Source organism: Wenzhouxiangella sp. YN1, assembly GCF_056324145.1.
Genome location: NZ_JBJNIO010000154.1, coordinates 113,403 through 226,328 on the forward strand (window position 1 = coordinate 113,403; position 112,926 = coordinate 226,328).

Annotated in this window: 102 protein-coding genes and 6 tRNA genes (2 of these 108 running past the window's edge); 44 read left to right on the forward strand and 64 right to left on the reverse strand. The window is 63.8% G+C overall.

The window, feature by feature from the left end:
* The 5 genes from cydB to hemA form a co-directional block, all read right to left on the reverse strand.
* Positions 1 to 263, reverse strand: the start of a protein-coding gene (cydB, locus tag ACEWQZ_RS10380) for a cytochrome d ubiquinol oxidase subunit II (RefSeq protein WP_476483014.1). It extends 745 nt beyond the left edge of the window; 263 of the gene's 1,008 nt are visible here — the first part of the coding sequence; its start codon is at positions 261 to 263; its stop codon lies off the left edge, out of view.
* A gap of 5 nt (positions 264 to 268) precedes the next feature.
* Positions 269 to 1,675 (reverse strand): cytochrome ubiquinol oxidase subunit I, encoded by a 1,407-nt coding sequence (locus tag ACEWQZ_RS10385; protein WP_476483015.1) that lies wholly within the window; start codon positions 1,673 to 1,675, stop codon positions 269 to 271.
* 105 nt (positions 1,676 to 1,780) lie between these two features.
* Positions 1,781 to 2,194, reverse strand: a complete 414-nt coding sequence (locus tag ACEWQZ_RS10390; RefSeq protein WP_476483185.1) for a secondary thiamine-phosphate synthase enzyme YjbQ — start codon at positions 2,192 to 2,194, stop codon at positions 1,781 to 1,783.
* A complete protein-coding gene (prfA, locus tag ACEWQZ_RS10395) occupies positions 2,190 to 3,281 on the reverse strand; it encodes a peptide chain release factor 1 (RefSeq protein ID WP_476483016.1) in 1,092 nt (363 codons plus the stop codon). Before prfA ends, ACEWQZ_RS10390 begins: the two co-directional genes overlap by 5 nt.
* A complete protein-coding gene (gene hemA / locus ACEWQZ_RS10400) occupies positions 3,278 to 4,534 on the reverse strand; it encodes a glutamyl-tRNA reductase (protein WP_476483017.1) in 1,257 nt (418 codons plus the stop codon). Before hemA ends, prfA begins: the two co-directional genes overlap by 4 nt.
* A 13-nt stretch (positions 4,535 to 4,547) precedes the next feature.
* On the opposite strand from hemA, the gene ACEWQZ_RS10405 reads away from it, so the two are divergent.
* From ACEWQZ_RS10405 to ACEWQZ_RS10420, 4 genes are all read left to right on the forward strand, one after another.
* Positions 4,548 to 6,284 carry a tetratricopeptide repeat protein gene (locus tag ACEWQZ_RS10405; RefSeq protein WP_476483018.1) on the forward strand — a complete coding sequence of 579 codons (1,737 nt, stop codon included), beginning with the start codon at positions 4,548 to 4,550 and terminating at the stop codon, positions 6,282 to 6,284.
* Complete coding sequence (gene lolB, locus ACEWQZ_RS10410; protein WP_476483019.1) at positions 6,281 to 6,892, forward strand: lipoprotein insertase outer membrane protein LolB; 612 nt, start codon at positions 6,281 to 6,283, stop codon at positions 6,890 to 6,892. The genes ACEWQZ_RS10405 and lolB overlap by 4 nt, the downstream gene beginning before the upstream one ends.
* Before the next feature lie 141 nt (positions 6,893 to 7,033).
* Positions 7,034 to 7,110, forward strand: a tRNA-Gln gene (locus ACEWQZ_RS10415).
* 31 nt (positions 7,111 to 7,141) lie between these two features.
* Positions 7,142 to 8,095, forward strand: coding sequence for a ribose-phosphate diphosphokinase (locus tag ACEWQZ_RS10420; protein ID WP_476483020.1), 954 nt, complete (start codon positions 7,142 to 7,144; stop codon positions 8,093 to 8,095).
* Between the two features lie 191 nt (positions 8,096 to 8,286).
* Here the strand turns inward: ACEWQZ_RS10420 and ACEWQZ_RS10425 are convergent, their stop codons facing one another.
* Entirely contained in the window at positions 8,287 to 9,666 is a 1,380-nt protein-coding gene (locus tag ACEWQZ_RS10425; protein WP_476483021.1) for a YfcC family protein, read from the reverse strand.
* Between the two features lie 222 nt (positions 9,667 to 9,888).
* On the opposite strand from ACEWQZ_RS10425, the gene ACEWQZ_RS10430 reads away from it, so the two are divergent.
* On the forward strand, positions 9,889 to 10,362 hold the full coding sequence (locus ACEWQZ_RS10430; RefSeq protein WP_476483022.1) for a cyclic nucleotide-binding domain-containing protein: 474 nt from the start codon (positions 9,889 to 9,891) through the stop codon (positions 10,360 to 10,362).
* Here the strand turns inward: ACEWQZ_RS10430 and ACEWQZ_RS10435 are convergent.
* The gene (locus ACEWQZ_RS10435; RefSeq protein WP_476483023.1) at positions 10,274 to 11,518 is read right to left on the reverse strand and encodes a trans-sulfuration enzyme family protein; all 1,245 of its coding nucleotides are present in this window, start codon (positions 11,516 to 11,518) and stop codon (positions 10,274 to 10,276) included. The genes ACEWQZ_RS10430 and ACEWQZ_RS10435 overlap by 89 nt on opposite strands.
* A gap of 82 nt (positions 11,519 to 11,600) precedes the next feature.
* Between ACEWQZ_RS10435 and ACEWQZ_RS10440 the strand changes: the two genes are divergently transcribed.
* On the forward strand, positions 11,601 to 12,086 hold the full coding sequence (locus ACEWQZ_RS10440; protein ID WP_476483024.1) for an Lrp/AsnC family transcriptional regulator: 486 nt from the start codon (positions 11,601 to 11,603) through the stop codon (positions 12,084 to 12,086).
* Positions 12,087 to 12,193: 107 nt separating this feature from the next.
* Here the strand turns inward: ACEWQZ_RS10440 and acnA are convergent, their stop codons facing one another.
* The 7 genes from acnA to ACEWQZ_RS10475 form a co-directional block, all read right to left on the reverse strand.
* A complete protein-coding gene (acnA, locus tag ACEWQZ_RS10445) occupies positions 12,194 to 14,938 on the reverse strand; it encodes an aconitate hydratase AcnA (RefSeq protein WP_476483025.1) in 2,745 nt (914 codons plus the stop codon).
* Positions 14,939 to 15,157: 219 nt separating this feature from the next.
* Positions 15,158 to 15,769: a high frequency lysogenization protein HflD gene (hflD, locus tag ACEWQZ_RS10450; protein WP_476483026.1), complete on the reverse strand. Its 612-nt coding sequence runs from the start codon at positions 15,767 to 15,769 to the stop codon at positions 15,158 to 15,160.
* Positions 15,766 to 16,938: a tRNA 2-thiouridine(34) synthase MnmA gene (mnmA, locus tag ACEWQZ_RS10455; RefSeq protein WP_476483027.1), complete on the reverse strand. Its 1,173-nt coding sequence runs from the start codon at positions 16,936 to 16,938 to the stop codon at positions 15,766 to 15,768. The genes hflD and mnmA overlap by 4 nt, the downstream gene beginning before the upstream one ends.
* 334 nt (positions 16,939 to 17,272) lie before the next feature.
* On the reverse strand, positions 17,273 to 18,064 hold the full coding sequence (locus tag ACEWQZ_RS10460; protein ID WP_476483186.1) for a choice-of-anchor Q domain-containing protein: 792 nt from the start codon (positions 18,062 to 18,064) through the stop codon (positions 17,273 to 17,275).
* Positions 18,065 to 18,091: 27 nt separating this feature from the next.
* A complete protein-coding gene (locus tag ACEWQZ_RS10465; protein ID WP_476483028.1) occupies positions 18,092 to 18,457 on the reverse strand; it encodes a hypothetical protein in 366 nt (121 codons plus the stop codon).
* Complete coding sequence (locus ACEWQZ_RS10470) at positions 18,364 to 19,245, reverse strand: hypothetical protein (RefSeq protein ID WP_476483029.1); 882 nt, start codon at positions 19,243 to 19,245, stop codon at positions 18,364 to 18,366. The genes ACEWQZ_RS10465 and ACEWQZ_RS10470 overlap by 94 nt, the downstream gene beginning before the upstream one ends.
* A 192-nt stretch (positions 19,246 to 19,437) precedes the next feature.
* Positions 19,438 to 20,346 carry a LysR family transcriptional regulator gene (locus tag ACEWQZ_RS10475; RefSeq protein ID WP_476483030.1) on the reverse strand — a complete coding sequence of 303 codons (909 nt, stop codon included), beginning with the start codon at positions 20,344 to 20,346 and terminating at the stop codon, positions 19,438 to 19,440.
* Between the two features lie 141 nt (positions 20,347 to 20,487).
* On the opposite strand from ACEWQZ_RS10475, the gene aceB reads away from it, so the two are divergent.
* The 4 genes from aceB (at position 20,488) to clpA (ending at position 26,191) form a co-directional block, all read left to right on the forward strand.
* Positions 20,488 to 22,131: a malate synthase A gene (gene aceB, locus ACEWQZ_RS10480; protein WP_476483031.1), complete on the forward strand. Its 1,644-nt coding sequence runs from the start codon at positions 20,488 to 20,490 to the stop codon at positions 22,129 to 22,131.
* A 1-nt stretch (position 22,132) separates the two neighbouring features.
* Positions 22,133 to 23,428: an isocitrate lyase gene (gene aceA, locus ACEWQZ_RS10485; RefSeq protein ID WP_476483032.1), complete on the forward strand. Its 1,296-nt coding sequence runs from the start codon at positions 22,133 to 22,135 to the stop codon at positions 23,426 to 23,428.
* A 61-nt stretch (positions 23,429 to 23,489) separates the two neighbouring features.
* Positions 23,490 to 23,825 carry an ATP-dependent Clp protease adapter ClpS gene (clpS, locus tag ACEWQZ_RS10490; protein WP_476483033.1) on the forward strand — a complete coding sequence of 112 codons (336 nt, stop codon included), beginning with the start codon at positions 23,490 to 23,492 and terminating at the stop codon, positions 23,823 to 23,825.
* 86 nt (positions 23,826 to 23,911) lie between these two features.
* Positions 23,912 to 26,191, forward strand: a complete 2,280-nt coding sequence (gene clpA / locus ACEWQZ_RS10495; protein ID WP_476483034.1) for an ATP-dependent Clp protease ATP-binding subunit ClpA — start codon at positions 23,912 to 23,914, stop codon at positions 26,189 to 26,191.
* 19 nt (positions 26,192 to 26,210) lie between these two features.
* Here the strand turns inward: clpA and infA are convergent, their stop codons facing one another.
* The gene (gene infA, locus ACEWQZ_RS10500; RefSeq protein ID WP_476483035.1) at positions 26,211 to 26,429 is read right to left on the reverse strand and encodes a translation initiation factor IF-1; all 219 of its coding nucleotides are present in this window, start codon (positions 26,427 to 26,429) and stop codon (positions 26,211 to 26,213) included.
* 158 nt (positions 26,430 to 26,587) lie between these two features.
* Here infA and ACEWQZ_RS10505 point away from each other — a divergent pair.
* Positions 26,588 to 26,663 (forward strand) — tRNA-Gly (locus tag ACEWQZ_RS10505).
* Positions 26,664 to 26,759: 96 nt separating this feature from the next.
* Positions 26,760 to 26,833: transfer RNA gene (locus tag ACEWQZ_RS10510), tRNA-Cys, on the forward strand.
* Positions 26,834 to 26,864: 31 nt separating this feature from the next.
* On the opposite strand, the gene pgsW is transcribed toward ACEWQZ_RS10510, so the two are convergent.
* From pgsW to pgsB, 3 genes are read right to left on the reverse strand one after another with little or no spacing between them, the layout of a single operon-like run.
* On the reverse strand, positions 26,865 to 28,013 hold the full coding sequence (gene pgsW / locus ACEWQZ_RS10515; protein ID WP_476483036.1) for a poly-gamma-glutamate system protein: 1,149 nt from the start codon (positions 28,011 to 28,013) through the stop codon (positions 26,865 to 26,867).
* Positions 28,010 to 28,591 carry a poly-gamma-glutamate biosynthesis protein PgsC gene (pgsC, locus tag ACEWQZ_RS10520; protein WP_476483037.1) on the reverse strand — a complete coding sequence of 194 codons (582 nt, stop codon included), beginning with the start codon at positions 28,589 to 28,591 and terminating at the stop codon, positions 28,010 to 28,012. Before pgsC ends, pgsW begins: the two co-directional genes overlap by 4 nt.
* The gene (gene pgsB, locus ACEWQZ_RS10525) at positions 28,588 to 29,814 is read right to left on the reverse strand and encodes a poly-gamma-glutamate synthase PgsB (protein ID WP_476483038.1); all 1,227 of its coding nucleotides are present in this window, start codon (positions 29,812 to 29,814) and stop codon (positions 28,588 to 28,590) included. Before pgsB ends, pgsC begins: the two co-directional genes overlap by 4 nt.
* Before the next feature lie 78 nt (positions 29,815 to 29,892).
* Here pgsB and ACEWQZ_RS10530 point away from each other — a divergent pair.
* Positions 29,893 to 29,979, forward strand: a tRNA-Leu gene (locus ACEWQZ_RS10530).
* 129 nt (positions 29,980 to 30,108) lie between these two features.
* Complete coding sequence (locus ACEWQZ_RS10535) at positions 30,109 to 31,200, forward strand: DUF4397 domain-containing protein (RefSeq protein ID WP_476483039.1); 1,092 nt, start codon at positions 30,109 to 30,111, stop codon at positions 31,198 to 31,200.
* A 25-nt stretch (positions 31,201 to 31,225) separates the two neighbouring features.
* Here ACEWQZ_RS10535 and ACEWQZ_RS10540 read toward each other — a convergent pair whose 3' ends face one another.
* The gene (locus ACEWQZ_RS10540) at positions 31,226 to 32,428 is read right to left on the reverse strand and encodes an AI-2E family transporter (protein WP_476483040.1); all 1,203 of its coding nucleotides are present in this window, start codon (positions 32,426 to 32,428) and stop codon (positions 31,226 to 31,228) included.
* 171 nt (positions 32,429 to 32,599) lie between these two features.
* On the opposite strand from ACEWQZ_RS10540, the gene ACEWQZ_RS10545 reads away from it, so the two are divergent.
* From ACEWQZ_RS10545 to ACEWQZ_RS10560, 4 genes are all read left to right on the forward strand, one after another.
* Complete coding sequence (locus tag ACEWQZ_RS10545; RefSeq protein WP_476483041.1) at positions 32,600 to 33,850, forward strand: arginine deiminase; 1,251 nt, start codon at positions 32,600 to 32,602, stop codon at positions 33,848 to 33,850.
* Between the two features lie 156 nt (positions 33,851 to 34,006).
* Positions 34,007 to 35,656 (forward strand): amidohydrolase family protein, encoded by a 1,650-nt coding sequence (locus tag ACEWQZ_RS10550; RefSeq protein WP_476483042.1) that lies wholly within the window; start codon positions 34,007 to 34,009, stop codon positions 35,654 to 35,656.
* A gap of 2 nt (positions 35,657 to 35,658) precedes the next feature.
* Positions 35,659 to 37,104 (forward strand): amidohydrolase family protein, encoded by a 1,446-nt coding sequence (locus ACEWQZ_RS10555; RefSeq protein WP_476483043.1) that lies wholly within the window; start codon positions 35,659 to 35,661, stop codon positions 37,102 to 37,104.
* 2 nt (positions 37,105 to 37,106) lie between these two features.
* A complete protein-coding gene (locus ACEWQZ_RS10560) occupies positions 37,107 to 38,387 on the forward strand; it encodes an amidohydrolase family protein (protein ID WP_476483044.1) in 1,281 nt (426 codons plus the stop codon).
* A gap of 663 nt (positions 38,388 to 39,050) precedes the next feature.
* Here ACEWQZ_RS10560 and ACEWQZ_RS10565 read toward each other — a convergent pair.
* Positions 39,051 to 40,139, reverse strand: coding sequence for a PQQ-dependent sugar dehydrogenase (locus tag ACEWQZ_RS10565; protein ID WP_476483045.1), 1,089 nt, complete (start codon positions 40,137 to 40,139; stop codon positions 39,051 to 39,053).
* A gap of 92 nt (positions 40,140 to 40,231) precedes the next feature.
* Here ACEWQZ_RS10565 and ACEWQZ_RS10570 point away from each other — a divergent pair, with 92 nt between their 5' ends.
* Positions 40,232 to 40,723, forward strand: coding sequence for a hypothetical protein (locus ACEWQZ_RS10570; protein WP_476483046.1), 492 nt, complete (start codon positions 40,232 to 40,234; stop codon positions 40,721 to 40,723).
* On the opposite strand, the gene ACEWQZ_RS10575 is transcribed toward ACEWQZ_RS10570, so the two are convergent.
* Positions 40,654 to 41,286 (reverse strand): transglycosylase SLT domain-containing protein, encoded by a 633-nt coding sequence (locus ACEWQZ_RS10575; RefSeq protein ID WP_476483047.1) that lies wholly within the window; start codon positions 41,284 to 41,286, stop codon positions 40,654 to 40,656. The two genes, ACEWQZ_RS10570 and ACEWQZ_RS10575, sit on opposite strands and share 70 nt — an antisense overlap.
* 121 nt (positions 41,287 to 41,407) lie before the next feature.
* Between ACEWQZ_RS10575 and ACEWQZ_RS10580 the strand changes: the two genes are divergently transcribed.
* The 4 genes from ACEWQZ_RS10580 to ACEWQZ_RS10595 all read left to right on the forward strand — a co-directional run bounded on the left by ACEWQZ_RS10580 (position 41,408) and on the right by ACEWQZ_RS10595 (position 46,666).
* Positions 41,408 to 43,045: an ABC1 kinase family protein gene (locus ACEWQZ_RS10580; protein ID WP_476483048.1), complete on the forward strand. Its 1,638-nt coding sequence runs from the start codon at positions 41,408 to 41,410 to the stop codon at positions 43,043 to 43,045.
* A 67-nt stretch (positions 43,046 to 43,112) separates the two neighbouring features.
* Entirely contained in the window at positions 43,113 to 43,496 is a 384-nt protein-coding gene (locus tag ACEWQZ_RS10585) for a DUF6394 family protein (RefSeq protein WP_476483049.1), read from the forward strand.
* A 52-nt stretch (positions 43,497 to 43,548) separates the two neighbouring features.
* A complete protein-coding gene (locus ACEWQZ_RS10590; protein WP_476483050.1) occupies positions 43,549 to 45,234 on the forward strand; it encodes an NAD-binding protein in 1,686 nt (561 codons plus the stop codon).
* Positions 45,235 to 45,244: 10 nt separating this feature from the next.
* Positions 45,245 to 46,666: a pyridoxal phosphate-dependent decarboxylase family protein gene (locus ACEWQZ_RS10595; RefSeq protein WP_476483051.1), complete on the forward strand. Its 1,422-nt coding sequence runs from the start codon at positions 45,245 to 45,247 to the stop codon at positions 46,664 to 46,666.
* Between the two features lies 1 nt (position 46,667).
* On the opposite strand, the gene ACEWQZ_RS10600 is transcribed toward ACEWQZ_RS10595, so the two are convergent.
* The 4 genes from ACEWQZ_RS10600 to ACEWQZ_RS10615 form a co-directional block, all read right to left on the reverse strand.
* Positions 46,668 to 47,228: an NADPH-dependent FMN reductase gene (locus tag ACEWQZ_RS10600; protein WP_476483052.1), complete on the reverse strand. Its 561-nt coding sequence runs from the start codon at positions 47,226 to 47,228 to the stop codon at positions 46,668 to 46,670.
* A gap of 63 nt (positions 47,229 to 47,291) precedes the next feature.
* Positions 47,292 to 47,666, reverse strand: a complete 375-nt coding sequence (locus ACEWQZ_RS10605; RefSeq protein WP_476483053.1) for an MliC family protein — start codon at positions 47,664 to 47,666, stop codon at positions 47,292 to 47,294.
* Between the two features lie 108 nt (positions 47,667 to 47,774).
* Positions 47,775 to 48,146 (reverse strand): DoxX family protein, encoded by a 372-nt coding sequence (locus ACEWQZ_RS10610; RefSeq protein ID WP_476483054.1) that lies wholly within the window; start codon positions 48,144 to 48,146, stop codon positions 47,775 to 47,777.
* A gap of 104 nt (positions 48,147 to 48,250) precedes the next feature.
* Entirely contained in the window at positions 48,251 to 48,943 is a 693-nt protein-coding gene (locus ACEWQZ_RS10615; protein WP_476483055.1) for a pirin family protein, read from the reverse strand.
* Between the two features lie 123 nt (positions 48,944 to 49,066).
* Between ACEWQZ_RS10615 and ACEWQZ_RS10620 the strand changes: the two genes are divergently transcribed.
* Positions 49,067 to 49,978, forward strand: coding sequence for a LysR family transcriptional regulator (locus tag ACEWQZ_RS10620; RefSeq protein ID WP_476483056.1), 912 nt, complete (start codon positions 49,067 to 49,069; stop codon positions 49,976 to 49,978).
* Between the two features lie 49 nt (positions 49,979 to 50,027).
* On the opposite strand, the gene ACEWQZ_RS10625 is transcribed toward ACEWQZ_RS10620, so the two are convergent.
* The 13 genes from ACEWQZ_RS10625 to ACEWQZ_RS10685 form a co-directional block, all read right to left on the reverse strand.
* Positions 50,028 to 52,079 carry a M13 family metallopeptidase gene (locus ACEWQZ_RS10625; RefSeq protein WP_476483057.1) on the reverse strand — a complete coding sequence of 684 codons (2,052 nt, stop codon included), beginning with the start codon at positions 52,077 to 52,079 and terminating at the stop codon, positions 50,028 to 50,030.
* Between the two features lie 87 nt (positions 52,080 to 52,166).
* On the reverse strand, positions 52,167 to 53,636 hold the full coding sequence (locus ACEWQZ_RS10630) for an SLC13 family permease (RefSeq protein WP_476483058.1): 1,470 nt from the start codon (positions 53,634 to 53,636) through the stop codon (positions 52,167 to 52,169).
* On the reverse strand, positions 53,633 to 53,971 hold the full coding sequence (locus ACEWQZ_RS10635; protein WP_476483059.1) for a lysoplasmalogenase family protein: 339 nt from the start codon (positions 53,969 to 53,971) through the stop codon (positions 53,633 to 53,635). The genes ACEWQZ_RS10630 and ACEWQZ_RS10635 overlap by 4 nt, the downstream gene beginning before the upstream one ends.
* On the reverse strand, positions 53,914 to 54,303 hold the full coding sequence (locus ACEWQZ_RS10640) for a lysoplasmalogenase family protein (RefSeq protein ID WP_476483060.1): 390 nt from the start codon (positions 54,301 to 54,303) through the stop codon (positions 53,914 to 53,916). The genes ACEWQZ_RS10635 and ACEWQZ_RS10640 overlap by 58 nt, the downstream gene beginning before the upstream one ends.
* 1 nt (position 54,304) lies before the next feature.
* On the reverse strand, positions 54,305 to 55,762 hold the full coding sequence (locus ACEWQZ_RS10645) for a phospholipase D-like domain-containing protein (protein WP_476483061.1): 1,458 nt from the start codon (positions 55,760 to 55,762) through the stop codon (positions 54,305 to 54,307).
* Between the two features lie 68 nt (positions 55,763 to 55,830).
* A complete protein-coding gene (locus ACEWQZ_RS10650) occupies positions 55,831 to 57,228 on the reverse strand; it encodes an NADH-quinone oxidoreductase subunit N (protein ID WP_476483062.1) in 1,398 nt (465 codons plus the stop codon).
* A gap of 1 nt (position 57,229) precedes the next feature.
* Positions 57,230 to 58,708, reverse strand: a complete 1,479-nt coding sequence (locus ACEWQZ_RS10655; RefSeq protein ID WP_476483063.1) for a complex I subunit 4 family protein — start codon at positions 58,706 to 58,708, stop codon at positions 57,230 to 57,232.
* A 1-nt stretch (position 58,709) separates the two neighbouring features.
* Complete coding sequence (locus ACEWQZ_RS10660; protein ID WP_476483064.1) at positions 58,710 to 60,605, reverse strand: proton-conducting transporter transmembrane domain-containing protein; 1,896 nt, start codon at positions 60,603 to 60,605, stop codon at positions 58,710 to 58,712.
* Entirely contained in the window at positions 60,605 to 60,910 is a 306-nt protein-coding gene (gene nuoK, locus ACEWQZ_RS10665) for an NADH-quinone oxidoreductase subunit NuoK (protein ID WP_476483065.1), read from the reverse strand. Before nuoK ends, ACEWQZ_RS10660 begins: the two co-directional genes overlap by 1 nt.
* Before the next feature lie 10 nt (positions 60,911 to 60,920).
* Positions 60,921 to 61,523, reverse strand: a complete 603-nt coding sequence (locus tag ACEWQZ_RS10670; RefSeq protein ID WP_476483066.1) for an NADH-quinone oxidoreductase subunit J family protein — start codon at positions 61,521 to 61,523, stop codon at positions 60,921 to 60,923.
* Positions 61,520 to 62,413, reverse strand: coding sequence for an NADH-quinone oxidoreductase subunit H (locus ACEWQZ_RS10675; RefSeq protein WP_476483067.1), 894 nt, complete (start codon positions 62,411 to 62,413; stop codon positions 61,520 to 61,522). Before ACEWQZ_RS10675 ends, ACEWQZ_RS10670 begins: the two co-directional genes overlap by 4 nt.
* Positions 62,410 to 63,282 (reverse strand): hypothetical protein, encoded by an 873-nt coding sequence (locus ACEWQZ_RS10680; protein ID WP_476483068.1) that lies wholly within the window; start codon positions 63,280 to 63,282, stop codon positions 62,410 to 62,412. Before ACEWQZ_RS10680 ends, ACEWQZ_RS10675 begins: the two co-directional genes overlap by 4 nt.
* The gene (locus tag ACEWQZ_RS10685; RefSeq protein ID WP_476483069.1) at positions 63,279 to 63,623 is read right to left on the reverse strand and encodes an NADH-quinone oxidoreductase subunit A; all 345 of its coding nucleotides are present in this window, start codon (positions 63,621 to 63,623) and stop codon (positions 63,279 to 63,281) included. Before ACEWQZ_RS10685 ends, ACEWQZ_RS10680 begins: the two co-directional genes overlap by 4 nt.
* Before the next feature lie 152 nt (positions 63,624 to 63,775).
* Between ACEWQZ_RS10685 and ACEWQZ_RS10690 the strand changes: the two genes are divergently transcribed.
* Positions 63,776 to 64,171 (forward strand): DUF302 domain-containing protein, encoded by a 396-nt coding sequence (locus tag ACEWQZ_RS10690; RefSeq protein WP_476483070.1) that lies wholly within the window; start codon positions 63,776 to 63,778, stop codon positions 64,169 to 64,171.
* A 78-nt stretch (positions 64,172 to 64,249) separates the two neighbouring features.
* Here the strand turns inward: ACEWQZ_RS10690 and ACEWQZ_RS10695 are convergent, their stop codons facing one another.
* The 17 genes from ACEWQZ_RS10695 to serA form a co-directional block, all read right to left on the reverse strand.
* Positions 64,250 to 64,480 carry an SHOCT domain-containing protein gene (locus tag ACEWQZ_RS10695; RefSeq protein ID WP_476483071.1) on the reverse strand — a complete coding sequence of 77 codons (231 nt, stop codon included), beginning with the start codon at positions 64,478 to 64,480 and terminating at the stop codon, positions 64,250 to 64,252.
* A gap of 115 nt (positions 64,481 to 64,595) precedes the next feature.
* Complete coding sequence (locus ACEWQZ_RS10700; RefSeq protein WP_476483072.1) at positions 64,596 to 65,039, reverse strand: hypothetical protein; 444 nt, start codon at positions 65,037 to 65,039, stop codon at positions 64,596 to 64,598.
* Positions 65,040 to 65,091: 52 nt separating this feature from the next.
* Positions 65,092 to 66,027: a DMT family transporter gene (locus ACEWQZ_RS10705; RefSeq protein WP_476483073.1), complete on the reverse strand. Its 936-nt coding sequence runs from the start codon at positions 66,025 to 66,027 to the stop codon at positions 65,092 to 65,094.
* On the reverse strand, positions 66,027 to 66,962 hold the full coding sequence (locus ACEWQZ_RS10710; protein ID WP_476483074.1) for a cation diffusion facilitator family transporter: 936 nt from the start codon (positions 66,960 to 66,962) through the stop codon (positions 66,027 to 66,029). The genes ACEWQZ_RS10705 and ACEWQZ_RS10710 overlap by 1 nt, the downstream gene beginning before the upstream one ends.
* 105 nt (positions 66,963 to 67,067) lie before the next feature.
* Positions 67,068 to 67,388 carry a P-II family nitrogen regulator gene (locus tag ACEWQZ_RS10715; protein ID WP_476483075.1) on the reverse strand — a complete coding sequence of 107 codons (321 nt, stop codon included), beginning with the start codon at positions 67,386 to 67,388 and terminating at the stop codon, positions 67,068 to 67,070.
* A 3-nt stretch (positions 67,389 to 67,391) separates the two neighbouring features.
* Positions 67,392 to 67,895 (reverse strand): DUF411 domain-containing protein, encoded by a 504-nt coding sequence (locus ACEWQZ_RS10720; protein ID WP_476483076.1) that lies wholly within the window; start codon positions 67,893 to 67,895, stop codon positions 67,392 to 67,394.
* On the reverse strand, positions 67,885 to 68,919 hold the full coding sequence (locus ACEWQZ_RS10725; RefSeq protein ID WP_476483077.1) for a c-type cytochrome: 1,035 nt from the start codon (positions 68,917 to 68,919) through the stop codon (positions 67,885 to 67,887). Before ACEWQZ_RS10725 ends, ACEWQZ_RS10720 begins: the two co-directional genes overlap by 11 nt.
* 33 nt (positions 68,920 to 68,952) lie before the next feature.
* Entirely contained in the window at positions 68,953 to 72,084 is a 3,132-nt protein-coding gene (locus ACEWQZ_RS10730; RefSeq protein ID WP_476483078.1) for an efflux RND transporter permease subunit, read from the reverse strand.
* Positions 72,081 to 73,493 (reverse strand): efflux RND transporter periplasmic adaptor subunit, encoded by a 1,413-nt coding sequence (locus tag ACEWQZ_RS10735; protein ID WP_476483079.1) that lies wholly within the window; start codon positions 73,491 to 73,493, stop codon positions 72,081 to 72,083. The genes ACEWQZ_RS10730 and ACEWQZ_RS10735 overlap by 4 nt, the downstream gene beginning before the upstream one ends.
* Positions 73,490 to 74,815, reverse strand: a complete 1,326-nt coding sequence (locus ACEWQZ_RS10740; RefSeq protein WP_476483080.1) for a TolC family protein — start codon at positions 74,813 to 74,815, stop codon at positions 73,490 to 73,492. Before ACEWQZ_RS10740 ends, ACEWQZ_RS10735 begins: the two co-directional genes overlap by 4 nt.
* Positions 74,816 to 74,918: 103 nt before the next feature.
* On the reverse strand, positions 74,919 to 75,305 hold the full coding sequence (locus ACEWQZ_RS10745) for a hypothetical protein (protein WP_476483081.1): 387 nt from the start codon (positions 75,303 to 75,305) through the stop codon (positions 74,919 to 74,921).
* A 102-nt stretch (positions 75,306 to 75,407) separates the two neighbouring features.
* Positions 75,408 to 77,348 (reverse strand): nitric oxide reductase activation protein NorD, encoded by a 1,941-nt coding sequence (locus tag ACEWQZ_RS10750; RefSeq protein ID WP_476483082.1) that lies wholly within the window; start codon positions 77,346 to 77,348, stop codon positions 75,408 to 75,410.
* Positions 77,349 to 77,358: 10 nt separating this feature from the next.
* On the reverse strand, positions 77,359 to 78,165 hold the full coding sequence (locus tag ACEWQZ_RS10755) for an AAA family ATPase (RefSeq protein WP_476483083.1): 807 nt from the start codon (positions 78,163 to 78,165) through the stop codon (positions 77,359 to 77,361).
* Positions 78,158 to 79,519 carry a cbb3-type cytochrome c oxidase subunit I gene (locus ACEWQZ_RS10760; protein ID WP_476483084.1) on the reverse strand — a complete coding sequence of 454 codons (1,362 nt, stop codon included), beginning with the start codon at positions 79,517 to 79,519 and terminating at the stop codon, positions 78,158 to 78,160. The genes ACEWQZ_RS10755 and ACEWQZ_RS10760 overlap by 8 nt, the downstream gene beginning before the upstream one ends.
* An 18-nt stretch (positions 79,520 to 79,537) precedes the next feature.
* Positions 79,538 to 79,993, reverse strand: a complete 456-nt coding sequence (locus tag ACEWQZ_RS10765) for a c-type cytochrome (RefSeq protein ID WP_476483085.1) — start codon at positions 79,991 to 79,993, stop codon at positions 79,538 to 79,540.
* Between the two features lie 99 nt (positions 79,994 to 80,092).
* Positions 80,093 to 80,383, reverse strand: coding sequence for a GNAT family N-acetyltransferase (locus tag ACEWQZ_RS10770; protein ID WP_476483086.1), 291 nt, complete (start codon positions 80,381 to 80,383; stop codon positions 80,093 to 80,095).
* 13 nt (positions 80,384 to 80,396) lie between these two features.
* On the reverse strand, positions 80,397 to 81,629 hold the full coding sequence (gene serA / locus ACEWQZ_RS10775; protein WP_476483087.1) for a phosphoglycerate dehydrogenase: 1,233 nt from the start codon (positions 81,627 to 81,629) through the stop codon (positions 80,397 to 80,399).
* Between the two features lie 43 nt (positions 81,630 to 81,672).
* Between serA and ACEWQZ_RS10780 the strand changes: the two genes are divergently transcribed.
* A complete protein-coding gene (locus tag ACEWQZ_RS10780) occupies positions 81,673 to 83,031 on the forward strand; it encodes an FAD-binding oxidoreductase (RefSeq protein ID WP_476483088.1) in 1,359 nt (452 codons plus the stop codon).
* 395 nt (positions 83,032 to 83,426) lie between these two features.
* The gene (locus ACEWQZ_RS10785; protein ID WP_476483089.1) at positions 83,427 to 84,797 is read left to right on the forward strand and encodes a hypothetical protein; all 1,371 of its coding nucleotides are present in this window, start codon (positions 83,427 to 83,429) and stop codon (positions 84,795 to 84,797) included.
* Positions 84,798 to 84,868: 71 nt separating this feature from the next.
* On the opposite strand, the gene putP is transcribed toward ACEWQZ_RS10785, so the two are convergent.
* Together putP and mfd are read right to left on the reverse strand one after the other, a co-directional pair.
* Positions 84,869 to 86,380 carry a sodium/proline symporter PutP gene (gene putP, locus ACEWQZ_RS10790; RefSeq protein ID WP_476483090.1) on the reverse strand — a complete coding sequence of 504 codons (1,512 nt, stop codon included), beginning with the start codon at positions 86,378 to 86,380 and terminating at the stop codon, positions 84,869 to 84,871.
* Between the two features lie 369 nt (positions 86,381 to 86,749).
* On the reverse strand, positions 86,750 to 90,172 hold the full coding sequence (gene mfd / locus ACEWQZ_RS10795) for a transcription-repair coupling factor (RefSeq protein WP_476483091.1): 3,423 nt from the start codon (positions 90,170 to 90,172) through the stop codon (positions 86,750 to 86,752).
* Positions 90,173 to 90,351: 179 nt separating this feature from the next.
* On the opposite strand from mfd, the gene ACEWQZ_RS10800 reads away from it, so the two are divergent.
* From ACEWQZ_RS10800 to folE2, 11 genes are all read left to right on the forward strand, one after another.
* Positions 90,352 to 90,428: transfer RNA gene (locus ACEWQZ_RS10800), tRNA-Val, on the forward strand.
* Positions 90,429 to 90,908: 480 nt separating this feature from the next.
* Positions 90,909 to 92,831, forward strand: coding sequence for a threonine--tRNA ligase (thrS, locus tag ACEWQZ_RS10805; protein WP_476483092.1), 1,923 nt, complete (start codon positions 90,909 to 90,911; stop codon positions 92,829 to 92,831).
* Between the two features lie 38 nt (positions 92,832 to 92,869).
* Positions 92,870 to 93,391 carry a translation initiation factor IF-3 gene (infC, locus tag ACEWQZ_RS10810; RefSeq protein WP_476483187.1) on the forward strand — a complete coding sequence of 174 codons (522 nt, stop codon included), beginning with the start codon at positions 92,870 to 92,872 and terminating at the stop codon, positions 93,389 to 93,391.
* Positions 93,392 to 93,536: 145 nt separating this feature from the next.
* Entirely contained in the window at positions 93,537 to 93,734 is a 198-nt protein-coding gene (gene rpmI, locus ACEWQZ_RS10815) for a 50S ribosomal protein L35 (protein ID WP_476483093.1), read from the forward strand.
* A gap of 11 nt (positions 93,735 to 93,745) precedes the next feature.
* Positions 93,746 to 94,102, forward strand: a complete 357-nt coding sequence (gene rplT, locus ACEWQZ_RS10820) for a 50S ribosomal protein L20 (RefSeq protein WP_476483094.1) — start codon at positions 93,746 to 93,748, stop codon at positions 94,100 to 94,102.
* A gap of 2 nt (positions 94,103 to 94,104) precedes the next feature.
* The gene (gene pheS, locus ACEWQZ_RS10825) at positions 94,105 to 95,109 is read left to right on the forward strand and encodes a phenylalanine--tRNA ligase subunit alpha (RefSeq protein ID WP_476483095.1); all 1,005 of its coding nucleotides are present in this window, start codon (positions 94,105 to 94,107) and stop codon (positions 95,107 to 95,109) included.
* A 24-nt stretch (positions 95,110 to 95,133) separates the two neighbouring features.
* Positions 95,134 to 97,512, forward strand: a complete 2,379-nt coding sequence (gene pheT / locus ACEWQZ_RS10830) for a phenylalanine--tRNA ligase subunit beta (protein WP_476483096.1) — start codon at positions 95,134 to 95,136, stop codon at positions 97,510 to 97,512.
* A gap of 7 nt (positions 97,513 to 97,519) precedes the next feature.
* Positions 97,520 to 97,819 carry an integration host factor subunit alpha gene (locus tag ACEWQZ_RS10835; protein WP_476483097.1) on the forward strand — a complete coding sequence of 100 codons (300 nt, stop codon included), beginning with the start codon at positions 97,520 to 97,522 and terminating at the stop codon, positions 97,817 to 97,819.
* Positions 97,800 to 98,156 carry a MerR family transcriptional regulator gene (locus tag ACEWQZ_RS10840; RefSeq protein WP_476483098.1) on the forward strand — a complete coding sequence of 119 codons (357 nt, stop codon included), beginning with the start codon at positions 97,800 to 97,802 and terminating at the stop codon, positions 98,154 to 98,156. Before ACEWQZ_RS10835 ends, ACEWQZ_RS10840 begins: the two co-directional genes overlap by 20 nt.
* Positions 98,157 to 98,344: 188 nt before the next feature.
* A tRNA-Pro gene (locus ACEWQZ_RS10845) sits at positions 98,345 to 98,421 on the forward strand.
* Between the two features lie 264 nt (positions 98,422 to 98,685).
* Positions 98,686 to 99,633 (forward strand): GTP cyclohydrolase FolE2, encoded by a 948-nt coding sequence (gene folE2 / locus ACEWQZ_RS10850; RefSeq protein WP_476483188.1) that lies wholly within the window; start codon positions 98,686 to 98,688, stop codon positions 99,631 to 99,633.
* A 3-nt stretch (positions 99,634 to 99,636) separates the two neighbouring features.
* Here the strand turns inward: folE2 and ACEWQZ_RS10855 are convergent, their stop codons facing one another.
* The 3 genes from ACEWQZ_RS10855 to ACEWQZ_RS10865 are packed head-to-tail and all read right to left on the reverse strand — an operon-like array spanning position 99,637 to position 102,986.
* A complete protein-coding gene (locus ACEWQZ_RS10855; protein ID WP_476483099.1) occupies positions 99,637 to 100,542 on the reverse strand; it encodes a hypothetical protein in 906 nt (301 codons plus the stop codon).
* The gene (locus ACEWQZ_RS10860) at positions 100,526 to 101,371 is read right to left on the reverse strand and encodes a M23 family metallopeptidase (protein ID WP_476483100.1); all 846 of its coding nucleotides are present in this window, start codon (positions 101,369 to 101,371) and stop codon (positions 100,526 to 100,528) included. Before ACEWQZ_RS10860 ends, ACEWQZ_RS10855 begins: the two co-directional genes overlap by 17 nt.
* On the reverse strand, positions 101,364 to 102,986 hold the full coding sequence (locus tag ACEWQZ_RS10865; protein WP_476483101.1) for a lytic transglycosylase: 1,623 nt from the start codon (positions 102,984 to 102,986) through the stop codon (positions 101,364 to 101,366). The genes ACEWQZ_RS10860 and ACEWQZ_RS10865 overlap by 8 nt, the downstream gene beginning before the upstream one ends.
* Positions 102,987 to 103,082: 96 nt before the next feature.
* On the opposite strand from ACEWQZ_RS10865, the gene rnr reads away from it, so the two are divergent.
* The gene (gene rnr, locus ACEWQZ_RS10870; protein ID WP_476483102.1) at positions 103,083 to 105,212 is read left to right on the forward strand and encodes a ribonuclease R; all 2,130 of its coding nucleotides are present in this window, start codon (positions 103,083 to 103,085) and stop codon (positions 105,210 to 105,212) included.
* 12 nt (positions 105,213 to 105,224) lie between these two features.
* Positions 105,225 to 105,959 (forward strand): 23S rRNA (guanosine(2251)-2'-O)-methyltransferase RlmB, encoded by a 735-nt coding sequence (gene rlmB / locus ACEWQZ_RS10875; protein WP_476483103.1) that lies wholly within the window; start codon positions 105,225 to 105,227, stop codon positions 105,957 to 105,959.
* A gap of 161 nt (positions 105,960 to 106,120) precedes the next feature.
* On the opposite strand, the gene ACEWQZ_RS10880 is transcribed toward rlmB, so the two are convergent.
* Positions 106,121 to 106,492 carry a DUF4168 domain-containing protein gene (locus ACEWQZ_RS10880; protein ID WP_476483104.1) on the reverse strand — a complete coding sequence of 124 codons (372 nt, stop codon included), beginning with the start codon at positions 106,490 to 106,492 and terminating at the stop codon, positions 106,121 to 106,123.
* A gap of 178 nt (positions 106,493 to 106,670) precedes the next feature.
* Between ACEWQZ_RS10880 and ACEWQZ_RS10885 the strand changes: the two genes are divergently transcribed.
* From ACEWQZ_RS10885 to ACEWQZ_RS10895, 3 genes are all read left to right on the forward strand, one after another.
* On the forward strand, positions 106,671 to 108,101 hold the full coding sequence (locus tag ACEWQZ_RS10885) for an ATP-binding protein (protein ID WP_476483105.1): 1,431 nt from the start codon (positions 106,671 to 106,673) through the stop codon (positions 108,099 to 108,101).
* On the forward strand, positions 108,098 to 109,471 hold the full coding sequence (locus ACEWQZ_RS10890; protein WP_476483106.1) for a sigma-54-dependent transcriptional regulator: 1,374 nt from the start codon (positions 108,098 to 108,100) through the stop codon (positions 109,469 to 109,471). The genes ACEWQZ_RS10885 and ACEWQZ_RS10890 overlap by 4 nt, the downstream gene beginning before the upstream one ends.
* A gap of 89 nt (positions 109,472 to 109,560) precedes the next feature.
* Positions 109,561 to 110,223, forward strand: coding sequence for a YiaD family glycine zipper/OmpA-like lipoprotein (locus ACEWQZ_RS10895; RefSeq protein WP_476483189.1), 663 nt, complete (start codon positions 109,561 to 109,563; stop codon positions 110,221 to 110,223).
* A gap of 1 nt (position 110,224) precedes the next feature.
* On the opposite strand, the gene ACEWQZ_RS10900 is transcribed toward ACEWQZ_RS10895, so the two are convergent.
* The 3 genes from ACEWQZ_RS10900 to ACEWQZ_RS10910 are packed head-to-tail and all read right to left on the reverse strand — an operon-like array spanning position 110,225 to position 112,670.
* Positions 110,225 to 110,983: a pseudouridine synthase gene (locus ACEWQZ_RS10900; protein WP_476483190.1), complete on the reverse strand. Its 759-nt coding sequence runs from the start codon at positions 110,981 to 110,983 to the stop codon at positions 110,225 to 110,227.
* Between the two features lie 19 nt (positions 110,984 to 111,002).
* Positions 111,003 to 111,833: an SMC-Scp complex subunit ScpB gene (scpB, locus tag ACEWQZ_RS10905; protein WP_476483107.1), complete on the reverse strand. Its 831-nt coding sequence runs from the start codon at positions 111,831 to 111,833 to the stop codon at positions 111,003 to 111,005.
* Between the two features lie 18 nt (positions 111,834 to 111,851).
* Positions 111,852 to 112,670 carry a segregation and condensation protein A gene (locus tag ACEWQZ_RS10910; RefSeq protein WP_476483108.1) on the reverse strand — a complete coding sequence of 273 codons (819 nt, stop codon included), beginning with the start codon at positions 112,668 to 112,670 and terminating at the stop codon, positions 111,852 to 111,854.
* 129 nt (positions 112,671 to 112,799) lie between these two features.
* Between ACEWQZ_RS10910 and ACEWQZ_RS10915 the strand changes: the two genes are divergently transcribed.
* A protein-coding gene (locus ACEWQZ_RS10915) for a YciI family protein (protein WP_476483109.1) crosses the window boundary here: on the forward strand, positions 112,800 to 112,926 show its beginning. 173 nt of this gene lie beyond the right edge of the window; 127 of the gene's 300 nt are visible here — the first part of the coding sequence; it begins with the start codon at positions 112,800 to 112,802; its stop codon lies off the right edge, out of view.

A 112,926-nucleotide genomic window follows, 5' to 3' on the forward strand; every position in this document is an offset into this window, starting at 1 on the left:
ACACCGATATAGAGCGCCGGAAGAAACACAGCGTAGACCATCGGGAAGGCCGCGAGCAGGCCGGCGCCACCAAGGATCAGCCAGGTCTCGTTACCGTCCCACACCGGGGCGACGGAGTTCATCAGATCGTCGCGCGCCCGATCGTCAGGCGCAAAGGGGAAAAGAATGCCGACGCCCAGGTCGAAGCCGTCCATCAGGACGTACATGAAAACGCCCAGGCCGATGACGAAAACCCAGATCAGGGTCAGATCGAGCAGTTCCATGATCTTCAGCTCCTTGTCTCGGGGTGCGAAGCGGTCGGCTCGTCCACGGCCGACCAGGGTCGTTTGGGGTGCGCGCCGTCATGCTCCGGCTCTTCGGGGTCGGCCGCCGGCCCGAGGACGATCACCCGGCGCAGATATGTCAGCCCGGCGGTGAAAACGACGGCATACACCGCGATGTAGCCCAGGAGCGTAGCCAGCACCACGCCGCCGCCGAGCGACGGCGTGACGCCTTCGCTGACGCGCATCAGGTCCTGGACGATCCAGGGCTGGCGGCCGATTTCAGTCACGAACCAGCCTGCAATCACGGCGATGAAAGGCAGCGGTGGCATCCATGAAATGAGGCGTAGCAGCCGTGGTGAATGCTCGAGACGGCGGCGCAGCACCTGGACCGCGCCGGCAACCGCCACGGCGATGAAGATCAGGCCCAGGCCGACCATGACGCGGAAGCTCCAGAAGACGATGCCGACCGGCGGTCGATCCTCGCGTGCCACCGCCTTGAGCCCCGGCACCTCGCCATCGGCGCTGTGGGTCAGGATCAGGCTGCCCAGGCGGGGAATGCCGATCTCGAAATGATTCTTTTCGGCGGCGGCATCGGGCACGGCAAACAGGATCAGGGGCGCACCGCGCTGGGTCTCCCAGTGCGCTTCCATGGCCGAGACCTTGGCCGGCTGATGCTCCAGCGTGTTGAGTCCGTGCAGGTCACCAATCAGCAGCTGCAGCGGCGTGGCGATGGCCAGCAGCAGCAGACTCATCTTCAGCGCCGTCAGGCTGCTGTTGCGGTGGCGGCCCCGGAGCAGGTACCAGGCGCTGACGCCGGCGACGACGAACCCGCCACAGATGAAGGAGGCCAAGACCATATGCGCAAACCGGTAGGGCAGCGAGGCGTTGAAAATCGCCTGAACCCATGAAGTCACGCTGAAGGTGCCGTCGACCATTTCCACCCCGGCCGGCGTCTGCATCCAGCTGTTGGCGGCGAGAATCCAGAAAGCCGACATGAACGTGCCGAATGCGACCATGCAGGCCGAAAACAGATGCGCGCCGGCCGGCACCTTGTCGCGCCCGAACAGCAAGACGCCCAGAAACGTCGCCTCGAGGAAGAAGGCGGTGACCACCTCGTAGCTGAGCATCGGGCCGAAGAAATTGGCCGCCTGATAGGAAAATACGCTCCAGTTGGTGCCGAACTGGAACGACATGACGATGCCCGAGACCACGCCCATGCCGAAGACCAGGGCAAAGACCTTGGTCCAGAATTGCGACAGGCGCAGATAGACCGGGCGTCGTGTGCGATAGAAAAGCCCTTCGAGCACCGCGATATAAGAGGCCAGCCCGATGGTGAAGACCGGGAAGATGGCGTGAAATGACACCACGAAGGCAAACTGGATTCTAGACAGAAGAAGCGGGTCCAGCTCCATGGTTGGTGGCTCCTTTTCCGGCTTGTGGTCCCTGCATTATAAGCCCCTAATATAATATATGGGCGATGCATCTATCGGACTGAGGGTTTTGCGTTCTCCGCTTGGCTACTGGATCGTGATCATGATGTGGCGCCGATGCGGCCGGTAGCGGTGTTCCCACAAGAAGATACCCTGCCAGGTGCCCAGCGCCAGCGCGCCCGCGCGGACCGGGATGGTGAGCTCGGTATGCGTCAGCGCCAGGCGCACATGGGCGGCCATGTCGTCGTCCCCTTCGGCGCGGTGGCGGAAGCGGGCGTCGCCGTCGGGTACCAGGTCGGTGAAGAAGGTCTCGAGGTCGCGCTGAACGTCCGGGTCGGCATTTTCGTTGATCAGCAGCGAGGCCGAAGTATGTTTCAGAAAGACGTGGCACAGTCCGGTCGTGATGCCACTGGCGGTGACCTCGGCGGCAATGCGGTCGCTGATGTCGATCAGTCCGCGCCCGCTGGTGTCGATTACAAGCTCGTTCTGGTGCATGTCAATGGCTTTGACTGGTCAGTTCGGCCAGCAGTTCCGCCTGATGAGCCTCGACCAGCGGCGCGATCACGCTTTCGAGCTCGCCGTCGATGATCTTGTCCAGGTCGTACACCGTCAGGTTGATGCGGTGATCGGTGACCCGGCCCTGCGGAAAGTTGTAGGTGCGGATACGTTCGGAGCGATCACCGGAGCCGACCTGCAGCTTGCGCTCGGCCGCCCGTTCGTCGCGCTGCTGCTGCACCTGGGCTTCGAGCAGGCGGGCGTTGAGCAGGCTCATGGCGCGCGCACGATTCTTGTGCTGCGAGCGCTCGTCCTGGCATTCCACGACGATGCCGGTCGGCAGGTGAGTAATGCGAATGGCCGAGTCGGTGGTGTTGACGTGCTGACCACCGGCGCCGGAGGAGCGATAGGTGTCGACGCGCAGCTCGCTGGGGTCGATATCGACCGATTCGATGTCGTCGGTTTCGGGCAGAATGGCGACGGTACAGGCCGAGGTGTGAACCCGGCCCTGGGATTCGGTCTCGGGCACGCGCTGGACACGATGCACGCCTGACTCGAACTTCAGCCGCGACCAGGCGCCCTTGCCGATGATGCGCGCGATCACTTCCCGGAAGCCGCCGGCCTCGCTCTCCTGGGCCGACATGATTTCCACCTGCCAGCCGCGCCGCTCGGCGTAGCGCGCGTACATGCGCAGCAGATCGCCGGCGAAGATGCCGGCCTCCTGACCGCCGGTGCCGGCGCGCACCTCGAGAAAGATGTTGTGCTCGTCGTTGGGATCTCGCGGCAGCAGCAGCCGCTGCAGCTGCTGCTCGAGCGATGCGGTTTCTGCTGCCAGAGAATCGAGCTCGTCGCGCGCCAGCTGGCGCATTTCGTCGTCGCCGCCCTCGAGCAGCTCCTGTGCCTCTTCCATGGCCGATTCGTTGTTGCGGTAGCGCTGCCAGACCCCGATGACCGGTTCGAGCTCGGCATACTCGCGCGAGAGCTTCTGGAACTGGTGGCGATCGCCGATCACTTCGGGGCTGGCGAGGAGCTGCTCGACCTCTTCAAAGCGCTCCCCGGCCTCGGCGAGTCGCTGACGCATGCCTTGGTTCATTGATCGTCGTCCGTGAAATAGAAGCGTGCGGCGGCCAGCAAGTCTTCGTCGCCGGCTTCAGCCGCCTGTCTGATGCGAATGCTCGGTCCGTGCAGCAGGCGGTTGACCAGCCGGTGCGACAGCTTGCGCATGACCGCTTCGGGATCTGCGCCGCGCTGAAGTTCCCGTTGTGCGCGCTCGAGCAGCTGGTCGCGCTCGCCCTGTGCCCGCTGACGCAGATTCCGGAGCGTGGTTGAAGTGCCCTGCAGTCGCAGCCAGCGCTCGAAGGTGGCCACTTCCGACTCGACAATGGCGTTGGCCTCCTGAAGCGCCTGCTGCCGTTGCTGCTGAGCCGACTCCACGATCGCGCGCAGGTCATCGATGGTATACAGATACAGATCGTTCAGGCTGGCGCTGTCAGCGCTGATGTTTCGCGGCACCGACAAATCGAGCGCAAACATCGGCTGCTGGCGTCTGGCGCGCAGCGCCTCGCGAAACATCGGTCGGTCGATGATGGCTCGGGGGCTGCCGGTGCAGGCGATGATCAGGTCACTTTCGGCCAGCAGCTCGGGCAGCTCGTCGAGCGCAGCGGCCCGCGCCTCGAAACGTTCGGCCAGGTCGCTGGCCCGTTCGGCGCTGCGGTTGGCGATGGTGAGCGCATTCAGTCCGCTGGCATGGAAATGCGTGGCGCAGTCCTCGATCATCTCGCCGGCGCCAATCAACAGGACTCGCAGGGAATCCAGGCTGCCGAAAATCTGTCGGGCCAGGCGCATTGCGGCGAAGGGCAGGGTGACCGGATCGCGCCCGATGCCGGTTTCACTGCGTACGCGCTTGGACGCGGCGAAAGCGTGCTGGAACATGCGATCGAGCCTGCTGTCCAGTGTTCTGGCGCTCTGCGCCTGCTGCCACGCTTGTTTGGCCTGCCCGCCGACCTGCGGCTCGCCGATGATCATCGAGTCCATGCCGGAAATGACCTTGATCAGGTGGTAGGTACAGGCGGCGTGTTCAAGCTGATAGATGTGTTCGCGGAACTGGCCGGGCGCAAGCCCGTGCCATTGGTGTAACCAATCCGTTACGCTGCGCGTGATAGCCTGTTGCGACGAGATATAGAGCTCGGTTCGGTTGCAGGTGCTCAGGATACTGCAGCCCTCCACACCGGGCACTGCCGAAAGCGAGGCCAGCGCCTCGGGCAGCGCTTCGGCCGCGAAAGCCACTCGTTCGCGGATGCTGATCGGCGCAGTCTGGTGGCTGATTCCCAGGGTGAAAAGCGACATGCAGGACCGGTTCATGGACAAACTGACAATTTTCCTACTCGCCGCTCGGCAGTGCAAGCTGACCTTGCTGGCCGGCAGCCTGTGCCTGTTGCTCGGAGCCTGCGCCAGCATGAGCCCGGAGCAGGACGGAGATGACGACCTCGACGCTGCGGCGTCGCCGTCGGCGGAAGCGATGTTTCATATCGCCACCGCCGAGCGTCTGGTTGACGTGGGCGAGTATGCATCGGCGCTCGAGGAGTACCTGGCAGCGGCACGCGCTTCCAGCGACCCCGAGGTGGCCCGGATGGTCACCCGCCTGGCCGTGCAGCTCGACAGCTGGTCGATAGCGAGCGCGGCCGCCGAGCGCTGGCTGGCGCTGGATGACGATGCCGATTCCGCCCACCACGTGCGTATTATAGCGCGGGTCAACCGCTCTCAGCCGGACGAAGCGATGGCCGCCATGACCGAGTGGCTCGATCGGGAGCATTCGGCCGAGTCGCCGGATTGGTGGCGTCGCGCGGCCATGCTGCTGGCGGCAACCGGTAATGCCGAGGCGGCCGGGGCAGTGTTCGACCGCCTGCAGCGCGCCCGCGGCGAGCAGGCGCCGGTAGGTGAACTGGCCCACGCCCGCAGCATTCTCCACCGGCGGCTGGGCGAGCCAGGCGTTGCATTTGCCGAAGCGCTGGAGGCCGCCGAGGCCAGCGGCCAGATCGATCATCTGATCTGGGCGGCCGAGCTGGCGGTTGACAGCGACGATTTCGAACAGGCCCTGACGCTGTATCGACAGGCGCGGGTCAGCCATCCCGAAGACTTTTCTCTGGCGCTGGCAGAAGCTGAAGTGCTGCGACAGCTCGAACGCCAGGATGAAGCGGTGGAGCTCTTGGAAGAATTGCCCGACAGCACCGGCACGCTGTATACCCTGGGTGTGTATCTGACCCAGCTGGGACACGAAGCCCGGGCCGAAGCTGCGTGGCAGCGCCTGCGCGGTCTGCCCGAGTCGGAGTGGGGCGACAGCCATGCATTTCTGGTGGCCCGCCTGGCCGAGCTGATGGGCCACGATCAGGCCGCACTGAACTGGTACCAACGTGTGTCCGACCCGGCGCGCAAGCAGGAGTCGCTGCTTCGCCGCGCCGTCACCCTGGGCCGGCTCGGGCGGGTTGACGCCGGCCGGGCGCTGCTTGCCGAGCTGCGTGAAGGTGCTGAGCATGACCTGGTGCTCGATACCTGGCTGATCGAGGCGGAAATGCTGCGCAGCAACGGTCGAGCCGAAGACGCGATTGCCATGTTGCGCAAGCCACTGATGGACAACGCGAGCAACACCGACCTGCTGTACGCGCGTGCGCTCAGCGCGGCAACCGCCGGCGATGTCGATCTTGCCGAGCAGGATTTGCGCCGGGTCATCCAGATGGACTCGGATCATGCGATGGCGTTGAATGCGCTTGGCTACACGCTGACCGATCAGACCGATCGGCACCAGGAGGCCTATCGCCTGATCAAGCGAGCGCTGGAACTCGACCCCGACGATGTTGCGACCCTCGACTCGATGGGCTGGGTGCTCTACAAGCTGGGACGTGGTGAAGAAGCTCTCGATTATCTTCGCCGGGCGCTGGAAGGCAGCCCCGATGCGGAAATCATGGCGCATCTGATTGAGGTGCTCGATCAGACCGGGCACGGTGAAGAAGCCGGACGCTTGAGCGAGCATGCGCTGGCCAGGCATCCCGACGATGGCTATCTGCGCGCCACGCTCGAGCGTCTGGATCGTCTGCAGTGACAGCCCACAGCGCGTATTGCCTGCGCCTTTCGGCGCTGCTCGGCCTGTGCCTGTTGCTGAGTGCCTGCGCCACGCGTGAGCCGCGCCCGGCCGGTGCCTGGCTGGCGGAGCGCGAGGCATGGTTTGCCGAACATCCCAACTGGCATATCTCTGGCCGGGTCGGGCTCTACGATGGTCGGCGTGGCGGCTCGCTCGGCTTCAGTTGGCAGGCCGAGGGCGACGCGCACCGGATTCACCTGCGCACCACGGCTGGCGGCCGTCAGTGGCGGCTGTGGTTCGCCCCGCAAGGCGCCAGGCTGAAGGGCAGCGATGTGGGGCAACTGGCGGGCGCAACACCCGATCCGCTGGTCGAGCAGGCCGTTGGCTGGCCGATTCCGGTGGCTGCACTGGCCTGGTGGATTCGCGGCCTGGTGCCGCCCGGAGGCGGTGACGTCCGCTTTGCCGACGACGGTACCCTTCAGGGCGTGACCGGGGCGGACTGGACGCTCGAATATCAGCGCTTCGAGCAAATCGACGCCAGGCTTCTGCCCACCCGTCTGGAGGCGCACTCGGGCGACTATCGCGTCAGGATAGTGATTGGCGAGTGGCAGTTCGAAGGCCCGGAATGACAGCCGCTACGGACGTTTTTCCGGCGCCAGGATTTTGCGCCGGCAGGTGGGGGTCGAAGCGCAGCGAAAAATCGTTATAATGACGACCGCAGCGATCGATGACACTCACGCAGTGCGTCGGCGCAAAAGGTTTCACCTTGCAGGGACGTCGCCAAGCTGGTTAAGGCACGGGGTTTTGATCCCCGCATTCGCAGGTTCGAGTCCTGCCGTCCCTGCCATTTTTCAGCCGCAATCAAGAAGGGTGTTTTCTTGAGTCATCCATCGCTGATGGTATTTGCCGGGAATGCGAACCCGGAGCTTGCCCAGGCCATCGCTGAAAACCTGGGTGTGCCGATGGGGCGCGCCAACGTCGGGCGCTTCAGCGACGGGGAAGTCATGGTCGAGATCATGGAAAATGTTCGCGGCCGCGATATCTACCTGGTTCAGCCAACCTGCCAGCCAGCAGCAGAGAACTTCATGGAGCTGCTGGTCATGATCGACGCCCTCAAGCGCGCTTCGGCCTACCGGGTGACGACGATCATTCCCTATTTTGGCTATGCCCGCCAGGATCGCCGCCCGCGTTCCTCGCGCGTACCCATTACAGCCAAAGTGGCCGCGCGCATGATTTCCACGGCCGGCACCGACCGCGTGGTCACCGTCGACCTGCACGCCGATCAGATTCAGGGTTTTTTCGACGTGCCGGTAGACAACGTCTACGCCTCGCCGCTGACCCTGGCCGACATCTGGAAGCACTACACCTCAGAGGAAATCATCGTCGTCTCGCCTGACGTGGGCGGCGTCGTGCGCGCCCGCGCCATCGCCAAGCGTCTGGATTGCGAGCTGGCCATCATCGACAAGCGCAGGCCGCATGCCAACGAAGCGACGGTGATGAACCTCATCGGTGATGTCGACGGCAAGATCTGCGTGCTCGTCGACGACATGATTGATACCGCCGGCACGCTCTGTTCAGCCGCCGGCGCGCTCAAGGAAAAAGGCGCGGTGAAAGTCGTGGCCTACTGCGTCCATCCGGTGTTGTCGGGCAAGGCAATTGACAACATCAACAACTCGAGCCTTGATGAGATCGTGGTTACCGACACCATCCCCCTGAGCGACGCCGCCCGCGATACCGGCCGCATTCGCCAGCTTTCGGTAGCCCAGATGCTGGCCGAGACCATGCGCCGCATGGCCGAAGGCGAGTCGGTCAGCTCGCTTTACGTCGACTGATAAGTCGTTAAGTGTGAAGTGTGAAGTGTGAAGTGTGAAGTGTGAAGTGTGAAGGGGAAAGTGGCAGGGGAAAGGTGTGAGGCGTGAGATGTGAGGTGTGAGGCAACAGCTTGAAACCCGACTCAGCAGGCCATCTTTTTACACTTCACACTTAAACACTTAAACACTTAAACACTTCCCACTATCCTCCCTTAGTTATATCCAATCATCACCGCGATGACCATGGCGACGGCCGCAGCCGCCAGCAGCTTGAGAATCAGCGGAAACACGAAGCGAAACCAGCGTTCGTAGGGAATGCCCGCCAGGCCGATGATGCCCATCAGTACCGGGTTGGTCGGTACGATCATGTTCATGAAGCCGTCGCCGAACTGGTAGGCCAGCACCGACACCTGTCGGCTGATGCCCACCAGATCGCCGATCGGCGCCATCAGCGGCATGGTCAGGTAGGCCTGTCCGCTGCCCGAGGACACGAAGATGTTCATCAGCGACTGGATGCCGAGCATGCCGACGGCCGACAGCTCGGCGGGCAGGTCGATCAGCGGGCTGGCCAGGCCGTTGACGATGGTATGCAGTACCTGGCCGTCTTCCAGGATCAGCGCGATCGAACGGGCAAAGCCGATGAGGATCGCGGTGCCGGCCAGCTCCGAGGCGCCCAGAGAAAACCTTTTTGCCAGCTCGTCGAACGACATCCCCGCGATCAGGGCGACGACTATCGACAGGGCGATGAACATCGCGCCAAGCTCGATCAGATACCAATCGTGGCCGATGATGCCGTAGACGAGCACAGCAAGCGCGGCCAGGGTGGCCACCAGAATTGCGACGCGCCGTCCGGTCATGGCCGGCAGCTCTTCCTCATCGGGCGGCTGGGCCGATTCGATGCCGTAAACCAGGCTGGCTTCCGGATCCTGCTGAACCTTGCGCGCATAGGCCCAGACGTGGTGAATGCCGATGGCCAGAAACGGCCAGAAGATGACGGCGCGGTAGCCCATCCCCGAGGCAGGCTGCAGCTCGGCGATATCCTGGGCGATGATGAGTGTGAAGGGGTTCATCAGGGTAGCGCCGTAGCCGACGCAGTAGCCGACGACCATGATGCCGATGGCGGCGACCGTGTCCATGCGCATGGCCACGCACAGCGAGATCAGAATGGCGGCCAGGGGGATGTACTCCTCGGCCATGCCCAGCGTGGCCGAGGCGGCGGCAAACAGGAACACACCCAGGGAAATCAGCCAGAAGGCGCTGTCGCCGACCTGACGGATGATCGTGCCCAGGAATGCCTCGATGGCACCGGTGTGACGGATGACCGCCAGCGCACCACCGATGATCAGCACGAAGAATATGATGCCCTGCACATCGGCCATTGCCCGGGGCACGGCGGTGAACAGCTCCCAGGGCGAGAGCCGGCCGCCTTCTTCGATCAGGTCGAATGTGCCGGGCTGCACCACCTCGCGGCCCTGCTCGTTGGTGAGCGTCTCGAAGCTGCCGGCCGGCAGCACCCAGGTCAGCGCCAGGGCGACGATCATCATGATGAACATCAGCACCAGCGTGTGCGGCATCTTCAGCGTTTTGGGCATGGTCCCCGATCTCCCTTGAAGGCGGGCGGCCAGGCGCCGGGCCGGAGTCGGCCCATGCCTGCCTGCAAGCGCGCTATTCTGGCAGAAAGGCGCCGGCCTGTCATCGTTGCGGGCCAGTGCCGTGGCGGCTCAGGATGCGCAGCCTGATGGAATTGACGCCCAGTGGCGTTGTCGCCAGACTTGAAAGGGTAGAGTAGACAATCGCTACAACGGAGTGGTCTCATGCAAGCACGCGATATCGCGAAACACCTCGAGCAGTCTGATTTTTTCCATGATCTGGAAGCCGAGCATCGTGACTGGCTGGCCCAGCATGCCAGGGAAACGGCGTTTGATGATGGTCAACTCATCGTCAAGCACGGCGACGAAGCCGATCGCTTCTTTCTGGTTCTGGAAGGCGAACTGGTGGTCGAGGTGCCGGCTCTGACCGGACCGAGCCTGGAAATCGCCCGCCTGGGAACAGGCAAGTACTTCGGCTGGTCCTGGCTTATCGAGCCCTATCGCTGGCATTTCAACGCCCGGGCCTCGGGTGAGACCCGGGTGCTGAATTTTGATGGCCCGGCGATTCTCGAGCGCGCAGAGAGTGAGCCGCGGTTCGGCTATGCCTTGCTCAGGCGGTTTTCGGCGCTGATGGGGACGCGCTTGGAGTCGGCCCAGCGCAAGATGATGGATCAGTGGGCGCCCGCCGGGCTGCCGTAAGCGCCTGATCCAGGTCGGTCCACAGGTCGTCGGCCTCTTCCAGGCCGACCGACAGCCGCAGCAGGCCCTCGCCGATACCGCCTGACTCGCGCCCCTGTTCGGAAACGACGCGATGGGTCAGGCCGGCGGGGTGCTGAATCAGCGTGTCCACCGAGCCGAGGCTGACGGCCGGCATCATCAGCGATACGTTTTGCATTACCGCAGCGGCGGCGGGGTAGCCGGCCTTCAGCTCGAAGGCAAGAATGCAGCCGCCACCGCTCATCTGCCGCTCCAGCAGCGCGCGCTGAGCCGAGGTGTTCCGGCCGGGGTAAAACACCTGTTTTACGTCGGCGTGGCCGGCCAGCCGCTCGGCCAGCTCCCCGGCCGTGTGCTGTGCGCGCTCGACGCGCAGCTTCAGCGTCGGCAGGCTGCGGTGAAGCAGATAGGCGGCCCAGGGGTGCATCAGGGCGCCCGTGGCCACACGAACCTGTCGCAGGCCGGCGGCCATCGACTCGCTGCAGGCCACGACGCCGGCAATCACGTCGCCGTGTCCGCCAAGAAACTTGGTCGCGCTATGGAGCACCATCGCCGCACCCATTGCCAGTGGCTGCTGCAGAACCGGTGTTGCGAAAGTGGAGTCGACCACCACCGGCACATCGCCGGCCTGGCGCACGACATCGGCAATGTCGACCAGCTCCAAGGTCGGGTTTGCCGGCGTCTCGATGAGGACAAAAGCCGTCTTTTCGGAGAGGCTTTCGGCGACCTTGTCGGCGGTGGTCCACTTCACCCGGCTGCCAAGCAGTCCGCTTTCAAGCAGGTGGTCGTTGGTGCCGTAAATCGGACGCACCGCGACGATTTCCCGCCCGCGCTCCTGCGTGGCCAGCACAATGGCGGTCAGTGCTGCCATGCCGGAGGCAAAACCCACGGCGGCTTCGGCGTCTTCCAGCCGGGCCAGGGCTTTCTCGAATCGCGCAACGGTCGGGTTGAGCAGGCGCGCGTAGACAGGGTTGTCGGCATCCTCCTGGCCGGCAACCAGAGCATCGAGGCTGGCGGTGCCGGTTTCCAGGTTCTGCAGAGGATAGGTTGTCGACAGATCGACGGGCAGGGCGTGGACGCCCAGCTCACGCAGATCCTCACGGCCGGCGTGTACGCCCAGCGTGTGGTTGTAGTGGCTCATTGACGTATTCCCGAGTGGTTCAATTGCGCACAGTTTAGCGTTATATTCGTGTTTTCTGGTGCAAAACGAATAAGTAGCGAATATGAGTTCAAATATTGAATTAGATGCGAAAGATGTGCGTATCGTGCGGCTCCTGCGGAAGAATGCCCGGATCTCGAACAAGGAGCTGGCCGTGAAGGCCGGCCTGGCGCAATCGAGCTGCCTGGACCGCGTGCGCCGGCTGCGCATGGCGCGGGTGCTGACCGGATATCACGCCGATGTCGATCCCGAACCACTGGGAATCGGTCTGCAAGCGATGGTGGCGGTACGCCTGTTGCGCCACGCAAGAGCCGACGTTGAAGCCTTCGAGCGCCACCTCGATACCGTGACCGAGGTCATCACCATTTTCCACGTCGCCGGCGCCAACGACTACCTGGTGCACGTGGCGGTGCGCGATTCGGCCCATCTGCGCGAGCTGGCCCTGTCAGCCTTCACCGAACGCCCGGAAGTCGATCACATCGAAACCCAGCTCATCTTCGCCCACCGACGCAATCACGAGCTGCCGGTCTATCTGACATTCGAAAACTGATGGTCGGCTCTGCAGGTTGGAATTGCTCGATAAGACATGAGTTGAGCACAAAAAAAGGCCCGCCGGATCGGGCGGGCCTTTCTTTGTCCTGATTGCCTGGTCGAAAGTCAGGCGGCTTTCGCCATCTCCCTCAGCACGTAATGCAGGATGCCGCCGTTGCGGTAGTACTCGACTTCCTTTGGCGTTTCCAGGCGCACCCGGGCCTTGAAGGTCGTCTCCTTGCCTTCCGGGTGGGCGGCCTTGACGTCGACTTCCTTTTCGGTGCCGTCGGACAGGCCGGTAATGTCGAAGGTTTCGGTGCCGTCCAGGCCCAGGCTGTCGGCGCTTTCGCCGTTGACGAAGGTCAGCGGCAGTACGCCCATGCCGATCAGGTTGGAGCGGTGGATGCGCTCGTAGCTTTCGGCGATCACGGCCTTGATGCCGAGCAGGCGCGTGCCCTTGGCTGCCCAGTCGCGTGAGGATCCGGAGCCGTACTCCTTGCCGGCAATGACGATCAGCGGCGTGGCGTCGTCGCGGTACTTCATGGCCGCGTCGTAGATCGGCATGACTTCCTTTTCGGGGAAATACGTGGTGAAGCCGCCTTCGGTGCCTTCGGCAATCTGATTCTTGATGCGCACGTTGGCGAAGGTGCCGCGCATCATGACCTCGTGGTTGCCGCGGCGCGAGCCGTAGGAGTTGAAGTCGGCCGGCTGGATGCCCTTGTCCTGCAGGTAGCGGCCGGCCGGGGAGTCCGGCTTGATCGCGCCGGCCGGGGAGATGTGGTCGGTCGTGACCGAATCACCCAGCTTGGCCAGCACCCGCGCGCCGGTGATGTCGCCGATCGGCTCGGGCTCCATGCCCATGCCTTCGAAGAACGGCGGGTTGCGCACGTAGGTCGAATCTTCATCCCACTCGAACATCTCGCCGGTAGGCGTGTCCATGCTGTTCCACAGCTCGTCGCCTTCGAACACGCTCTTGTAGTTCTTGGAGAACATCTCGGAGGTGACGTTATCGCGGATGAAATCCTGAATTTCGTGGGCGTCGGGCCAGATGTCCTTGAGATAGACCGGGTTGCCTTCGGGGTCTTCGCCCAGCGGGTCGTTGACCAGGTCGGCGTCCATGCGCCCGGCAATGGCGTAGGCCACCACCAGCGGCGGCGAGGCCAGGTAGTTCATCTTGACTTCGGGGTGAATGCGGCCCTCGAAGTTGCGGTTGCCCGAAAGCACCGAGCAGGCCACGATCTCGTGTTCCTTGACGGCCTCCTCGATCGGCTCGGGCAGTGGGCCGGAGTTGCCGATGCAGGTGGTGCAGCCGTAGCCGACGGTGTAGAAGCCCAGCGCTTCGAGATCCTTGTCGAGTCCGGATTTCTCCAGGTAGTCGGTGACCACCCGCGAGCCCGGCGCCAGCGAGGTCTTGACCCAGGGCTTGACGTTGAGGCCCTTCGCGCGGGCGTTGCGCGCCAGGATGGCCGAACCGAGCATCACCGCCGGGTTGGAGGTGTTGGTGCAGGAGGTGATGGCAGCGATCACGATCGCGCCGTCGTTCAGGGCGAAGGTTTCGCCCTTGTAAGTGACCTCGGCGGTGCCGGGCACGTCGGTGGCGCCCACGGCGGTACCGCCGCCTTCGCCGGCAAAGCGCTCCAGTGCGCGATCGCGGTCGTTGTCGCGGTCCTTTGTCATCTCCGCGAGCTGCTTGAGGAAGGTATTCTTTGACTTGCTCAGCAGCACGCGATCCTGCGGGCGCTTGGGGCCGGCCAGGCTGGGCACCACATCGTCCAGATCGAGTTCGAGCACGTCGGTGTAGACCGGATCGGCGTCGCCGTCATTGCGCCACAGGCCCTGGGCCTGGGCATAGGCGCGCACCAGCTCGACGCGCTCGTCGCTGCGGCCGGAAAGCTTGAGGTAGCGAATGGTTTCCTCGTCGATCGGGAAGATGGCGCAGGTCGAGCCGAACTCAGGAGACATGTTGCCGATGGTGGCGCGGTCGGCCAGCGGCAGGTGGCTCAATCCGTCGCCGAAGAACTCGACGAATTTGCCCACCACGCCTTTCTGGCGCAGCATGTCGGTGATGGTCAGCACCAGGTCGGTGGCCGTGGTGCCTTCGGGCAGCCTGCCGTTGAGTTTGAAGCCGACGACCTGAGGGATCAGCATGGAAATGGGCTGACCCAGCATCGCCGCCTCGGCCTCGATGCCGCCCACGCCCCAGCCGAGAATTCCCAAGCCGTTGATCATCGTGGTGTGCGAGTCGGTGCCGACCAGAGTGTCGGGCCAGGCCATGGGCTGGCCGTCGACCTCGCCGTCGAAGACGACGCGGGAGAGGTGCTCCAGGTTGACCTGGTGGACAATGCCGGTGTTGGGCGGCACCACCTTGAAGTTGTCGAAGGCGCCCTGGCCCCAGCGCAGAAACGCGTAGCGCTCCTGGTTGCGCTTGAATTCGATCTGATTGTTCAGGTCGAGCGAGTCAGCCTGGCCGTAGCTGTCGACCTGCACGGAGTGGTCGATGACCAGTTCGGCAGGCGACAGCGGGTTGATGCGGTCGGCCTTGCCGCCGAGCGCTTTCATCGCTTCGCGCATGGCCGCCAGGTCGACGATGGCGGGTACGCCGGTGAAGTCCTGGAGCACGACGCGCGCGGGCGTGAACGAGATTTCCTTGCTCGGCTCGGCCTTGGGGTCCCAGTCGGCCAGGGCGGCGACGTCATCGGCGGTGATGTTGCTGCCGTCCTCGAAGCGCACCAGGTTCTCCAGCAGAATGCGAAGTGAATAGGGCAGTTTGCTGACGTTCTGGTGCTTTTTTTCCAGTCTGGGCAGACTGTAGAAGGCGTATTCCTTGCCGTTGGCCTTGAAGTGATCGAGGCAGCCGAGCTCATCACGCATGGGGACTCTCCTGTTAGAAATTTTCGTTTGACGGAACCGTGGTCGCCTGCCGCGGCGCTACAACGGAAACCCGGCATTTTAACACGGGCGTTTACGGCAGCCGCACGGCGTGAAGCGAACGGGTGGCGAACTGCAGCCTTGATGCAGGTATTGGCGCTTTCCGGTGAACAGGCGCCATCGGTCTGGCGTTGTTTGGCGCCGGAGCATTGTTCGCGCTGATCAGGCCGTCAGCAGCTCCTGCGCCTGCTCGAGCATGCGCCGGCGCTGAAACACCAGTCGCCATTGGCGCCCGCCAACCTGGTGCCAGAGGATCGCCGAGCGCAAGCCGGTCAGCAACAGTGCGCGCACAAAAGCCACTTTGTCGCCCTGTTTGAGATACTCGGGACGGCCGCTGATCGACAGCCTGAAGCCAAGCGTCGAGACGTGGCGCTGATAGATATCGGCCAGCTGCGAAAAGACGGCCTCATCGAGTTGCTCATCGGCGTCGCGCCAGGCTTGTTCGACCAGATCGAGTTCGTCGCCAATGGCAGTGAGGCGCTTGCCGTCGCGGCGAACCTGTTTGCTCAGCTTGGCAAGCCCCAGGGCATAGTTGAGCGACTGCAGGCTTTCGTGGTTGCTGCGCGCGCTGAACAGTTCGGTCAACACGCGCAGCCCCATCCGCACTCCGCCAATGCCGCCATAAACGGCTTCGGTTGATTCCGGGCTGCGACTGAACACGCTGCCCACGCTGGCCCGGGCCGCCTGTCCGGAGTAGGTGCCTGATGTGGCAATCTGGCGAACCAGCTCGCTGGCCTGGAGCATGCCGGCAAAGGCGATGGTGGCGTCTCTCATGGCTTGGGGGCTTCCGTATTTCTCGGGTCTGTGAGCGATTGGGGCCGTGGTGCATTGCTGGCAATGACGGTGCCGCCACCCAAGCATTCATCGCCATCATAAACAACCACCGCCTGCCCCGGAGTGACGGCGCGCTGAGGCTGATCAAAGGACAGCCGCAGGCAATCACTGTCGATCGTCTCCACCCGGCACATCTGATCGGGTTGGCGGTAGCGCACCTTGGCGTGCAGCCGCTCGCCGGCTTCCGGCCGTCGGCGGATCCAGTTGAGCTGCCCGGCCTCGAGTTTGGTCGACATCAGCGTGGGGTGGTCGGTCTGCTGCTCGGCGTAGAGCACGTTGCGGTCCAGATCCTTGAAAGTGACGTACCACGGCGCTTCGGGAAAGCCTTTCAGACCGCCGATGTGCAGGCCCTTGCGCTGCCCCAGGGTGTAGTGGATCAGCCCCTGGTGGGTGCCGATCGCCGTGCCGTCGCAGGTGCGAATCTCGCCGGGCTCGGCGTCGAGATAGTTGGCGATGAAGGCATCGAAGTTGCGTTCGCCGATGAAACAGATGCCGGTGGAATCCTTCTTGGTGGCCACCGGCAGGTCGGCGCGCGCGGCCAGCTCGCGCACCTCGGGCTTGGTCAGCTCGCCAAGCGGGAAAAGCGCGTGCGAGAGCTGCTCCTGGTCAAGTGCGTAGAGGAAGTAGCTCTGATCCTTGTTGTGGTCGACGCCCTTGAGCAGCGAAACCGTGCCATCGGCGTTGTCGCGGCGGCGTGCGTAGTGGCCGGTCGCGATCGCTTTCGCGCCCAGCTCTCGGGCGTGCTCGACGAAGGTGCGGAACTTGATTTCACGGTTGCACAGGATGTCCGGGTTGGGCGTGCGCCCGGCCTTGAGCTCGGCCAGAAAGTGCTCGAACACGTCATTCCAGTAGGCGGCGGCGAAATTGCGGCCGTGAAACTCGATGCCAAGGATTTCGGCCACCCGCCGCGCGTCGGCAGCATCCTTACCGGCAGTGCACGGCGAGACCGCCGGCCCGCCGGCAGCAGCCTCGCCGGTATCGGCCGGCTCGTCGTCTTCCCAGTTCTTCATGAACATGCCGGCGATATTCTCGCCCTGCTGCCGCAACAGCCAGGCAACGGTGGACGAATCCACCCCGCCGGATAGGGCCACCATGATCAGATCACTCATGTTTTTCGATATGGGGCCGGCCTTGGTTTATTGCGAGGGTGAGTTCTTATGGGTGGCGGAGTTTAAGCGGACAGGGGCGGCGAGTGGCGGCTGCGATGCGGGAAATGCGGGGCGAACGGCGCATGGGATGCGGGTGGCACGGAGTCGTTCACTCCCCGCTCGGCCAGGCTGGTGTTGACTGCTTGCCCAGGAAAGGCCACCCCGCCCGCGGCAACTCCCGCTCGATCCCTTGAGTAAAGAATCACTCTCCAAACAGATCCGGGCTCATCAGGCCGATGAAGCGCTCGGCCTGGGGCGAGAGGTAGGCGCCGCGGCGGTGTTCAATGGCCCATGGTCATTCAAAGCGGTCCTTGAAGATCAGGTCAGGCTGTTCCTCAAGGACGAAATTCACCGTGCAAGAGCTGTCCACAGGCGCTGTAGTGTAGGTGTTGCCCGACAAGCTGCCACCGCAGCCGCTGGCGCTGACCACAGACAGTGAAGAGTCGAGCGGAAGAGCGCTGTAAGTGACACTGCTGCCGGGGACGACCCACTGCGGTGCTGGAGGTGTGATCAGCGCTGTTCCGCCCGTCACGGTCGCCTTGACGCGATAGAGGCTGGGCATGTAGGTGCCAAATTCGACGGTGATGGTGCAGTTGCCAAAGATTGGCCCGGTAACGTATTCGTTGCCGTCGAGTTGTCCGCCGCAGCCGGTGGCGCTGGTCACGTGATAGCCACTGTCGGGATAGAGGCCGAAGCTTGCTTTACCCCCGCGCGGGACCTTGCGCGCCATGGGCACGATCGAGCCCTGGCCGCTCTGGACGTTCGTGCTGACCGTATACTGCCGCAGCTCCACGGCACCGATGTCGGGTGACGAGCCGCCTTGCGGACGGGAGACGCCACGCTGGTCGATGTCGATGCCGATATCGGTACCGCCATTGATGGCCGGGCTGTGCGACCAGAGAGCCATGGTCTTGGTGGGGCCGCCGTTATCGGAAAGCCTGTTGAGCTGCGGGTCATCGTCCGTGACGCTGGAGCAGTGGGCATGCGTCGGGCAGCCTCCGGTAATGATGCTGTGGGAAAACTGCGGTGTATTGATGGGGTCGGAATTCAGACTGATGGCTGCGCTGCCGGTGTTGCCCCAGAAAATACTGTTGCGGACGTGGCTTTGGTCTCCCTAGGTTCGAAAGCGCACTGCGCTTCCGCCGGCCGGTGCGCTGTTGCCGCTGAAGGTCGAGTGTGCTATCGCAAGATTGCCCGGGTTGATCCGCAGCCACAGTGCGCCGCCCTCACCGCTGGCGGAGTTGCGGTAAAAGGTCGTATTGGCCAGCGTGACGCCGCCCTTGTAGAGGTCGCCGAACAGCGCGCCACCATGTTTGGCGCTGTTGTTGCTGAAGGTAGCGCCGGAAAAGTCGGCTTGCACTGTGGATTTGCCGTTGTATTCAAGCCTTACCGCGCCGCCTTCGTCGGCTGCCTGATTGCTGTCGAAAGTGACGTTGGAAAAAAAGGTGTATAAGTAGAGTTCTTGCCTGCCCCGTCCCAAAGAACTCTGGCATACACGGCGCCGCCGCTGCCGCTGTCGTTCAGCGCTTTGTTGCCGATAAATGCCACGTTTTCAAAGGTCGGACTGCTTTCAGCGTCTTTCATGTAGGCATACATGGCGCCACCATGTGTTCCCGCCCGGTTGTTGTCGAAGATGATGTTGGTCAGCCTGGGCGAGGCGTTATTGTGAGTCAGCATGGCGCCGCCCAGATTGCCGAAGTTGTTGGCAAATAACAGATTTCGCAGAGTGGGGCTGCATTCATCGGTTCGGCTGCCCTTGCAGTAAAGGCCGCCGCCGCCTGGCAGGGTGCCGCTGCCGCCGGTACCGTTGGCCCGTCCGTACGAGATGGTGAAACTGTCGAGCACCGTGTCGGGGCCGGCAGTGCCGATGAACACTACGTGGTAACTGCGCTTGGCGGTTCCCGGGTTGATGCCACCGGACAGTATCGTGCCATTGGTCCTGGGGTCGGGGTCGCGCTGATTGCGTGAGGTTTCATTGCCGGAGAACCCGCCATAGACCTTCTGGCCGGAGCGTATCTTGAAGCTTTTCGTGCGATCGGAGGTGTGCGGCTTGTAGGTGCCTTTGGCGACCCAGACCTCGCGGCATGTAAAATTGTCGGGCCAGGTCAGCGCCGTTTGCAGATCCTTGAAAGCTTGTGACCAGCTGCTGCCGTCGCCGCCGCTTTCGGCGGTCTGATCGACATGGCAGACGGCGGCGGCCGCCGGCTGCGCCAGGGTCAGCATGAAAAGGCCGGCAATGGCCAGCCAGAGTGGGCCGAAAACTTTCATCCCTCGCTGGTCGTTGTCGGTCCATGACTGCGAGCTGACAGTTCGTGGATGAGTCTGTTGCAATGGTTGTTTTCTCCATTCTGCAGGTCTGATTCATCGTGTCTAACGAGATTGGGCTGAGAATCTGCCATGAGCAGGGGGTGTCAGGCGCGGAGTCGACAGAAAGCGTTGAGCGCGGCGTCGAGGGGTACGCTATTGCTCGAACAGATCCGGGCTCATCAGATCGATGAAGCGCTCGGCCTGGGGCGAGAGGTAGGCGCCGCGGCGCAGCACCACGCCGTAGGAGCGTCGGGGGAAATAGCGGCTCATATCGCGCACGAACAGCTGCTGGCGGTCGGCCTCGGTCAGGCAGAAGCTGGTCACGATCGAGATGCCCATCCCCAAAGCGACGTAGCGCTTGATGACCTCCCAGCCGCCGACTTCCAGATTGACGCGGAAGGGCAGGCCGTGTCTCTGGAAGACCAGATCGACGAGCTGGTAGGTGCTCAGGCGCCTGGGCGGCAGGATCAGGCCGTGCGGGCTGATGTCGGTCAGGTCGATTTCGCGCCGGCGTGAGAGCGGGTGGTCGCGGCTGGTGATCAGCGCCGGGTTGAAGTGCCAGATCGGGCGGTAGTCGATGTCGTCGGGCACGTCGAGCATGGAGCCGACCGCGAAATCGACGTCGTCGTTGCGAATCATGCCCAGACCGTCGGCACCGGTGACGTTGTGCAGGTGCACGAAGATGCCCGGATGCTTGCGCCGGAAGCGCATCATCAGCGAGGGCAACAGATGGAGAATGGTCGACTCGCCGGCGGCGATGCGGATCTCGCCGGTGTCGAGCGAGCCGTAGCGGCGCTGGAATTCGTCGGGCAGGGCGTCGATGCGCTCGATGAGCGGGCGCGCCATCTCCAGCAGCGCCTTGCCGGCCGGGGTGAGCTGCAGCCGCGGGCCGTGGCGCTCGAACAGCGGGCGGTCCAGTTCGTCTTCAAGCGCGCGAATCTGCTGGCTGACAGAGGGCTGGCTGAGAAACAGACGCTCGGCCGCTGCCGAGACGCTGCCCGCCCGGGCAGTCTGGATGAAAGCCCGCAGGTGTTTGAGCAGGTTGCCCTTGTAGGTGGCCACGGCGCTTCACTCTCGAAGAATCTGGGGGTCGTGCCCGGCAATTATTGCATTATCCGATAGTTAGAATCAAAAGATTTGATTCGACAAATACTGGCTGCGCGCCGTAGGCTTTCCCCGTCCATCAGACACGGAGCGCAGCCGATGAGCAGCCCATCGCCGCATCACCAGTCCGGGCAGGCAGACGCCAGTCCAGCCGAATTGACCAGCGAGCTGCCGGACGCAGCACAACCGCTGTTTGCAGGCACTTTGCTGCGGCTGCTGGCGCGATTGAGCCGCCGATACCGCGGTCGCGTCGACGCGCTGCTGGCCGCCCGGCAGACGCTGCAGGCCCGCCTGGACGCTGGCGCTGCGCTGCATTTTCCCGCCGAAACCGCTGGCATCCGTGATTCCGACTGGAAGGTGGCCTCGATTCCCGCCGATCTGCGTGACCGGCGCGTGGAAATTACCGGTCCGGTCGATCGCAAGATGATCATCAACGCGCTCAATTCCGGGGCGAAGGTTTTCATGGCCGACTTCGAGGATTCCTCGACGCCGACCTGGGAGAACATGATCAACGGCCAGATCAACCTGTTCGATGCCGTGCGCGGAACCATCGACTTCACCGCTGAAAACGGCAAGCACTACCGGCTCGAACCCGATCCGGCGGTGCTGATCGTGCGCCCGCGCGGCTGGCATCTGGACGAAAGACACGCCCGCGTCGACGGCCGGGCCGTTCCGGCGGGCATTTTCGATGCGGCGGTGTATCTGTGCAACAACGCGCAGGCGCTGATCGCGCAGGGCAGCGGGCCGTACCTGTACCTGCCCAAGCTCGAGAGCCGCCACGAGGCCGCGCTCTGGGAGCAGGTGCTGACCGATATCGAAGCCGCGCTCGATCTCGAGCCCGGAGCCATCAAGGTCACGGTGCTGATCGAGACGATCACCGCGGTGTTCGAAATGGACGAGATTCTTTACGCCCTGCAAAACCGGATCGTCGGGCTCAACTGCGGGCGATGGGACTATATCTTCAGCTATATCAAGCGGTTCCGGATGCATTCGGACAAAGTGCTTCCGGACCGCGCGCAGGTCACCATGACGGTGCCCTTCCTGAGAGCGTATTCACAGCTGCTGATCAGGACCTGCCACCGCCGCGGCGCATTGGCCATGGGTGGCATGGCCGCGCAGATTCCCGTCAAGAGCGATGAGAAGGCCAACGCGGCCGCCATCGAGAAGGTGCGCGAAGACAAGGAACGCGAAGCCGGCGACGGCCACGACGGCACCTGGGTGGCCCACCCGGGCCTGATTCCACTGGCGATGGAGATCTTCGACGAGCAGCTTGGCGACAAGCCCAACCAGCTCGACCGACTGCGTGAAGACGTTTCCGTTACCGCCGAGGAGTTGGTGGCGCCCTGCGACGGCACCATCACCGAAGCAGGCGTGAGGAGCAACATCAACGTCGCCATTCGCTATCTGGGCGCCTGGCTGGCCGGGCAGGGCTGCGTGCCGATCAACCACCTGATGGAAGACGCCGCCACCGCCGAGATTGCCCGCGCTCAGCTCTGGCAGTGGGCGCGCCACGCCCGCGGCGTGCTCGAAGACGGCACCCGCATCGACCTTGGCCTGATTCAGCGCTGGCAGGGCGAGGAGCTGGAGAGGATTCGCGCCGATATCGGCGACGAGGCGTTCTCCAGCGGCCACTTTCTGCGCGCCGGCGAGCTGCTGTTCGAGGTCACCGCCGCCGACGACTTCGTCGAATTTCTCACCCTGCCGGGCTACGACCGGCTCGATTGGACCCCACCGGAGCAATAGCATGAACAGAAACGTAACCCCGATCATCGAGATGGAGCGCGACTGGCTGGAAAACCCGCGCTGGAAAGGCGTGAAGCGGCCCTACGACGCCAGCGAAGTGCTGCGGCTTCGCGGCAGCGTGACCATCGAGCACACCCTGGCGCGAATGGGTGCCGAAAAGCTCTGGCAGCGGATGCACGAAGATGATTTCGTCAATGCGCTCGGCGCGCTGACCGGCAACCAGGCCATGCAGCAGGTGCGTGCGGGCTTGAAGGCCATTTACCTGTCGGGGTGGCAGGTGGCGGCCGATGCCAACATTGCCGGCCAGATGTATCCGGATCAGTCGCTGTACCCGGCCAATTCGGTGCCGGCGGTGGTGCGGCGCATCAACAACACCTTCCGGCGCGCCGACCAGATCCAGTCAGCCGAAGGCGAGGGCGATATCGACTGGTTCGCCCCGATCGTGGCCGACGCCGAGGCCGGCTTCGGCGGCGTGCTCAACGCGCATGAGCTGATGAAGGACATGATCGACGCGGGTGCGGCCGGCGTGCATTTCGAGGATCAGCTTGCCTCGGCCAAGAAATGCGGCCACATGGGCGGCAAGGTGCTGGTGCCCACCAGCGAGGCGGTGCAAAAACTGGTGTCCGCCCGCCTGGCAGCAGATATTGCCAATGTGCCCACCATCATCATCGCCCGCACCGACGCCATGGGCGCCGGCCTTCTGACCTCCGATATCGACGCGGCCGACCATCGCTTCATTACCGGCGAGCGCACGGCCGAAGGTTTCTATCACACCAATGCCGGCCTGGATCAGGCCATTGCCCGGGGCCTGGCCTATGCGCCGTATGCCGATCTGCTGTGGTGCGAGACCTCGACCCCGGATCTGGGCGAGGCGAAGCGCTTTGCCGAGGCCATCCGCGCCGAGTATCCAGACAAGTTGCTGGCCTACAACTGCTCGCCAAGCTTCAACTGGAAGAAGAACCTGTCAGATGCCGAAATCGCGATCTTCCAGAAGGAGCTGGCCGCGATGGGTTACAAGTTCCAGTTCATCACCCTGGCTGGCTTCCACGCGCTCAACCACGGCATGTTCCAGCTTGCCCGTGGCTACAAGGCGCGCCAGATGTCGGCCTACGTCGAGCTGCAGCAGGAGGAGTTCGCGGCCGAAGCGCAGGGCTATACCGCCACGCGCCACCAGCGCGAGGTCGGCACCGGCTACTTCGACGAGCTGACTCAGGCGATCAGCGGTGGCGAATCCTCGCTGAGTGCGCTTTCCGGCTCCACCGAAGAAGACCAGTTCGGCGGCACCGCGAGCGCTTGAAAACCCCTCACGGCTGCCGCAGTATGATGGTCATGGTTCATGGCATGTACTGCGGTAGTCGATGAGTGAGAGAGAGCAACATTCCGTCCCCAACAGCGACGACGGCCTGGCGCTTCAGGAAGCTCGGCCGAAGCTGAGAAAGCCGCCGCTGTACAAGGTCGTTATCCTCAACGATGACTACACCCCGATGGAGTTCGTGGTCGAAGTGCTGCAGCGATTTTTCAGCCTGTCGCGCGACAAGGCCACCAGCATCATGCTGCACGTGCACACGCGCGGTCGTGGCGTGGCCGGGGTCTACAGCTACGAAATCGCGGAAACCAAGGTCGTGATGGTCAATGACTATGCACGCGAACACCAGCATCCGCTGCAGTGCACGCTGGAAGAAACCGATGCCTGACTGCCGCCAGGGCGGAATCATCACCGCCGTCCGGGGTCAGAGAACTTTGAAGCCATTCGCATTGCCGCAAGCGCAAGGTTGCCACGATGTTCAGCAAGGAACTTGAGCTCTCCATCTCGCAGGCCTACCACACGGCCCGCAGCAAACGCCACGAATTCCTTACCGTGGAGCATTTGCTGCTCGCGCTGCTTGACAATGAGTCGGCGCGTGAAGTGCTGCTGGCCTGCGGGGTTGACGCGCAGCTGCTCGGCCACGAGCTCGATCGGGTGCTCACCGAGTCGGTGCCCGTGCTCTCCGAGGGCGATCAGCGCGATACCCAGCCGACCATCGGCTTTCAGCGCGTGCTCCAGCGCGCGCTCTACCACGTGCAGTCGGCCGAGAAAAAGGAAGTGCTCGGCGCCAACGTGCTGGTGGCGATTTTCAGCGAGAAGGACTCACAGGCTGTCTATCTGCTGAGCCAGCAGGATCTGGCGCGCCTGGACGTGGTCAACTATCTCTCGCACGGCATCGCCAAGACCGATGAGGCCGGCCCGCAGGCCGGCGCGGATGCCGTTCAGGCAGCCGAGGGCGGCGCGGAAGAAGAGCAGTCCGCGCTTGCCAGCTACGCTACCAATCTCAACGAGCGCGCGCGGCAAGACAAGATCGATCCGTTGATCGGGCGCGCGCTCGAGGTCGAGCGTACGGTTCAGATTCTGTGCCGCCGGCGCAAGAACAATCCCCTCTACGTCGGAGAGTCCGGGGTGGGCAAGACCGCGCTGGCCGAGGGTCTGGCGCTGCGCATCGTCCGTGAAGAAGTCCCCGAGGTGTTGCACGACGCCGAAATCTGGGCGCTTGATCTGGGCGCGCTGCTGGCCGGCACCAAGTACCGGGGGGACTTCGAAAAGCGGCTCAAGGCGGTGCTGGCGGAGCTGAAAGCACGCGAGAAGTCGGTGCTGTTCATTGATGAAATTCACACCATCATCGGTGCCGGCGCGGCGTCGGGCGGCGTCATGGACGCCTCCAACCTGATCAAGCCGGTGCTGGCCAATGGCGAGCTGCGCTGCATTGGCTCGACCACCTTCGAGGAATACCGCGGCGTGTTCGAAAAGGATCGCGCCCTGGCGCGCCGCTTTCAGAAGATCGACATTGTCGAGCCTTCAGTGGGAGAGACCATCGAGATTCTCGGTGGCCTCAAGCACCGCTTCGAAGCGCATCATGGCGTGACCTACACGCCCGAGGGCCTGGAAGCTGCAGCGACGCTGTCGAGCCGGCATATCAACGACCGGTATCTGCCCGACAAGGCCATTGACGTGATCGATGAGGCCGGCGCACGAGAGCGCCTCAAGCCCGAAGACGAGCGCGCCGAGCAGATCGGTGTCAACGAGATCGAAGGAGTGATTGCCCGCATGGCGCGCATTCCGCCGCGCCAGGTGTCGCGCTCGGATCGCGATGCACTCAAGACCCTCGAGCGCGATCTCAAGATGGTGGTCTTTGGCCAGGACGAAGCCATTGGCACGCTGTCATCGGCGATCAAGATGTCGCGTTCGGGTCTGGCCGATACCGATCGGCCGATCGGCAGCTTCCTGTTCGCCGGTCCCACCGGCGTGGGCAAGACCGAGATCACGCGCCAGCTGGCCATGACCATGGGTATCGAGCTGATTCGCTTCGACATGTCTGAATACATGGAAGCCCACACTGTCTCGCGCCTGGTCGGCGCGCCGCCGGGTTATGTCGGTTTCGACCGTGGCGGTCTGCTGACCGAGGCAGTCACGCAGACGCCGCACGCCGTGTTGCTGCTCGACGAAATCGAGAAAGCACATCCGGATGTCTATAACCTGCTGCTGCAGATCATGGACCATGGCACCCTGACCGACGCCAACGGGCGCACCGCCGATTTCCGTAACGTCATTCTGGTGATGACCACCAACGCCGGCGCCGAGCTGATCAGCCGCCGCGGAATCGGTTTCATGCCGTCAGATAACACCACCGACGGCATGGAGGCCATTCGCAGACAGTTCACGCCGGAGTTCCGCAACCGTCTGGATGCAATCATCCAGTTCGAGTCGCTGGCGCTGGATGTTGTTCTGCAGGTTGTCGACAAGTTCCTGATGGAAATGGAGAACCAGCTGGCCGATAAGGGCGTGACCATCGAGATCAGTTCCGGCGCGCGCCAGTGGCTGGCCGAGCACGGCTTCGACGAGAAGATGGGAGCCCGACCGATGAAGCGCATCATTCAGGATCACATCAAGCGTCCTCTGGCCGACGAACTGTTGTTCGGCGATCTGTCCGAGGGCGGCGAAGTCGAAGTGTCCGTCCGCGAGGACGGGGACGGGCTGGAGCTGGTTTGCCGCAGCGCTTCGGCTGCTGCGGCGCCGGTGACCGATTGAACAGCGAGCTGCCGGCAGATTATTTCATGCGGTAGGTGATGCGGCCCTTGCTCAAATCGTAGGGGGTCATCTCCACCTTGACGCGATCCCCGGTCAGGATGCGGATGTAGTGCTTGCGCATGCGCCCCGAAATATGGGCGGTGATCACGTGGCCGTTATCGAGCTCAACGCGAAACATGGTGTTGGGCAGGGTGTCGAGAACTCTGCCTTCCATTTCGATATGTTCGTCTTTTGCCATGGGTCCTGTACTGTGAGTGTTAAAACCGGATTATTCTGACACCTTCTGCGCCAGACGCAAGCGTAAAGCCTGAAATTCACCACTTGCCGGCTTAATTATCGAAAAATGTCGGGTGGGGCTTGACAGAAAAACCTGTTCGACTACAATTCTCTTCTTTAGCGGGAATAGCTCAGTTGGTAGAGCACAACCTTGCCAAGGTTGGGGTCGCCGGTTCGAGTCCGGTTTCCCGCTCCAGTTTCCCGAAGGCCCGGCTTCCCGGGCCTTTCTTGTCAGAACCGTAGCAGGCAGCTGCAGCACTCCGCTTGCCGGGATACAATCTGACACGCATCCGGCCAGGTGGCAGAGTGGTGATGCAGCGGCCTGCAAAGCCGCGAACCCCGGTTCGATTCCGGGCCTGGCCTCCATTCCTTCCAGATTTTCCAGATTGTGTCGGCCTCAGACCTTGGGCTTCATGGCGTCCTTGCGGCGTCCGGACTGGCCGGCTGTCAGCGCGATATTGGCCGAGCGCATGATCAGCGCGGTCAGGCCGAGCAGCAGCACGATCATGAGGGCCGCCAGCCAGCGCTGATAGGACTCGGCGCGATAGACGCCGCCTGACCCCACGCTTTCCATTTGCTGTGGCGGGTAGGGCAGGCCGAACTGGGTCGCCAGGCTGCGAATGCCGGAAAAGTTGATGACCGGAATGCCCTCCTGCAGGAAGTGGCCCATGACCGTCGGGACACGGAACGCCCCCGAAGGTGCCTGGCGCAGCAGTCCGCTGCCGAAGTAATGATCAATGCTGCCCGGGCCGGTTGTGGCCGTGCCGCCACCGACATTGATCAACGCAGCGATGGGCTGGCCGTCGGCCTCCTGGTTGTAGAGGCGAATACGTTCGACGACAGCGGCCTCATAGCTTTCCGGAACCAGAACTTCGATGCCGGCGCGTTCGGCGGCCTTTCGAATCTCTCTCAGACCTTGTTTGTCGAGCCCGATGCCGCGGTCCTCGATGCCGCCCAGCGTGGCGGCTCGGGCCCGCATGTCGATCAGTTCGGCCTGGCGCAGCTCATGGGCGATATCCATCCAGGCAAAGCCGGGCACGTTGGCACCCCACTGCGATGCCGATCCGGAGACGATAACGATGGGGTTGACACCCAACGATTCCAGGGCGGCGTAGACGGAGAGATTGAGTGCTGGGAACGAGCCTGAGACCGCTACTGCAACGTAATCGCCTGGTTCGACGCCGGCTTCGGCCAGAAGCCGTATTGCAACCGCAGCCCAGTTCGGGTTGATGGTTGCCTGTTTGGCTTCAAGGTGGCCGCTGTTGCTGGTGATCGACGAAGAAGCGGCCCCGATCAGGCCCGATCGCAGCGGGTCGACATCGGGATTGATCGGATTGATGCGCCCGCGGATGGGGCGCAGGGTTTCGATACTCTGCTGCACCAGCCGCGAGGCATTGAGCATCTCGTCGTAGTAGCGGGAGGCCGTTTCACGCGTGAAGGTTTCGACAACGATCAGCGCTGCAATCGCCGCTACTGCAAGCAGCAGCAGGGCGCTGACAGGGATTTCGGACGGTCGCCAGTAGAGTTTCTGTGCGCGCGGTTTCATTCGAACACCTTTTGCAGGACGGTGGTAAGGTCGGCGCGATTGAGCGCCTGCTCGGCCTCATAGCTCATCAGGACATCGGGCATGATCAGCACCAGGATGAGGCGCACGAGCACGGCGGAAACGGTCAGCCCGACCAGGGTCTTGACCAGGCCTTGCCGCTCGAACCAGATGGCGATCAGGCCGGGAATGATGTAGCCGATGACGCCCAGCTCGAAGTAGGTGAAGTGCATCGCGCTGCCGACAGTGCCGGCTGCCGCGCCGGTGTCGGTGGCCGGAAAGCTCAGCACGCCGCCCATGCTCAGGTCGAGCAATGACCCGGAAAGGTAGCCGAACAGAATCATCAGGGCGGTCTTGCGGCGACCATAGACCACCATGAAGCTCGACAGGGTGCGCACGGCGATATAGGTCAGGTAGGCGGCCAGCAGGGTCAGGGCCACGCTCCAGGGTTGCAGCAGCTTGAGTGCCACATAGCCGGGCACCACCAGGCCACCGGCGGCCAGCCCGAAGACTTCCACCAGCAGCAGGGTGACAAGAAGGCCGATGCCGATCGACACCGCCAGCAGGTTGAGCAGGATCATAGCGGTTGGCTCCGTGTTGCCCGGTTATTGAATTGCCTGGCCAGCTCGGCGCCGCCGCCGTGGACGTTGCACATGCCCACGATCAGCGCCGGGCCCTCGGTGTGTTCGAGAACAATCTCGAACAGTTCGTGCTGCTCCAGCCCTTCGGCCACCGTCATCCGGCTGGGTGGAATGCCGGCACGCACTGCTGCCCGGGCGAACAGCAGGGTGCCCGAACCCATCAGCAAATACTGGTCGGCGGCCGTCCAGCGGGCGGCCACTTCGGCAAGCTGCTGTGACCGCTGCGGGCGGTCGAAGCGGCAGTTGACGACCGCCAGTTTGAAGCGATCCTTGCCGTGGTGGTCGATCACTTTTTCCCAGATCATCTCGGTCGAGTCGGGGTCGTTGGCGGCGAAGGCGTTGACGAAAACGATGTCGCGCCCGAAAAAGTCGATGGTCTGCACGCGCGTTGCGCCGACCTCGGGTGCAAGCTGCTGCATGCCTGCCAGGGCGTCTTCGCGGCTCACGCCCAGCGCCCGGCAGACGTTGAGCGCCAGCGCCACGTTTTCGGCATGTTCGGCGTAACGGAATGCTGCCATCTCTTCCTGGGTGATGGCGGCCACATCTTCGCTGGTCGTGGCGTGCAACTCGCTGCCGCGGTCGTCGGCGGCCATGCGGAAGGTGTCAAGATACTCGCGCTCGGCGGTAAACAGCCGGGCGCCGAAAGGCACCGTACCCGCCAGCGCCAGCGCCACATCCGGCGCTCCGGGGCCCATCACGTCAAGGTGGTCGGCACGCGCATTGGTGATCACGCCATGGGTCGAGCGCACCATCTGTCGCTCGCTCAGGGCCTGAAAATTGGGCTGCAGGGCCATGCACTCCATCACCAGAACATCGGGTCGGAACCCTACCACCCGACGCATCACGCGCATCTGCTCGATGATGTTGGGCTGGTTGGGGCGATGGAGAGGATAGTCTTCGCCGTCAGGGCCGGTGACCGCCGCGAACGAGCCGGTGGTCTTGGAGCAGACCCGCTTGCCGCCGCCGCGCAGGCCGGCGGCGATCAGGCGCACCACGCTGGTCTTGCCGCGCGTGCCGTTGACGTGCACGCGCACCGGCAGGCGCTGAAGAACCCAGCGATGAACCAGGACTTCGGCAAGCCCAAGGGCAATCAGCAGCACCAGGATGCAGCTGACGATGGCGATGGCGAAGATGTTGCTGATGGCGACAAGCCTCGTGTTCAAAGTACCGAATGGTAGCGGCAGTCGGTGAAATTTGTAAGGTCGTGGCGCAAGTGCGGCTCTGCTAACATTCACGCGCAGGCCCGGATGGCGAAATGGGTAGACGCAAGGGATTTAAAATCCCTCGGTGGCAACACCGTGCCGGTTCGAGTCCGGCTCCGGGCACCATCTTTCATTCACTGCAGCCTTTTGTGGCGAAAACCCGATGCATTTCACACTTTCATGACGGTTTGTTGATCGGGCGTCGACAGCGGACGCGTAAAAAAGCGGGGGCACCCCCATCCACAGGATCCCCCCATGAAAAAGCCTGAAATGATTGTTGGTCTCGCCGCTGCCCTGGCAGCTGCCACGGTGCTTGCCGATGCTCGCGTCCGCGTGGTTCACGCTGCCCCCTTCAGCGACAGCCTGGAAAGCACGGCCGTAAGCGTGACTGCCAACGGCGACACGCTCCTCGAGAACTTCCGTTTCGGTGACTTCACCGACTACGTCGAACTGCCGACCGGCAGTTACGACCTGGCGGTGCTGCCCGCGGGTTCGGCCGATGCGGCGATGACTGCCTCGGTCGACCTGGCCGACGGCGTCGATTACACCGTGCTGGCCACGGGCAACGGCAGCACGCAGGCGCTGGCGTTGTGGCCCCTGGTCGATGATCCGACGGCGGCTGGCGCCGGCAATCTCAATATCCGCGTCGTGCATGCCGCACCATTCGCGGTCGATCCGGAACAGACCGAGGTCTCCGTCCGGACGGCTGCCGGTGACGTGATCAACGGCCTGATTGGTGTGCCGTACTTTGCAGACAGTGGTTATTTCGCGGTTCCGGCCGGGACATACGACCTGAAGGTCAAGTCCAACGATGCCTCCACCAACTATATCGATCCGCTGCCGGTCGATCTGCCGGCCGGCCTGGACGCGACCCTCGTTGCGGTTGGCGACGGCATCCATCAGCCGCTGGGTATTCTGGCCCTGCCGGTCGGGCCGCTCGAGACCCGCACGCCCGTCGACAACGACGTCAACGGCTGGTGGACCTCGGCAAACGCCGCCGATGAGGGCCTGCTGTTGCTGCCGATTCCGGCGCGCAACCAGCTCGTCGGTTCGGTATATACCTATGCGCCCGACGGTTCCGGCGAGCAGCGCTGGTTCACGCTCGACTCCGGCGGGGCCGGATTCGATGGCCGCAATGCTGTGGGCACGCTGTATACCGCCAGTGGCGCCACCCTGGCCGGTGACGAGAGCGCCAACGTGGAACAGGCCGGCACCTTCGGCATCGAGTTTCTTTCATGCTCCGAGGCCGTGTTCACCGCAATGCTCGACGGCGGCGCTGAAGCAACCTGGACGCTCGGCCGGCTGGTGGATACGACGGGCTGCAATCTCAGCGACGAGACTCGCTGAGATCCCGACCACCCTGGCAAAGCGTTCAACGGCCCCGGTCTCGGCGACCGGGGCTTTTTGAAGTCCGATGCCCTTGCCGACGCTTGTCGCCGTCTGCCGTAGTGTTGTCCGGCTGCCCGTCTGCATCGGTCTCATAGCTGGCCTGATAGACTTCGCTGTGCTTGTAGTTGTTGTAGGCAAACCGGACAAGCACCGTGCCTGCAGCGGCGGCGGGCAGGGCGAGCAGCACGCCCGCGAAACCGAACAGCTGTCCCCCCGCCATGACGGCGAAGATGACTAGCACCGGATGCAGGCCGATGCGATCGCCGACCAGCCTGGGGGTGAGCACGAAGCTTTCGATGAGCTGTCCGACGACGAAAACGATGCCGACCGAAAGCAGGAAGAAGAAGTTGAAGTCCTGAATGACTGCGGTCGTGCCAGCAAGCAATACGCCGACGATCGCGCCCAGATAGGGTACGAAACTGACCAGGCCGGAGATCAAGCCGATGGCGATGGCATTATTGAGGCCGACGATCCACAGGCCGATGGCGTAGATCAGCCCCAGACCGAGCATGACCAGCAGTTGCCCGCGCAAAAAGCCGCCCAGTGCGTCGTCGCAGTCTTCAGTCAGCTCCACCACGGTCGGCTCGAGGTTTCGCGGCAGCATGTCGCGCAGCGTCGTCATCAGCAGCCGCCAGTCGCGCAGCAGGTAGAAGGTCACCAGCGGAATCAGGATCATGGAGCTGATCCAGACCAGAAAGCGGCCGCCGGACTGGGTCATTAGGCTGACCAGGTTGCCGGCCGCGCCGGCGATGTTGGAAAAATATTCCTGGATGAGCTTGCGTGCCCGCTCGACGTCGAATGCCTGCAGATTCAGCTCGATGCCGAGTCGGGCCTCGAGCCAGGGGATCACGTTCTGCTGGAAGGCGTCGAAATATCCGGGCAGCCGACCGACGAAATCAGCCACTTCCCGGATCAGCGCCGGGATGACGATCAACAGCACGACCGCGATCAGCACGAAAGCCAGCGCAAAAACCAGGCTGACCGCGAGATCCCGGCGCATGCGCATGCCCTCGAGCCAGCCAACCACGGGGTTGACGATATAGGCGATGAGAATGCTGATGAAAAATGGCGTCAGCACTGGACCCAGCAGCCACAGCAGCCAGCCGGCGATCACCAGGCTGGCCAGAATCCAGGCGATCTGGTAGCGACTGAGCTGCGGAAAAGGCACGTTCTCGGGTTCGTTCATGAGCGGTTCTGCTCTCACCTAGGACCGGATGAATACTGGCAGGCCGCGGGGGCGCTTGCAACTGGCGAGCAAGCAGCCGGCCGCGCACGACGGGTATAATCCCGTAGCTTCAGCGAGCCGGCCGCAGGCGGGCTCGAACGGCTCATCGTAACCGCGGACGGTTTTCCCAGCATGGCAATTGATATCAACGTCAACTCCGAGATCGGCCCACTCGAGACCGTGGTGGTGCACTCGCCCGGGCAGGAGATAGAGAACATGACGCCGCAGACAGCGGCCGAGGTGCTCTATGACGACATCCTCAACCTCGAGCTGGCGGTGGGTGAGCATCGGCAGCTCAAAGGCGTGCTCGAAAAGGTGGCGCGCACGATCGAACTGCGCGATCTGCTCACCGAGGTGCTTGGCGACGGTCGCGTCTGCGAAGCGCTGGTCCAGGCGTTGTGCGAGCTATTCGACGCGCCCGAGGTGCGCGATGATTTGCTGGCACTTTCAGCCGCTGATCTGGCGCGCCAGCTCATCGAGGGCACGCCCAAAAGGCCCATCAGTCTGGAAAAGCATCTCAGCCAGTCGCGCTACGCCATTCCGCCATTGCCCAACGCCTTCTTTACCCGCGATGCGACGATGTGCGTCAACGACCACATCATCATCGGCTCCATGGCCTATCGTGCCCGCGTGGCTGAAGCACTGCTGCTCAAGGCCGTGTTCCGCCACCACCCCGACATCCGCTCGGGCGGGTTCTATTTTGACGGCACCGACAATCGCAATTCGCAGGTCACCATCGAGGGGGGCGACCTGCTGGTCATCCGTGAGGATCTGGCCGTGATCGGCTACAGCGAGCGCACCTCGGTGGCTGGCATCGACCAGCTGATGCGCTCGATCGCCGCTCAGGGACCGATCAACAACTTCATTGTCGTCGAGATTCCCAAGACCCGCGCCACGATTCATCTCGACATGATCTTCACCATGATCGATCACGACAAATGCGTGGTTTTCCCGCCGCTGATTACCGGGCCGAATCGTTCTCGCGCTTTTCACTGCGCTTTCAACGGCGGGCCGGAAGCCAGGATCACCGAGCATCGCGACGTACTTGCCGCGCTGTCTTCGCTGGGAGTCGAGCTGGTGCCGATCAACTGCGGCGGCGAGCAGGAGTTTCAGCAGGAACGCGAACAGTGGTCGAGCGGCGCCAACTTTTTCGCTTTTGCACCGGGCCAGATCCTGGGCTACCGCCACAACCGCCATACGGTGAACGCGCTCGACCAGGCCGGTTTCAACATTGTTGATGCGCCAGAGCTGATTGCGGGCAGGCGCAGTATCGCTCCCGATGAGCGCGTCGTGGTGACCATCAGCGGCGCCGAGCTTTCACGCGGTGGCGGCGGCTGTCGCTGCATGACCATGCCGATCAGGCGGGAGTCGATCGCTTCCTGATCTGCCCTGAAGCCACTGATATCGCCGCTCGACCCTGACAGTTGCTCGTTTTCGAGCGGGCGATGTGACCCGTTTCCGAACCATGACTATCGGCCCTTGTCGCGGGGCTGAGGGTTCGTTTACCTTCGATGCTTTTCCCTTTACGGAGAACCGGCCTTGAAAAGGATTCTGCTGTTTGTCGTCGCTGGGGCCTGGCTGTTGCCGGCCGCAGCGCAGGAACCGGTGCTGCGCCAGCCCGTGCCCGGAGTGCATGCGATCACCGGCGTGACCCTGGTAACCGCACCCGGCGAGACCATTGCCAACGGGGTCATCGTGGTGCGCGACGGCATCATCGAGGCGGTCGGTGCCGATGTCGCCGTGCCGCCGGATGCGCGTGTTCACGAATACGACCCGGAAGAAAGCGATATGCATGTCTATCCCGGGCTGATCGATGCCTATGTCCCGGTTGCCTTTGACGCCAACGCAAAGGGTGACGATGAGGAAGGCGACGGTGGCTCCGGCGAACGCCTGGAACCCGGCCGCTATCCGCACCCTCTGATCACGCCTGAGCGTCGGCTCAGCTCTGCTCTGTGGCCGCTCGAACGCGTCGAAAGCCTGCGCCGGGCGGGATTCACCACGGCGGTACTGGCGCCGGAAGCGGGCCTGGCGCGTGGCGCCGGTGCGCTGGTGAACCTGGGGCAGGGCGGCCTGGCCGAAAATCTGATCGACCCCGAACGTTCGCAGCACTTTTCCCTGCAGGCACGCAGTTCCGGGCGCGGGTTTCCCAGTTCCCTGATGGGCGCGGTGGCGCTGTTGCGACAGGTGCTTGCCGACGCCCAATGGCAGGTTGCGGCACGCGCGGCCTGGCAGCGCAACCCGGCGCAGGCCAGGCCACCGTTTCTGGAAGGCATTGCAGCGCTCGAGCCGGTGCTGACCGGCAACATGCCGGCGGTTTTCGAGACTGACGGCATGCTCGATTCGCTGCGCGTGGCGTCAGTGGCAGGCGAGTATGATCTGCGGCCCTGGATGGTTGGTCACGGTCGCGAGTATCAGCGCCTTGATTCCCTGGCTGCAACTGGCCTGGGCCAGATCCTGCCGCTCGACTTTCCCGACGCGCCCGATGTTGACAAGCACGAACGCGACACAAGCCTTGCCGAGTTGCGCCACTGGCAGCGGGCGCCGGAAAACCCGGCGCGCGTGATGGCGGCCGGTCTGCCGGTGGTGTTCACGACTCACCCGCACAGCAGCCCGGACGCTGTTTTTGCCAATCTTTCAAAAGCAATCGAGCGTGGTCTTGACTCCGATCGTGCGTTGGCTGCGTTGACCACCGAGCCGGCAAGAATGCTTGGCATTGACGACCGGGCGGGTCGCCTGGCCGCCGGCTACATGGCCAACTTTATCCTTGTGGACGGCGAGTTGCTGGTCGAGTCCCCGGCGCTGCAGGAGGTGTGGGTGGATGGCCGCCGCAATGTACTGCTTGCGCTCGATCCGCCGGAAATCGAGCCGGCCGGAAGCTGGGATATCACGCTGGCGACCGAAGGCATGGGCAATATCGATGCCGCGCTGGAGCTCAAAGGCAAAGCCACCAATCTTTCCGGCAGTTTCGAAATCATGGGCACCAGCATGCCGCTGGCAGAGGCTCGTGTGTCGGGCAGCCGCCTGAATGTTCGCATCGACGGTTCACGCCTGGGCATGTCCGGCTCGCTCACCTTCTTCCTCGATATCGAGGGGGAGCGCGGCAGCGGCAGTGGTTCCAGCCCGCAGGGCAGTTTCGACGTGCGCGCACGGCGCAGTAGCGGCCCGGATGAAGTGGAGGAAGCAGTATGAACATGTTCAATCGAATTCTGCTCGGTGCGTTGCTCGGGCTGGTTGCCACAGCGGCCGGTGCGCACGACATCGAAGCCTGGATGAGCCCGATTCCGGAGCAGCCAAAACATGTGCTGATCCGCAACGCTACGCTGTGGACGGCCGATGAGGCCGGCATTCTGGAAGGCAGTGATCTGTTGATCCGCGACGGCAAGATCCGACGCATCGGTCAGGATCTTGGCGCCCCTCGCGGCGCGCTGGAAATCGACGCCGACGGCCGTCACGTCACGCCCGGCCTGATCGACGCCCATTCACACTCGGCGATCACCGGCGGGGTCAACGAGTCGTCGCTGATCAGCACCGCCATGGTGCATATTGGCGATGTGATCAATGCCGATTCGATCAACATCTACCGCGAGATGGCCGGTGGCCTGACCACAATGCAGCTGATGCACGGGTCGGCCAACGCCATTGGCGGGCAGAACGTGATCGTGAAGCTGCGCTGGGGCGCAGATCCGCAGGACATGATCGTCGACGGCCAGCCGGGGGTGATCAAGTTCGCCCTGGGCGAAAACCCCAAGCAAAGCAACTGGCAGTCGGACACGCCGCGTTATCCCGACAGCCGCCAGGGCGTCAACCAGATCATCGACCAGAAATTCCAGCAGGCTCGCGAATATGCCCGCCGCCACGCCGAGCGCGGCGGGCGCAATGCGGTGCCGCCGCGCCCGGACCTGGAAATGGAGGTCATCAACGCCATTCTCGACGGTGAGATCGACGTGCATTCTCATGGCTACCGTGCCGACGAGTTTCTGGCGCTGATGCAGACCGCCGAACGCCACGGCTTTACCATCCGCGCTCTGCATCACGTGCTCGAAGGTTACAAGGTAGCCGACGAGATCGCCGACTACGGTACCGGCGGCTCGACGTTTTCTGACTGGTACGGCTTCAAGTACGAAGCACGCGACGCCATTCCCTACAATGCCGCCCTGATGCACGATCGTGGCGTGCTCACCAGCATCAATTCCGACAACCCGGAGCTGGCGCGACGCATGAATATCGAAGCGGCCAAGTCGGTGCGCTACGGCGGCCTCGACGAGCACGAGGCGCTCAAGCTGGTCACTGCCAACCCGGCAAAACAGCTGCGACTGGACGACCGCATCGGTCGCCTGGCCGAGGGCCTGGATGCCGATATCGTGATCTGGAACGGTTCGCCCATGTCGGTCACCAGCCGCGTCGATCAGACCTGGATTGATGGCCGCCTGTATTTCGACCGCGAGCGTGACCTGCAGGCCCGAAAGGACTGGGAAAGTGAGCGCCAGAGCCTGATCGCCGCGGTGCGCGCCCAGGATGCGCCCGATGATGCCGAAGCTTCGGAAAACCAGGGCGAATCAGGTACCGCCGAATCAACCGACAGCGACGACCCCGATCCGGGGCTCGCTGTCCTTCGCCAGCTGCTGGGAGGAGCCTGAACATGGCCTACGTTTTCAGTCGTTTTACCCTGGCTGCGCTGACGCTGCTGATCGCCAGCGCGCCGGCTCTTGCCGAAAGTACTGCCTACGTTGGCGCTACGCTGCATCCGGTCTCCGGGCCGCCAATCGAAAATGGCACGCTGCTGGTCAGCGACGGTCGCATCGAAGCGATCGGCGATCAGATCAATTTGCCCGACGATGTCACGGTTGTCGAGCTTGACGGCCAGCACCTCTATCCCGGCCTGGTTCACGCCGGCACGGTGCTGGGTCTGACCGAAATCGGCAGCGTGGCCGGCACGGATGACACCACCGAAATGGGCAAGATCAATGCCGCCATCCGCGCCGAGATTGCCGTCAACCATGACTCCATGCTGTTTGCGCCCAACGTCACGGGCGGCCTGCTGACGGCCAACGTGATGCCCACCGGCGGGCTGATCCGCGGCAGTTCGGCGGCCATCAGCCTGATGGGCTGGAACTGGCAGGACATGACGCTCAATGCACCGTCGGGCATGCACATCGCTTTTCCGCGCGGGGCCGCCGATGACGCCGAGCATGAGGATCTGCAGCTGATCGACGAGGTGCTCGAGCAGGCCCGGGCCTGGAACAAGGCCATGCGCGCGCATCGCCAATCCGGCGCACCGCGACCGGCCCCCAACGACCAGTTTGCTGCGCTGGTGCCGCTGCTCGAGGGCGACATGCGCCTGTTTCTGCACGCCGCAGACGAGCCGACCATGAACGCGGCGCTTGATTGGGCAGAAGGGCAGGGCTTTGAAGACCTGGTGCTGGTTGGTGGCCCCGATCTGCAGCACGTGGCCCAGCGGCTGGCGGCTGGCAACATATCTGCCATCCTGGCGGGCGTGAACGTCATGCCCGAGCGCGCCTGGGAACCCTACGATGAGGCCTACGCGGCCGCTGGTCGACTGGCCGAAGCCGGCGTGCGCTTTGCCATCACCGACGGTGGCGCGGCGTTTGACGCGGGCAATGCCCGGCACATCGTCTTTCAGGCCGGCATGGCGGCGGCATTCGGCCTGGCGGAAGACGCCGCGCTCAAGAGCGTGACTCAGTGGCCGGCCGAGATCATCGGCGTGGGTGACGAGCTGGGCACGCTCGAGCCCGGCAAGCGCGCCACCTTTTACGCCACCGATGGCCCGGCGCTGGAAGCGACCACGCAGGTGCACGCCGCCTGGGTCGACGGTGAATCCTACGATTTCTCGCGTGATCGCCAGCGCCGACTCTACGAACGCTACCGCAATCGGCCGCAGGATCCCGCGGCTTCCGACTAGCCGGGCTGTCCGGCGGCGCCATGGATGACGTGGCGCCGCCGGATGCGGTGTGGGTTTCGACGCTGCAGGATCAAGATCGAAAGTCAAAGTCAAAGGCGGTTTCGCCCGCCTGCTGCGCAGGCTGATGGCGAGTAACTTTTTTCCAGGGCGAAAACAGTAACCAAAAATCGCTCTTCAAAGTCAAGATCCCACGCTTGATTGTTACGGGACTTGCTGGCTGTGCGGGCTGGCCCCTTCGCGGCGCTGCCTTCGCGAGGATTCCGTCGGCGGATTCGGTGGCGTTCGCAATAATGGAACGAAGCCGGCAGGCCGGCGGCCCGCCTTCGATCGGCGGGTCCTGGCACGCGTTGCTTGCATTGGTGCCGATCCGGTACCTCGTCCGTCGCGGATGTAACCGCGACCTGCTGGGCCCTGGGTGTTGCGGGATATGAGCGTGGTCTGCGTAGGTCGGGGCTATGTCCCCGACGGACGACGCGGCGGGTCTGGACATGCGTTGCTTGCGTTGGTGCCGGTCCGACACCTCGTCCGTCGCGGATGTAACCGCGACCTGCTGGGCCCAGGGTGTTGCGGGATATGAGCGCGGTCTGCGTAGGTCGGGGCTACGTCCCCGACGGATAACTAAGGGCCGAATCACGAACAGGCCAAAAGTTAGTAATAATATAATCAGGGGGATAAACGAAGAATCTCACCTTTTGTCTCATCCGTGAGCACATGCACCGCTCCATCCGGCCCGACTCGCACATCCCGCAAACGCTGCCCGAGTTCCAGGCCCAGCGACTGATCGGAGACGACTTCATCACCGTCGACGACGATGCGGCGGATGGTCTGTTCGACCAGGCTGGTGATCAGCAGGTCTCCCTGCCAATCGGCGAAGGGTTCACCACGGTAGATGCTCATGCCGGCCGGCGCGATGGACGGGCTCCAGTCGATACGGGGATCGACCGTGCCGGGGCGGGTGGTGTAGGGCGTGACCCGGGCACCGGAGTAGTCGACGCCGTGGGTGGCAATCGGCCAGCCGTAATTCGCCCCGGCCTTGATCAGATTGAGTTCGTCGCCGCCGCGCGGGCCGTGTTCGTGCGACCAGATGCGGCCGCTATCGGGTTCGACCACCAGGCCCTGGGGGTTGCGGTGGCCCAGCGAGAATATTTCCGGTCGGGCGCTTTCGCGCCGCACGAAGGGATTGTCGGCGGGTACGCTGCCGTCGTCGCCGATGCGAATGATCTTGCCCAGGTGGCTGTCGAGGCGCTGGGCGTGTTCGCGGTAGTCGAAGCCGTCGCCGATACTCACCAGCAGCGTGCCGTCGGGAAGAAACGCCATGCGGCCGCCGTAGTGAACCGGCGTATCTTTCCACGGCCTGGCGGTGAACAGAACCTCGTTGTCGCTCCAGCGTCCGTCGATCAGGCGTCCGCGCACCACGCGCGTGGCGTTGGCCTCGGCGCTGCCGTGCGCCAGGGTCAGATAGATCCAGCCGTTGTCGGCATGGTCCGGGTGCAGGGCCAGGCCCATCAGGCCACCCTGGCTTTCTGCGTAGACTTCGGGCGTGCCTTTTACCGGCGCTTCAACCAGGCGCCCATCGGCATCGATCAGCCGCAACCTGCCTGGTCGTTCGGTCACCAGCGCCCGGCCGTCAGGCAGAAAGACCAAAGCCCAGGGGTGCTCGAGGCCATCGACAAGGGTTTCGATCTCCAGCGCCTTTGCCGGAAGAGCGCCACCGAGCAGGATCAGGGCGCAAAGCAGGAAAGTCCGGATCATGGCGGGCTCCACGGCGGGTATTGCCCGAAAGATAGCAGACTGGCAGCGAGGGACTGATAATCTGTTGCTTCCAAGCAGCGTGGAGCGCGGCCATGAAGATTTTGCGGTGGTTGATGGCCTGGGTGACGGCGGTGCTGGTCACCGCCCTGGGCGGCAGTGTGGTTCAGACCCAGCTCAATATCGCCCGCATCACGGGGCTGGGTGTCGAGGTGGGGGTCGGCGAAAGGCTGGAGACGACGAGGCAGGACCTGCTGGGCTTTGCCCCGCTGTGGGCCATGATCGTTGCTGCCGGTTTGCTGCTGGCTTTGCCAGTAGCAGGCGGCCTGGCGCGCCGCTGGCCGAAGCGGTCAATCCCGCTTCACGCGCTGGCCGGGTTGGCTGCCCCGGCAGTGGCGCTGCTGGTGATGGAGGTGATGCTGCCGGGCACGGTGATTGCTGCGGCGCGCACATGGACGGGCCTGGTGCTGATCAGCCTGCCCGGCGCGCTCGGCGGGTGGCTCTACGTAGTCGTGTTTCAGCGGCAGAATGGCCAGAACTTCCACCAGGCCGCGCAGCGGAATCGGTTTTCGCAGGCCGGCAGCTGACGGGCGTAGCGCTCGGCGCTTGCGGCCACCTGGCGGGCGGTCTGCTTGACTTTCGGCTTGCTGCGCCAGGCGCCGCTCTTGTAGCCGGTTCGCCCCTGATGGTAGGCGATATAGAGGCTATAGGCGTCGTCGCGTGGAATGCCCAGGCGCTGATGGGTGGTGTAGTTGTACCAGCCGATGAAATCGAGCGCGTCGCCCATGTTCGAGCGGCGGGTGAACCAGCCTGAGCGGCCGGTCAGCTCGAGATATTCCTTCCAGGCAGGATTCTGGGCTTGCGCATAACCCGCGGCTGAAGAAGGGCGCCGCCATGGAATGAAACCAAGCAGCCGCGTTCTTTCGGGTCGGGCGCGGGCCCGGAACGAGGATTCGCGCTGCACGATCGCCATCTGGATCGAAATCGGAATGCCCCAGCGCCGCTCACTGGCATGGGCCTTGTCATACCAGCCCGGCTCCTGCTCGAAGATCTCGCAGAGATTGTCCTGGCGCTTGGGTGGCGTGGACGCGCAGCCAGAGAGTATGAGTGCCGAGACGCCAAGCAGCAACAGCCGGGTGAGTGATCGCATGGCGTTGATTCTACCCCGCCCGCTCGGCGGCTTTGTATCATCGCGGTACACTGTTTGCTCATTCAGACGAGATTGACGGATGTTCTGGCAGGCATTGAGTGCAGCACGGGATATCGGCCGCATGCAGGATATTGCATCGGTTCTGGTTCGCTACGGGTTCGGGGATGTCGTTCAGCGCATCGGCATGGCCGGGGCCTTGAAGCGGGCCGGCAAGGTTCTTCACTGGAAAGAAGGCGAAGAGCAGGCCGAGCTCAAGCCGGCCGAGCGTGTCCGCCGGGTGCTCGAAGAGCTGGGCCCGACCTTCGTCAAGCTCGGCCAGATACTGGCCACCCGCGTGGACCTGTTCAGTCCGGAATGGCTCGAGGAATTCGGCAAACTCCAGGATCATGCCCCGGCCGTCGAGTGGGAACAGATCCAGGCCCAGCTGACCGAGGATCTCGGTGCGCCGCCGGAGGAGGTTTTCGCCCGGGTGGAGCAAGAGCCACTGGCTGCGGCTTCTCTGGCACAGGTTCATCGGGCCTGGCTTGACGATGGCACGGCGGTGGTGCTCAAGGTCCGGCGTCCCGGCATCCGCAAGACCATCGAGGCAGATCTGCGCCTGCTGCAGCGTCTGGCCGACGGACTGGAGTCGGAAACCAGCGAACTGCGGCATTATCGTCCGCGCCTGCTGGTGCGCCAGTTTGCGCGCTCGTTGCGCCTGGAACTCGACTTTCAGGCCGAGTGCCGCAACGCCGAGCGCATTGCCGAATCCCTGGAGCCGGATTCGGGCATTGTGGTGCCCGAAACCTGGTGGGAATACAGCAGCGAGCGCCTCAATGTCCAGACCTGCCTGGAAGGGATTCCCGGGCGCGACGTCGAGGCGGTTCGCGCCGCCGGTCTGGATACCCACCTGATTGCCCAGCGCGGGACTCATGCGATTCTACTGATGATTCTCGATCAGGGGTTCTTTCACGCCGACCCGCATCCGGGCAATATCATCTACTTGTCCGACAACCGCATCGGCCTGATTGATTTCGGCATGGTCGGGCGGCTGTCGGAGCAGCGCCGCCACGAAGTTGCCGAACTGCTCTACGGCCTGGTCTCGCGCGATGCCGAAACGGCCGCAAGCATTCTCGTGGAGTGGAGCGAGGATGGTGATGTCGACGACACCGAGCTCTACGAGGACGTCGAGGAGTTCATCGACCACTATCACGGTGTGCCGCTCGAGCAGCTTGATCTCACCGCGATGATCGGGGATATCACTGGCGTACTGCGCGAGCACGATCTGGTGCTGCCGCCGGATCTGGTGCTGATGCTCAAGGCCTTCATCACTCTGGAAGGCATGGGTCGGCGACTCGACCCGGAATTCGACATGGCCGGCGAGGCCGCGCCGATCATCGAGGAAGTGCTGCGTCGCCACTATGCGCCGATCAACCTGGCGCGGCGCATGCGCCGAAGCATGTTCCAGACGCTCCGGCTGCTGGGCGACCTGCCGGCCGATCTCAGCCGCCTGTTGCGCAATGCCAGCCGGGGCCGGATTCAGGTACATGTCGATATTCGCGCGCTCAAGGAGGTGAGCAACCAGCTTGACCAGGCGGCCAGCCGGCTGACGCTCGGCATTGTTACTGCCGCGCTCATCATCGGCTCGGCCATCGTGATGAACGTGCAGGGCGCGAGTGACTCGACCAGCCTGACGATCTTCGGAACCCTCGGCTTTATCGGTGCCGCCATCGGCGGCGTGTGGCTGCTGTTTTCGATCTGGCGCTCCGGAAAGGAGTAGCAATTGACGCTCCGACGCAGGTTCGCTAACGTGCAGGCTGGATCTGCCAAAGGGCCGGGGGCCGAGCATGAATCTTGAAAAAATCGTATTTGCGTTCTTCATTCTGCTGGCGCTGACGATCAACTTCGGGTTCTTCATCGGCGAGATGGACAACCCGGCCCACCACAACGCCTATGAGCTGTTTGCGGCCATCATCGTCAGTTTGATCGCGACGGTGATGAAACTCGGCGAGCGCACGCATATCGGCGCGGTGCTGCTGGCTTCCAGCCTGGTGGCCGATCTGCAGCTGCTGGCCGCAGCCGCCGTCTGGGCGGTGGGCGTGCACATCAACGATGCGGGTCTGACGCCGGCCATCATGGCGTCGGTGGTTTCGCTCTCGGGCGGTGCGCTGCTGGCCAACCTGGTGTCGGTGGCGGTAGTGCTGATCGAGACCAGCCGCTTCCGGATCTAGCCGACGTGCGCCACGCGTTGTGAACACACCGCTGTCTCTGCTTTTCCAGCGCATGCGCCTGCCCTTGGTGGCGCTGGTGGCAGTCTACGGTATTGCCATCCTTGGCTACACCCTGGTGCCCGGCCAGGACGCCAGCGGTGAGCCCTGGCGGATGAGTTTTCTGCACGCCTTCTATGTGGTCAGCTACACCGGCAGCACCATCGGCTTTGGCGAACTGCCCATGGCCTTCAGCGAAGCCCAGCGGATGTGGACGGTGGTGTGCATCTACATGACCGTCTTTGCCTGGCTGTTCGCCATTGGCAGCCTGGTCGGGCTGGTGCGCGATGACGCGTTTCACGAGGCCCTGCTGCGCCGTCGGCTCGAACGCATGATTCGCGCCATTGGCTCGCCTTTTTACCTGGTATGCGGCTACGGTGGTGCTGGCGGCATGCTGGTCGACAACCTGGTCAGAAGCGGGCGTCGCGTGGTGGTGGTGGATCGCTCCCAGGAGGCGATCCGCGAGCTGCAGCTGCGTGATTACGAGACCCTCGTGCCGGGCTTTCATCTGGACGCCTCGGTGCCCGCCAACCTGCTCAAGGCCGGGCTGCAGAGCCGCTGGTGCGCCGGCCTGCTGGCGCTGACCGACAGCGACGAGACCAATCTGAAGATTGCGCTGGCCGGTCGCCTGCTCAATCAGAAGGTCCAGGTGGTTGCCCGCGCCGACTCCAGCCGAACGGCGCGCAACCTGGCCTCCTTCGACACCGGTTTCGTCATCCGGCCGGCCGAGGAGTTTTCGCGCCGGGCCACTCTGGCCATCACCCGTCCGCAAACCAGTCAGCTCTACGCGCGTCTTTCCGAGGCCGGGCAGCGCCAGCGGTGGGATCACGACCCCGACCGGCTCGACGGCACCTGGCTGGTTTGTGGGCAGGATGACTTTGGACGTCTGCTTGCAGATGAACTGCACCGCTGTGGGGTGCAAACGCGTATCGTCGCCGAGGAAAGCGATGAGCGCGACGGGCCTTCAGGCAGTGTTCTCGGCCCCAGCTCCGAGGCGCCGGTGCTCGAGCGCGCTGGCGTGGCACAGGCAACCGGTCTTGTCGCCGCGCACGCCAGCGACGCGGAAAACCTCTCGACCATCATGACTGCGCTGATGATCAACCCCGACCTGCTCGTCATCGCGCGTGAAAATCACCTGCACAACCGTCAGCTCTTTGCCGAAGCCGGCAGTCATCTGGTCTGCTCGGTCAGCGGCATTGTGGCATCAGCCGTGCGACCGGTGCTGGAGGCGACAATAGTGCCGGCGTTTGTTGATCGAGTGCTCGAGCATGACGAGCGCTGGAACGAGCACTGTCTCGCGCAGATTCGCGCGCGCCTCGGCGACGAGCGCCTGCAGTTCTGGTCCAGCCGCGTCAGCGAAAAGCGAACGCCGCCGCTGGCCGAAGTCATCGATGCCGGCCACACGTTCACGGTCGGCATGTTGACGCTCGACCCCCGCAACCGCCGCAAGAAGATGGCTGCCCTGGTTCTGATGATCCTGCGTGAAGATCGAACGATTCTGCTGCCCGACGAGGATGAACCGCTGGCGATGGGCGACCGCATCCTTTTCTGCGGCACACCGCGCTCGGCCGAGCTGATCTGGGCCGTGGCTGTCGACCCTGACGCTGTACACTATCTGCGCACCGGCCAGCCGCGTCTGGCCAGGCACCCGTGGTGGCGTCGGGCCGCTGCACGGTCGCCTGAACCGAGCTCCCATACCTGAAGTGCAAAGAATGGACAGCAGCGAATTTCGTCGTCACGCTCACGAACTGGTCGACTGGATGGCCGACTACCTGGAAACCATCGAGCAACAGCCGGTCAGGGCGCGGGTCTCGCCGGGAGATATTGCCGCCGAACTGCCGACCTCCGGGCCGGAGCAGGGCGAGGGCATGGACGCGATTCTGGCCGATTTTCGCGCGACCATCCTGCCGGGGATGACGCACTGGCAACACCCGATGTTCATGGGCTATTTTCCGGCCAACAGTTCGCACCCTTCCGTACTGGCCGAGATGCTGACCGCCACCCTGGGGGCGCAATGCATGAGCTGGGAGACCTCACCGGCGGCCGCGGAGCTGGAAGGGCGGGTGATGGAGTGGCTGCGCGACTGGCTGGGCCTGCCGGGCGAGTTCGAGGGCGTCATCCAGGACACGGCCTCGACCGCGACGCTGTGTGCGCTCTTGAGCGCGCGCGAACGCGCCACCGGGTTTCAGATCAACCGTCAGGGTTTTTCCGGACAGCGCTTTGCCGTTTACAGCTCGGCCGAGGCGCATTCCTCTATCGAGAAGGATGTCCGCATCGCCGGCTTCGGCTCGGCGGCGCTGCGCAAGATTCCCGTCGACGATGAGCTCGCCATGCAGCCTCAGGCGCTTGCCGAACGCATTGCCGCCGATCGCGCCGAAGGCATCACGCCGCTGTGCGTGGTCGCCGCGCTCGGCACGACCAGCTCGACGGCGATCGATCCGATCGACGCCATCGGCAAGATCTGCAGCGAGCAGGGCCTGTGGCTGCACGTGGATGCGGCCTATGCGGGCACGGCGCTGCTGCTGCCGGAGTTTCGCTGGATGCTCGGCTCGGCCGAGCACGTCGATTCTTTCGTGGTCAATCCGCACAAGTGGATGGCGACCAACTTCGACTGCACCGCCTACTACGTGCGCGACGCCGAATCATTGGTCCGCACCTTCGAAATCCAGCCCGAATATCTCAGGACCCGGGCCGATACCCAGGTGCGCAACTATCGCGACTGGGGCATCCAGCTCGGGCGGCGCATGCGCGCGCTCAAGCTGTGGTTCGTGATGCGCAGCTTCGGCCGCAGCGGCCTGCAGGCCATGCTGCGCCGTCATATCGAGTACGGCCAGTGGCTGGCGGAGATGATCGATGCCGATCCGGCCTTCGAGCGGCTGGCGCCAGCGCCGCTCAACTGCGTGTGCTTTCGCTGGCTGCCGGCAGGTATGGACGACGAGCAGGCCATCGAAGAGGCCAACCAGCGCTTGCTGGCCCGGATCCAGGACAGCGGCAAGCTCTATCTGACCCACACCCGGCTTGGCAGCCGTTATGCACTCAGAATCGTGCCCGGCCAGACGCGCGTGGAGCGCCGCCATGTCGAGGCCGCCTGGGCGCTGGTGCGGCAAGCTGCCGACGGGTTGCCAGCTCGCTGAGTCAGCGCATGGTTTTCAGTGCCCTGGCCCAGCGCGCCATGGCCTCGAGCATGGTCTGCGCGCTTTTTTCGTGCAAATCTGCTGGCACGAAGGTGCCATCCTCGAGGTGGCTGGCAACCATGGGGATCATCACCTGTTGCTTGATGGGCACCATTTCCACGGTGGTCAGAAGGTGTTTGGCCGTTTCGGTCGAACGAATACCGCCCGAGACGCCGCCATAGCTCACGAAGCCGGCCGGCTTGTAATTCCATTCCTTGTACAGGTAATCGACCGCGTTGATGAACGACGGCGGCGCGGTGTAGTTGTATTCCGGCAGCACGAAGATGAAGGCATCCGAGCTATCCACGATCTTCGACCAGCGCCGTGTGTGCTCGTGCTCGTATCGCTGCATGACAGGGTGATTGGGCTCATCCAGCAGCGGCAGGTTGAGCTCCTGCAAATCAACGAATCCGATCTCGAACCCGGCGGGGTTGGCCCGGGCATGGTCGTGGAACCAGTCGGCAACGGTCTTGCCGACCCGGCCCGGGCGCGTGCTGGTGAGAACAATGGTCAGTTTCATCATCTGATTTACCTCTGCAAAAAAAACGGATATTCCTGTTGGTTCTTTAGAGCTCACGGACGGACTTTACGATCCAGGCTCACTTGCCGCGCAGGACTCAAGCGTCTTGCCCGACGTGCCGTCGGCGCTGTGCCGGTAAAGCGTGCCCTGGGAGCCCGGCCCCGAACCCTTTGTCCACCACTCCAGGCCGCCGCCCACGTAGCGGGCGCCGCTGGCCGACACAGCGATCTGCATGCGATAGGTCGTATCTTGATAGTCCACCGTGGCTGAATCCGTGTCGGGGTAGGAAGCGATGATTGTCGCGCCGCTTTCGCATACGTATTCATGAGTCACTGGCACAGCCGCGCTCGATGCCGCTGGCCGGTCACCTTGCCGCTGCGACGTCGCGCATGCGGCAATGAGTAGTGTCGAAGCGAGTGTCAGGGTGGTTGTGAGTTTCATCTAGGTGACTCCTAAATTGGTAACGTGGTTCAACTGACTTGCAAGCGGGGATCGCCGGCCGCATCAGACCGGCCGGCGTCACCCGGGTTCACATCTTTTAGCGCACGGTCATGATTTGGCGCGCAGATGGTCCAGGCTCCATTCGCCGCCGCCGGCTGCAAACAGGTACAGGAACACGAAGGAGTACAGGGCTGCCAGTTCACCACCGTTCAGCAGCGGCCAGAAACCCTGCGGGGTATGCGCCAGGAAATAAGCAAACGCCATCAGGCCTGATAGCACGAAGGCGGTTGGCCGGGTAAACAGTCCAATCAGAATCAGAAAGCCGCCCACCAGTTCGAGCGCGCCGGCAGTCCCGCTGAGCGTGAACAGCTCGAAGGAGCCTCTCTGCTCGCCCGGGTATCCGAGTATTTTGTGCTTCCGTGCAGCATGAACAAAAAGCCGGTCACTGCTCGAAGCAGGCTCAGGATTCGTGGCTGCCAAGTCTGGAAAATGACATTCATTTTAATGCTCCTTGGTTGTTGTCGATTCAAATGGATGGCGGGTCGTTTGATGTGGTTGAGGGGCGGGTGCAGCCGGTCACCAGATCAGGCCATATCGAAAGCCAGAATCTCTGCGGCCCGGCCGGTCATGGTGATGGCGCTTGGCCCTTCAAGCGCGACCCCGTCGCCGGCGGCAAGCGGCCGATCGTCAAGCTGTACTTCGCCGCGCGCGACCTGCAGCCAGCCCTTGCGGCCTTCGACCAGCCGCCAGGTTACGCTGTCGGCCTCATCAAGCACCGCCGCATACAGATCGACATCCTGGTGAATGGTTACCGAGCCCTCGCGGCCGTCGCGTGAGCCGATCAGGCGCAACTGTCCGCGCTTGTCGGCCTCGGTGAAGTGTTTTTGCTCGTAACCGGGCTGCATGCCGTTGCGTTCGGGGATGATCCAGATTTGCAGAAAATGCAGCGGATCGGTCGTCGATGCGTTGTATTCACTGTGGCGCACGCCGGTGCCGGCCGACATGCGCTGCACATCGCCGGGCCGCATCACTGAGCCGTTTCCCATGCTGTCCTTGTGGGCCATTTCCCCGTCCAGCACATAGGAGATGATTTCCATGTCCTTGTGGCCGTGGGTATCGAAACCCCGACCCGGCTGTACCCGGTCTTCGTTGATAACGCGCAGCGGGCCGAAACCCATGAATCGGGGGTCGTAATAGTGGCCGAACGAGAAGGTGTGACGGCTATCGAGCCAGCCAAAACTGGCCCGGCCCCGTTCCTGTGCATGACGTATTGTCAATATGATGATCTCCGCTTGATTGCGCCGTTTGCTGATGACAGTATACTGACTTGGTTCTGCATCAGATACAATACGATCATTTAGCTACATGCTGTCGCTAAAATAGCGACAATCGGTGGACCCATGAATAAGTTCGAGGGCATGCGGGCGTTCATTCGCGTCGTCGAGGCAGGTGGTTTTGCCGCAGCCGCGCGCGAGATGGGCCTGTCGCGATCGGTGGTCAATCGGGCCGTCATCAATCTCGAGCGTGAGCTCGGTGCGCAGCTGCTGCTGCGCAGCACGCGCCAGGTTACACCGACCGATACGGGGCTCGCTTTTTATGATCGTGCGCGCCAGCTCTTGAGCGATCTCGACGAGGCCTGGTCGGCCGTGAGGTCTTTGCAGGGCAAACCCACAGGCACGTTGCGCGTCAATGCACCGATGTCGTTCGGCACGCTGCATCTATCGCGCGTCATTGCCGAGTACATGGCGCTGTATCCCGAAGTTCATGTCGAGCTCATACTCAACGATCGTTTCGTCGATCCAATAGAGGAAGGTTTCGACGTCACGCTTCGCGTTGGCGAGCCGCAGGCCACCACCAGTCTTGTGACTCGGGAGTTGGTGACCGTCAAGCGCGTGCTTTGCGCATCGTCAGATTATCTGCAGCGCCAAGGCGAGCCTGCCACGCCCGCTGAGCTTACTCGCCATCGCTGCCTGCACTATGGCTATCTGGATTCCGGAAGCAGATGGCGCCTGAACGGCCCGGATGGCGAACAGGCCTTTGCCATCCACTGCGTCATGTCGGCCAACAATGCCGAGCCTCTGCGCGATGCGGCAATAAATCACCAGGGCATTGCCTTGCTGCCCACCTTTATCGCCGGCGAGGCGCTGCAGACCGGTGAGCTACGCACTCTCCTCGTCGACTACCCGCCAACCGACATCACTTTGAGCGCCCTCTACCCGCGACACCGACATCTGTCTACCAAGGTAAGCGCGTTGGTCGAGCTGTTATCCGAGCGTTTCAGCGCTTATCCGTACTGGGATCTGGTGCAGTAGGCCTATTGAAGGCGGCGGGGCAGGCCCGCCGCCTGCTTTTCTTTATTGGCTACCAGATGCTGACGCGGTCTTCCGGTGCCAGGTAAAGCTCGGCGTCTGGGCCGATGTCGAAGGCTTCATACCAGGCATCGAGATTGCGCACGATGCCGTTGACGCGGTACTCGGCCGGGCTGTGCGGGTCGTTGATCAGGCGATTGCGCAGCGACTCGTCGCTGGCCCAGAGATTGCGCCAGACCTGAGCCCAGGCCATGAAGAAGCGTTGCTCGCCGCTATAGCCGTCAAGTACCGGCGCCTGGCCGCCGGAATGGTCGTCGAGATACATTTGCCAGGCGTGATGGGCGATCGACAGGCCGCCCAGGTCGCCGATGTTCTCGCCGAGGGTCAGTTCGCCGTTGATATGCAGGCCTTCGATGGGTTCGAAGCCGTTGTACTGTTCGACGAGTTTGCCCGTTCGCTGCTCGAACTGTTGGCGCGAGCTGTCCGTCCACCAGTTGCGCAGCACGCCGTCGGCATCCGACTTCGAACCCTGATCGTCGAAACCATGGCCCATTTCATGGCCGATGACCGCGCCGATGGCGCCGAAGTTGACCGCCGGGTCGGCATTGGGGTCGAAGAACGGCGGCTGCAGAATGGCGGCCGGAAAGACAATCTCGTTGCGCGTTGAAGAGTAGTAGGCGTTGACCGTTTGCGGCGTCATGCCCCATTCCCATTCGCGCACCGGCTCGTCGAGCTTGGCAAGCTGATCGTTCCAGGACCATTCGCCGAGACGATGGCTGTTGCCGATCAGGTCGCCAGCCCCGATGGCGACGTCGGAATAGTCGCGCCACTTCTCCGGATAGCCGATCTTGGGCAGAAAGGCCTCGAGCTTGCGATGGGCTTCCTTGCGGGTCTCATCGTCCATCCAGGCCAGGGTGTCCAGACGCTCGGCAAAGGCGCGGCGCAGATACTCGACCAGCTCCATCATCTGCTCGCGATAGTCGGGCGGGAAATGACGCTTGACGTAGACCTGGCCGACCAGTTCGCCCAGCCGGGAGCTGACGAAATTGATGCCGCGCTTGTCGCGCTCACGCTGTTCCTCCACGCCGCCCAAGCGTTTGTCATAGAGCTCGAAATGGGCCTGCTGGTACTCGCTTGAAAGCAGCGGGGCGTGGTTGTTGATCCAGTGGAAGGCGTGCCATGACGCCCAGTCCTCTGCCGGCGTTTCGGAAAAGACTTGGCTGTTGGCGTAGATGGCGGTATTGGTCGCGACCACCATTTCGCCGATGTCATCCAGGCCGCGTTCGGCCAGAAACGCCTGCCAGGGAAATCCCTGCGCCTGCTCGGCCAGTTCCGCTGGTGTCATCAGGTTGTAGTTGGCCTGGCGATCGCGCGCTTCGACGCGGGTCCAGTGATTTTTGGCCAGCTTCATCTCCAGCGCCAGCACGGCATCGGCGCGAGCATCGGCGTTTTCGACACCGGCGCGCTCGAAGGTCGCGGCGATGTAGTTCCGGTAAGCCTGGCGGTGGGCCGGAAAAGGCTCGCCTTCGCGGGTGTAGTATTCACGATCGGGCAGGCCCAGGCCGCTTTGATAGAGATGGGTCAGGTAACGCTTCGGATTGCCCTGGTCCAGCGTCACGAAGGCGGCGACAATGGATCCGGTGCCCGGGCGGCCCATCCAGCGGGCGGCCGCTTCGCGCGAATCGATGGCGAGCAGCTCATCCAGGTTCTCGCGGATCGGGTCGAGGCCGAGCGCTTCGACCCGGTCGGTATTCATGTAGCTGGCGTAGAGGTCACCGACCTGCTGCGAGGGACTGCCCGGCTGCGGCTGGTTGTCGCCCAGGTCGCTGATGATCTCGTCGACGCGCTCTTCCGACAGGATGCGCAGCTCGTTGAACGCCCCCCAGCGCGAAAAACCGGGCGGAATCTCGGTCGATTCCAGCCAGCCGGCGTTGACCCAGGTGAAGAAGTCATCGCCCGGCTCGACCGACTGGCTGATGTTGGCAGTGGCGATACCCCATTCGCCCAGCCTGGCGTCGGGCTCGCTGGCAGTGTCGGCCATGAGCGGCAGGGTGCCCGTAGCCATCAGGGCAGTGGCCACGGCGGCCTTCTGGAGTCCATTCATTGAGTTTTTCCCCGTGTGATTCGTTGGTTGCGTGCCGCCCGCCATGGCGGGCGAACAAAAGCAATGACAGTGGCCAGCGTCCGGGGTTCAGCCGGGAAGCATTCGGACGCCGAAAACCGCACCGAGCAGTAGATACATCATGCCGGTGATGAGGCCGATCATGACCAGGTTGATCACCAGGCCGGCGCGCGCCATCTGCGGGATGCCGATCCGGCCGCTGCCGTAGACCACGGCGTTGGGCGGGGTGGCCACCGGCAGCATGAAGGCGCAACTGGCGGCGACGGCAGCCGGCACAGTCAGGATCATCGGATCGAGGCCCATGCCCAGAGCCACTGAGGCCAGGATGGGCAAAAAAGCAGCCGCTGTGGCGGTATTGCTGGTCACCTCGGTCAGAAAAATGGTGAACGTGACCGCCAGCATGATCAAGAACAGGGCATGCACGCCCTCGAGACCGGCGAAAGCCGAGCCAATCCAGCCGGCCAGGCCCGAATCGCTGATGCCGGCGGCCAGACTCAGCCCGCCGCCGAACAGGATCAGAACGTCCCAGGGCAGGCGGGCAGCGTCGTCCCAGGTCAGCAGAAACTGCCAGCGGCGCCAGTCGACGGGCCAGGCAAACAGCAGCAGGCCGCCGAAGACGGCAATGCCGGTGTCAGACAGCCCCGGCAGCCAGGTGTCGATCAGCGGGCGGGTGATCCAGAGCATGGCCGTCAGCGCAAAGATGATCGCAACCTGGCGCTGGGCGCGGTCCATGGGGCCGGAATGAGAGAGCTCGGCATCGATGATCGCCTGACCGCCAGGCAGCTCGGTGAGGCGCAGCGGATAGACGACGCGGGTGAGCAGCACAAAGACGATCGGCAGGCCGGTAATTACCAGCGGCAGGCCGATCAGAAGCCACTGGGCAAAGCCGATGCGGATGCCATGGTTTTCAAGCAGATAGCCGGCCAGCAGCGCGTTGGGCGGGGTGCCGATCAGGGTGCCCAGGCCGCCGATATTGCAGGCGTAGGCCAGCGCCAGCAGCAGTACAAGCCCGAAGCGGCCGTTCTCGTCTCCGGCTTGCGGCCCGCCATGCTCGGCCATGGCGATGATCGACAGCGCAATGGGCAGCATCATCATCGCCGTGGCCGAGTTGGATACCCACATGCTCAAAAAAGCGGCCGCGCTCATGAAGCCGGCGATGATGGCCTGCGGACGAGTGCCGACGCGGCGAATGATCGCCAGTGCCATGCGCCGGTGCAGGCCGGAGCGCTCCATGCCCAGGGCGATGATGAAACCGCCCAGGAACAGATAGATCAGTGGGTTGGCAAAGGGCGTGGTCGCGCCGGCGATATCGGTCACACCCAGCAGCGGAAACAGGACGATGGGCAGCAGGGCCGTGGCCGGAATCGGCAGCGCTTCGCTGATCCACCAGGTGATCATCAGCACGGCCACGGCGGCTACTCGCCAGGCCTCGGGTGCAAGGTTTTCCGGCCCCGGCAGCACCAGCATGAGGACAAAGGCCAGCGGGCCGGCAAGCAGGCCGACCCGCTGTCTGAGGAAGCGCTGCTGCCGGTCTGTCATCGGCTGGAATCCCCCGAGCGCCGCGGCAGGCGTTCGAGAACGCCGGTGAAGATCAGGAGCTGGGCGATCATGTAGGTGGCGATGATGGTCTGAACGGAAAACGGAAAGTCGGCGACAAAGCGCTTGATTCCGATCAGCGCATCGGAAACCACGAAAAAGAGCGCGCCGATGTAAATGCGACCCGGCCGCGCCCCCACGCCGCTGGCGGCAATGGCCATCAGCGTCAGGGCACTCACGTAGACGACCACCGGCCACCGATCCTGCCCCAGAGAAGGCATCATCCAGGCCAGTATGGCGGCGCCGAAGAAAACGACCGGTAGCCACCAGGGCAGCACCCGAGCACGTTGCGGCCGTGGCCGAAGAAGGCGATGCTGTAGGCGATCTGGGTGATCAGAAAGCAGCCCAGGCCGTAGAAGAAGAAGTCGGGACGGCTGAAAGCGAGAAAGAAATCGCCGAGCGCGGCGGCAATGAACCCGATGGTCAGGGGCAGGGCGGCGGAGGGCGACACAACGCGCGCGATCGCCCAGGCGGCAATCAGCATGGGCGCGACCTTGAGCAGCCAGGTGCCGGGCAGCGCAGGCAGCCACAGCGTGAGCCAATAGGCCAGGGCGGTTGCCGCGAACGCGATCCGCGCCGGGGCCGCGGTGAGAGTTCGGGAGCTGCTCACGTCAGAAGGTCGACAGGCCGGTTGCTTCCATCAGCCGGTACTGCCAATAGCGCAGGCGGGAGTGGTCGGCGTAGCGCTCATAAGGCAGGCTGTGAATGCGATCGGGGCGATTGTTCCAGCGCTCGTCGAAGAAGTCGGCGATGGTCTGCATGATCTGATGATCGGCATCCATGCGTAGCTGGAGGTTGGTTTCGAGATTGTAGTTGTCGAGGTTGCGGCGAGTAAAGTTCGCCGAGCCGGCCAGAACGAGCGCCGGACCTTCCTCGCGCCGAAGAATCAGCATCTTGCCGTGGCACTGCTCGCCGCGGGTGTTGCACCAGCGCACCGGCACGCCGGCTTCGTGCAGTTCCCAGGCCACCTGGCGGTTGGGCACGCCGTTCTTCTTGCGCCCGAAAGCGTCTTCGTTGGGATCGAGCAGCACTCGCAGCTCGACGCCGCGTTCGCGGGCGGCGACCAGGGCTTCGACTATATCGCGGTGCGAGAGATAGAACATCAGCAGATCCAGCGAGTCGCCCTGATTTGCCGAGCCGATCATCGCCAGGGCGGCATCGCGGATGGCGGCCTCGGTCAGGATGCGGATTTTGGCGACGGTCTGGTCATTCCTTTCGAACGCCAGCGGCGGCCAGTCGGGTCCATCGCTGGCAGAAAAGCGCACCACGGCGCGCTCGCTTTTCAGCAGGTCGCTGACCGCCGGGCCGTTGAAGACAATGGCGATATTGTCATGCCGGCTGCTGGCATCGTGCGGATTGGCTGAGGTGACCAGGGCCTCGGGTCCGCGCTTGCCGTCGATGATAAGCGTCTTGCGGTGATTGGCCTTGAAATTGAGCAGGGCGAGATAAGTTCGCAGCGTGACCGAACCCTCGCCGACCGGATTGGGCAGCCAGCCGCCGTCGGAATCGTTGCCAAACCATTGGCAGCAGATCCGCCAGGCCGCTGACCAGGCCGGGTTGGAATCGCGCAGCGCTGTGAGATCGGTTTCCACCACTTGAACGCCCGCGCCCTCGAGCCTGGTGAATAGCGGTTGCTGCACGCCGCCGTAGAGATCGTTGAAGGGGTCGGTGATCAGCGCTGCCTCCAGTGCCGGCCGGGCCCGCTGTTGGCTGATGAGGGCATCGCCAAGCTGGCTGGAAATGGGCCGATAACCTTTGCCGGCCTGACCGGCGAAGTCATTGACCAGAAAGAAATCGGCGACAACCAGCGCTTCGGCGCGCTCGATCATTGCAAGCGCCGCATCGAAGATCTGTCGTTCGACATGCTGTTCACCCCCGGAATCCAGCCAGGTCGAGTCGGCATAAAAGCGCAGCGACGATACCGGTCGCCAGGGTCCGTTAAAGTTCAGCCCGTCGGGTAGCGGCTTGAATACATGCCATGTCGCCGTCGCCAGATAAACGAGGGCCAGCGCAGCAAAAACGGCGCGAGGCCATCTCCGCCGGGTTCGGGTCTTGTCGGGTTTTCCCATGGGCGAGGATTATGGCCGATCTCGCTGCGCCCGGCGAGGAAGGCTGTCGTCCCCTGCGCGGCCGGGCTTCACGGCAGGGCGACGATCCCGGTGCTCTGGGCCAGGAACGGGCCGCTGATCAGACCCAGGCCAATCAGGGCGGACGCGCAGAAAACCGCTGCCGCGCCGGTTGCCGGGCCCAGCGTCGCCGGCCTGCCGTTGCCGGGCTGGGCGAAATACATCGGTGCGATGACGCGCACGTAGTAGAACAGCGACGCTACCGTGTTGAGTACGGCCGCCAGCGCCAGCCACGTGTATCCGCCGTCGATGGTGACGATAAACAGCCCCAGCTTGCCGACGAAACCGATCAGCGGCGGAATGCCGACCAGCGACAGGAAGGCGACGATCAGCGCGGCGGCCATCAGGGGTTGCGTGCGCGCCAGCCCGGCGTAGTCGGGCAACGTGGTGCGCCCGCGCAGGTGGGCGACGACGGCAAAGGCGGTCAGGTTGGCCAGCGCATAGGCGGCGAGAAACCAGACCAGCGAGGGCAGGGCGCGGGTGCTGAGATCCGCCACGGCAATGGCCATCAGCGCATAGCCCGACTGCGAGACCGACGACCAGCCGATCAGGCGGCGCACGTCGTCCTGCCACAGTGCTGTGAGGTTGCCCAGCGTCATCGTTGCCACTGACAGGGCCGCAATCAGCGGGCGCAGCATGTCGTTATCGGGGAAAAGCTGCACCAGGCGATAGAGCGCCAGCGCCGCGCCGATCTTGGGCACCACGGTCAAAAAGGCGGCCGCCGGCACCGGCGCGCCTTCGGCCACGTCGGGCACCCAGGCGTGGCCCGGCAGCGCGCCGAGCTTGAAGGCCAGCCCGGTGACAATGAGGGCAAGGCCGGTCAGCCCCAGCGGCGAGGTGATCTCCAGCTGCCGCAACGCAGCGTAATCGCTGGTGCCGGCCATGCCCATGACAAGGATCACGCCGATGGCCAGCAGCGCGTTGGCTAGGGCGCCGATCAAAAAGTATTTCATGCCCGCCTCGACCGAAGGCGCCCAGTCGCGATGCCAGGCGGCCAGGACATAGCCGGTGATCGAGGACAGCAGTACCGCCATGACCAACTGCATCAGGTCCGCCGCCGCGGCCATTGCAATCGCGCCGAGCGCGGAGAACAGGATCATGGTGTAGAACTCGCCGTGGCGCCGGTCGGTTTCGAACCAGCGCGGGGCGAGGATCAGGCACAGCGCCGTTGCGATCACGATCATCAGGCGTGCCCACAGGGTCATGCCGTCGAGCGCCCACACGCCCGAGAAGGTCAGCCGCGCCTCATTGATGTGCGCAAACGCCCAGACTCCGGCCACCGCCAGCGCCGCCAGCGCGGGGGCGAGGCACCAGCCCTGCCGGCGCTGCGGCAGCACCATCGCCAGCAGCAGCGCCGCGATGGCCCCCGCGATCAGCGCGATCTCGGGGCCGAGATCGGAAACGGGCATTTCAGCCGCCTCCAAAGGTCAGCGCATTGCCGGCCCCGATCAGGTCCAGCAGCCAGGCCGGCCAGACTCCGATCAGCACCACCAGCACCAGCACCGCGGCGAGGATGCCCAGCTCGGGCCAGGTCAGATCCGTGAACTTGTCCAGCGCGCGTGGTCTTTCCCCGAAGAACAGGCGCTGCAGCATGCCCAGAAACAGCGCCGCGGAGACGATCAGGCCCAGCAGGCCGATGGCCGCGATCCACGGCCAGACGGCAAAAGCGCCGATGAAGATCTGCACCTCGGCGACAAAACCCGCCAGCCCCGGCAGACCCAGCGAGGCAAAACTCGCCAGCCAGGTCACCGCCATCAGCCGCGGCGCGTTGCTGGCCAGCCCGCCGTAATTGGCCAGGTCATAATCCTGCGCGCGCGCCCAGAACGCGCCGGCAATCAAAAACAGCGCCCCGGTAATGAGACCGTGCGCGACCATCTCGACCACGGCGCCGGTCAGCGCCAGCTCGCGCGCCGCCTCGTGGCCGGTCAGCGCCGAGCCGGCAACGGCAATCCCCAGTACCGCGTAGCCCATGTGGTTGACCGACGTATAGGCGATGCGCCGCTTCAGGTTCTCCTGCGCGAAGGCCACGATCGAGCCCCACAGAATCGAGATCAGCGCAACGATGGCCAGAGCCAGCGCCCAGGTGGCGAAGGCTTCGCGCAGCATCTGCATCGGGATGCGCACCAGGCCGTAGGTGCCCATCTTCAGCAGCACCCCGGCGAGGATGGCCGAGGCCGGACCCGGCGCATCCACATGCGCCGGCGGCAGCCAGGTATGCACGGGGAAAAGCGGCGTCTTGATCGCGAAACCGATCACGAAGCCCAGCAGGATGAGCCCGGCACGCAGATCCATTCCGGCCACAGGCTGCAGCGCGATCAGCGCGCGCATATCAAAGGTGAGCGGATCGGTCATGAGCACCAGAGCGATGATCGCCAGGAGAATCAGCAGCGATCCCGCCAGGGTATAGATAAAGAACTTGAGCGCCGAGCGCTGCGCCTGCCCATGCCCCCAGCGGCCGATCAGGAAATACATGCCCACCAGGCTGAGATCGAAGAAGACATAGAAGACCAGCAGGTCGAGCGTCAAAAACAGACCCAGTGACGCGCCTTCGAGAAACAGAAACCAGGCGTAGTACTGGCGTGCGTTGACCTTGCGCTCCATCGGCCAGGCAATGGCGGCGACGAAAAGCAGCCCGCTCATCAGCGCCAGCGACAGCGAGATGCCGTCCACGCCCACCCGCCAGGCGACGCCGAGTGCCGGAATCCACGGAATCTCCGTCATCGCCTGAAACCCCTGACCCGGACTGAATCCGATCCAGACGACGACCAGGGCCAGCAGCGACAGCGCGGCCGTGACGATGGCGATGGCGCGCGAGGTTTTGGGCGATACCGGCGCGAAGGCCAGCAGGGCGGCGGCCGCGAAGGGCAGGACAATGGCGAGTGTCAGCATGTCAGAACCTAGCGAAAATCAGAAACAGGATGGCCAGCGCCGTGCCGACCGCAAAGATGGCGTAGTAATGGTGCGACAGCCCGGTTTGCAGCCGCCGCGCATCCGCGCCGCTGCGCCCGGTGATGCGCGCGACACCTTCGGGCAGACCGTCGCTCAGCGTCTCGCCGGGGCCGCCGCCCAGTCGGGCCAGGGCGCGGGTTGCGGCAGCCACCCGCCAGACCGCCGCGTCGAACAGTTCCAGGTCGGCCTGCATCAGCCCCGGCAGCCGACGCCCGCCGCGCGCGATATACCGCGCAGCTTTCGCAGCGCCGCGCGGGATGGCGTCGAGCGCGACATCGTCCAGCCACGCGGCACCGGCGGCAAGCCGCTCGAAAGGCCGCACGATGCCAGCGTTGATCAGCGCGGGCAGCCCCAGCCAGTCGGCGGCCCGCGTTTGCGGGGCGTCGGCTCGCCGCGCCAGCGTCAGCCCGGCCAGCAGGCCGAGGGCAAGCAAGGCGAGCGAGACGGCGAGTTCCAGCGCGCCCCCTTCGGGCAGGCGTAACGGCAGCAAGGCCTGCACCGGCGGCAGCCACAGCAGGGCCAGCGCGACGCCGGCCAGCGCCAGCGCGCCAAGCGCGGCGGTCTCGAGCCAGTGCGGTCTCGCCCCGGGCGCGGCCTCGCCCGGCCCGTAGGCCAGCCACCAGAAGCGCACGGCATAGGCTGCGCTGAGCGCGCCGGCGACCATGACGGCAATGCCCAGCCAGAGGTTTTGCCCGGTGGCGGCGGCGACGATCTGCTCCTTGCTCCAGGCGGCACCCATGGGCGGTATGGCCGCCAGCGCAAGGGCCGCCAGCGCCGTCAGCCCGGCAACCCCGGGCAGGGAGCGCATGAAACCCATCTGGTCCAGGCGAAAGCTGCCCCCCGCCTTGCCGGCAATCCCGGCGGCCATGAAAAGTGACGCCTTGAACCCGGCATGAGCAATCAGATAGACAAGCGCGATACCGGGATAACCTGTACCGACCGCCACAAACATCAGCCCCAGTTGTGCGGAAGTCGAGGCGGCCAGCAGCTTTTTCGCCTGGCCCTGTATCACCGCCACGGCGCCGCCGGCCAGCGCGGTGAAAAGACCGAGTGCAGTTACTATTGCGCTCCAGCCCGGCACAGGCGCAAACCAGGAATGCAGCCGGGCGAGCAGATAAGCCCCCGCGGCTACCATGGTGGCGGCATGCAGCAGAGCCGAGACTGACGACGGGCCGTCCATCGCGCGAAACAGCCACGGCGCGAACGGCCCCTGGCCGGCCTTGGCGCCGGCGGCGGCGAGCACGCCGAAGGCGGCCAGCGCCAGGGGCGCGCCCTCGAGCTGCCCCAGCGCGGCATAGTCGAGCGTACCCGTTCCGCTCCAGGTCGCCATGAGCGCAAGGTACAGCCCCAGATCGCCCAGCCTTGTCGTCACGAAGGCGTAGCGGCCCGAGGCCGGGTTGGCGCCGTCGCGCCAGTGATGTCCGATCAGCGCCCAGGAACAAAAGCCCATGATCTCCCAGCCGATCAGCAGCGACAGCAGATCACCGGCCGTAATCGCCAGCTCCATCGCGCCGCAGAAGACCAGCATCAGGCCCAGAAGCCGGGCCAGCCCGCGTTTGTCCTCATGCGCGGCGGCGAAAACCAGAACGGCCAGCGTGATTGCCGCAACGGTGATCGCGACCGCGGCGGAAAGCGGGGCGAGCGCAAGGCGCAGTTCCAACCCTGAGCCCCAGGCAAATGCGCCGTGCCAGCCCTGTGCGGCGGCCAGCACCGCCAGCGCGAGCGTCACCGCTGCCGCCCCACCTGCCGCCAGCCCGAGGCGCACACGGCCGCTGTCGCCCATGGCCAGGATCGTCAGCCCGGCCAGTATGGGAAAGAGAGGAAGCGTCCAGAGCATCAGTGTTTCAGGGTCGTCAAGCCTTCAGTTACATCAGCCTGGCGCTTGCGATAGACCGCGACCACCAGGGCGAAGCCCACGGCCATCTCGACGGCCATCACGGCCATGACAATAATCGCCAGAAGCTGCCCCTCGGGCATGCCGCCCAGAGAGAACGACCAGAAGCCGATGATCGCCAGGATCGCGCCGTTGAGCATCAGCTCCAGCCCCATCATCAGCATGACGAAGCTTTGCTGCGACAGCGCGCCATAAAAGCCGATGCCGATCAGAGCGGCGGCTACAATCAGGACCGAAGTCAGCGTCATCTCAATGCCCTCAGTGATGTCCGTGGTGGTGATGGTGATCGCCGTGCTTGTCCGGCTTGCGCCCCGCCGGTTCGCCGCCGGGATGCAGGCCGGGCGGCCGGGATCCGGCGTCGGAGCCGCCATACCGGCCCGAGTGTGCCGACAGCACGACCGCGCCGATCATGGCGGAAAGCAGCGTGACGCCGGCGGTTTCGAAGATCAGCATCGACGGCCCCAGCAGCTCGTGCCCCAGCGCGCGCACCACCTCGGCATCGGCCGGAACAGGCTGCGCGGGCAAATCCGACAGCAGCACCGCCAGCACCAGCCCGGCAAAGGCGGCGATCCCTGCGGCCACGGCAAAGCGGTGCTGATGCACCATCGACATCGGATTGAGCCCGGCCGGATTCATCATGAACATGACCATGAACAGCGCCATGACCATCATCTCGACGGCCATCATGAAGATCGTGGCAATGCCGATATAGGGCGCGGCCAGCAGCACCGCGATCAGCCCGACGGCGATGAACGACACCATGAGCTGGAACGATGCGCGCACCATCGAGTCGACCCGAAACACCCGCCAGCCGGACCAGATCGCCAGCGCGGAAAACAAAAGAAACAGCGCGTCGGTCACGGCAACACCTCCAGACCCACCAGAGCCAGGTTGGCAAACGACAGCGGCAGCAGCACCACCCACAGAAAGGTCAGCATCCGCGCCGGCGGCATGCGCGCAAACCAGCGCCCGGCGGCCACGGTGGCGGCCATTACCGCCACCGTCTTGAGCAGCAGCCAGATTGGTCCCGGCAGCCCCGGACCCAGATAGCCGCCCAGGAATGCCGTTGCCGCCATTGCCGAAAATGCCACCAGCATCGCCAGGCGTGCGATTTGCCACAGTGCCAATGCCGGCCCGCTTTCCTCAGCCGTTGTGCCGCCGGCAAGCTCGGCCCCGTCGGCGTAGTCGAACGGCCCGCGCAGCGTGATCGCCAGGCCCAGGGCCATGAACAGCGGCAGGCCCAGCGGCTGGCGGACCACGTTCCACAAGCCGCGCTGCGCCTCGACCACCTCGACCACCGACAGCGACTGGGCGGGCAGCGCCGCGGCGATCAGCACGAACATCGACAGCAGCATGGCCGGCAGGCCGATGGCGACATAGCGATAGGCCCCAATCAAGGGCAGCGGCGAATTGGGCGACCAGCCGTGCAGAAACACGACCACGATGGTGAGGGCCTCGCAGGCGCCCCACAGGACCAGGCCGGTGGACAGCTCGCTGGCCACTACGCCCTCGGCCAGCGGCACCACCGACAGCCCGACCAGCGCCAGCGCCAGATACCAGCCCGGCGCCAGCAGACGATTGAGGGCATCGGGCGCTTCGGTCGGCGTATTCGGGCGCAGCATCAGCGCCGCGCCGTTGCGCAGCGGGCCGATGACCGTCGCACCGCGCCCGCTGCCGACGCGGTCGAAGATCGCTGCCGCCCAGATCAGCGGGGGCAGGGCGATGAATAGCGACAGGGCTGCGAGGATCATGTGGTCGCCTCTCCCATGCAGATCGCGCGCAGACGCGAGGGCTGGAAGCTGGCCAGCCACAGCATCGCCTCGGTCCATTCCAGGCCTGGCAGCACTTCGGACGGTGAAGCAGGATCCTCCGCAACTCTTTCGCCGCGCAGCCATGCGGCCAGCCGTCGGTGCGTGCCTGATCCCGCAGGCAGGGCCAGCAGCGCGCCGCGCGAACGCGCCCGCTTCAATTCGATGCCCATCAGCCGCAGCATTCGCGCGGCACACAAGTCAGGCGCGTCGTCTGCCGATTCCTGCTCGAAGGGCGGCGAGGCAACGTGAGCCGAGACGATCACGTCGCCCTGCAGGCTCAGGTCCAATGTCAGCCCCGGCGGCAGCATCGGCAGAAACGGGCCGAAGCGCGCGTCGTAGATATCGAGCGCCAGCCCGTCGCGAATATCGTCGACGGTCATCGCCATCGGCCGGCCGTACGGGCTGCCGCCCATCATGCCCTGACCGCCCTGGCCGTGCGGCCCGATACCCTGCCAGGGATGCGGCGGCAGGTTCGGGCGCAGAACGGGTTCGTCGGCCTGTGCCGCCTGGCGGATGGCGGCCAGCGGATCCTCATCGCTCACGCTGCGGCCGCGCGAGAACAGGGGCGAGGCCTGCCACCACACCGTGCCGCGCGGGGCGGGAAGCTGGGTGTGCAGCCGCTCCAGTGCGCGCCGATGACGCGGGTCGAGTTCACCTGCGACCAAAAGCACGCGGGCGTGGCGCGGCGACTCGACCAGCCGGATACCCGGTCTGTTTCGTAGCGACTCGACCCGGGCGAGGCCCTGCGTGCCGATGGCCGGGAAAACCGGAATCTCGGCGCCGCGCGCCAGTGCCGAAAGCAGGCTCATTGCCACCGGAACACCCCCTCGCGCCAGCCGTAAAGAATACCGACCGAAAGGATTGCGAGAAACATGCCCATCTCGGCCAGGGCCAGAAAACCGGTTTCCACATAGACCACCGCCCACGGATACATGAACATCATCTCCATCTCGAAGGCGATGAATAGCAGGGTCATCGGGTAGTAGCGAACGTGAAAGCGCTGCCAGGCGTGGGTCCGCGCCGTGCCGCCGCCAAGAAACGGCGCGCGCGCAGGCCAGCTTGCATCGGCCCGCGGGCCGACCCGCTGCAGCGCGACGGCCAGGCCGACGGCAAACAGCGCAAGAATGATCGGCATGGCGATCTGAATCATCGGTCCTTGCCTCGCGATTTTCGCAGTCTGGACAGGCTCATTCAGGCATCTTCCAGAACTTGGCCGGCTTTACGCGGTCAAGACGCCTGCGACAACGCGGCCTGCAGCGAGCCTGCATGACCGTCCTTTTTTGCAAGATAGCGAGGTGTCTCATGACGAGTCAACAATTCAGTTTTGGCAAGACGGTCGAAATGGGCTTTGAAGACGCGATCGAGGCGGTAACCGTAGCGCTCGAGGATCAGGGCTTTGGCGTACTGACCGAGATCGACGTGCAGGCGACGCTGAAAAAGAAGCTGGATGAGGACACCCGTCCCTACCGCATTCTCGGCGCCTGCAATCCTTCGCTGGCGCACCGGGCACTGACAGCCGAACCGCGGATCGGGGTATTGCTGCCCTGCAACGTCGTCGTCCGACAGCAGGAAGACCAGACCATGCGCGTGGACTTCATGGATCCGCAATCGGTACTCGAGCTGGTGGACAATCCCGCCGTCCATGAACTTGCGGCCGAGGTGCGCGAGCGAATGGTTCAGGCATGTGAGGCCATCTGAACGCTTTTCCGGCGGCGTGTCTATCAAGTCGCGCCGCCGGGAATATGAACCGGCATTCACGCCTGGCGTGCTGCCTTTTTACTGTTCGAGATCATCCCGCTTCTGTCGATACTCTTCGCGATCGATTTCGCCTTTTGCGTAGCGATCCTTCAGCGTTTCGAGCGCGCTCTTTCCGGACTCGCGTCGGTTCTGATCACTTGTCGACAGCCAGCGGATGATTGCAATAATGCCGATGATGATCAGCGCCCAGAAAAGTAGCATGAAAATCCAGCCGATCCCCATCCATCCATGTGATCCCATCCATTCCATTGATTCGTTCTCCTGTTGGTAAGCGCCAGGGTTTCGTAAGGCATCGAGAGAGAAAGCGCACAGGCTGCGCGTCCGTTCGTGCGTGATGCGCGGCCTGTGCGCGCCGATCGATCACTCAGTTCTTGCCGCCGGGTTTGCCTTGCTGCATCTGCATGCGGGCATCCATCTGCTCCATCATGCCTTGCATCATTTCCGAGTGCATCTTCATCATTTGCTGGCAGCGCTCGCCATCCATATTCTGGCGCATGCCGCCATGACGCATTCCCATGCCACTCATTTGACCCATGGCATCGCGCATCTGGTGCATGTGCTTCTGCATCAGGCGTTGCCGTTCGGCGGGGTCTTGCGTGCCCTGGATTTTCTTCATGGTCTGGCGCATGGCCTGCATGCGTTTCTGCATGGCGTCGTGGTTCATCATGTCACCTTCACCCATCATGCCTTCCTGCATGCCCATTTTTTGCGCTTTTTGGCTCTTCCCTTCGTGGTGTTGTTGATTGGCCATGGCGAGCGGCACAGCGAGAGTCATCGCGAGGATCGTGATCGTAATAAGCTTTTTCATGGTTGCTCTCCTATTGATCGAGCGTGAGTTGACGGATGCTGTCCTGTGGATTTCAGCATTTGTTCGCACCCTCTTGGATATGACAAGGGTGGACGGGTGCGTGTTCCTTGCCCTTGCTCATCTTCCGTGTCAGCCAGAAACCTGCGGCAAGCAGTAAAGCGCCGCCGTAGATCGTGCGATCTCCAGGCACCTCGGAGAAGATCAGCCAGCCGAAGGTCGCGGCGACCACGGGGGAGACGATGATGTCGACCAGCGAATAAACGTTTGCGTTGATTGACTTGAGAACAATGGAAATTCCGAAATAGGCGAAGCCGGTGGAGATCACGCCCAGGCCCAGGGCCCAGGTGAGGACGGGCAGGGCGACACCGCCGAGATCCGGGTAGTGAATGGTTTCGAACGGCGCGCCCGGCCCGGAAAGTAGTAGTGATGGTGAGAGCACAAGCGCTGAAGCCAGCAGGGACCATGCGATATCGTTGCCGGTTTCGGTCATGCCCTCGTGGCGCATGTAGGTGATCATCGCGGCATAGATGGCGCCTGTCGACAAGGCCACCAGGTTGCCCAGAAGATAGCCGCCTCCCAGCGGATTGGCGAGCACGATGCCGATCATGGCCAGGCCGAAAATAAGGATGTAGGACGGTTTGGCTTTTTCGCCCAGAAAGGCCCACGAGAAGATGAAAACGAAGAACGGGGCGATGCTCCAGAAGATGACGGCGTTGGCGATGGGTACCAGCGACATGGCGAAATTGAAGAAGCCGCCCTGGGCCGCAATCAGCATTCCGATGATGACCGTGTCCTTGACGCTGCCGGCCGGGAAGCGTGGCCGTTTTCTGGCTGCCAGCCAGCGTGCGCCGAACAGGAAGATCGCTGCAAAGCTCATGGCATAAAAAGTCAGCGTGTGGATCGGTATTCGCCCGTCGGTAAGCTTGACGAACACGCCGATGGTGGCTTCGGAGACCGTGATGAGCGCCAGCAGTAAAAGGGTCTTCATCAGCTTGCTCCGGGATCTTCGGTCCGGGTGATGTCGATGTCTTCGGCGCCGGATTCATCCAGGCACTGCCGCTCGATCTGCAGCGTCGAGAAGAAGAAGCCGTAATCCGACTTGAGTGTGCGATAAGCGGCTTTCAGGATCGAATCCGGATCGGCTGTTTCCCGAACCCGGAGATGGCCCGAGAATATATGGCGGCCGCTGGTCAATGCCCAGGCGTGAACGTGATGCACGTCCTCGACGCCTTCGAGATTCTCCAGGGCGTCGGTGATATCGGCCAGGTCCACATCGGCGGGCGTGCCTTCCATCAGCAGGTGCATCGAATCCCTGAGAATGCCCCAGCTTGCCCACAGCAACACGAAACCGAATGCCATGCCCAGCAGCGGGTCGATCAGGAGAAAGCCGGTGAAATGGATGACCAGTGCGGTGACGATGATCAGCAGGCTGCCGACAAAGGTCTGGATGATGTGCCATAGCGCGCCCTTGACGTTGAGATCGCTCTGGCTCTGCTTCCAGATCAGGGCAAGCGAAATGATCTCGGTGACCAGGCCACCGGCTGCGGCCCACAGCATCGGTCCCGGAGGCAGCTCGATGGGATCGGCCAGGCGCATGGCGGCCATACCAACCACGAACACGGCCATGGCCAGCAGGAAGCCGCCGTTGACCAGCGCGCCGAGCAGCTCCGCCCGATACCAGCCAAAGCTGCGGCTCTCGTCGGCCGGCCGGCGGGCCAGACGGGCCGCCACGATGGCGACCAGCACGCCGCCAACGGCCGAAAAGGTGTGAAAGGCATCGGAGATGACGGCAATCGAGCCGGTCCACAGTCCGATAGCCATTTCGATGACGAAGTAGATGCCGGTCAGCCAGGCGGAGATTGCCAGTCCTCGCCCGCTTTGAGGCATGTGGTCGGCGTGTCCGTGTGCGCTGTGATTCGACATTTCCATGTGCTCCTGTATGCGAATTACATGTGGTGCATTGCTGTCAATTGCCGTGGCTCGTTTACTGCGACCAGCGAAGCGACAGCATCGATCAGGCTTCAGTTGTCAGCTCTCACCATTGGTAATGACTTTCCGGCTTCTGATCCGGATGGCCTTGTCCACCGGTTCGATGGCCACGATGCCGTCGCCCGATTGGCCGGTGTGCGCCGAATCGACGATCAGGTCGGCAATCTCCGCAGCGCGCGAGGTGAAGATTTCCAGGCGCGCGTAGTGGTGCGTCCAGTCGTCACGGAAGTAATTGCGGTAGGCGCCGAAGCCGCGTACGCGGCTGATGGTCAGTCCGCTGACGCCGGCGTTTCTGAGCGCTTCTTCTACCGGCTCCAGAGCGCTGACGCGAATGATGGCTTCGATCTTTCGCATGGGCATCGGTCAGTCCCGCTCGATGGCTTCGTAGTGATTGAACACCGAGGTGGCGCCGTCGTCATCGAAGCGGATCACATCAAAGGCCATGCGCCGGCCGTCGTATTCCATGCCGGGCGAGCCCATCGGCATGCCGGGTACGCTCAGGCCCCGGGCGTCGGGCTGTTCGGCGAGCAGGCGCTTGACGTCTTCGGCCGGCACATGGCCTTCGATGACGTAGTCACCGATCACGGCTGTGTGGCAGGAGGGTAGATCGCGCGGCACGCCAAGCTCGCGCTTGACGCTGCTCATGTCCTGCGTCGGTACCTCTTCGACCGTGAAGCCGTTGGCGCGCATGTGCTCGGTCCACTTGCCGCAGCAGCCGCAGTTGGGGTCGTGGTAGACCGTCATCTCCTTTGTCATCGATGCCGAATCGGCCGATGCATCGCTGCCCGGTGTTTGGGCCTGGCAGGCGGAGATCAGAAAGGCGCCGGCAATCAGCGCGCCGGTGAAAAGAATGCGATTAATGGTCATGGTCGTTGTCTCCTTCGGTATGGGATTGGGGGTTCTGTTTTTCGTCGGTCTCGGCCTCGGTGTTCTCGCCGGCCGAAAATGGCTGCGAGCTCCAGGCAATCTGGCTGATTCGCCAGCCGTCTTCGGTCTCGATCAGAGTGGCGAATTCGGTGCTTTCCAGGTCGATGGTTCGGTCGCTGACCTGTCCGCTGAAGCGCGAGCGGGTCTCGACCGTGGCCTGGCCGTCGGCGAGCTGGATATCGCGCGAGAGCGGCTCGATCTCGATCTGTGCGAGAAAGGCCATGTCCTTTTCGAGATGGCCCGCAGCGTACTGATCGATTGACTCGACATGCCCGCCTTCGACAATCGTGGCCTGCGGATGGAGCCAGGCCAGTGCGGCTTCGCCGCGACCTTCGATCAGCGCCTGGGTGAAGCCCTCGATGGCCTGCTGCGGCGTCTCGGCCGTCACGTCGTGATCGGGGCCGGACTTGCTGGTGGACGCGGTCTGGTCATGAGAATGACCGTCATCGCCATCGTGTTTATGAACGGCGTCTTTGGTCAGGTCCAGATATTCCTCGCTGTTCATGTCCGGCAGCGCCTGGACGAAGGCGACCGTGTCCCAGTTTTCTTCATCACTGTGGTCGAGATGACTGGGCATGGCGGTCATCTTCAGGCCGTGCTTGATGGTCCAGAACGCGGCCCGCGGTTCGAGCCGCTTGCGGTACAGTGCCGGTGGGGCGGGCTCGAAGGCATCGGCCGGCTCCTGGCCGGGCTTGCCGTGACAGCCGGCGCACATCGAATCGTAGTGAGCTGCGCCGGCGGCGATGCGCTCGGGCGAATCGAGATCGGTGGGCAGTTTCAGCTCCGATGAGCGCACGGCAACCGACCGCTCCCGGGTGGTCTCGAGCAGCCAGGCGACCGGTGCGCTGTGGCCGGAGCCCACGGCCACCGGATACAGGCCGCTCCAGACATAGACAAATACGCCCAGGGCTCCCAGAATGGCGATGGCAACAAGGGTCTTGAAGACGGTGGCAATGCTTTTCATGGTTCCTTCTCCTTGGATGAAGCCTCCCCGATACTACGCCGATCGCACGGCGATCGATTTCCACAGGTAGTAGATCACCGGCACCACCAGCAGGGTCAGTACGGTGACGCTGACCATGCCGCCGACCATGGGCGCGGCAATGCGGCGCATGATCGCCGAGCCGGTGCCGTGTCCGAGCATGATTGGCAAAAGCCCGGCGATGATCACGGCGACCGTCATCATGATCGGCCGCACGCGCAGCAGGGCGCCGCTGGTGATCGCCTGCCTGATGTCGTCTTTGCGGATCGATTGTCCCTGCTCGATCATCTCGTCGCGCTTTCGCGCCAGGGCCTGATCCAGATAGACGATCATCAGCACGCCGATTTCCACGGCCACGCCGGCCAGGGCGATCATGCCGGCGCCGACGGCCACCGACATGTTGTAGCCGAGCAGGTAAAGCAGCCAGTAGCTGCCGACCAGCGACAGCGGCAGGGTGCCCAGAATGATCAGAACGGAAACTGGATTGCGGAAGTTCATGAACAGCAGCAGGATGATGATGCCGACCGCCGCCGGCACCACCAGCTTGAGCCGGTCGGCGGCGCGCTGCATGAACTCGTACTGGCCCGACCAGCCCAGCGAATAGCCGGGCGGCAGGTCGATGTGCTGGGCTACCGCTTCCTTCGCGCGCTGTACGTAGCCGCCGAGATCCGGGTCGTTGACGTCGATGTAGATCCAGCCGTTGAGGCGCGCGTTCTCGGTGCGAATCACGCCCGGACCGGTCTCGACGGCGAGACTGGCGACGGCCGACAGGGGGATCTGCTCGCCGCGCGGCGTGACGATGGTCAGATCACGCAGGTCCTCGACCGACTCGCGCTTGTGGCGCGGGTAGCGGATGTTGATGGGATAGCGCTCCAGCCCTTCGACGCTCTGGCTGATGGTCATGCCGCCTACGGCCGAGCGCACGATCTCGTGCACGTCGCCGATGTTGAGCCCGAAGCGCGCCGCCTGCTCGCGCTTGACGTCGATGGTAACGTAGCGCCCGCCAGTGACGCGGTCGGCGTAGACGGAGGCCGTGCCTTCTACCTTCTCGATCACCCGCTCGATTTCCGTGCCAATCCGGTTGATGACCTCCAGATCGGGCCCCGCCACCTTGACGCCCACCGGCGTCTTGATACCGGTGGCCAGCATGTCGATGCGGTTCTTGATCGGCATGATCCAGGTATTGGTCAGGCTCGGGACCTGCACCAGCGCATCCAGCTCGGCCTTGAGCTTGTCCATGGTCATGCCGTCGCGCCATTCGGCGCGTGGCTTGAGCCGGATGGTGGTTTCGATCATGGTCAGCGGCGCCGGGTCGGTTGCGGTGTCGGCCCGCCCGGCCTTGGCATAAGCCGTCTCGACTTCCGGCACCGACATGATCAGGCGGTTGGTCTGGCCCAGGATTTCGGTCATCTTTCCGGCCGAAGCCGCCGGCCAGGCGCTGGGCATGTAGAGCAGGTCACCCTCGTCGAGCTCGGGCATGAACTCGTTTCCCAATCGGCTGTAGGGCAGCCAGGCGCTAGCCAGGATGGCCAGCGTGATGACCACGGTCAGAATCGGGAAGCGAAGCGCTGCGGCAAGAACCGGTCGATAGATCCAGGTCAGAAAGCGGTTGAGCGGGTTCTTGTATTCCGGCGTGATCCGGCCGCGAATCAGATAGCCCATCAGCACCGGCACCAGGGTGATCGCCAGACCGGCTGCCGCCGCCATGGCGTAGGTCTTGGTGAAGGCAAGCGGCTTGAACATGCGCCCTTCCTGGGCCTCGAGCGCGAAGATCGGCACGAAACTCAAGGCGATGATCAACAGCGCGAAGAACAGCGCCGGCCCGACCTCCACGGCGGCGTCGGCCAGCGCGTTCCAGCGGGCTTCGCCTTCCAGGTCATCGCCGTGCCTCTCGAGGTGCTTGTGGTAGTTCTCGATCATGACGATGGCGGCGTCCACCATCGCGCCGACGGCGATCGCGATGCCGCCCAGCGACATGATGTTGGCGTTGATGCCCTGAATGTTCATGATGATGAAGGCCGTGAGAATGCCCAGCGGCAGGCTGAGCACGATCACCAGCGACGAGCGGAAGTGGAACAGGAAGAGCAGGCATACCAGGGCGACGACGATGAACTCCTCGACGAGTTTTTCGGTGAGCGTATCCACGGCTCGGCTGATGAGCGAGGATCGATCGTAGGTCTCGACGATTTCGACGCCTTCGGGCAACCCTTTCTTGAGCTCTTCGAGCTTGTCTTTGACTCGCTCGATGGTGGCCATGGCGTTCTCTCCGAAGCGCATGACGATCACGCCGCCGACCGCCTCGCCCTGGCCGTTGAGTTCGCCGACGCCGCGCCTGAGCTCCGGCCCGAACTGGACGCGGGCGATGTCGCGGATGCGGATCGGCACGCCGTCGTCGGTCGTGCGCACCGGAATGGCCTCGAGATCCTCGAGCGAATCGACATAGCCGGTGGCGCGAATCATGTATTCGGCCTCGGCCATCTCGATGACGCGCCCGCCGGTTTCCATATTGCCGCTGCGGATCGCTTCGCTGACCTTCGATAAAGGAATGTTGTAGGCCCTGAGCTTGTCGGGATCGACCACCACCTGGTACTGGCGCACCATGCCGCCGATGGCGGCCACTTCGGAGACGCCTTCGACGGTTTGCAGTTCGAACTTCAGAAACCAGTCCTGCAGCGAGCGCAATTCGGCCAGGTCGTGCTCGCCGCTGCGGTCAACGAGTGCGTACTGATAGACCCAGCCGACGCCGGTGGCGTCCGGGCCGAGCGCCGGCCGGGCCTGTTGCGGCAGCGTGGGCGCAACCTGGCTCAAATACTCGAGCACGCGCGAGCGCGCCCAGTACAGATCGGTGTCGTCTTCGAAGATGACGTAGACGAAGGAGTCGTTAAAAAAGGAATACCCGCGCACCGTGGTTGCCCCGGGCACTGACAGCATCGCCGTGGTCAGCGGATAGGTGACCTGGTCCTCGACCACCTGGGGCGCCTGCCCCGGATAGGTGGTCTTGACGATGACCTGGACGTCCGACAGATCGGGGATCGCGTCCAGCGGCGTGCGCAGCATGGCGATGGTGCCCCAGGCGGCCAGCAGGGCGGCGAGCATCAGCACCAGGAAGCGGTTCCTGATCGACCAGCGGATGATGGCTCCGATCATTGCCGGCCTCCCGTGATGTCATCTTCGGCATCGATATGGTTCATGGCCTCGTGGTCGATTGCGTCCTCATCCATGCCTTCCTGATCCATGTCCCCGTGGTTCATGTCTTCATGGTTCATGGTCTCTTCATCCATGCCCTCGTGATCCATGTCCCCGTGATCCATGTCATGCTCCATTCCGCCGTGATCATCGCTTTCGCCGATCATGCGAAGGAGACCCGCATCGACGCTGGCTTCCGAATCGAGCAGGAACTGTCCGGATACGACGATTTGCTCGCCTTCATCGAGCCCGGCGGCAATCTCGGTCATGCCGTCGACCTCCAGCCCGGTCTCGACTTCGGCCGGACGAAAGTGGCCGTCGCCGAGCGCCAGGATCACGCGCTTGCCGTCGCCTGTGCGGATGATCGACTGCGCTGGAACGACCAGCGCCTGTCGGTGCGGATCGGCGGCGATTTCGACGCTGGCGTACATGTTGGGCTTGAGCGCCAGATCAGGATTGTCGAAGGCCAGGCGCACGCGACCGGTGCGGGTCTCGGCGCGCATGGTCGGATAGACATAGTCGACTTCGCCGTTCCACTGGCGATCGGCGGCGGAGAAGGGCAGGGTCATGGTCGCCGCCTGTCCGGCCTCGACCCAGCCGACCTGGCCCTCGAACAGGTCGACTTCCACCCACACCCCGGTCAGATCGGCAACGCTGATGATGGTGTCGCCGGGCTGCACGTACATGCCCTGGCGAACGTTGAGTTCGATCACGTAGCCGTCCCTGGGCGCCTGCACCGTGAATCGCCGCGTCGAGCTGCCGCGCTGGCCAAGCGCCTCGATCTGCTTGTCGCTCATCCCTAGGGCGACGAGCCGGATGCGCGAGGCGCGCAGCAGCGACTGGTTGCCCATGCGTGTGGCCTGCAGGTATTCCTCCTGGGCGCTGACCAGCGCCGGCGAGTAGATTTCGAACAGGGGGTCTCCGGCGCTGACGCGATCGCCCTGTGTCTTGATATGCAGTTCCTCGATCCAGCCTTCGGTGCGCACGTGCACGTGCGAAATACGCCCGCCATCGGCTGTCACCCGGCCGACGGCTTCGATGTCGCGATTGATGTCGCGCCGCTCGACCGGCGCGGTTTTGACCCCGATGTTATTGATGACCGCCGGATTGATCCGGATCGAAGGCCCGCTGTCAGCGGCCTGTCCGGTCTCGTCGGCGTAGACCGGCACCAGGTCCATGCCCATCGGCGACTTGCCCGGCTCGTCGCGGCGGTAGTTGGCGTCCATGGGCGCGACCCAGTAGAGGATTTCGCGCTCGGATTCTCCGGTCTGCTGCGAATCGCCTCCCGGCTGACCACCAAGGAACCAGGCGCCCAGGAACCCGGCCGTGGCGGCCAGCGCAGCGATGATGATGACTTGTACCTTGTTCATGATTGTTCTCCCGCCAGGTAGACGATGCGCGCCCAGGCCTGGCCGGCCCGGGCCGCCAGTTCGGCTCGCTTGATCCGCGTATCCAAAGCCGCAAGCTGGCTGCGGATAAGCTCGGCGAAATCGGTCTGGCCGTTGGCGTAGGTGGTGATCGACGCCTCGACGGTCTCATCGGCGCGCTGCCCGACGACCTGCTCGTAGAGCGCCTGGCGCTCTCGGTAGCGGCGCCAGTCGGCCAGGGCCTGGTCAAGCTGTTGTCTCAGATTGCGCAGCACCGCATCGCGCTCGAACTGCGCTGCGCGGCTGCGTTGGGTGGCCGCCTGATGGCGCTTGTCCTGGCGCTTGTTGGTAAACAGCGGCACCGACAGGCTCACGCCGATGCTGGCCAGATCCGGGCGGTCGAACCGCAAGCCATAGCCGGCCTCGACGGACCATTTCGGCTTGTAGGCCTGTTGCGCCAGCTCGATGCCTGCATCTGCGGCCTCGATCATGGCCTGGCGTGCGCGCACGGCCGGGTGGTCGACCAGGCGCTGCTCCAGCGCCTGGAGTTCCGTTGAATCGAGCGTGAACTCGGGTATGGATTCCGGCACCGGGCGGAAGGCTTCGCTGCCGATATAGCGTGCCAGTGCGGCCCGGGCCTGGTCGGCCATGCGGCGGTGTTCGGCGATGCGGTCGTCGAGCAACGACAGCTCGAGCTCCGAGCGCAGCAGGCTCTGCGCATTCAGCCTGCCGGTGGCAAAGCGCGACTGCAGCGACTCGATCTGCTGCTCGATTCGGTTGCGGCTTTGTTCAAGAATGCCAACGGCGCGCTGCTGCCAGGTAAACTCAAGCCAGGCTTGCCGAGTGTCGAGAGCGATTTGTCGCAGGGCCTCTTCGCTGCGGGCCCGCTGGGCTTCGGCTTCGGCGCTGCGTTGCCGACCTTGAACCGCCAGCGTTCGACCAGCGGGAAATTCCTGGCGCAGCCCCAGGCGCAGGGGCTGGGTCATGCCGTCACGATCCAGGCTGAAACTGTCGGTCGGGACGCCGGCCACCTGGGCGGTGATCATCGGATCGGGCAATTGGGCGTCAGCTACGGCCTGGTTGTCGAGCGCCCGGGCGCGAGCGGCGAACCGCACCGCCTCGGGGTCGGATGCTGCTGTGGCCATGGCAACGGCTTGCTCCATGGTCAGCACCGTTGTGGTCGGGGCCGTTTCCGGCGGTTGCTGGTTTGCAGAATCGTCGGCCAGGGCCGCTGTTGCGGGCAGCAGCAGTACGGCGAGCAGGCACAGCCACGGCCATGGACGACGGCCGGCGCTTCGCGCGCGGCGGGATATGCCATCGGGCATGATGAACCTCGTTGTGTCGTTTACGAAACTTCACGGGAAAGCGCGGCCGGCGACAGTCTGGTCGCAGGCGATCAGCTTTCCAGAAAACGGACGAGCTTGAGGTTCAGGCCCGGGGCGGGCGCTTCGGCGGGCTGGAGAGGTTGTGCGGGGACGGTGTGGTGAATGCGACCGGCGGGCAGGTGGCTGACGGCCAGACGCTTGAGTGCGCGCGCACGGGTACGGCCAGGCCGGCCGCCAGGCACAGATGATTGCAGGAGGCGTTGTCGCAGTCGTCGCTGTCGGCGCAGTGATCGCTGCCGGCTGCGAGAGTGAGCGCATTGGCGACGTCCTGGCCCGGCGTGTGGTGGCATGGGCCGACTTCGCCGTCATGCGCTTGCGTCGCGACATTCATCGACATCGCTGTTTCACTCATCGCCCAACCCGACAGCCCGCCGCCAACAAGAGCGAGAGCCAGCAGCGAGCGCAGGGCGATGGCGAGGAAAAATTTCACGGCAGCGATTCTAGCAGCAAATCAATGGCGACGCATTCATGCACATGGATGTGAGACCCTGGCTACCGCTTCGAGGTTCCCGCAGATGGCCTTCGATCGACCTCAGTGCCCGACAAGCTGGCGGTAGATGGCCGGCAGGGCGCGGCTGAGGGCGGCGGCGCGCGGCACGATGGCGTAGCCGGCGCGGCCGAAGATCAGCGGAAAGTACTGGCGGGCACGGGTGTCGATGGTGACGCCGAAGACGGTCAGACCCTTCTGGCGCGCAGCGCGCACGGCCATGCGGGTGTCCTCTATGGCCCAGCGACCTTCATAGTGGTCGGTATCGTTGGGCTTGCCGTCGGTGAGCACCAGCAGCAGGCGATGGCTGTTGTCGCGTTCGGCCAGTTCGTCGGTGACGTGGCGAATGGCCGCGCCCATACGGGTGTAGCGACCGGGTTCTAGCGCGGCGATGCGGCGCTCGACCTTCGGGCCCATGTCCTCGGAAAAGTCTTTCAGCGGGGTGATTTCCACCCGCTTGCGCCGATGCGAGCTGAAGGTGTGGATGGCCAGTTCGTCACCGCAGGCATCAATGCCGTGGGCGAGCACCAGCAGCGCTTCCTTTTCGATGTCGAGTACGCGCCGGTCGTCCATCCAGGCGTCGGTCGACAGCGAAGTATCGACCAGCAGGCTGACGGCCAGATCGCGGGACAAATCACGCCAGGCGGTGTAGACGCGGTCGCTGCCGGAGTGGCCGGCGGCAATTTCTGCCTGGCGACGGACCAGCGCATCCATGTCGAACTCGTCGCCGTCGAGCTGGCCGCGCAGCATTTCGCGCTTGGGGCGAAGGGCCTCGAACTGGCGGCGAACGCGCCCGATTCGCCTGCGCATGTCGGCGTCGGGGTGCCAGTCGGGATCCTTCGTTTTCGGCGTGATGACCTGGACGGCGCAGTAGTCGGGCATCAGACTGCGGCGGCGGTAGTGCCATTCCGGCAAGGTCCGTTCGGCCAGCAGGCGGCCTTCGGCGACCGACTCCGGGGCGATTTCGAGCTGCATCTTCAGCCGGGTGGCGGCCTTGCGGCGGTGTTTGCTGATGGTCAGCTCTTCGAGCTCGTGGGCCGCCTTGCGCGCGTCTTCCTCGTCATCGTCGTCGACCGCGCGGTTGACGTTGACCATTTCCGCCCAGGAGATGAGTTTCTCGAAGGGGTTGAGCATCAGCGGGTCGTCGCGTTCGCTCTGGTCGAGGCGGCGTCGGCGGGCGCGGAACTTCTTTTCGCCGAGTTCCTTGCCGTCGCCGCCGGGTTCTTCGTCGTCCTCGTCCGGTTTCTGTTCATCGTCCGCCGTCGCCGGGCGGGCGCGCTCGGCCTGCGGCCACAGCGGTACCGGCAGGGGCGGGCGGTAACCTGACGGCGCGTTGAATTGCGCGATCGCTGCTGGCTGTTCGGTCACCGCCCGATGCATGCTCGCGGCCAGCGGATCGAGCGGACGGGCATCGTCGAGCAGGTGGCAGATGAGCTGTTCGACGGCCTGCTCGTGTTCGGGCAGGCGGCGGGCAGGCCGCAGTGCCAGCAGCTCGGCGCTCAGGCGCGCGTACGGGGCGCGCCAGCCGGGCAGCTCGTCGAGCAGCGCGCGGGTGGTGGCCGTGGCCTCGGCGATCTCGAGCAGGTCGCGCTGGAGCGGGTCGCTTGTTGTGGCAACCAGGCGGCTGTGCGCCAGGAAGGCCGTCTGCCAGAAGTAGAGCCGGCGGTTGTCTTCCTGCCGGGGATAGAGTGCCTGCACAGCCGGCAGGATCACGTGCTCGCCGTCGAAACGGGCCAGTTCCATGGGCTCGCGCGTCAGGCCCAGGCGCTGGCGCCAGCTCAGGCGGTGGTCCTGCTCGGCGCTGCGCGCGGTGGTCAGCTCGATGCCGGCACCACCGCCCAGCGCCCGGAAGTAGATTGCCAGCACGTCGCGCAGCGCGTCGAAGGCCACGGCGTCGTCGTCGTGTAGAGGATAGCTGACCGCGCCCGCTGCCCAGCCGTGCCACCAGCGGCCGGCGATTTCCTCGAATTCATACCAGGCGGTCATGGCGGCCGCATCAGAAGCTGTGGGCGAGCAGTTCCTCGAGCGCGGCGATCACGTCCTCGTCGTCGCTGAGCGGCTGGATGAGCGTGGCGCGTGCAGCCGTCTCCAGGGCCATGCCGCCGGCAATCAGGCTGGCGCAGTAGACCAGCAGGCGGGTCGAGACGCCTTCTTCCAGGTCCTGGCCCTTGAGCTCGCGGATCTGGCGGGCAAGATTGATCAGGCCGGCGCACAGATCCTTCGACAGGCCGCTTTCGTTGGCCACGATCTCGATTTCGACCTCCGGCGGCGGGAAATCGAAGTTGAGCGCGGCAAAGCGCTGGCGCGTGCTCGGCTTGAGACTTTTGAGCAGGTGCTGATAACCGGGATTGTAAGAGGCTACAAGCATGAAACCTGGCGGCGCCTGCAGCTCCTCGCCGGTGCGCTCCAGCGGCAGAATGCGGCGGTCGTCGGTCAGCGGGTGCAAGACGACGGTGACGTCCTTGCGCGCCTCGACTACCTCGTCGAGATAGCAGATACCGCCCTCGCGCACTGCGCGCGTGAGCGGGCCATCAACCCATTTCGTCTCACCGCCGGAGAGCAGATAGCGGCCGGTCAGATCAGCGGCAGTCAGGTCGTCGTGACAGGCGATGGTGTACAGCGGCCGCCCGAGACGAGCGGCCATGTGGGCCACGAAGCGGGTCTTGCCGCAACCTGTCGGCCCCTTGAGCAGCAGTGGCAGGCGGTGTTTGTAGGCCGCCTCAAAAAATGCGCACTCGCCAGCCGTCTCGCGGTACCAGGGCGCATGCTCGGGGGCTTGCCTGGCAGTGGCGACATTACTCATTGGCAACGTCGACATCGGCGGCAATGTGCGGCGCGCCGCGTGGCACTTGTTCGCGCGCGGGTCCCAGGATGGCCCACAGGTAGAGCAGGGCGCCGAGGACCACGACCACGCCGGAGGCAAAGCGCATGACATAGAAGATCGTGATCTGATCCTGGGTTGTCATGTAATTCTCGCCCATGACGCGCTGCAGATGCGTTTGCACCACGCCGGCAAAAGTCAGCGTGAAGGTCATGAAGGACATGCCGGCGGTCATCAGCCAGAAGCTCCACATGTTGACAATCTGGTTGTAGGGCCGCTTGCCGCGCAGGTGCGGCATGGCATAGGCGATGATGGCCAGGTTGACCATGACATAGGCGCCGTAGAATGCCAGGTGGCCGTGGGCGGCGGTGATCTGCGTGCCGTGGCTGTAGTAGTTGACCCAGGACATGTTGTGCATCAGCCCCCACACGCCGGCGCCGAAGAAGGCCATCACGGCACAGCCGAGCGTCCACAGGATGGCTGACTTGTTGGGGTGGTTGCGGCTGCCGCGCCAGAACATGTAGAAGGCAAAAGCCACCATGGCAAATAGCGGCACCACCTCAAGCGCCCCGAAGATGTTGCCGATGGGTTGCCAGTAGGCGGGCGTGCCGATCCAGAAATAATGGTGGCCTGTGCCCAGCAGGCCGGCAAACAGCACCAGGCCGACGATGACGTAGAGCCATTTTTCAATGATCTCGCGGTCCACGCCGGTCATCTTGATGAGCAGGTAGGCCAACAGCGAGGCCAGGATAAGGCCCCACACGCCTTCGACCCAGATATGGACGATGTACCACCAATAGAGCTTGTCCAGCGACAGGTTGGCCGGGTTGTAGAAGGCGAACAGCCAGAAGATGGCAGCCAGCGAGAGGCCAGCAAGCAGGATCGTGGAAATGGCAGTGCGCCGGCCGGGCAGCAGGGTGCGCCAGCAGTTATAGAGGAACATCAGAAAGGCGATGGTGATCAGCACCTTGATCCAGGTCGGCTGCTCAAGAAATTCGCGTCCTTCGTGGATTCCGAACTGGTAGCCGATCAGCGCGGCGGCGCCGGCGAAAACGAATAGCGCGAGCTGGAGATAGGCAATCATTGGGCTGTGCAGTTCGCTTTCAGCCTCTTCTGGCAGCAGATAGTAGGTTGCGCCGAAGAAGCCGATCAGCAGCCATACAATCAGCAGGCTGGTGTGGCTCATGCGGATGATATGGAAGGGCATGGCTTCGGCCATGAACTCCGGCCACACGTAAACTGCCCCGGCCATGAGCCCGAAGGTCACCTGGGCGGCAAACAGAATCAGCGCGGTGATAAAGAAAGGGTAGGCGACTTTTTGCGTCTGAAATTTCATTCTTGCTTGTCTCCCTGGTTATCCCGAAATCGTCGGTGGCCAGCCCTGGGTGTCGATCTCGCTGGTCCAGCGGAAGAAATCGACCAGCGCATCGAGCTCGTCATCACTGAGGTGGTCGTAGGAGGGCATCTGGCGACGCCCCGGCACGCCCAGTGGCTGCAGGCGGATCCAGGACTTGATGCCCTGACGCGCTGCCTCGGGATTATCGGCGCCGCCGTAGCGCAGCCAGACATTGCCCAGCTCGGGCGCGAAGTAGGCACCCTCGCCGAGCAGACTGTGGCAGTTGATGCACGATTGCTTCTCCCAAACGTGCTTGCCCTGCTTGACGGATTCGGTCAGACCTTCATGGTTGGTGGATTCGTTGACGATATAGCTGTGGCTGTGCATCGTCAGGCCGACGAATATGATGAAAAAGATGATGGAGCCGCCCAGAAAGATGTTGCGTGCGGCGTTGCGGCTAAGACCCTCGATCATTGGACCCTCCTCAAGCTCGAACAAGCTAAATTACCATTTATCATGCATCAATTCCACAGCTGCGCGACGGTTGTCCGCAAGATGAATACGCGGGCGGCGTCAAGCTTGCGCAAGCAGCCCCTGGTATTCGGAATGGCGCTGGATCCAGCGGGCCACGTAGGGGCAGCGCGGCCGGATCTTCAGTCCCTGGCCATCGGCCCAGTCGAGCGCATGTCGGGTCAGCCTGCCGGCAATGCCGCGCCCGCCAACCGCATCGGGTACGCGCACATGATCCATGCTGACGACCCGGCCATTTTCTTCAAGCGAGAACTCGAGTACGCAGCGTTGGCCATCGACGACGGTTTCGAAGGTGCCAGCCTCTGGGTCGAGATGAATTTCCGAATCGTTCATGGCGGTGATCCTGTCAGTAGAGAAAACGGGTGCGGATGGTTTCGGGAATGGCCTCCAGGGCACGGATGATACCGGTCGCATCATGGGTTTCGGCGTCCATCACGACGTAGCCCAGGTCCGGCAGGGTGCGCAGATACTGGGCGGCGAGGTTGACATCGGCCCGGGAAAACACCGAGTTGATTGCCTGCAGCACCCCGGGCTCGTTGCGGTGAATATGGAGAATGCGCCTGGCGGTGTCATGGTCGGGCAGGGCGACCTCCGGAAAGTTGACCGCGCCCATGGTCGAGCCGTTGTCGGAATAGCGCACCAGCTTGCCGGCCACATCAAGAGCGATGTTCTTCTGGGCTTCCCGGGTGGAGCCGCCAATATGTGGTGTCAGAAGAACCTTGTCCATCCCCTTGAGTTCGCTGACAAAAGGCTCGTCCGGGCCGGAAGGCTCGGCGGGGAACACATCAATGGCGGCGCCTGCAAGGTGATCGGATCGCAGCGCGTCCGACAGCGCCGCGATGTCGACCACCTTGCCGCGCGAGGCGTTGATCAGATGGCTGCCGGCGCGCATTGTGGCCAGCTCGCGCTCGCCGATCATGCCGCGGGTCTGCTCGGTGTCGGGCACGTGCAGGCTGACGATGTCGGCCGTTTGCAAAACCTCGCTCAGGCCGCTGGTCTGGCGGGCATTGCCCAGCGGTAGCTTGTCGACGATGTCGTGGAAGATCACGTTCATGCCCAGGCCTTCGGCGAGAATGCCGAGCTGTGAGCCGATATGGCCAAAACCGACGATGCCCAGCGTCTTGCCGCGCACTTCGTGCGAGCCGCGAGCGGTCTTGAGCCATTCACCGCGATGGGCGGCCATGTTCTTCTCGGGAATGCCGCGCATGAGCATGATGATTTCAGCCAGCACCAGCTCGGCTACCGAGCGGGTGTTGGCGTAAGGCGCATTGAACACCGGGATACCGCGACGTCGGGCCGCGGCCAGGTCGACCTGATCGGTGCCGATGCAGAAACAGCCGATGGCGGTGAGCTTGTCGGCGCGATCGAGCAGCTCCTCGGTGACCTGTGTGCGCGAGCGAATGCCCAGAAAGTGGACGCCGGCGAGAGCGTCGGCCAGGCGGTCGGGCGGCATGGCGGCATCTTCGACCTGTAGCTGTTCGTAGCCGGCGGCGCGAATGCTCTCGACCGCCCGCTCGTGGACGCCCTCGAGCAGCAGGAAGCGGATCTTGTTTTTCGGCAGGGAGTGCTTGGGTGGCATATTCGTGATTCGATTGCAGGGGTAAAACAGCGATAATAACGCCATGAGTCTATTTGATCCGATCGAATCCCTGTCCGACTCCGAATCGCTGGCCCATTACGGCAGTGACTGGACCCGGTTCTGGCCCGCGCAGCCAGAAGCCGTGGTGTTTCCGCGCAGCACCGAAGAGGTGGTCGAGCTGATTGGCATTGCACGTCGCAAGCGCCTGAAGCTGGTGCCCAGTGGTGGGCGCACGGGCCTTTCCGGCGGCGCTGTGGCTGCTCGGGGCGAAGTGGTGGTTTCGCTCGAGAAAATGCGCCAGCTCATCGACATCGATCCGACCGAGCCGAGCCTGTCTGCTCAGGCCGGCATGCCGGTCGGTGAACTGCAGCGTCGCGCGCTTGAAGCGGGGTTGTGCTATCCAGTCGACTGGGCGGCGGCCGATTCGAGCCAGCTCGGCGGCTCGATCGCCACCAACGCCGGCGGAATTCGCGTGCTCCGATACGGCATGACGCGCGACTGGGTGCGGGGGTTGACCGTGGTTACCGGCACCGGCGAGGTGCTGCATCTCAATCGCGGCCTGGTCAAGAACAACACCGGCTTTGATCTGCGCCACTTGATGATCGGTTCCGAAGGCGCGCTGGGCATCATCACCGAGGCAACCATGGCGCTGACGCAGCCGCCTGTCGAACAATCCGTGTTGCTGGTCGGTTTTACCGGCCTGGCTGCCATCATGCCGTCTTTCGCCGAATTTCGTGCCGGGCTGACCCTGTCGGCATTCGAGTTTTTTGACCGGCGTTCGCTCGACTACGTTGCCGAGACAACCGGCGAGACGTTTCCGCTCGACGGCGAGTGCCCGTATTACGCCGTGGTTGAATTCGACGACCCCGGACAGGCCAGCCAGCAGCGGGCGCTCGAGCTGTTCGAGCGCCTTGCAGAGAGCGGGCACGTTGCCGACGGGACCATCAGCCAGTCGCTGACCCAGGCGGAAGAGCTGTGGCGCTGGCGTGAGGCGATCAGCGAATCGATCAGCGCGCACACGCCCTACAAGAACGACTTGTCGGTGCGCATCCCGCGGGTACCGGAGTTTCTCGCATCACTGCACCAGCTGGTGGCTGAGCACTACCCTGAATTCGAAGTCGTCTGGTTCGGCCACATCGGCGACGGCAACCTGCACATGAATGTGCTGAAGCCGTCGGACTGGTCGGTCGAGGACTTCCGCGTCGCCGTCCGTCGCTTGAGTCCACGTGTATTCGATCTGGTGCAAGAGTTTGACGGCAGCGTCTCGGCCGAACACGGCGTCGGCCTGCTCAAACGCGATGACCTGCACTACAGCCGCTCACAAGCCGAGATCGAACTGATGCGTCAAATCAAGGCGACTTTCGACCCCGACGGCATCCTCAACCCCGGCAAGGTCTTGTGAAAGCCGAAACCCCGTAACCGCAAAGTCGCGAAGAGCGTCAAGGAAAGGAAGTTCTGGAAACATGGCATGGGCTTGTTTGATCCGCCTTGACGCTTGATGAGCTGCGGACTATGGTTCACTAACGGTCGCGAGACCGTTGGTAAGTTGCATAGCGCGTTGGAAAGGGGCTGAGTGGGTAAGCGGGCCTTGAGCGGCCGCTGGTCTGAGGGGGATGCATGAGTCCATGCGACTGTTCAATTGCCCCTGACCGAAAGGCGGCATGCACAGCTCTTGCATGCAAACAATCCTGTCTGCATTCAGTATCCGTCGATTCCCGCGATTGCCGGGACGATGCTCACAGCGCGCCGAAGGGTGAACATCACGCACCCGGAATGAGCTCCGGGGCGAACGGGTTCATGTTGTTTTCGAATGAGGATGAATGGGAGCATGGAAATGGGGATGAGATCCTTTTTTGCATCATGTTGATGCTGATTGTGACGCAAGCCGCGAGCGCGCAAATCCAGCCCGCGCATACCGCCTTGTGGAAGAACGACAGCCGAACCGGTGAGGGCTGGCTGCTGGAAGTCCTGAATGAAGAACTGGCGGTGCTGTACTGGTTTACCTATGACGACGAAGGGAACCAGCGCTGGCTGATGGATGTCGGCAGTATTTCCGGCGACACCATCACGTTTTCGGAGCTCCTGGTCACCCGGGGCGGACATCTTGGGGCCACCGATGCGGAGGAGGTGGAATCGCGAGTGGTCGGACATGCGGTCATGACCTTTGATGACTGTGAGTCCGGCACGGTTGAATACTCTGCTTTCGGCCAGAGTGAATCCATCGACATCACTCCGCTGACGATCACCAGCGGTGCCCCTTGCGGGGATTCCGGGAGCAGCCCATCCGATCCGAACGCGGCGCTTACTGGAAGCTGGTATGACCCCAAGCACAGTGGAGAAGGGTTCATCGTGCAATGGATGAGCCGTGGTCAAGCCCTGCTGATCTGGTTCACTTATGACAGTGAAGGCGGCCAGAAGTGGATCCTTGGAACCGGGGAGGCCGACGATGGTTACCTTGAATTCAGGGGTCTGAATGTTACCTACGGCGCTCGTTTCGGGCGGGAGTTCAACCAGGACGACGTTGTCCAGGAGCTCTGGGGAGACCTGAGGCTATTGCTCAATCCCACCACCGGCGGCCGGGCAGAGTACTTCCCCCTGGGTGAACAGTACGGTGCGGGAGAAATGGCGCTGGTGTCATTGACCGAGCCGGACTGGGTCGGCTCCTGGTGGCGACCACCGGTCACTCGAGGCACCGAAGCCTTCGATATCACGGCATTTTCGGTCCGCGGCAACCGCGGCACCGTGCTGGATACATCTGCGTCAGGAAAGTTCTACCTGGACTGGACGACCAATGATGGCGCCGGCCTCATTTCGCCCATGTACCACATCGAGGCCTGGTTGGTCAGCGGCGGAGGAGAGAACGTCTGGCAGAAGCGAAAAATTCTGGGGCGCAACTGTCCGATTTATGTTTTTGACTCTGGCTGTGACTTCGGGAATAACAGCTTTCCCTGTCGGTTCGTGCACGATGGTGAAAGAGTAAGTGTGCGGTGCCCCCCCAGTGACGATTTCCAGGACACCAGGGTTGACGGCTTTTTTGACGATTCCATCGGATTGCCGGGGCAGTACTTCATCCAGGTCGAGGCTTGTGGTTACGTACTGGATGCTGATACTTCTTATATCCCTGATGAAGTGTGCGGCAGCCGATCAGCCCCCGTGTGGATCGAGTGAGTAGCCCTGACCGGTGAGCTCTCGTCCATTGGGCCGGCGCCAAAAGCAGGCCGGCCCAATGGGCGGGCTTGTCACACTACGGTGCGTTTGTCGCTCTGCGGGCGGAACTCCTGCCCGTTTCTGGTCGGCAGGCTGACGAGATAAATGGCCAGCAGCGAGAAAACGAAGCCCGGGATGATTTCGTACACGCCGCCGAGCCCGAAGAAGTCCTGATTCCAGCCCGCAGCAATCCAGACAATGACGGTGGCGGCGCCAACGGCCAGCCCGGCCACCGCGCCGGTACCCGACATGCGTGACCAGGTAAGCGAGAGCAGGATCATCGGCCCGAAGGCGGCGCCGAATCCGGCCCAGGCGTGGCTGACCAGCCCGAGAACCTGTGAGTTGGGGTCGCGGGCGATGAACGCGGCCACCAGCCCGACCAGCACCACGCACACGCGGTTGACTGTCACCGTTTCGCGCTCGGTGGCTTCCTTGCGCAGAAACAGGCGGTAGAAGTCCTCGGTCAGTGAGGACGATGCCACCAGCAGCTGGCTGGAAATGGTGCTCATCACCGCGGCCAGCAGGGCGGCATACAGAAACCCGGTGATGAGCGGATGGAACAGCAGGTTGGCCAGCACGATGAAGATCGTTTCCGGGTCACCGATATCCAGGCCGTTGCGGATGGCATAGGCGCGGCCGAAAATGGCCATGGCAATGGCGCCGGTCAGGGAAACGAACATCCACGACATGCCGATATTGCGCGCCGTGGCGACTTCCCTGACGGAGCGCACCGCCATGAAGCGCACGATGATGTGCGGCTGGCCGAAATAGCCCAGGCCCCAGGCCACCGCCGACAGCCAGGCGATGAAGCCCAGGCCGTGTGTCCAGGTGAGATAACCTTCGGCGATGGCAGGATCTGACAATGTTTCCGTTGCCTGCGAGAGTCCGCCGCCACCTTCGCCATAAAGCACGACCAGCGGCATGACGATCAGCGCCAGCATCATGATGCAGCCCTGAACGAAGTCGGTCATGCTCACGGCAAGAAAGCCGCCCAGAGAGGTGTAGCCGAGCACGATGATGAGCGTCAGCCAGATGCCGATCTGATAATCGGTGAGCCCGCTGAATGAAAACACGTCGCTGAAGGCCATATCGAACAGCTTGCCGCCGGCGACCAGCCCCGAGGCGGTGTAGACCGCAAAGAAGATCACGATCACGATCGCCGAAAGTATCCGCAGCGACTGTGCCCGGGTCGGGAAGCGGCTGGAGAGGAACGCCGGAATGGTCAGGGCATTGTCATAGCGTCGGGTCTGCTCGCGCAGACGGGGAGCGACCACGATCCAGTTGATCAGCGCACCGCACCACAGGCCCACACCGATCCAGGCTTCGTGCAGGCCGGAGATGAAGATCGCACCGGGCAGGCCCAGCAGCAACCAGCCGCTCATGTCCGACGCGCCGGCCGACAGCGCGGCCACGGCCGGGTTCAGGTTACGGCCGGCCAGCAGATACTCTTCCGACGACGAGGTCGCCTGGCGCATGGCATAAAAGCCGATGCCGAGCATCAAGATAAAATAGAGTCCCAGGCTGATCCACACGCCGATATCCATGTTGCTCCCTCAAATATTGCGTCAGTTTTCACCTGATTCTGCAACAGAGTGACAGGCGAAAGCAATTCTGCTTGTGACATGGCCGGCAGATGATCAGGCTTCAACAACCTGGCCGGGTGCACTCTGAATTGTTGCCAAGTTAATGATAATGATAATGATAAAGCCCTGAGCACGGGGCGCTACAACCGTAAAGGGCACCAGAAATGCTCAGGACAACGGAACCACGGAAGACCCGGAAAATCACGGAAAAGAGCTTGGTTCGTGAGTTTCGCATGTAATTCCGGGGCGTCCCGTCCGTGGGTTATCGGTTTTTCCCGCTCCCCTTCTTGCCTTGCTTTCTTTGCGGTCAAGGGCTTTTCAAATCAATGCTCAAGCCGCCGCACGTGCCTCCGGCGCCAGGCGCTCGAGGAGTTCCTCGGCCAGGTGGAAGCGGTCTTCGACTTCCTCGAATTCGCCCTTGATGCGCAATCTGTCGTTGGCGGGCAGCTCGAAGGTGTGGGACTCCTTCTGAATCATCTTCAAAAGTTCGCCCATGTCGATATCGGGCCTGGCCTGAAATTCGACGCGGCCGCCGGCGGGGCCGACCTCGAGCCGTTTCATGCCCAGCTTCTTCGCGCGCAACCGCAGCTCGGCGGTGGCGAAAAGATTCTTTACCTCGGCCGGCAGCAGGCCGAAGCGGTCGATCATTTCCACCTGCAGGTTGTGGAGCCTTTGGGTCGTGTCGGCTTGACTGATGCGCTTGTATAGCACCAGGCGCTGATGGACGTCGGGCAGATAGCCTTCGGGAATCATGGCCGTGATGTGCATGTCGACCTCGCTGGTGATCGACATCGGCTCGTCGAGATCCGGCTCCTCGCCGCTCTTCAGCGCTTCGACGGCGCGGTTGAGCAGGTCGGAGTAGAGCGAGAAACCGATCGCCTCGATCTGGCCGGACTGGTCTTCGCCCAGCAGCTCGCCGGCGCCGCGGATTTCCAGGTCGTGGCTGGCCAGGGTGAAGCCTGCGCCCAATTCTTCGAGCGACTGGATCGCTTCCAGCCGCTTCTTTGCGTCGCGCGTGAGCGTTTTCCACGGCGGGGAGATCAGGTAGGCGTAGGCGAGGTGGTGTGAGCGCCCAACGCGACCCCTGAGCTGGTGAAGCTGGGCCAGGCCGAACTTGTCGGCGCGGTTGATGATGATGGTGTTGGACGTGGGTACATCGATGCCGTTTTCGATGATCGTGGAGCACACCAGCAGGTTGATACGGCGCGAGTAGAAGTCGCGCATGGTCTTTTCCATCTCGCCGGGCGGCATCTGCCCGTGCGCCATGCCGATGCGCGCACCGGGAAACATCTCTTCGAGCTCAGCGACCTGGCGCGCCATGGTGCGCACTTCGTTGTGCAGGAAGTAGACTTGTCCGCCGCGCTGGAACTCGCGCGTTACGGCGTCGCGAATCGTGGTCGAGTCCCACTCGGAAACAAAGGTACGAACCGCCAGGCGCCGGGCCGGCGGGGTGGCGATGATCGACATCTCGCGCAGGCCGGCCATCGACATGTTGAGCGTGCGCGGAATGGGCGTGGCGGTCAGCGTCAGCAGGTCGACCTCGGCGCGCAGCGCCTTGAGCCGTTCTTTCTGGCGCACACCGAAACGCTGCTCCTCGTCGACTACCACCAGGCCCAGATCCTTGAAGCGGATGTCTTTCTGCAGCAGGCGGTGGGTGCCGATGACGATGTCGACGGTGCCGTCGCCCAGGCCTTCCAGCGTCTTGCCGGCGGCCGCGCCGGTGCGCGAGAGCAGGCGCACGTTGATCGGCCAGTCGGCAAAGCGGTCGGCGAAATTGCGGTAGTGCTGCTCGGCCAGCAGGGTGGTGGGTGCCAGCATCGCGACCTGGCGGCCGGAGTTGGCGACCACAAAAGCCGCGCGCAGGGCGACTTCAGTCTTGCCGAAGCCGACGTCGCCGCAGACCACGCGGTCCATCGGCTCGCTCGAAGCCAGGTCATCGAGCACCGCGTCGATGGCTTCCTGCTGGTCGTCGGTTTCCTCGTATTCGAAGCCGGCGGCAAAGCGCGCATACAGCCCGCGCTCGATCTCGAAGCTCTGGCCCTGGCGGGCGGCGCGGCGGGCCTGCAGGTTGAGCAGCTCGGCGGCGGCGTCGCGCACCTTTTCGGCGGCCTTGCGGCGGGTGCGCTGCCAGCGCTCGGAGCCGAGCTTGTGCAGGGCCACCAGCTCCGGGTCGACTCCGGTATAGCGGCTGACCAGGTGCAGATCGGTGACCGGCACGTAGAGTTTGTCGCCGCCGGCATACTCCAGGCACAGGTATTCGGCGGTGGTGTCGCCGGCGTCGAGTACTTCCAGCCCCAGGTAGCGGCCGATGCCGTGCTCCAGGTGCACGATCAGCGCGCCGGGCTGCAGGTCAGCCAGGCTCTTGATCATCGATTCGGGGTCCTGGCCGCTGCGGCGCTCGCGCTGAATGGTGCGGGCGTGCCCGGGGAACAGTTCGCTTTCGGTCAGCACGGTGATGCCGCGCTCGCCCAGGCGACAACCGCCCGAGACCGGCATGACGGTCACCGCCAGCGCATCATCGCCGCTGACGAACGCCGACCAGGAATCGAGCGGTCTGGGCGGCAGGCCGCCGGCGCGCAGGGCGTCGTGAATCAACTCGCGGCGGCCGGCTGTGTCGGCAGCAATCAGCACCCGGTCGCGCATGTCGCGAAGCTTGCCCGTGGCCGCTTCGGTGTCGGCATCCAGATCGAGGGTCGGCGCCGGGGCGATCACTTCGGCGGCCGGCTTGCGGCGCGTGACGCGCACAGTGGCATCGGCCTCCATGGTGCGCGCCAGGTCGCCGGCCGGGATGAAAAGCTCGCCGGGGTCGAGTATCGGCCGCTCGATATCGCCGCGGCGCTGCTCGTGCCGATGCTCGATTTCGCGCCAATACTCCTGCGCTGCCTCCACGACGCCGGGCAGAAGCACCAGGCGGTGAGGGCTCGGCAGGTAATCGGTCAGGCTCGCGGTCGAGTCGTAGAACAGCGGCAGGTATTGCTCCAGGCCCTGGCTGTGGTAGCCCTCCCCGACCTCTTGATAGGGCAGGGCGCGCCTCAGGTCGACATCGAAGCGGTTGCGGAAGGCGCGCCGGAAGATCTGGCGGCTGTCCTCGTCGAAAGGGTATTCGCGCGCCGGCAGCATGTCGATGCGATCGATCTTGCCGGTCGAGCGCTGACTTTCGGCATCGAAGGTGCGAAGCGACTCGATTTCATCGTCGAACAGCTCGAGGCGATAAGGCTCCGGGCGCCCCATCGGCCACAGGTCCATGACTGCGCCACGCACGGCGAACTGACCGGGCTGCCAGACCTGCTCGGTCGTCTGGTAGCCGGCCGCGTGCAGCTGGCCGCGAAAAGCGTTGCTGTCGATGCGTTGACCCAGCGCCAGATCCAGGCTCTGGCCCTGCACCCAGGCGACCGGCGGCAGGCGCTGCATCAGCGCGGTGATCGGCGCGATGACCACGCCCGAGTCCATCCCCGGTAGCCGCGCCAGCAGCTCCAGGCGCCGCGAGATCAGGTCGGGGTGGGGCGAGTAGAGATCATAGGGCAGAATCTCCCAGTCCGGAAACAGCTCGGCGGTCACCGATCCGAGCTGATTGATGTCGTCGCGCAGGCTGCGTGCAGCATAACCGTCGGCTACTGCAACCAGCACCGGCCCGCCCTTGCGCGCGGCATAGTTCGAGACGGCGAGCGCCAGCGGCAGGCTTTCGAGCAGTGGCCAGTCGATGCGACCATCGCCGTCGCGGGGCGGATTGAATACGGAGAAACGCTCGGACATGTCATACCGGAGTCTGGAAAACCCGCTATTTTACCAAGCCGCAGCATCGTCGCTCGGTGAAGCGCTGCAGGCGTGAGGGTTTGACCGGAGCGGTGACAATGCCGGCTTCGAGCCGGTAAATGGGCCCGATGCTTGTTGCAAACGGGAAATTCGAGTAAACTACCCGGCTTTGATGTTAGGGGCGATTAGCTCAGTTGGTTAGAGCGCTGTCTTGACATGGCAGAGGTCGCTGGTTCGAATCCAGCATCGCCCACCACCGAATGCTTTCCAGTCCTCCCTGAATCCGCCGCTTTCGGCGCCGTTCGGTGCTCGCAATCCTCATGTGCCATAAAGGCACACTGCGGTTGCTCCGCTCCGCGCGTCACCGAAATCGACGAATTCAGAAAACCCTGGAAAGCATTTCGGTTCGATAGTGGGTTTGAGGTCGATCCGGCGCGTGCTTTCGGGGCCGGAGGGAGTTTGCCACCGGACTTGATTTGCAGGGGGTTACCGCTGATCCAAATGTTCTTTTGCCGCGGTTAGCCTTATGGGGCCTGGTTTGCGCAGCCAAGCTGGCTGCACGGGCAGGGTCGATGCGGGTGGGCGCGCTGAAGGCCTCGCCACTGCGTCGAACTGAAGCGCGCCCACCCGCATCGACCCGGTATCGAAGCCGGGGCTTGCTGCATGGCCGCCAAACCTTCAAATTTGCGGAATTTGCCCCAACCTTCGGGGCTGAGTGACGGTAGAATTCGCAACCATGGTTCAGATTACGCTTCCAGACGGTAGCCGGAAGGATTTCGATCACCCGGTGACAGTACATGAGGTGGCCGCGTCCATTGGCCCGGGCCTGGCCAGGGCGGCGCTCGGCGGTGAGGTCGAGGGTCAGCTGGTGGATGTCGGCTTCAGGATCGATCGCGACGCTGATCTGCGCATCATCACCGCGCGCGATGAAGAGGGCCTGGACATGATCCGGCACTCCACCGCGCATCTGATGGCGCAGGCGGTCAAGCGATTGTTTCCCGAGACCCAGGTCACCATCGGGCCGGTCGTCGATGACGGCTTCTACTACGATTTTGCGCGCGAAGAGCCCTTTCATCCCGAGGATCTCGAGAAGATCGAGAAGGAAATGGCGAAAATCGTCGCCGAGGACCTGGCGGTCGAGCGCTCGGTAATGGGGCGCGATGAGGCGATTGAGTTCTTTCGCGAACAGGGCGAGGAATACAAGGCCCGCATCATCGAAGACATTCCTGCCGAGGAGACGTTGTCGCTGTATCGTCAGGGCGACTTCATCGACCTGTGCCGCGGGCCGCACGTGCCCTCGACCGGAAAGCTTGGTGCTTTCAAGCTGACCAAGCTGGCCGGAGCCTACTGGCGCGGTGACTCCGACAACGAGATGCTGCAGCGCATCTACGGCACGGCCTGGCCGGACAAGAAGCAGCTCAAGGCCTATCTCAAGCGCCTTGAGGAGGCCGAGAAGCGCGACCACCGCAAGCTCGGTGCGCGCCTGGATCTGTATCACATTCAGCCCGAATCGCCCGGCATGGTGTTCTGGCATGACCGTGGCTGGCGCATCTACCTGGCGCTGCAGAATTATATTCGTGAGCGGCTGCGCAAGGCCGATTATCAGGAAATCCACACGCCTTCGATCATCGATCGCAGCCTGTGGGAGAAATCCGGCCACTGGGAAAACTTTGGCGATGACATGTTCATCACCTCGTCGGAAGACCGCGTCTATGCGATCAAGCCGATGAACTGCCCGGCCCATGTGCAAGTCTTCAATCAGGGCCTCAAGAGCTATCGCGACCTGCCGCTGCGCATGGCCGAGTTCGGCTCCTGCCATCGCAACGAGCCCTCGGGCGCGCTCCACGGCTTGATGCGGGTGCGCAATTTCGTGCAGGATGATGCCCATATCTTCTGCACCGAAGACCAGATTCGCGAGGAGGTGCTGGCCTTCAACCAGCTGGTCTTCGAGGTCTACAACGATTTCGGTTTTACCGACGTGGCGGTCAAACTCTCGACGCGCCCGGAAAAGCGGGTTGGCTCCGACGAGGTCTGGGACAAGGCCGAAAAGGCGCTGGCCGACGCCCTCGAGGCGGCCGATATCGAATACGAACTGCAGCCGGGCGAGGGCGCTTTCTACGGCCCCAAGATCGAGTTTTCGCTGACCGACTGCATCGGCCGGGTCTGGCAGTGCGGTACCATGCAGGTCGACTTTTCCATGCCCGGAAGGCTGGGTGCGGAGTACATTGACGAGCACGGCGAACGCCGCGTGCCGGTCATGCTGCACCGCGCAATTCTGGGCTCGATCGAGCGCTTTATCGGCGTGCTGATCGAACACCATGCCGGCGATCTGCCGCTGTGGCTGGCGCCGGTACAGGCGGTGGTGATGAACATCACCGACGCCCAGGCGGATTACGTCCGCGAGCTGACCAACACCCTGAAACAGCAGGGTTTTCGCGTCGAGTCGGACTTGCGCAACGAGAAGATCGGCTATAAAATTCGCGGCCGCACCCTCGAGAAGATTCCGTATCTGCTGGTCGTGGGCGATCGCGAGGTCGAAAATCGCCAGGTGGCGGTACGCTTGCGCGACGGAACCGACCTCGGTGCCATGTCGATCAACGACTTGGTCGCGCGATTGTCCGAAGAGGTGACACGGCGTGGCCCTATCGCCGATAATTGATGATTCACTTGTATTGAGTTCACGAAGGAGCAGCACACATCGCAACAGATAAGAAGACCCGACGCAACGAAGACATCACGGCGCGCGAAATCCGCGTGGTGGGTTCTGACGGTGAACAGATCGGGGTGATGGGAGTCAGGGATGCGTTGGTCCGTGCCGAGGAGGAGGGCATGGACCTTGTTGAAATCGCGCCACAGGCCAGTCCGCCTGTCTGTCGCATCATGGACTGGGGCAAGTACCGCTTCGAGCAGTCCAAGAAGGCACAGATGGCGCGCAAGAAACAGAAGCAGACTCAGCTCAAGGAAGTGAAGTTCCGTCCGGGAACCGATGATCACGACTACAATGTCAAGATGCGCAATCTGCGCCGGTTCATCGAGGAAGGCGACAAGGTCAAGGTTACCCTGCGCTTCCGTGGTCGGGAAATGGCGCATCAGGATCTGGGTCGTGACCTGCTCCAGCGGGTCGAACAGGACATGATCGAAGAAACGGTCGTGGAACAGCGGCCGCGCATGGAAGGCCGGCAGATGGTCATGGTGCTTTCACCAAGAAAGAACACCTGACCGGGCAGGTCTGCCAGAAGCGAACGCTGAAACCGGCGGCAAGCGAAGGCTGCCGCCTACAACTAGCCGGAATGCAGCTCGCACAAGCGTTGCCCGGACGGCCCGGGCGCCGCTGCACGAAGGTAAAACAAATGGAGATAGCACAATGCCGAAGATGAAGAGCAATCGGGGCGCGGCCAAGCGCTTCCGGGCGACGGGTAGCGGGCGCATCAAGCGCAAACGCGCCTTCCATAGCCATATCCTCACCAAGAAGGACCCCAAGCGCAAGCGGCGCCTGCGGTCCAGCACCCTGGTCGATCGCGCGGATGAAAAAGCCGTGCGTCAAATGCTGCCCAAGCTTTAAGGAGAGCGATCATGGCAAGAGTCAAACGAGGTGTCATCGCCCGCCGTCGCCACCGCAAGGTGCTCAGCCGGGCCAAGGGCTATTACGGCGCGCGTCGCAAAACCTACCGCGTAGCCAAACAGGCCGTCATCAAGGCCGGTCAGTACAGCTACCGTGACCGGCGTCAACGCAAGCGCGATTTCCGCAGCCTGTGGATTCAGCGCATCAACGCTGCGGCGCGCCAGCATGGCCTGTCCTACAGCCGTTTCATCAACGGCCTCAAGCGTGCTGAAGTCGCCATCGACCGCAAGGTTCTGGCCGACCTCGCCGTGCATGACAAGGCCGCATTCAAGACGCTGGCCGAGAAAGCTCAGTCCAGCCTGGGCTGAGCATGAGCAAGCCGGCATTGCAGAACCTGCTCGAGGACGCCCTCGAGCAGGTCGCCAGCGCCGAGAGCGAGCGCAGCCTGGACGATGTCCGGGTGCGCTTTCTCGGCAAGAAGGGGGCGCTCACCGCACAGCTCAAGACGCTGGGCCAGCTGCCGCCTGAGCAGCGGCGTGAGGCAGGACAACAGATCAATCGTGGCAAGCAGACGCTGGAACAGGCCATTGCCGAACGCGGCGATGTGCTGGCCCGTGAACGCCTTGAAGCCCGCCTGAGCGAAGAAACCATCGACGTCACGCTGCCGGGACGCGCGGTTGATCCTGGCGGAGTTCATCCGGTCAATCGTGCGCTCGATCGTCTGCTCGACATTTTTCAGCGGCTTGGTTTCGAGGTTGCAACCGGGCCGGAGGTCGAGAACGACCATTACAATTTCGAGGCGCTGAACTTTCCGCCTCATCATCCGGCGCGGGCGATGCACGACACGTTCTACTTGCCGGACGGTCACCTGTTGCGCACGCATACCTCGCCGGTGCAGATCCGCGTGATGCAGGAGCGAGGTGCACCGGTGCGCATTGTCGCCCCGGGCCGGGTGTTTCGCTCCGACTCGGATCAGACGCACACGCCGCAGTTTCATCAGGTCGAAGGCCTGCTGGTCGATCGTGGCGTGGCCTTCGCCGATCTGAAAGGGATGCTGTCGGATTTCGTCAACGCGTTCTTCGAAGACGAGCTCGAGATGCGACTGCGGCCCTCCTATTTCCCCTTTACCGAACCCTCGGCCGAGGTCGACGTGCGCTGGCGCCATCCGGACGGCACCACCGGCGACTGGCTGGAAGTGCTCGGCTGCGGCATGGTGCACCCCAATGTTCTGAGCAACTGTGGCGTCGATCCGGAGGAATTCACCGGCTACGCTTTCGGCCTGGGCGTCGAGCGCTTCGCCATGCTGCGTTATCGCGTCGACGACCTGCGCCTGTTTTTTGACAACGACCTGCGTTTCCTGCGTCAGTTTCGCTAGGGCAAATTCCATGAGGGGATCTGCATGAAGATCAGTCATCGCTGGCTCGCTGAATGCGTGGATTCGGGCCTGAGCGCCGAAGAACTGGCCGAGCGTTTCACCCTCGCCGGGCTGGAAGTCGATTCCATCGAGGCCGTGGCTCCACCGCTCGACGGCGTGGTGGTGGCTGAAATCATCGCGGTCGAAGCGCATCCCGACGCCGACCGTCTGCGCGTGTGTCGCGTCATCGGCGACAGTGAAGAACGCACCATTGTCTGTGGCGCGCCCAACGCCCGCGAGGGCCTCAAGGCACCGCTGGCCACGCTCGGCACGAAGCTCCCCGGCGGTTTGAAGATCAAGCCGGCAAAACTGCGCGGTGTCGGTTCAGAAGGCATGTTGTGCTCCGAGCCGGAGCTGGGCCTGGGTGAGGGAGCGGATGGCCTGATGGAGCTGCCCGCCGATGCGCCGGTTGGCCGGGCCTTGTCCGAGTATCTGCAGCTCGACGACCACATTCTGGAAATCGACCTCACGCCCAACCGTGCTGATTGCCTGTCGCTGCGCGGCCTGGCGCGCGAGTTGGCGGCCATCACTGAAACACCGATGCGCATGGCCGACATCGATCCGGTGCCCGCCACCAGCGAGCGCCGTGTGCAGATCGAGCTGCTGGCGCCCGAGGATTGCCCGCGTTATCTGGGGCGGGTCATCGAGGGCGTGAACGTCAATGCGGCAACGCCGCTGTGGATGGTCGAGCGCCTGCGTCGCTCAGGCATCCGCAGCCTTGGCCCGATCATCGACGTGACCAATTATGTGCTTCTCGAGCTGGGTCAGCCGATGCACGCTTTCGATCTCGACCGTATCGTCGACGGTATTCGCGTGCGCCGCGCTGACAGGGGCGAGAAGATCACCCTGCTTGACGGACAGGAGGTCGACCTCGATGCGGACATGCTGGTGATCGCTGACCATCAGCAAGCGCTGGCAATCGCCGGCGTGATGGGCGGCGCCGAGTCGGCAGTGAGTGACGACACTCGCGATATCCTGCTTGAGTCGGCCTGGTTCAATCCGACCACGATCAGCGGCCGGGCCCGTCGCCTGGGAGTGTCGACCGAATCGGCTCATCGTTTCGAGCGCGGCGTTGACCCGCAGCTGCAGCGCCTGGCGACCGAGCGGGCGACCGCGTTGATCCTGGAGATTGCCGGCGGGCGCGCCGGCCCGATCGTCGAGGCGCGCAGTGATGATCAACTGCCCGTGTCCGAGGCGGTCGAGCTGCGCCTGAACCGCCTCAACCAGCTGCTCGAAAGCAAGCTTTCGGGCGCTGAGGTGCGCGCCATTCTCGAGCGTCTGGGCATGAGCGTTTCGGAGGACGATGGCGTCTTCCGCGTGGTTGCGCCCAGCGCCCGGCGTGACATCGCGATCGAGGCTGACCTGATCGAAGAAGTCGCCCGCATCCATGGTTACGATCGTTTGCCGATTCGGCACCCGGGCGGCGAGATTATCGTCAAGGCACCCGTGGAGACGCGTACCACCGAGCGCAGCCTGCGCGAGCAGCTGGCCGCGCGCGGTCTGCAGGAAGTGATCGCCTGGAGCTTTGTCAGCCAGGATGAGCTCGATGCCCTGTCCATGGGCGAGGGCGCACAGCCGCTGGCCAATCCGCTCAGCCGCGAGATGGCGGTGCTGCGCACCAGCCTGCTGCCCGGCCTGATCAAGGTCGCTGGCCGTAACCTGCGCCGGCAGATTGCCTCTTTTGGGCTGTTCGAGACCGGCCACTGCTTCCGGCAGACCGGCGGCGAGAATCTGCAAGAAACCTGGCGCCTCGGGTTGTTGCTGACCGGCAATGTTCATCCGGAGCATTTCAGCGATGCACCGCGCTCGGTCGACTTCTTCGACCTCAAGGGGGAAATCGAACACCTGCTGGCGTTCAATGCGATTGCCGGCAAGGTGGCTTTCGAGCGTATCGAGCTGCCTTGGCTGCACCCGGGCCAGGCGGCAGCCTTGCTGATCGATGGCAATCAGGTTGGCTGGCTTGGTCAGCTGCACCCGGGGTTGAACGAGCGCCTCGAACTTGATCAGCCTGTTTTCGTGGCCGAGCTGGACGGCGAGCGGGTGTCTCCGCGCCGTCTGCCCGAACATCGCGACAGCGGCCGCTATCCCGCGGTCCGGCGTGATATCGCCATCGTGGTGGCCGATGAGTTTACTGCCGCGAGCCTGTTGGAGAGCATTCGTGCCTCGGCCGGTGGCCTGCTCGAAGACTGCATCGTGTTCGATCAGTACCGCGGCAAAGGAATTGAATCCGGGTTCAGAAGCCTGGCTATTGGCTTGATTTTGCGCGATGTTTCGCGCACTCTAAAGGACGGCGAGGTCGATGCCCTGCTCAAGACAGTGCTGGCCGATCTCGAGAGTCGCTTCGGTGCCAGATTGAGAGGTTGAAAAGGGGATGTCGTTAACCAAAGCTGATCTGGCTTCCGCGCTGTTCGACGAGGTCGGTCTTAACAAGCGCGAAGCCAAGGAGTTCGTGGATGCCTGGTTCGAGACCATTCGTCAGGCGCTCGAGGATGGCGATAACGTCAAGCTGTCGGGTTTTGGCAACTTTCAGCTGCGCGACAAGAGCCAGAGACCGGGGCGCAACCCGAAGACCGGCGAGGAAATTCCGATTTCCGCGCGACGTGTCGTGACGTTCAAACCCGGACAGAAACTGCGAGCAAGAGTGGAGGCATATGCTGGATCCGCGGAGTAACCAGGAGCTGCCGCCGATACCGGCGAAGCGCTACTTCACCATTGGCGAGGTCAGCGAGCTGTGTGCGGTCAAGCCCCATGTGCTGCGTTACTGGGAGCAGGAGTTTCCCCAGCTCAAGCCGGTCAAGCGCCGCGGCAATCGTCGCTATTATCAGCGTCACGATGTGCTGACGGTGCGTCAGATTCGCAGCCTGCTCCACGAGCAGGGCTTCACCATTCAGGGCGCGCGTCAGCGGCTGGAAGGCGACACCGCGCAGAATGACGTCTTGCGCAGCCAGCAGCTGGTGCGGCAGGTGCGCGTTGAACTGGAGGAAATTCTTCACGTCCTGCGCCGCTAGAACCAATAAGCCATGGAATGCCCGGGAGAGCACGCAATTGCAACGGGAGATGGTTGCAGATGGATGATTCGCGTTTTTCTCAGTGTATTCAGTGTCTTCGGTAGGTTCATCCTTTTGCCCGCAAACCCGTGGCATTTTCTGGTCAATTGAAGGTAAAATAGACGCTTTAACCCCAAGCAGCTTTCGGTCGGAGCGTGGCGCAGCCTGGTAGCGCACCACAATGGGGTTGTGGGGGTCGCGAGTTCGAATCTCGCCGCTCCGACCAATCAAATCAAGTGTTTGCAAGCCCGGCATGCGTCCGGGCTTTTTTTTGTGTCACCGTCGGGGCGCGCGGCGCTCGGGGTCAGATCGGATGGCCCAGCGGTTCAACGGCGCAGCGGTCGGCTGGGTGCGCGGCGGATTTCACGGGCCCTTGATCACCCATGGCGTTCAATGTTGCTTCGCAATACCATCGCCCCCACTTGATGAGTGGAGTCCTTCTACGCACGCAGCAGAGAAATTCATGAAAGATCAATCCAGACTCGCAAATATGCCGGACGTTGCCAGCCATGCCCAGGCGCAGGTCGGAGGAACACTCGACTGGGTGGGCATGAATACCATCGAGATGCCGGTTTTGCTCGATGCCAGTGACGGTCGGCATGTGCAGACCACGGCGCGGATCAGTGCCTTTGTGGATCTCGGGCAGGCGGAAAAGCGTGGCATCCACATGTCGCGGCTGTATCTGCACCTGGATCAGGCGCTGGCGGAGCACACCGTCACGCCAGCTCTGCTGCGCCATCTGTTGCGCGACTTTCTTGCCTCCCACGAAGAGCTCAGCTCGCGCGCCATGGTGCGCCTTGATTTCGACTACATGCTGCGGCGTCCGTCGCTGGTCAGCGACAACAGCGGCTGGAAACGTTATCCAATCAGCCTGATCGCCAACCTCAAGGGGCAGGAGTTCGCGCTGGAAATGGCCTTCCAGGTGACCTATTCAAGCACCTGTCCCTGCTCGGCGGCGCTGGCTCGTCAGCTTGTGCAGGATCAGTTCCGCAAGGACTTCGGTGATCGCGAATCGGTGGATGCACAGTCCGTGCTGGAATGGCTCGGCAGCGAAAAGGGCATTGTCGCCACCCCGCACAGCCAGCGCAGCGCGGCCGATATCCGTTTGCAGCTGGCGCCCAGCTTCGAGGCGTTTCCCTTCGTGGAGATGATCGACGCAGTGGAAGATGCGCTCAAGACACCGGTGCAGGCTGCCGTCAAGCGCGAGGACGAGCAGGCATTCGCGCTGCTCAACGGTCAGAACCTCATGTTCTGTGAGGATGCGGCCCGGCGCGTGCAGACCGCGCTGGAGACACAGGATCGGGTCACCGACTTCTGGGCGCGCTGTCGTCATTTCGAGAGCCTGCACCCGCATAACGCGGTGGCGATCACCACCAAGGGTCTTGACGGCGGCTACAAGCCCATTGATGGCCAGCCGTCGGGCTGGCGCAGCGAATAATAGTCAGGGGCGCTCGGCCACCAGCCCGGCCTGCAGCTCGGGCAGGGCAAGGCCCAGCCGAGCCGAGCCCGGATCGGCCCAGCTCTCGGCGAGCACTTCTCCGGTTTCGCCGTCGCTCACGGTCAGGCGCATCAGCAGGGCTTCCTCGGGCTGCGTCAGGCGGTGGTAGGCCAGCTCAAGGACCACGCCCAGCGACATGCTGGCGGCATCCACAGGCTCGGCGGTTGCTCCGGTCTGGACACTGAAGTCCCGCGCCACCCGCCACTGATCGCCTTCGCGCACGCCCAGCCAGCCGCTGAACTGCCGCTGCGGCAAAAAGCGGACAATCCGATCTTCACCCTGCGCGTCTCCGCTGGCCGGATCAATGATGCGATCGGCAATGTCCAGGCTGTGGCCATCAAAGGCGATTTCCTTGAGCAGGCCGACGGTGTTCTCGCCGTCACCGAAGCGGCAGTCTGACGGATCGGTTCTGCCGACCAGGGCGCGCCGGGTCAGATGAAACTGCATGGAGCAGCTGCGACGCTCGGCCGCACCGGCATCCAGCAGGGTGAATCGCCCTTCGAGCCGGTGGTCCATCGCGGCGGGTCTCAATTCCAGCCGATAGCGTCGTGAATGGCTGCCGTCACGGCTGCGCTGATGCAGCGCCAGGGTCAGCTGATCGCCGTCTGAAGAAGCTCTGGGCTCGATCATCAGCGAGCGGGTGGGGAGGCCCTCTTGGGCGACACTGACCCAGTGGCCGGGCAGGCTGCTCCTGATGTATTCGATTGCTGGAGAGCGGGCCGCGGTCTCATCGTCAGCCTTCGGGCGGGGCGCCGTCGTGACGCAGCCACCGAGCGCCAGGGAGAGGACAGCGAGCGCCAGCCAGCGCCGGCACGCGTGTTGACGCCGGGTTTCAGGGCGCTTCGGCATCCGGATTCTCGCTCCAGTCGAGCAGCAGGGCGGGGTCGATACGAATGTCACCGAGGTTCATTCGCCAGTCCAGATGGGGGCCGGTGGCGCGCCCGGTCGCGCCGACTTCGGCGATGACCTGCCCGCGTTCGACAACGTCGCCAACCTCGGAATGCAGCGCGCTGAGGTGGAGAAAGGCCGAAACCAGCCCGTGGCCGTGGTCGATGAACAGGGTGGCGCCGGAGAAGTACATGTCCGGATGTGCCAGGGTCACGACCCCCGGCGCGGGGGCATGAACCGGCGTTCCGGTGGGCGCAGCAATGTCGATGCCCCAGTGGGGATTGCGCGGCTGGCCATTGAGAATGCGCTGGCTGCCGTAAACGCCGGTAATCGGGCCGGTCAGGGGCCAGTCGAAGCCGTCAGCCCAATCGCTGCGCTGATCGCGGCGTTCGCGTGCCTGACGGGCAAGGCGAGCGTCGTCGCGGATGCGGCTCAGCACCGCTTCAGGCGGCGTGACCTGCTCCTGCGGCAGGCCATCGATGCGCTGGATATCGAACTCGCGCGGCTCGGGGCTCAGCTCCTGGCTCAGGCACCTGCCGTCAGGCAGCGTGACTTCGACCGCTGTCGGATCGGTCTGCTCGCGCTCGAAGGCCAGCAGGAACCGACCCTCTCTGCTGGTCATGACGGGCTCGCCGTTCACGCTGGCCGAGCTGCCCGCCGGAGCCTGACCGATCACCAGCCCTCCCTGGACGATTTCACCGGTGAAACTGACCGCCTCATCGCCGGCCGTTCCGGCAGTCGAGACGGACAGCACCGCGACGAAAAAGACGAGGGCCGAGAGATTATGCATTGCCGCCTCCACGGATGGTCAGCGTCTGTCCGGGGCGCAGTATGGCGCCTTCGTTGAGTCCGTTCCAGCGCATCAGCTCGCGAACCGATACGTCATGGCGCCGGGCTATGGTCCACAGCGAGTCGCCTCGCCGAACCGTGTATTCGCGCGTCTGTGCAGTACCGGGCTGGCTCATGTTGACCAGAATGCGGTCGCCGGGACGAATCAGACTCCTGCCGCTGAGCCCGTTCCAGCGCTGCAGCTCGTCGACGGTGACGCCGTAGCGCTGGGCAATGATCCACAGGCTTTCGCCGGGTCGGACCTGGTGCTGAAAGCGCTTGGTCGGCAGCAGCCGCTGCTGCAGGCGTTCCAGCTGCGCGTAGCGCTCGGCATGGGCTGAGTTGGCGGGTGTGCGGCCGTTGTCGGCCAGACGCAGTTTCTGGCCGACTTTGAGGAAATCGCTCTGGAGGTGATTGGCCTCGCGCAGCGCGCGCACCGTCGTGTTGTGCCGGCGGGCCAGGTGCGAGAGCGTGTCACCCCGACGCACCCGGACTTCACGCCACACGATCATGTCTTCGGCATTCAATTCGCCGAGCAGGTCGCGAACCCGGTCGGCGCTTGTGGCCGGCACCATCAGGTGGTGTGGTCCGCCGGGTGGTGTCAGGTGGCCGTTAAGCCCGGGATTGATGGCGACCAGCTCGGCGATGTCGATATCGGCAGCCGCCGACAGGGCGACGATATCCACCGGGCCATCGAGCTCGACGCGCGCGATCTGCGGCCGGTTATCCCACACCGGCAGCTCGAAGCCATAGCGTGCCGGGTCGGCAAACAGGCAGCCCAGGCCGTTGAGCTTGGGGACGTAGCCCAGCGTCTCCCGAGGCAGCGGAAGCGCGTGCCAGTCGGTCGCGCGGCCAGCCCGGCGGTTGCGGGCAATGGCGCGCTGCACCCGGCCCTGACCGCCGTTGTAGGCCGCCAGGGCCAGGTTCCAGTCGCCGAACTTGTTGTTCAGGTATTCCAGGTAGTCCAGCGCCGCACGTGTTGCGGCCCAGACATCGCGCCGGCCGTCGTAGAAGTCGTTGATTTCGATGCCGCGTTCGCGCGCGGTCGCGCTGACGAATTGCCAGGTGCCCGCCGCCCGGCCGTGCGAGTAGGCAAAGGGATCGTAAGCCGACTCGACGATTGGCAGCAGGGCCAGCTCGCCGGGCAGCTGGCGGCGTTCGAGTTCGCCGGCGATGTCGTAGAGCCAGGGTCGGGCCCGGTCAAGCACGCGCTGCATGTAGTCGTCGCGTTCGCCGTACCACCGGGCCCACTGCTGGGCGCGGCTGTCAGCCGGGCATTCGGAAAAATCAAAACGCTCGACCACGCGCGCCCACAGATGCGGCGGGCGGCTGTCATCGGGATGGCGCTCCGGCGCCTTGCCCAGATGCCGGGTGGCTTCCTCGACCACGGCAAAGGGATCCGGCAGGTCGACCGGGTGGCGCTGCCGGTCGGGCTCGCTCTGCATCGCAGCCTGTTCGCTTGTCATGGTCGCGCAGCCGGCCAGCAGCAGCAGCGCCGCGGCGCTCAGCGCCCGCGAGGGCAGGCTCAAGCTGCGTGTGCCGGATGTCGGGTTGCTGGTCTGGTGCCTTGTATGCATGAAGTCGCTCGAACGGACGCAGCGGTCAATTATGCCGCCTCCGGGGTTTGGGTCAAATGTATTGGGCAGGCCGGCGGGCAGGTACAATGATGCGCCATGAATTCCCAATCTTCGCAAATTTCGCGTGAGCGCATCCGTGACGCGCTCGAACAGGCCGGGCGACCGGTCACCCGCCGTCAGCTGTCACACCAGTTCGGGCTTGACAAGCCGCAGTCCGACGAACTGCTCAGACCGGTGCTGATGGAGATGGTTGCATCCGGTGCGTTGTTCAAGAATCGTCGAGCCGCCTACGGCCTGCCGTCGCAGGTGGACATGATTCCCGGGCGCATCAGCGCCCATCCCGACGGTTTCGGCTTCGTCGTTCCCGATGCCGGCGGCGATGATCTTTACCTGGCGCCCAAGGAGATGCGCCAGGTGTTCAACGGCGACCGGGTCATGGCTGCGGTCGTCGGTGTTGATCGCCGCGGCCGCAAGGAAGGCGCGGTCACCCGCGTGCTCGAACGCGCCCACACCCAGGTGGCCGGCCGGCTCCTGATCGAATCCGGCGTGGCCGTGGTCGTGCCCGACGATCCGCGCCTGACCCAGGACATTCTGGTGCCCGCCGAGCGGGTGGGCAAGGCAAGCCCGGGGCAGGTGGTGGTAGTGCGCATCGACAAGCCGCCAACGAAGACGCGCGGCGCCGTGGGCGAGATCATCGCCGTGCTCGGCCACGCCGACGAGCCCGGGATTGCCACCGACATTGCCATCCACAGCTATCAGCTGCCGCTGGGCTTTGCCGAGGAAACGCTGGCCGAAGCGGCGGCGTTCGGCGAAGACGTCGACCCGGAGTCGATTTCCGGGCGTCTCGACCTGCGCGAACTGCCGCTGCTGACCATCGACGGCGCCGATGCCCGCGACCTTGACGATGCCATCTTCGCCGAGCGCCGCGGTGAGGGTTTCCGCCTGCTGGTGGCCATCTCCGACGTCGCTGAGTATGTGCAGCCCGGCGGCTCCCTGGACGACGAGGCTGGTGCTCGCGGCACTTCGGTGTACTTTCCCGACCGCGTCATTCCGATGCTGCCCGAAGCGCTTTCCAACGGCCTGTGTTCGCTCAACCCCGATGTCGATCGGCTCTGTCTGGTCTGCGAAATGCGCATCGATGCCAAAGGCAAGGTCACCTCGAGCCGCTTTCACGAAGCGGTCATGCGCTCACGGGCGCGGCTGACCTACGATCAGGTGCGGCGAATCAAGGAAGCCGGCGATCCGGGCCTGATCGAGCGTTTTGACCATGTCCACGACACCCTTGATGCGCTCTACGACGTCTACCGCCTGCTTTTTCGCCGCCGCCAGCGCCGCGGCGCGCTCGACTTCGACTCGCAGCAGGCCTTTTTCGAGTTCGATACCGAGGGAAGGGTGGCCAACATCCGGCTGCAACAGCGTCACGATGCGCACCGGCTGATCGAGGAGTTCATGATCGCCGCCAACGTCGAGGCGGCCAAATTCGTCGGCAAGAGCAGGCTGCCCCTGCTTTATCGGGTGCACGAACCGCCGCCGTCGGAGAAGCTCGAATCGCTCGAGGAGTTTCTGCGGGTGTCCGGTTTTCAGGTGCGCTGGTCGGAACAGCCCGACCCGCAGCAGTTTGCGGCCATTCAGCGTCAGGCGGCCGACCGGCCCGATGCGCCGCTGATCAATGCCCAGCTGCTCAGAAGCCTGAGCCTGGCTGTCTATCAGCCCGAAAACAAGGGCCATTTCGGGCTGGCTCTGGACAGCTACGCGCATTTCACCGCCCCCATCCGGCGCTATCCGGACCTGCTGCTGCACCGCGCCATCAAGCACCTGTGCCGCAGCACCGGCGGTGACTTTCACTATGATGGCGGGCGCATGGAAGAGCTGGGGCGACACTGCTCTTGGCTGGAGCGCCGCGCCGAGGAGGCATCGCGTGATGTCGAGGAACGGCTCAAGTGTCAGTTCATGCAGCGCCACGTCGGCGAGACATTCGACGGTATCGTCACCGGTGTGACCAGTTTCGGACTGTTTGTCGAAATCGACGGCATGGCGGTCAGCGGCCTGGTCCACGTGACCGCGCTGGCCAACGACTACTACAATTTCGATCCGGTCAGCTCCAGCCTGGTCGGCAAGCGGCGCGGCGTGCGCTATCGCCTGGCAGACCGCGCGCGCGTGGAGGTTGCCGCCGTGAGCCTTGAAGAGCGCAAGATCGATTTTCGTCTGCTCGAACAAGACGAGTGACGGGAAACGGACATGAAGCGTGAGCTGGCCATGGGTATCAATGCGGTCGAGGGGCTTGCAGAGCACGCACCCGAGCGCATCGTTCGCGCCTGGATCAAGCCCGGCGGGCAACGGCTGGAACAGCTGGAAGCAACGCTTCAGGCATTTGGTGTGGCGGTCGAGCACAGCGATGAGCGCGCGCTCGATCGCATGGCCGGCAAGGTTCGCCACCAGGGAGTGATCGCGGAGTTCCAGGCGCGTCAGCCCGGCGACGACCAGCGCCTGCAGGAGCTGCTTGAAGGAGTGGATGAGCGGACGCTGTTTCTGGTGCTCGACGGCGTGCAGGATGCAGGCAATCTGGGGGCCTGCCTGCGTACGGCCGCGGCGGCCGGTGCCGCGGCGGTCATCATTCCGCGCAACCGCGCCGTTGGGCTGACGCCGGCGGCGCGCCGTGCGGCAGCCGGCGCGGCCGAGCGCGTCGAGCTGGTCATCGTGACCAACCTGGCGCGCAGTTTGCGCCTGCTGGCCGATCATGGAGTCTGGCGTGTCGGCCTGGCCGCCGACACGGGGCAGAGCCTGTACACCGCCCGCCTTGATTCGGCTCTGGCGCTGGTGCTCGGCGGTGAGGAAGGCGGCCTGCGCCGGCTCACGCGCGAGCACTGTGACGAACTGGTCGAGATTCCCATGCCGGGAGTGGTGGAGAGTCTGAACGTCTCCGTGGCCGCCGGGGTCGCCCTGTTTACCGCCATTGAGCGTAGAACGCGGTGACAACCGGCGGTTGACCGAGGCCATGCAACCGGCTGGTTTCAGCGCTTGTGTCGCTGCTGCTCTCGCGTTTTCCGCGGATCAGGCTGATTGAAAAAGCCGGGACGGTAACCGCCCCGGCTTTCGCAGTTCAGGCCTTTTCAGGGCCGTATTCGCAGCGCGCCTCAGCGCTGGATCATTTCGGTCAGCTTCTGCTGCAGCTCCGGCGAATTCTGAATGGCCATCGCGATCTGGTTGAAGGACTCGACGTCCAGTCCGACGTCTTCGACCGCGCTGGTCATTTCCTCGTTGGCCTGACGCTGCAGCTCACGCGCCTTCTCGGGATCCTCGACTTCCTGCAGGCGCGAGGAGAAGTCCTGCTGGATGCCGGCAATCTCTGATTGCGCCTCGGCAAACTGCTCCAGCTCCTGATCGCTGACATCGATCTGCTGCTGTTGCTGGGCGGGCGGGCTTTGCTGCTGCTGGGCCATGGTGGTGACGCCAAACGTCAGCGCGAGCGCGGCGACGAACAGTTTGATGGTATTGCCGATGTTCATGATTTCACTCCTTGAATATGACAATGTTTGTGTTGGCAATACCGTATGTGCATGTGCCGTGCCAAATATGTGGGCCAATGAAATCAATGACTTGCAGTTCAGGCGGGTTGTGCGCGCGCCAGTTTGATGTGTCATAATGGCGCATGTGTCCATATTGAAGCCATTCCGGAGCCTGCGTTTGCAGCTGCTGCTGCTGGTCATCGTGCCGCTGGCGGTGCTGAGCATTCTGGTGGTATGGCTGACTTATGAGTCGGTAGAGAACGCCATGGAAAGCCGGCTGGAGAAAGAGATCGAGCTGGTCGCCCGGGCCATGCGCGTACCGGTGGAGCGAGCGTTGCGCCAGGGCGAGCTGGAAAGTATCGAGCAGACTCTGGATGCCGTCTTCGAGATCGGGCGCGTTTATGGCGCTTATGTCTACGACGCCGGCGGGCGCCGGATTGCGGTCGCCGGTGAAGCCCGGCCCGGCCCGCGGGAACAGATCGAAGCCGTCGAGCTTGTTCAGATTGGCGAGGAAATGGGGCGGTATGCGCAGCTGGGAGGCGAAGACGTTTATTCCTATTTCGTGCCGCTGACCGGGCGCACGGGAAGAATCGACGGCCTGCTGCAGGTGGTGCGTCTGGAAAGCGAGATCACGCGCCGCCTGGAGCGAATCCGCAATCAGATCTGGCTGGCCTGGGCGGGTGTGTTGAGCCTGATGCTGGTCATCGCCGTGGTCGGCTATCGGCTCGCGGTCGGGCGGCACGTTGAAAGACTGGTCGATTCCATGGCCCGGGTGGAGTCGGGCGATCGCCGGCATCGCGCAAGCGTGGACGGCCCGACTGAGCTTTCGCGCGTGGCTGCCGCTTTCAATCGCATGCTCGACGGGCTGGACCGTCTCGCCGCACAGCTGGCCGAGCAACGTCGCCAGAGTCGGCGCATGGAGCGGCGCATGCTGGCCCAGAAGAACCTCGCCCGGCTGGGGCAGTTTTCTTCCGGCGTGGCGCACGAGCTGGGGTCGCCGCTGACCGTTATCGACGGCGATACCCGCCGCCTGCAGCGCGAGGAAGGGCTTTCCGGTGACGCGCGTCGGCGTCTGGAGCGGATGCGTCGCCAGGTAGCGCGCACGCGTGAGTTGATTACCCAGCTGATGGAATTTGCCCGCAGCGATCGCACTGAGCCCGAACGCGTTGATCTGTATCGACTGCTGCAGCGCGTGCTCGGCGGTATCCGCCCGGAATGCGAGAGCCGCAGGATTCTGCTCGAAGACCGGATCGAGTCGGCCGGAGTGACGGTCGAAGGCTGGGCCGCAAGGCTGGAACATGCGCTCCTCAACCTGGTGCGCAACGCCGTGCAGGCGGCCGCCACCCGTGTTCGGGTGCGGCTGGAAGCCGACGGTGACGAGCGCGTCATGGTCACCATCGAAGATGATGGACCCGGCGTTCCGCCGGCCCAGCGGGAGCGAATTTTCGAGCCGTTCCAGACCGCCAGACAGGGGCGGGGCGGCACTGGCCTGGGGCTGGCAATCGTGCTCGGCGTGGTTGAAGAGCATGGAGCCAGCATCGACGTTGGCGAAAGCGACGCCCTGGGCGGCAGCCGCATGGTGCTGATTCTTCCCGCGAGGCAGACATGAGTGACAATGCGCGTATTCTGGTGGTCGAAGACGACCGCACGCTGACCGAGCTTCTGGTCGAAGAGCTCGAGGCCGAAGGTTGCATCGTCGATGCTCAGCCGAGCGCCGAGCACGCGCTGGAGATCATCGGCGAGTTCGAGCCGGATCTGGTCGTCAGTGATCTGCAGCTGCCGGGCATGGATGGCCTGGCCCTGATCGAGAAACTCCGCCGTCGGCACGCGCCGCCGGCCGTACTCATGATCAGCGCCTACGGAACGGTCGAACGAGCGGTTGCGGCCCTGCAGGCCGGTGCCGAAAACTTTCTGACCAAGCCGCTGGACATGGATCATTTCACGCTCAGCGTGCGCCGACTGATCGACAATCGCCGCTTGCATGAACAGGTGCAGCGCTTTCGCGACCTGCTCGACACACCATCCTTTCACGGCATGCTCGGCTCCAGTCGCGTGATGCGCGTGCTGTTTGACCGTCTGCGCCAGGTTGCCCGAGCCGACGGGCCGGTTCTGGTCAGCGGGCCGTCGGGCACCGGCAAGGATCTCGTTGCCCGTGCCATCCATGCCGAGAGCGCGCGTGCCGAGAAGCCTTTTCTGGCGGTCAACTGCGCCGGCATTCCGTCCGAGCTGATGGAGTCGGAGTTTTTCGGCCACGCCGAGGGCGCCTTCTCCGGTGCTGACCGCGCCCGTAGCGGTCTGTTCCGGGAGGCCAATGGCGGCACGCTGTTTCTTGATGAAATCGGAGAGATGCCGCTGTCGATGCAGGCCAAGATGTTGCGCGCGCTGCAGGACGGGCGGGTGCGGCCGGTGGGCGCCGAGCGCGAACATCAGGTTGATGTGCGCCTGGTGGCGGCCACCAATCAGGATCTGCACGAGCTGGTGCGCAGCGGCGAGTTTCGAGAGGATCTCTACTATCGCCTCGAGGCCTTCGAGCTGGAGGTTCCCCCGCTGCGTGACCGGGGCGAGGACCTGGAGATGCTGGCCATGCAGTTCGTGGGTCGCTTTGCCGCAGCGCGCGAGCGCCCGGCACGCTCGATCGACAACGAGGCGCTGATGTGCATTCGTGACTACCCCTGGCCGGGCAACGTGCGCGAGCTGAGCAATGCCATGGAGCGCGCGGTCACCTTCTGCGAGGGCCGCGAGATCGGACCAGAGCACTTGCCCGAGCGCGTACGCCGCAGCGCGGATGCAGCCGAGACAGAGCAGGGTGATATCGTGCAGACGCTGCTTGCACAGGAACAGATGCTGCCCACCATGGAAGCGCTGCGACGCCGCTATGTGCGCCATGTGCTCGAGCGTGTGGCGGGCAACAAGCGGCGCGCTGCTGCCCTGTTGGGCGTCGGTCGCCGCACCCTCTACCGCTGGCTTGAAGATGACTGACTGTTCAGCAGCCGTTGAAGCGAATGCGTTAGAAAGTTGACACGAGTCCTGAAATCCATAAAAACCCGAGGAGAATATTCATGATTCCGATGCGTCGATCCGTCCTGGCTCTGGCCGTGGTCGCTGTCGTTCTTGTTGCCGGATGCGCCACGACGACTGATCCCTGGAGCGGTGAGGAGCGCGCCACCCGCGGAACTCAGGGGGCGGCCATTGGTGCCGGGGTGGGCGCCGTTCTTGGTGCCATCAGCGGCGGTGACCGGCTCCAGCGCGCCGCCATCGGCGCCGGTGTCGGCGCACTCAGCGGCGTGGCCATCGGCAGCTACATGGACCGCCAGGAGGCCGAACTGCGCCGCCAGCTTCGCGGCAGCGGGGTCAGCGTGACTCGTCGCGGCGACGAAATCATTCTCAACATGCCCGGCAATGTCACGTTTGACTTTGACAGTGCCGCCTTGCGCTCGGAGTTCTACCAGGTGCTCAACTCGGTTGCCCTGGTGCTGGAAGAGTACGATCGCACGGTGCTGGTCATCGACGGTCATACCGATTCGACCGGTTCACGCAGCTACAACATGGGGCTGTCGCAGCGTCGGGCAGAGGCCGTTGGCGACTACATGATTGCCCGGAATATCCGGCCGGTTCGCCTGGCCACCTACGGTTACGGCCCCGATTACCCCATTGCCGGCAACGATACCGAGAGCGGTCGTCAGGCCAACCGGCGCGTCGAGCTGACGCTGATGCCGGTGACCAAGCAGTGATTCACGGCAAGGGCTCGGCGGTCATTTCGGTGGCTTTCGAAGACAGGCCGACGTCTTCACGCAGAATGCGGTGGTCGCCGGAAGAAAGTTCTTCATAGCGACCGCTTTTGACGCGCGCCGGCAGAAAAACCGGACCGAAGCGGACGCGCTTGAGGCGCGCAACCTGCGCGCCCACCGCTTCCCAGAGGCGCCGCACCTCGCGATTGCGGCCCTCCATCAGCGCAACGGTATACCAGCTGTGGCTGCCGGTGATCTCGCCGGGCACGATGTCGGTAAAGCGCGCCGGGCCGTCGTCAAGGGTCACGCCATCGCGCAGCTTGCGAAGCTGCTCTTCATCGACGGTTCCGCGAATGCGGCACAGGTACTCGCGGTCAACCTGGCCGGCCGGGTGCATCATGCGGTTGGCGAGCTCGCCGTCGGTGGTCAGGATCAGCAGGCCGGCGGTATTGATATCGAGCCGGCCCACGGCAATCCAGCGTCCCTGTCGGAGTTTTGGCAGGTGGTCGAAGACAGTGCGTCGGCCCTGCGGGTCGCTGCGCGTGGTCAGCTGGCCTTCAGGCTTGTGATAGATCAGGGTGCGATGCTCGGTCGGGCGGGTGCTCACGCGCCAGCGCTTGCCGTCCAGCTCGATCACATTGCCATCCCCGACCGTCTCTCCGAGCGTGGCAACGCGACCGTCGACCTGGATTTCGCCGGCTTCGATACGCGCCTCGAGCTGGCGTCGCGAACCCAGTCCGACGCGCGCGAGAATCTTCTGCAGCCGTTCGCTGCCTGCCGTATCAGCTGTCTGGGTCGGGGTGGCTGTCGCCTTGTCCGACTTGTGGGTCTTCTTTGGCCGGCGTCTGCTGCCGGTCTTGGCTTTCCTGCGCTGACCCGGCGTCGTCTCTGACGTCGTCCGGGATCGATGCTGCGTCGTCGCCTGCTTGCGGCGGGGCGCTTTCTTCCCCGGCTTCGATTTGCTCTTCTTCAGCCGCGTCTTTTTCGGTTTGTCGCTTTTCGCTTTGCTCATGGCGTTGATTCTCTGCCTTGAATTCCTCGGGCCCGGATTCCGGACTTTCAAGCGCCAGTTCGGGCTCGAGGTTATCAATGTCCTTGATTTCGGCGAGTGTTGGCAACTCGTCGAGTGATTTGAGGTTGAAATAGTCCAGAAAGGCTCTGGTGGTGCCGATCAGCTCCGGTCTGCCGGGCACGTCGCGGTGTCCGATCACGCGAATCCAGTCGCGCTCCTGCAGTGTACGCAGAATGTTCGAACTGACCGACACGCCGCGAATCTGCTCGATCTCGCCGCGTGTGATCGGCTGCCGGTAGGCAATGATTGCCAGGGTTTCGAGCAGAGCGCGCGAGTAGCGCGGCGGCTTTTCGGCCCACAGCTGCGAGATGATCGGCATCAGTTGCGTACGAATCTGCAGGCGGTAGCCGCTGCCGACTTCCTTGAGTTCGACCGCGCGCCCCTCCAGGTCGGCGTCCAGCGCTGCCAGCGCTTCGCGCAGCGGGCCGTGACCGGGCTGTTCTTCATCGGGAAACAGGCTGTTGAGCTGATTGAGACTCAGCGGGTTGCCGGCGGCCAGCAGGGCGCCTTCGACGATGCGTTTGAGGTAGTCGATATCCATCGGCGTTCTCTTGCGGATTCAGGCCCGGGTTCGGGATGGTGCGCGCAGATAAATGGGGTCGAACAGCTTCTGCTGGACCAGGTCGATGAGGTGTTCGCGCAGCAGCTCCAGCAGGGCCAGAAAGGTCACCACGGCGCCCATGCGCCCCTCTTCGAGATCGAAGCAGCGGTCGAATTCAACGTATTGGTTGTCGGCGACCAGATCGATGATGCGCGACATGCGCTCGCGCACGGAAAGCGGCTCGGCCTGTATCTGATGGTGGGCAAACATCTCGGCGCGCGCCATGACGTCCTTGAGCGCCAGCAGCACCTCGCGCAGGTCCACTTCCGGCGGCAGCTTGACCTTGCCCTGATCCTCGACTTCGGCGCCCGCCACGGCCACGTCGCGTTCCAGTCGGGGCAGCTCTTCGAGATCCTCGGCGGCCTGCTTGAAGCGTTCATACTCCTGCAGGCGACGAATCAGCTCGGCGCGCGGATCCTCTTCTTCATCCTCTTCGGCCTGGGGGCGCGGCAGCAGCATGCGCGATTTAATTTCGGCCAGGATGGCAGCCATCACCAGATATTCAGCGGCCAGTTCCAGGCGCATCTCGGTCATCATCTCGATGTAACCGGTGTACTGGCGAGTGACCTCGGCAATCGGGATATCGAGAATGTCGAGGTTCTGGCGGCGGATCAGGTACAGCAGCAGGTCGAGCGGGCCCTCGAAGGCTTCCAGGAACACTTCGAGCGCATCGGGCGGAATGTAGAGATCGTCCGGCAGCCTCAAAAGCGGCGAGCCCTGCACGATGGCAAAGGGCATCTCCTCCTGACGGGCGCGGGTGTCCGGGGTGGCATTCATGGGATGCAAGTGTAGCGGTTTATGTGCCCGCCGGGTGGTCGGGAGCCGCCCGGCGGGTGATGCAAGGCGGCTGCCGAAAACCGGTGTGGGCCGATACAATGCCCGTCTGCAGTTTGAAAGGAGACCTGAATGCTTTACATGATTGTGGGCCGCGATGCCGACGACAGTCTGTCGCGGCGCGGCGCGGCGCGCTCGGCGCACCTGGCTCGAATCAACGCGCTGCAGGATGAAGGGCGGCTGGTGCTGGCCGGGCCGC

Bases quoted from the DNA above. Each gene is read 5' to 3' on its own strand.
- ACEWQZ_RS10710 (WP_476483074.1), bottom strand. From the start codon at position 66,962: ATGTCGAATCACAGCGCACACGGACACGCCGACCACATGCCTCAAAGC.
- folE2 (WP_476483188.1), top strand. From the start codon at position 98,686: ATGCCGGACGTTGCCAGCCATGCCCAGGCGCAGGTCGGAGGAACACTC.
- ACEWQZ_RS10765 (WP_476483085.1), bottom strand. From the start codon at position 79,993: ATGATCGAGGGTCTTAGCCGCAACGCCGCACGCAACATCTTTCTGGGC.
- hemA (WP_476483017.1), bottom strand. From the start codon at position 4,534: ATGTCGCTTTTCACCCTGGGAATCAGCCACCAGACTGCGCCGATCAGC.
- ACEWQZ_RS10625 (WP_476483057.1), bottom strand. From the start codon at position 52,079: ATGAATGGACTCCAGAAGGCCGCCGTGGCCACTGCCCTGATGGCTACG.
- ACEWQZ_RS10580 (WP_476483048.1), top strand. From the start codon at position 41,408: ATGCAGGATATTGCATCGGTTCTGGTTCGCTACGGGTTCGGGGATGTC.
- ACEWQZ_RS10385 (WP_476483015.1), bottom strand. From the start codon at position 1,675: ATGGAGCTGGACCCGCTTCTTCTGTCTAGAATCCAGTTTGCCTTCGTG.
- ACEWQZ_RS10760 (WP_476483084.1), bottom strand. From the start codon at position 79,519: ATGAAATTTCAGACGCAAAAAGTCGCCTACCCTTTCTTTATCACCGCG.
- nuoK (WP_476483065.1), bottom strand. From the start codon at position 60,910: ATGACGCTGACTTCGGTCCTGATTGTAGCCGCCGCTCTGATCGGCATC.
- ACEWQZ_RS10680 (WP_476483068.1), bottom strand. From the start codon at position 63,282: ATGAGCCTGCTTTCGGCACTGGCGCGCGGCGCCGAGATTCCGGTTTTC.
- serA (WP_476483087.1), bottom strand. From the start codon at position 81,629: ATGCCACCCAAGCACTCCCTGCCGAAAAACAAGATCCGCTTCCTGCTG.
- ACEWQZ_RS10645 (WP_476483061.1), bottom strand. From the start codon at position 55,762: ATGGGAAAACCCGACAAGACCCGAACCCGGCGGAGATGGCCTCGCGCC.
- ACEWQZ_RS10425 (WP_476483021.1), bottom strand. From the start codon at position 9,666: ATGCCCAAAACGCTGAAGATGCCGCACACGCTGGTGCTGATGTTCATC.
- mfd (WP_476483091.1), bottom strand. From the start codon at position 90,172: ATGTCCGAGCGTTTCTCCGTATTCAATCCGCCCCGCGACGGCGATGGT.
- ACEWQZ_RS10620 (WP_476483056.1), top strand. From the start codon at position 49,067: ATGAATAAGTTCGAGGGCATGCGGGCGTTCATTCGCGTCGTCGAGGCA.
- ACEWQZ_RS10715 (WP_476483075.1), bottom strand. From the start codon at position 67,388: ATGCCCATGCGAAAGATCGAAGCCATCATTCGCGTCAGCGCTCTGGAG.
- putP (WP_476483090.1), bottom strand. From the start codon at position 86,380: ATGGATATCGGCGTGTGGATCAGCCTGGGACTCTATTTTATCTTGATG.
- ACEWQZ_RS10770 (WP_476483086.1), bottom strand. From the start codon at position 80,383: ATGAACGATTCGGAAATTCATCTCGACCCAGAGGCTGGCACCTTCGAA.
- ACEWQZ_RS10605 (WP_476483053.1), bottom strand. From the start codon at position 47,666: ATGAAACTCACAACCACCCTGACACTCGCTTCGACACTACTCATTGCC.
- ACEWQZ_RS10720 (WP_476483076.1), bottom strand. From the start codon at position 67,895: ATGACCATTAATCGCATTCTTTTCACCGGCGCGCTGATTGCCGGCGCC.
- pheS (WP_476483095.1), top strand. From the start codon at position 94,105: ATGAGCAAGCCGGCATTGCAGAACCTGCTCGAGGACGCCCTCGAGCAG.
- ACEWQZ_RS10430 (WP_476483022.1), top strand. From the start codon at position 9,889: ATGCAAGCACGCGATATCGCGAAACACCTCGAGCAGTCTGATTTTTTC.
- aceB (WP_476483031.1), top strand. From the start codon at position 20,488: ATGAGCAGCCCATCGCCGCATCACCAGTCCGGGCAGGCAGACGCCAGT.
- ACEWQZ_RS10675 (WP_476483067.1), bottom strand. From the start codon at position 62,413: ATGATCCTCGCAGCCCTGTCGCTATTCATCGCCCTGCCCCCGCTGATC.
- pgsW (WP_476483036.1), bottom strand. From the start codon at position 28,013: ATGAAACCGCGCGCACAGAAACTCTACTGGCGACCGTCCGAAATCCCT.
- prfA (WP_476483016.1), bottom strand. From the start codon at position 3,281: ATGAACCAAGGCATGCGTCAGCGACTCGCCGAGGCCGGGGAGCGCTTT.
- ACEWQZ_RS10655 (WP_476483063.1), bottom strand. From the start codon at position 58,708: ATGCTGACACTCGCCATTGTCCTGCCCTTCGCGGCCGCCGCCCTGCTG.
- mnmA (WP_476483027.1), bottom strand. From the start codon at position 16,938: ATGAGTGATCTGATCATGGTGGCCCTATCCGGCGGGGTGGATTCGTCC.
- ACEWQZ_RS10630 (WP_476483058.1), bottom strand. From the start codon at position 53,636: ATGACAGACCGGCAGCAGCGCTTCCTCAGACAGCGGGTCGGCCTGCTT.
- ACEWQZ_RS10570 (WP_476483046.1), top strand. From the start codon at position 40,232: ATGAAGATTTTGCGGTGGTTGATGGCCTGGGTGACGGCGGTGCTGGTC.
- aceA (WP_476483032.1), top strand. From the start codon at position 22,133: ATGAACAGAAACGTAACCCCGATCATCGAGATGGAGCGCGACTGGCTG.
- ACEWQZ_RS10755 (WP_476483083.1), bottom strand. From the start codon at position 78,165: ATGAGTAATGTCGCCACTGCCAGGCAAGCCCCCGAGCATGCGCCCTGG.
- ACEWQZ_RS10730 (WP_476483078.1), bottom strand. From the start codon at position 72,084: ATGATCGGAGCCATCATCCGCTGGTCGATCAGGAACCGCTTCCTGGTG.
- clpS (WP_476483033.1), top strand. From the start codon at position 23,490: ATGAGTGAGAGAGAGCAACATTCCGTCCCCAACAGCGACGACGGCCTG.
- ACEWQZ_RS10785 (WP_476483089.1), top strand. From the start codon at position 83,427: ATGTTGTTTTCGAATGAGGATGAATGGGAGCATGGAAATGGGGATGAG.
- ACEWQZ_RS10590 (WP_476483050.1), top strand. From the start codon at position 43,549: ATGCGCCTGCCCTTGGTGGCGCTGGTGGCAGTCTACGGTATTGCCATC.
- ACEWQZ_RS10565 (WP_476483045.1), bottom strand. From the start codon at position 40,139: ATGATCCGGACTTTCCTGCTTTGCGCCCTGATCCTGCTCGGTGGCGCT.
- rplT (WP_476483094.1), top strand. From the start codon at position 93,746: ATGGCAAGAGTCAAACGAGGTGTCATCGCCCGCCGTCGCCACCGCAAG.
- ACEWQZ_RS10880 (WP_476483104.1), bottom strand. From the start codon at position 106,492: ATGAACATCGGCAATACCATCAAACTGTTCGTCGCCGCGCTCGCGCTG.
- thrS (WP_476483092.1), top strand. From the start codon at position 90,909: ATGGTTCAGATTACGCTTCCAGACGGTAGCCGGAAGGATTTCGATCAC.
- ACEWQZ_RS10685 (WP_476483069.1), bottom strand. From the start codon at position 63,623: ATGATTCAGATCGCCATGCCGATCATTCTTGCGCTGTTTGCCGTCGGC.
- ACEWQZ_RS10855 (WP_476483099.1), bottom strand. From the start codon at position 100,542: ATGCCGAAGCGCCCTGAAACCCGGCGTCAACACGCGTGCCGGCGCTGG.
- ACEWQZ_RS10660 (WP_476483064.1), bottom strand. From the start codon at position 60,605: ATGCTCTGGACGCTTCCTCTCTTTCCCATACTGGCCGGGCTGACGATC.
- ACEWQZ_RS10695 (WP_476483071.1), bottom strand. From the start codon at position 64,480: ATGGAATGGATGGGATCACATGGATGGATGGGGATCGGCTGGATTTTC.
- ACEWQZ_RS10865 (WP_476483101.1), bottom strand. From the start codon at position 102,986: ATGCATACAAGGCACCAGACCAGCAACCCGACATCCGGCACACGCAGC.
- ACEWQZ_RS10735 (WP_476483079.1), bottom strand. From the start codon at position 73,493: ATGAACAAGGTACAAGTCATCATCATCGCTGCGCTGGCCGCCACGGCC.
- ACEWQZ_RS10650 (WP_476483062.1), bottom strand. From the start codon at position 57,228: ATGCCCGTTTCCGATCTCGGCCCCGAGATCGCGCTGATCGCGGGGGCC.
- ACEWQZ_RS10405 (WP_476483018.1), top strand. From the start codon at position 4,548: ATGGACAAACTGACAATTTTCCTACTCGCCGCTCGGCAGTGCAAGCTG.
- ACEWQZ_RS10470 (WP_476483029.1), bottom strand. From the start codon at position 19,245: ATGAAAGTTTTCGGCCCACTCTGGCTGGCCATTGCCGGCCTTTTCATG.
- ACEWQZ_RS10860 (WP_476483100.1), bottom strand. From the start codon at position 101,371: ATGCATAATCTCTCGGCCCTCGTCTTTTTCGTCGCGGTGCTGTCCGTC.
- infA (WP_476483035.1), bottom strand. From the start codon at position 26,429: ATGGCAAAAGACGAACATATCGAAATGGAAGGCAGAGTTCTCGACACC.
- ACEWQZ_RS10725 (WP_476483077.1), bottom strand. From the start codon at position 68,919: ATGAAAAGCATTGCCACCGTCTTCAAGACCCTTGTTGCCATCGCCATT.
- ACEWQZ_RS10890 (WP_476483106.1), top strand. From the start codon at position 108,098: ATGAGTGACAATGCGCGTATTCTGGTGGTCGAAGACGACCGCACGCTG.
- acnA (WP_476483025.1), bottom strand. From the start codon at position 14,938: ATGCGTGATGAGCTCGGCTGCCTCGATCACTTCAAGGCCAACGGCAAG.
- ACEWQZ_RS10585 (WP_476483049.1), top strand. From the start codon at position 43,113: ATGAATCTTGAAAAAATCGTATTTGCGTTCTTCATTCTGCTGGCGCTG.
- ACEWQZ_RS10705 (WP_476483073.1), bottom strand. From the start codon at position 66,027: ATGAAGACCCTTTTACTGCTGGCGCTCATCACGGTCTCCGAAGCCACC.
- rlmB (WP_476483103.1), top strand. From the start codon at position 105,225: ATGAAGCGTGAGCTGGCCATGGGTATCAATGCGGTCGAGGGGCTTGCA.
- ACEWQZ_RS10835 (WP_476483097.1), top strand. From the start codon at position 97,520: ATGTCGTTAACCAAAGCTGATCTGGCTTCCGCGCTGTTCGACGAGGTC.
- ACEWQZ_RS10690 (WP_476483070.1), top strand. From the start codon at position 63,776: ATGACGAGTCAACAATTCAGTTTTGGCAAGACGGTCGAAATGGGCTTT.
- ACEWQZ_RS10910 (WP_476483108.1), bottom strand. From the start codon at position 112,670: ATGAATGCCACCCCGGACACCCGCGCCCGTCAGGAGGAGATGCCCTTT.
- ACEWQZ_RS10555 (WP_476483043.1), top strand. From the start codon at position 35,659: ATGTTCAATCGAATTCTGCTCGGTGCGTTGCTCGGGCTGGTTGCCACA.
- ACEWQZ_RS10600 (WP_476483052.1), bottom strand. From the start codon at position 47,228: ATGATGAAACTGACCATTGTTCTCACCAGCACGCGCCCGGGCCGGGTC.
- ACEWQZ_RS10535 (WP_476483039.1), top strand. From the start codon at position 30,109: ATGAAAAAGCCTGAAATGATTGTTGGTCTCGCCGCTGCCCTGGCAGCT.
- clpA (WP_476483034.1), top strand. From the start codon at position 23,912: ATGTTCAGCAAGGAACTTGAGCTCTCCATCTCGCAGGCCTACCACACG.
- ACEWQZ_RS10545 (WP_476483041.1), top strand. From the start codon at position 32,600: ATGGCAATTGATATCAACGTCAACTCCGAGATCGGCCCACTCGAGACC.
- pgsC (WP_476483037.1), bottom strand. From the start codon at position 28,591: ATGATCCTGCTCAACCTGCTGGCGGTGTCGATCGGCATCGGCCTTCTT.
- ACEWQZ_RS10440 (WP_476483024.1), top strand. From the start codon at position 11,601: ATGAGTTCAAATATTGAATTAGATGCGAAAGATGTGCGTATCGTGCGG.
- ACEWQZ_RS10780 (WP_476483088.1), top strand. From the start codon at position 81,673: ATGAGTCTATTTGATCCGATCGAATCCCTGTCCGACTCCGAATCGCTG.
- scpB (WP_476483107.1), bottom strand. From the start codon at position 111,833: ATGGATATCGACTACCTCAAACGCATCGTCGAAGGCGCCCTGCTGGCC.
- ACEWQZ_RS10740 (WP_476483080.1), bottom strand. From the start codon at position 74,815: ATGCCCGATGGCATATCCCGCCGCGCGCGAAGCGCCGGCCGTCGTCCA.
- ACEWQZ_RS10700 (WP_476483072.1), bottom strand. From the start codon at position 65,039: ATGAAAAAGCTTATTACGATCACGATCCTCGCGATGACTCTCGCTGTG.
- ACEWQZ_RS10540 (WP_476483040.1), bottom strand. From the start codon at position 32,428: ATGAACGAACCCGAGAACGTGCCTTTTCCGCAGCTCAGTCGCTACCAG.
- ACEWQZ_RS10435 (WP_476483023.1), bottom strand. From the start codon at position 11,518: ATGAGCCACTACAACCACACGCTGGGCGTACACGCCGGCCGTGAGGAT.
- ACEWQZ_RS10895 (WP_476483189.1), top strand. From the start codon at position 109,561: ATGCGTCGATCCGTCCTGGCTCTGGCCGTGGTCGCTGTCGTTCTTGTT.
- ACEWQZ_RS10595 (WP_476483051.1), top strand. From the start codon at position 45,245: ATGGACAGCAGCGAATTTCGTCGTCACGCTCACGAACTGGTCGACTGG.
- hflD (WP_476483026.1), bottom strand. From the start codon at position 15,769: ATGAGAGACGCCACCATCGCCTTTGCCGGCATGCTCCAGGCCAGCGAG.
- ACEWQZ_RS10840 (WP_476483098.1), top strand. From the start codon at position 97,800: ATGCTGGATCCGCGGAGTAACCAGGAGCTGCCGCCGATACCGGCGAAG.
- rnr (WP_476483102.1), top strand. From the start codon at position 103,083: ATGAATTCCCAATCTTCGCAAATTTCGCGTGAGCGCATCCGTGACGCG.
- ACEWQZ_RS10750 (WP_476483082.1), bottom strand. From the start codon at position 77,348: ATGACCGCCTGGTATGAATTCGAGGAAATCGCCGGCCGCTGGTGGCAC.
- ACEWQZ_RS10560 (WP_476483044.1), top strand. From the start codon at position 37,107: ATGGCCTACGTTTTCAGTCGTTTTACCCTGGCTGCGCTGACGCTGCTG.
- pheT (WP_476483096.1), top strand. From the start codon at position 95,134: ATGAAGATCAGTCATCGCTGGCTCGCTGAATGCGTGGATTCGGGCCTG.
- rpmI (WP_476483093.1), top strand. From the start codon at position 93,537: ATGCCGAAGATGAAGAGCAATCGGGGCGCGGCCAAGCGCTTCCGGGCG.
- ACEWQZ_RS10575 (WP_476483047.1), bottom strand. From the start codon at position 41,286: ATGCGATCACTCACCCGGCTGTTGCTGCTTGGCGTCTCGGCACTCATA.